General features: G+C 74.7%; 96 protein-coding genes and 1 tRNA gene. 48 read left to right on the forward strand and 49 right to left on the reverse strand.

The features are described 5' to 3' along the window. Window positions 1-862 precede the first annotated feature (862 nt). Window positions 863-1708 (reverse strand): pyruvate, water dikinase regulatory protein, encoded by an 846-nt coding sequence (locus RCG67_RS13040; RefSeq protein ID WP_368826811.1) that lies wholly within the window; start codon window positions 1706-1708, stop codon window positions 863-865. Window positions 1709-1814: 106 nt separating this feature from the next. Beyond that, a complete protein-coding gene (ppsA, locus tag RCG67_RS13045; RefSeq protein ID WP_368826813.1) occupies window positions 1815-4214 on the reverse strand; it encodes a phosphoenolpyruvate synthase in 2400 nt (799 codons plus the stop codon). Window positions 4215-4867: 653 nt separating this feature from the next. Here ppsA and RCG67_RS13050 point away from each other — a divergent pair. The 4 genes from RCG67_RS13050 (at window position 4868) to RCG67_RS13065 (ending at window position 9787) form a co-directional block, all read left to right on the forward strand. Continuing rightward, window positions 4868-6133 carry a M24 family metallopeptidase gene (locus tag RCG67_RS13050; protein WP_368826815.1) on the forward strand — a complete coding sequence of 422 codons (1266 nt, stop codon included), beginning with the start codon at window positions 4868-4870 and terminating at the stop codon, window positions 6131-6133. 133 nt (window positions 6134-6266) lie between these two features. Beyond that, window positions 6267-7043 (forward strand): creatininase, encoded by a 777-nt coding sequence (locus RCG67_RS13055; protein ID WP_368826817.1) that lies wholly within the window; start codon window positions 6267-6269, stop codon window positions 7041-7043. A gap of 7 nt (window positions 7044-7050) precedes the next feature. Beyond that, window positions 7051-8799: a BCCT family transporter gene (locus tag RCG67_RS13060; protein ID WP_368826819.1), complete on the forward strand. Its 1749-nt coding sequence runs from the start codon at window positions 7051-7053 to the stop codon at window positions 8797-8799. A gap of 157 nt (window positions 8800-8956) precedes the next feature. Next, window positions 8957-9787, forward strand: coding sequence for an IclR family transcriptional regulator (locus RCG67_RS13065; protein WP_368826821.1), 831 nt, complete (start codon window positions 8957-8959; stop codon window positions 9785-9787). A gap of 12 nt (window positions 9788-9799) precedes the next feature. Here RCG67_RS13065 and RCG67_RS13070 read toward each other — a convergent pair whose 3' ends face one another. Both RCG67_RS13070 and RCG67_RS13075 read right to left on the reverse strand, forming a co-directional pair. Further along, entirely contained in the window at window positions 9800-10993 is a 1194-nt protein-coding gene (locus RCG67_RS13070) for an acyl-CoA dehydrogenase family protein (RefSeq protein ID WP_368826823.1), read from the reverse strand. After that, a complete protein-coding gene (locus RCG67_RS13075) occupies window positions 10990-11664 on the reverse strand; it encodes a TetR/AcrR family transcriptional regulator (RefSeq protein ID WP_368826825.1) in 675 nt (224 codons plus the stop codon). Before RCG67_RS13075 ends, RCG67_RS13070 begins: the two co-directional genes overlap by 4 nt. Before the next feature lie 121 nt (window positions 11665-11785). Between RCG67_RS13075 and RCG67_RS13080 the strand changes: the two genes are divergently transcribed. The 7 genes from RCG67_RS13080 to RCG67_RS13110 all read left to right on the forward strand — a co-directional run bounded on the left by RCG67_RS13080 (window position 11786) and on the right by RCG67_RS13110 (window position 20261). Next, a complete protein-coding gene (locus tag RCG67_RS13080; protein ID WP_368826827.1) occupies window positions 11786-13393 on the forward strand; it encodes a carboxyl transferase domain-containing protein in 1608 nt (535 codons plus the stop codon). Next, window positions 13390-15552: an ATP-binding protein gene (locus RCG67_RS13085; RefSeq protein WP_368826829.1), complete on the forward strand. Its 2163-nt coding sequence runs from the start codon at window positions 13390-13392 to the stop codon at window positions 15550-15552. The genes RCG67_RS13080 and RCG67_RS13085 overlap by 4 nt, the downstream gene beginning before the upstream one ends. Then, on the forward strand, window positions 15549-16709 hold the full coding sequence (locus RCG67_RS13090; RefSeq protein WP_368826831.1) for an acyl-CoA dehydrogenase family protein: 1161 nt from the start codon (window positions 15549-15551) through the stop codon (window positions 16707-16709). The genes RCG67_RS13085 and RCG67_RS13090 overlap by 4 nt, the downstream gene beginning before the upstream one ends. 10 nt (window positions 16710-16719) lie before the next feature. Then, window positions 16720-17208 carry a MaoC family dehydratase gene (locus RCG67_RS13095; RefSeq protein ID WP_368826833.1) on the forward strand — a complete coding sequence of 163 codons (489 nt, stop codon included), beginning with the start codon at window positions 16720-16722 and terminating at the stop codon, window positions 17206-17208. Between the two features lie 86 nt (window positions 17209-17294). Further along, complete coding sequence (locus RCG67_RS13100; protein ID WP_368826835.1) at window positions 17295-18116, forward strand: HpcH/HpaI aldolase/citrate lyase family protein; 822 nt, start codon at window positions 17295-17297, stop codon at window positions 18114-18116. A 104-nt stretch (window positions 18117-18220) separates the two neighbouring features. Continuing rightward, window positions 18221-19045, forward strand: a complete 825-nt coding sequence (locus RCG67_RS13105; RefSeq protein ID WP_368826837.1) for an electron transfer flavoprotein subunit beta/FixA family protein — start codon at window positions 18221-18223, stop codon at window positions 19043-19045. Window positions 19046-19112: 67 nt separating this feature from the next. Beyond that, window positions 19113-20261 carry an electron transfer flavoprotein subunit alpha/FixB family protein gene (locus RCG67_RS13110; protein WP_368826839.1) on the forward strand — a complete coding sequence of 383 codons (1149 nt, stop codon included), beginning with the start codon at window positions 19113-19115 and terminating at the stop codon, window positions 20259-20261. Between the two features lie 117 nt (window positions 20262-20378). Here the strand turns inward: RCG67_RS13110 and selB are convergent, their stop codons facing one another. The 3 genes from selB to RCG67_RS13125 form a co-directional block, all read right to left on the reverse strand. Further along, window positions 20379-22175: a selenocysteine-specific translation elongation factor gene (selB, locus tag RCG67_RS13115; protein ID WP_368826840.1), complete on the reverse strand. Its 1797-nt coding sequence runs from the start codon at window positions 22173-22175 to the stop codon at window positions 20379-20381. Next, complete coding sequence (selA, locus tag RCG67_RS13120) at window positions 22172-23518, reverse strand: L-seryl-tRNA(Sec) selenium transferase (RefSeq protein ID WP_368826842.1); 1347 nt, start codon at window positions 23516-23518, stop codon at window positions 22172-22174. The genes selB and selA overlap by 4 nt, the downstream gene beginning before the upstream one ends. Before the next feature lie 49 nt (window positions 23519-23567). Then, a tRNA-Sec gene (locus RCG67_RS13125) sits at window positions 23568-23662 on the reverse strand. 71 nt (window positions 23663-23733) lie between these two features. Between RCG67_RS13125 and selD the strand changes: the two genes are divergently transcribed. Further along, window positions 23734-24723: a selenide, water dikinase SelD gene (gene selD, locus RCG67_RS13130; RefSeq protein WP_438612672.1), complete on the forward strand. Its 990-nt coding sequence runs from the start codon at window positions 23734-23736 to the stop codon at window positions 24721-24723. A gap of 27 nt (window positions 24724-24750) precedes the next feature. On the opposite strand, the gene nrfD is transcribed toward selD, so the two are convergent. The 4 genes from nrfD to RCG67_RS13150 form a co-directional block, all read right to left on the reverse strand. Continuing rightward, window positions 24751-25842: an NrfD/PsrC family molybdoenzyme membrane anchor subunit gene (gene nrfD, locus RCG67_RS13135; RefSeq protein ID WP_368826846.1), complete on the reverse strand. Its 1092-nt coding sequence runs from the start codon at window positions 25840-25842 to the stop codon at window positions 24751-24753. Then, window positions 25839-26840: a 4Fe-4S dicluster domain-containing protein gene (locus RCG67_RS13140; RefSeq protein ID WP_368826848.1), complete on the reverse strand. Its 1002-nt coding sequence runs from the start codon at window positions 26838-26840 to the stop codon at window positions 25839-25841. The genes nrfD and RCG67_RS13140 overlap by 4 nt, the downstream gene beginning before the upstream one ends. Then, window positions 26841-30212, reverse strand: a complete 3372-nt coding sequence (fdh, locus tag RCG67_RS13145; RefSeq protein WP_368826850.1) for a formate dehydrogenase — start codon at window positions 30210-30212, stop codon at window positions 26841-26843. 126 nt (window positions 30213-30338) lie between these two features. After that, window positions 30339-31598 carry a heparan-alpha-glucosaminide N-acetyltransferase domain-containing protein gene (locus RCG67_RS13150; protein ID WP_368826852.1) on the reverse strand — a complete coding sequence of 420 codons (1260 nt, stop codon included), beginning with the start codon at window positions 31596-31598 and terminating at the stop codon, window positions 30339-30341. 442 nt (window positions 31599-32040) lie between these two features. Here RCG67_RS13150 and RCG67_RS13155 point away from each other — a divergent pair, with 442 nt between their 5' ends. The 8 genes from RCG67_RS13155 to RCG67_RS13190 all read left to right on the forward strand — a co-directional run bounded on the left by RCG67_RS13155 (window position 32041) and on the right by RCG67_RS13190 (window position 40906). After that, a complete protein-coding gene (locus tag RCG67_RS13155) occupies window positions 32041-32535 on the forward strand; it encodes a hypothetical protein (RefSeq protein ID WP_368826854.1) in 495 nt (164 codons plus the stop codon). A 364-nt stretch (window positions 32536-32899) separates the two neighbouring features. Beyond that, window positions 32900-34534 (forward strand): peptide ABC transporter substrate-binding protein, encoded by a 1635-nt coding sequence (locus tag RCG67_RS13160; protein ID WP_368826856.1) that lies wholly within the window; start codon window positions 32900-32902, stop codon window positions 34532-34534. A 101-nt stretch (window positions 34535-34635) separates the two neighbouring features. Further along, window positions 34636-35559, forward strand: coding sequence for an ABC transporter permease (locus RCG67_RS13165; protein WP_058873033.1), 924 nt, complete (start codon window positions 34636-34638; stop codon window positions 35557-35559). Next, window positions 35552-36529, forward strand: a complete 978-nt coding sequence (locus RCG67_RS13170) for an ABC transporter permease (RefSeq protein ID WP_368826859.1) — start codon at window positions 35552-35554, stop codon at window positions 36527-36529. Before RCG67_RS13165 ends, RCG67_RS13170 begins: the two co-directional genes overlap by 8 nt. Beyond that, entirely contained in the window at window positions 36526-37593 is a 1068-nt protein-coding gene (locus RCG67_RS13175; protein WP_368826861.1) for an ABC transporter ATP-binding protein, read from the forward strand. Before RCG67_RS13170 ends, RCG67_RS13175 begins: the two co-directional genes overlap by 4 nt. Beyond that, window positions 37586-38632, forward strand: a complete 1047-nt coding sequence (locus RCG67_RS13180; protein ID WP_368826863.1) for an ABC transporter ATP-binding protein — start codon at window positions 37586-37588, stop codon at window positions 38630-38632. Before RCG67_RS13175 ends, RCG67_RS13180 begins: the two co-directional genes overlap by 8 nt. Before the next feature lie 214 nt (window positions 38633-38846). After that, on the forward strand, window positions 38847-40100 hold the full coding sequence (locus RCG67_RS13185) for an NRAMP family divalent metal transporter (RefSeq protein ID WP_438612670.1): 1254 nt from the start codon (window positions 38847-38849) through the stop codon (window positions 40098-40100). Beyond that, window positions 40097-40906 (forward strand): putative hydro-lyase, encoded by an 810-nt coding sequence (locus tag RCG67_RS13190; RefSeq protein WP_368826865.1) that lies wholly within the window; start codon window positions 40097-40099, stop codon window positions 40904-40906. The genes RCG67_RS13185 and RCG67_RS13190 overlap by 4 nt, the downstream gene beginning before the upstream one ends. Here the strand turns inward: RCG67_RS13190 and RCG67_RS13195 are convergent. Next, window positions 40869-41603 (reverse strand): GntR family transcriptional regulator, encoded by a 735-nt coding sequence (locus tag RCG67_RS13195; RefSeq protein ID WP_368826867.1) that lies wholly within the window; start codon window positions 41601-41603, stop codon window positions 40869-40871. The genes RCG67_RS13190 and RCG67_RS13195 overlap by 38 nt on opposite strands. Before the next feature lie 113 nt (window positions 41604-41716). On the opposite strand from RCG67_RS13195, the gene RCG67_RS13200 reads away from it, so the two are divergent. Then, window positions 41717-42679 (forward strand): ABC transporter substrate-binding protein, encoded by a 963-nt coding sequence (locus RCG67_RS13200; protein WP_368826869.1) that lies wholly within the window; start codon window positions 41717-41719, stop codon window positions 42677-42679. Window positions 42680-42711: 32 nt separating this feature from the next. Here RCG67_RS13200 and RCG67_RS13205 read toward each other — a convergent pair whose 3' ends face one another. Genes RCG67_RS13205 through RCG67_RS13215 form a run of 3 tightly spaced genes read right to left on the reverse strand, consistent with a single transcriptional unit; the run spans window position 42712 to window position 46857 of the window. Then, on the reverse strand, window positions 42712-44439 hold the full coding sequence (locus RCG67_RS13205; protein ID WP_368826871.1) for an acetyl/propionyl/methylcrotonyl-CoA carboxylase subunit alpha: 1728 nt from the start codon (window positions 44437-44439) through the stop codon (window positions 42712-42714). A 4-nt stretch (window positions 44440-44443) separates the two neighbouring features. Beyond that, window positions 44444-46096: a 5-oxoprolinase subunit B/C family protein gene (locus RCG67_RS13210; RefSeq protein WP_368826873.1), complete on the reverse strand. Its 1653-nt coding sequence runs from the start codon at window positions 46094-46096 to the stop codon at window positions 44444-44446. Continuing rightward, entirely contained in the window at window positions 46093-46857 is a 765-nt protein-coding gene (locus tag RCG67_RS13215; RefSeq protein ID WP_368826875.1) for a LamB/YcsF family protein, read from the reverse strand. The genes RCG67_RS13210 and RCG67_RS13215 overlap by 4 nt, the downstream gene beginning before the upstream one ends. A 218-nt stretch (window positions 46858-47075) precedes the next feature. Here RCG67_RS13215 and RCG67_RS13220 point away from each other — a divergent pair, with 218 nt between their 5' ends. Beyond that, window positions 47076-47582 (forward strand): PTS sugar transporter subunit IIA, encoded by a 507-nt coding sequence (locus RCG67_RS13220; protein WP_368826877.1) that lies wholly within the window; start codon window positions 47076-47078, stop codon window positions 47580-47582. A gap of 4 nt (window positions 47583-47586) precedes the next feature. On the opposite strand, the gene RCG67_RS13225 is transcribed toward RCG67_RS13220, so the two are convergent. From RCG67_RS13225 to xylA, 3 genes are all read right to left on the reverse strand, one after another. After that, on the reverse strand, window positions 47587-48627 hold the full coding sequence (locus tag RCG67_RS13225; RefSeq protein WP_368826879.1) for an aldose epimerase family protein: 1041 nt from the start codon (window positions 48625-48627) through the stop codon (window positions 47587-47589). After that, on the reverse strand, window positions 48617-50041 hold the full coding sequence (xylB, locus tag RCG67_RS13230; RefSeq protein ID WP_368826881.1) for a xylulokinase: 1425 nt from the start codon (window positions 50039-50041) through the stop codon (window positions 48617-48619). Before xylB ends, RCG67_RS13225 begins: the two co-directional genes overlap by 11 nt. 165 nt (window positions 50042-50206) lie before the next feature. Then, a complete protein-coding gene (xylA, locus tag RCG67_RS13235; protein ID WP_368826883.1) occupies window positions 50207-51430 on the reverse strand; it encodes a xylose isomerase in 1224 nt (407 codons plus the stop codon). A gap of 151 nt (window positions 51431-51581) precedes the next feature. Here xylA and RCG67_RS13240 point away from each other — a divergent pair, with 151 nt between their 5' ends. Next, window positions 51582-52748, forward strand: a complete 1167-nt coding sequence (locus tag RCG67_RS13240; RefSeq protein ID WP_368826885.1) for an ROK family transcriptional regulator — start codon at window positions 51582-51584, stop codon at window positions 52746-52748. A gap of 107 nt (window positions 52749-52855) precedes the next feature. Here RCG67_RS13240 and RCG67_RS13245 read toward each other — a convergent pair whose 3' ends face one another. The 5 genes from RCG67_RS13245 to RCG67_RS13265 all read right to left on the reverse strand — a co-directional run bounded on the left by RCG67_RS13245 (window position 52856) and on the right by RCG67_RS13265 (window position 59731). Next, the gene (locus RCG67_RS13245) at window positions 52856-54025 is read right to left on the reverse strand and encodes an endo-1,4-beta-xylanase (protein WP_368826887.1); all 1170 of its coding nucleotides are present in this window, start codon (window positions 54023-54025) and stop codon (window positions 52856-52858) included. Between the two features lie 151 nt (window positions 54026-54176). Then, a complete protein-coding gene (locus RCG67_RS13250; protein ID WP_368826889.1) occupies window positions 54177-56546 on the reverse strand; it encodes a glycoside hydrolase family 3 N-terminal domain-containing protein in 2370 nt (789 codons plus the stop codon). A 29-nt stretch (window positions 56547-56575) separates the two neighbouring features. Next, window positions 56576-57478: a carbohydrate ABC transporter permease gene (locus RCG67_RS13255; RefSeq protein ID WP_368826891.1), complete on the reverse strand. Its 903-nt coding sequence runs from the start codon at window positions 57476-57478 to the stop codon at window positions 56576-56578. A 4-nt stretch (window positions 57479-57482) separates the two neighbouring features. Continuing rightward, window positions 57483-58388, reverse strand: a complete 906-nt coding sequence (locus RCG67_RS13260) for a carbohydrate ABC transporter permease (RefSeq protein ID WP_157571280.1) — start codon at window positions 58386-58388, stop codon at window positions 57483-57485. Further along, window positions 58388-59731, reverse strand: a complete 1344-nt coding sequence (locus RCG67_RS13265; protein ID WP_368826894.1) for an extracellular solute-binding protein — start codon at window positions 59729-59731, stop codon at window positions 58388-58390. Before RCG67_RS13265 ends, RCG67_RS13260 begins: the two co-directional genes overlap by 1 nt. Before the next feature lie 192 nt (window positions 59732-59923). Here RCG67_RS13265 and RCG67_RS13270 point away from each other — a divergent pair, with 192 nt between their 5' ends. From RCG67_RS13270 to RCG67_RS13280, 3 genes are read left to right on the forward strand one after another with little or no spacing between them, the layout of a single operon-like run. Further along, a complete protein-coding gene (locus RCG67_RS13270) occupies window positions 59924-60964 on the forward strand; it encodes a LacI family DNA-binding transcriptional regulator (RefSeq protein ID WP_368826896.1) in 1041 nt (346 codons plus the stop codon). Next, complete coding sequence (locus RCG67_RS13275) at window positions 60961-61689, forward strand: HAD family hydrolase (RefSeq protein ID WP_368826898.1); 729 nt, start codon at window positions 60961-60963, stop codon at window positions 61687-61689. The genes RCG67_RS13270 and RCG67_RS13275 overlap by 4 nt, the downstream gene beginning before the upstream one ends. Continuing rightward, the gene (locus tag RCG67_RS13280) at window positions 61686-63788 is read left to right on the forward strand and encodes a fructose-specific PTS transporter subunit EIIC (protein ID WP_368826900.1); all 2103 of its coding nucleotides are present in this window, start codon (window positions 61686-61688) and stop codon (window positions 63786-63788) included. Before RCG67_RS13275 ends, RCG67_RS13280 begins: the two co-directional genes overlap by 4 nt. A gap of 4 nt (window positions 63789-63792) precedes the next feature. On the opposite strand, the gene RCG67_RS13285 is transcribed toward RCG67_RS13280, so the two are convergent. Then, window positions 63793-65013 carry an MFS transporter gene (locus tag RCG67_RS13285; protein ID WP_368826902.1) on the reverse strand — a complete coding sequence of 407 codons (1221 nt, stop codon included), beginning with the start codon at window positions 65011-65013 and terminating at the stop codon, window positions 63793-63795. Between the two features lie 259 nt (window positions 65014-65272). On the opposite strand from RCG67_RS13285, the gene RCG67_RS13290 reads away from it, so the two are divergent. The 4 genes from RCG67_RS13290 (at window position 65273) to ligM (ending at window position 69445) form a co-directional block, all read left to right on the forward strand. Continuing rightward, on the forward strand, window positions 65273-66040 hold the full coding sequence (locus RCG67_RS13290) for an ANTAR domain-containing protein (RefSeq protein ID WP_368826904.1): 768 nt from the start codon (window positions 65273-65275) through the stop codon (window positions 66038-66040). A 188-nt stretch (window positions 66041-66228) separates the two neighbouring features. Then, complete coding sequence (locus RCG67_RS13295) at window positions 66229-67101, forward strand: methylenetetrahydrofolate reductase (protein ID WP_368826906.1); 873 nt, start codon at window positions 66229-66231, stop codon at window positions 67099-67101. A gap of 17 nt (window positions 67102-67118) precedes the next feature. Continuing rightward, on the forward strand, window positions 67119-67973 hold the full coding sequence (purU, locus tag RCG67_RS13300; RefSeq protein WP_058873050.1) for a formyltetrahydrofolate deformylase: 855 nt from the start codon (window positions 67119-67121) through the stop codon (window positions 67971-67973). Window positions 67974-68035: 62 nt separating this feature from the next. Continuing rightward, the gene (ligM, locus tag RCG67_RS13305) at window positions 68036-69445 is read left to right on the forward strand and encodes a vanillate/3-O-methylgallate O-demethylase (protein ID WP_368826908.1); all 1410 of its coding nucleotides are present in this window, start codon (window positions 68036-68038) and stop codon (window positions 69443-69445) included. Here the strand turns inward: ligM and RCG67_RS13310 are convergent. Beyond that, a complete protein-coding gene (locus RCG67_RS13310; RefSeq protein ID WP_368826910.1) occupies window positions 69406-71613 on the reverse strand; it encodes a bifunctional anthranilate synthase component I family protein/class IV aminotransferase in 2208 nt (735 codons plus the stop codon). The two genes, ligM and RCG67_RS13310, sit on opposite strands and share 40 nt — an antisense overlap. Before the next feature lie 156 nt (window positions 71614-71769). Between RCG67_RS13310 and RCG67_RS13315 the strand changes: the two genes are divergently transcribed. Then, the gene (locus tag RCG67_RS13315) at window positions 71770-72090 is read left to right on the forward strand and encodes a putative quinol monooxygenase (protein ID WP_368826911.1); all 321 of its coding nucleotides are present in this window, start codon (window positions 71770-71772) and stop codon (window positions 72088-72090) included. Window positions 72091-72207: 117 nt separating this feature from the next. Continuing rightward, window positions 72208-72645: a GNAT family acetyltransferase gene (locus RCG67_RS13320; protein WP_368826913.1), complete on the forward strand. Its 438-nt coding sequence runs from the start codon at window positions 72208-72210 to the stop codon at window positions 72643-72645. Window positions 72646-72652: 7 nt separating this feature from the next. On the opposite strand, the gene RCG67_RS13325 is transcribed toward RCG67_RS13320, so the two are convergent. Continuing rightward, window positions 72653-73579, reverse strand: coding sequence for a DUF5996 family protein (locus RCG67_RS13325; RefSeq protein ID WP_368826915.1), 927 nt, complete (start codon window positions 73577-73579; stop codon window positions 72653-72655). Between the two features lie 169 nt (window positions 73580-73748). Here RCG67_RS13325 and RCG67_RS13330 point away from each other — a divergent pair, with 169 nt between their 5' ends. Continuing rightward, complete coding sequence (locus RCG67_RS13330; protein ID WP_368826917.1) at window positions 73749-75179, forward strand: MFS transporter; 1431 nt, start codon at window positions 73749-73751, stop codon at window positions 75177-75179. 224 nt (window positions 75180-75403) lie between these two features. Beyond that, on the forward strand, window positions 75404-76993 hold the full coding sequence (locus tag RCG67_RS13335; RefSeq protein ID WP_368826919.1) for an alpha/beta hydrolase: 1590 nt from the start codon (window positions 75404-75406) through the stop codon (window positions 76991-76993). Window positions 76994-77172: 179 nt separating this feature from the next. Here RCG67_RS13335 and RCG67_RS13340 read toward each other — a convergent pair whose 3' ends face one another. Beyond that, window positions 77173-78090, reverse strand: coding sequence for a DMT family transporter (locus RCG67_RS13340; protein ID WP_368826921.1), 918 nt, complete (start codon window positions 78088-78090; stop codon window positions 77173-77175). Between the two features lie 108 nt (window positions 78091-78198). On the opposite strand from RCG67_RS13340, the gene RCG67_RS13345 reads away from it, so the two are divergent. Continuing rightward, a complete protein-coding gene (locus tag RCG67_RS13345; RefSeq protein ID WP_368826923.1) occupies window positions 78199-79371 on the forward strand; it encodes a PQQ-dependent sugar dehydrogenase in 1173 nt (390 codons plus the stop codon). A gap of 64 nt (window positions 79372-79435) precedes the next feature. Here RCG67_RS13345 and RCG67_RS13350 read toward each other — a convergent pair whose 3' ends face one another. From RCG67_RS13350 to RCG67_RS13370, 5 genes are read right to left on the reverse strand one after another with little or no spacing between them, the layout of a single operon-like run. Continuing rightward, the gene (locus RCG67_RS13350) at window positions 79436-80521 is read right to left on the reverse strand and encodes a siderophore-interacting protein (RefSeq protein ID WP_368826925.1); all 1086 of its coding nucleotides are present in this window, start codon (window positions 80519-80521) and stop codon (window positions 79436-79438) included. After that, window positions 80518-81459: an ABC transporter ATP-binding protein gene (locus RCG67_RS13355; protein ID WP_368826927.1), complete on the reverse strand. Its 942-nt coding sequence runs from the start codon at window positions 81457-81459 to the stop codon at window positions 80518-80520. The genes RCG67_RS13350 and RCG67_RS13355 overlap by 4 nt, the downstream gene beginning before the upstream one ends. Continuing rightward, window positions 81456-82535, reverse strand: a complete 1080-nt coding sequence (locus RCG67_RS13360) for a FecCD family ABC transporter permease (RefSeq protein WP_368826929.1) — start codon at window positions 82533-82535, stop codon at window positions 81456-81458. Before RCG67_RS13360 ends, RCG67_RS13355 begins: the two co-directional genes overlap by 4 nt. Continuing rightward, the gene (locus tag RCG67_RS13365; RefSeq protein WP_368826931.1) at window positions 82532-83614 is read right to left on the reverse strand and encodes a FecCD family ABC transporter permease; all 1083 of its coding nucleotides are present in this window, start codon (window positions 83612-83614) and stop codon (window positions 82532-82534) included. Before RCG67_RS13365 ends, RCG67_RS13360 begins: the two co-directional genes overlap by 4 nt. Window positions 83615-83627: 13 nt before the next feature. Continuing rightward, on the reverse strand, window positions 83628-84737 hold the full coding sequence (locus tag RCG67_RS13370) for an iron-siderophore ABC transporter substrate-binding protein (protein ID WP_368826933.1): 1110 nt from the start codon (window positions 84735-84737) through the stop codon (window positions 83628-83630). 228 nt (window positions 84738-84965) lie between these two features. Between RCG67_RS13370 and RCG67_RS13375 the strand changes: the two genes are divergently transcribed. The 6 genes from RCG67_RS13375 to RCG67_RS13400 all read left to right on the forward strand — a co-directional run bounded on the left by RCG67_RS13375 (window position 84966) and on the right by RCG67_RS13400 (window position 91550). Continuing rightward, window positions 84966-85934: an NAD(P)/FAD-dependent oxidoreductase gene (locus RCG67_RS13375; protein ID WP_368826935.1), complete on the forward strand. Its 969-nt coding sequence runs from the start codon at window positions 84966-84968 to the stop codon at window positions 85932-85934. A gap of 225 nt (window positions 85935-86159) precedes the next feature. Continuing rightward, window positions 86160-86537 (forward strand): TIR domain-containing protein, encoded by a 378-nt coding sequence (locus tag RCG67_RS13380; protein ID WP_368826937.1) that lies wholly within the window; start codon window positions 86160-86162, stop codon window positions 86535-86537. Window positions 86538-86652: 115 nt separating this feature from the next. Beyond that, window positions 86653-87750: a hypothetical protein gene (locus tag RCG67_RS13385; protein WP_368826939.1), complete on the forward strand. Its 1098-nt coding sequence runs from the start codon at window positions 86653-86655 to the stop codon at window positions 87748-87750. A 93-nt stretch (window positions 87751-87843) separates the two neighbouring features. Further along, complete coding sequence (locus tag RCG67_RS13390) at window positions 87844-88851, forward strand: DNA topoisomerase IB (protein WP_368826941.1); 1008 nt, start codon at window positions 87844-87846, stop codon at window positions 88849-88851. A 165-nt stretch (window positions 88852-89016) separates the two neighbouring features. After that, the gene (locus RCG67_RS13395) at window positions 89017-90501 is read left to right on the forward strand and encodes a hemolysin family protein (protein WP_368826943.1); all 1485 of its coding nucleotides are present in this window, start codon (window positions 89017-89019) and stop codon (window positions 90499-90501) included. Continuing rightward, window positions 90498-91550 carry a hemolysin family protein gene (locus RCG67_RS13400; protein ID WP_368826945.1) on the forward strand — a complete coding sequence of 351 codons (1053 nt, stop codon included), beginning with the start codon at window positions 90498-90500 and terminating at the stop codon, window positions 91548-91550. The genes RCG67_RS13395 and RCG67_RS13400 overlap by 4 nt, the downstream gene beginning before the upstream one ends. 63 nt (window positions 91551-91613) lie before the next feature. Here the strand turns inward: RCG67_RS13400 and RCG67_RS13405 are convergent, their stop codons facing one another. From RCG67_RS13405 to RCG67_RS13420, 4 genes are all read right to left on the reverse strand, one after another. Continuing rightward, window positions 91614-92024 carry a hypothetical protein gene (locus RCG67_RS13405; RefSeq protein ID WP_368826947.1) on the reverse strand — a complete coding sequence of 137 codons (411 nt, stop codon included), beginning with the start codon at window positions 92022-92024 and terminating at the stop codon, window positions 91614-91616. A gap of 157 nt (window positions 92025-92181) precedes the next feature. After that, window positions 92182-93417, reverse strand: coding sequence for an FG-GAP repeat domain-containing protein (locus tag RCG67_RS13410; RefSeq protein WP_368826949.1), 1236 nt, complete (start codon window positions 93415-93417; stop codon window positions 92182-92184). Window positions 93418-93421: 4 nt separating this feature from the next. Continuing rightward, entirely contained in the window at window positions 93422-93670 is a 249-nt protein-coding gene (locus RCG67_RS13415) for a hypothetical protein (RefSeq protein ID WP_368826951.1), read from the reverse strand. Window positions 93671-93785: 115 nt separating this feature from the next. Beyond that, entirely contained in the window at window positions 93786-95777 is a 1992-nt protein-coding gene (locus tag RCG67_RS13420) for a serine hydrolase domain-containing protein (protein WP_368826953.1), read from the reverse strand. A 119-nt stretch (window positions 95778-95896) separates the two neighbouring features. On the opposite strand from RCG67_RS13420, the gene RCG67_RS13425 reads away from it, so the two are divergent. Both RCG67_RS13425 and RCG67_RS13430 read left to right on the forward strand, forming a co-directional pair. Further along, window positions 95897-96595, forward strand: a complete 699-nt coding sequence (locus tag RCG67_RS13425; RefSeq protein WP_368826955.1) for a hypothetical protein — start codon at window positions 95897-95899, stop codon at window positions 96593-96595. After that, the gene (locus RCG67_RS13430) at window positions 96592-97353 is read left to right on the forward strand and encodes a DUF6544 family protein (RefSeq protein WP_368826957.1); all 762 of its coding nucleotides are present in this window, start codon (window positions 96592-96594) and stop codon (window positions 97351-97353) included. Before RCG67_RS13425 ends, RCG67_RS13430 begins: the two co-directional genes overlap by 4 nt. 53 nt (window positions 97354-97406) lie before the next feature. On the opposite strand, the gene RCG67_RS13435 is transcribed toward RCG67_RS13430, so the two are convergent. The 4 genes from RCG67_RS13435 to RCG67_RS13450 all read right to left on the reverse strand — a co-directional run bounded on the left by RCG67_RS13435 (window position 97407) and on the right by RCG67_RS13450 (window position 100803). Beyond that, window positions 97407-99035, reverse strand: coding sequence for a DUF4389 domain-containing protein (locus RCG67_RS13435; protein WP_368826959.1), 1629 nt, complete (start codon window positions 99033-99035; stop codon window positions 97407-97409). A gap of 126 nt (window positions 99036-99161) precedes the next feature. Continuing rightward, window positions 99162-99677 (reverse strand): flavodoxin domain-containing protein, encoded by a 516-nt coding sequence (locus RCG67_RS13440; protein WP_368826961.1) that lies wholly within the window; start codon window positions 99675-99677, stop codon window positions 99162-99164. Between the two features lie 128 nt (window positions 99678-99805). Continuing rightward, window positions 99806-99967: a hypothetical protein gene (locus RCG67_RS13445; RefSeq protein WP_368826963.1), complete on the reverse strand. Its 162-nt coding sequence runs from the start codon at window positions 99965-99967 to the stop codon at window positions 99806-99808. Further along, complete coding sequence (locus RCG67_RS13450) at window positions 99964-100803, reverse strand: zinc-binding alcohol dehydrogenase family protein (RefSeq protein WP_368826965.1); 840 nt, start codon at window positions 100801-100803, stop codon at window positions 99964-99966. Before RCG67_RS13450 ends, RCG67_RS13445 begins: the two co-directional genes overlap by 4 nt. A gap of 340 nt (window positions 100804-101143) precedes the next feature. Between RCG67_RS13450 and RCG67_RS13455 the strand changes: the two genes are divergently transcribed. Beyond that, window positions 101144-102001 carry a VOC family protein gene (locus RCG67_RS13455; RefSeq protein ID WP_368826967.1) on the forward strand — a complete coding sequence of 286 codons (858 nt, stop codon included), beginning with the start codon at window positions 101144-101146 and terminating at the stop codon, window positions 101999-102001. A gap of 39 nt (window positions 102002-102040) precedes the next feature. On the opposite strand, the gene RCG67_RS13460 is transcribed toward RCG67_RS13455, so the two are convergent. The 3 genes from RCG67_RS13460 to RCG67_RS13470 form a co-directional block, all read right to left on the reverse strand. Next, window positions 102041-102298 carry a DUF6480 family protein gene (locus RCG67_RS13460; protein WP_082696946.1) on the reverse strand — a complete coding sequence of 86 codons (258 nt, stop codon included), beginning with the start codon at window positions 102296-102298 and terminating at the stop codon, window positions 102041-102043. A gap of 158 nt (window positions 102299-102456) precedes the next feature. Continuing rightward, window positions 102457-102828 carry a fluoride efflux transporter FluC gene (locus RCG67_RS13465; protein ID WP_368826970.1) on the reverse strand — a complete coding sequence of 124 codons (372 nt, stop codon included), beginning with the start codon at window positions 102826-102828 and terminating at the stop codon, window positions 102457-102459. Beyond that, complete coding sequence (locus RCG67_RS13470) at window positions 102825-103235, reverse strand: fluoride efflux transporter FluC (protein ID WP_368826973.1); 411 nt, start codon at window positions 103233-103235, stop codon at window positions 102825-102827. The genes RCG67_RS13465 and RCG67_RS13470 overlap by 4 nt, the downstream gene beginning before the upstream one ends. 79 nt (window positions 103236-103314) lie before the next feature. Here RCG67_RS13470 and RCG67_RS13475 point away from each other — a divergent pair, with 79 nt between their 5' ends. Further along, window positions 103315-104394: an FUSC family protein gene (locus tag RCG67_RS13475; protein WP_368826975.1), complete on the forward strand. Its 1080-nt coding sequence runs from the start codon at window positions 103315-103317 to the stop codon at window positions 104392-104394. Between the two features lie 63 nt (window positions 104395-104457). Here the strand turns inward: RCG67_RS13475 and RCG67_RS13480 are convergent, their stop codons facing one another. The 5 genes from RCG67_RS13480 to RCG67_RS13500 form a co-directional block, all read right to left on the reverse strand. Then, the gene (locus tag RCG67_RS13480) at window positions 104458-105279 is read right to left on the reverse strand and encodes a hypothetical protein (protein WP_368826977.1); all 822 of its coding nucleotides are present in this window, start codon (window positions 105277-105279) and stop codon (window positions 104458-104460) included. 402 nt (window positions 105280-105681) lie between these two features. Beyond that, on the reverse strand, window positions 105682-107082 hold the full coding sequence (locus RCG67_RS13485; protein WP_368826979.1) for an MBL fold metallo-hydrolase: 1401 nt from the start codon (window positions 107080-107082) through the stop codon (window positions 105682-105684). Window positions 107083-107196: 114 nt separating this feature from the next. Continuing rightward, window positions 107197-108354 (reverse strand): glycosyltransferase, encoded by a 1158-nt coding sequence (locus RCG67_RS13490; RefSeq protein WP_368826982.1) that lies wholly within the window; start codon window positions 108352-108354, stop codon window positions 107197-107199. An 8-nt stretch (window positions 108355-108362) separates the two neighbouring features. Then, window positions 108363-109577, reverse strand: a complete 1215-nt coding sequence (locus RCG67_RS13495; RefSeq protein WP_368826985.1) for an NAD-dependent epimerase/dehydratase family protein — start codon at window positions 109575-109577, stop codon at window positions 108363-108365. Window positions 109578-109631: 54 nt separating this feature from the next. Next, window positions 109632-110399: a methyltransferase domain-containing protein gene (locus tag RCG67_RS13500; RefSeq protein ID WP_368826987.1), complete on the reverse strand. Its 768-nt coding sequence runs from the start codon at window positions 110397-110399 to the stop codon at window positions 109632-109634. 129 nt (window positions 110400-110528) lie between these two features. Here RCG67_RS13500 and RCG67_RS13505 point away from each other — a divergent pair, with 129 nt between their 5' ends. Further along, window positions 110529-110927, forward strand: a complete 399-nt coding sequence (locus tag RCG67_RS13505; RefSeq protein WP_368826988.1) for a hypothetical protein — start codon at window positions 110529-110531, stop codon at window positions 110925-110927. Window positions 110928-110957: 30 nt separating this feature from the next. Continuing rightward, window positions 110958-111749 carry a nitroreductase family protein gene (locus tag RCG67_RS13510; protein ID WP_368826990.1) on the forward strand — a complete coding sequence of 264 codons (792 nt, stop codon included), beginning with the start codon at window positions 110958-110960 and terminating at the stop codon, window positions 111747-111749. Between the two features lie 9 nt (window positions 111750-111758). Here the strand turns inward: RCG67_RS13510 and RCG67_RS13515 are convergent, their stop codons facing one another. After that, window positions 111759-113312 carry a GMC family oxidoreductase gene (locus RCG67_RS13515; RefSeq protein ID WP_368826993.1) on the reverse strand — a complete coding sequence of 518 codons (1554 nt, stop codon included), beginning with the start codon at window positions 113310-113312 and terminating at the stop codon, window positions 111759-111761. Window positions 113313-113490: 178 nt separating this feature from the next. On the opposite strand from RCG67_RS13515, the gene RCG67_RS13520 reads away from it, so the two are divergent. Then, entirely contained in the window at window positions 113491-114927 is a 1437-nt protein-coding gene (locus RCG67_RS13520; protein WP_368826995.1) for an aldehyde dehydrogenase family protein, read from the forward strand. The last annotated feature ends 416 nt before the right edge of the window (window positions 114928-115343 follow it).

Here is a 115343-nt window from a genome sequence, read left to right on the forward strand (position 1 = left end):
TCAGCGAGGAGGCGCAGTTGCCGACACCGGCGACGGCCACGCGAATGGGATGGTGGGACACGGGACTCCTTGGTCATGAGGCATCCCGCACCGGCCGTGCGCCGGTGCGGGACGCCTCGCGGGGGTGAGGTGCGAGGAAGCGCCCGGCGCGAGTGGCGAGCCGGGCGGTGCGGTGCGGGCCGGTCAGGGGCCGCGGGCCACCCGTTCCTGCGGGCGGGGCTCCTCGGTGCTGGTCGTGGCGGGCTCACCGAGCCTCGCGGGGTTCTCGGGCGAGGCCGTTGTTCGTTCCGCACCCGTCCGTCCGGGGGAGCCGGCGCCGCCGGTCGAGGCGGACCCGGTCCGCGCGGACTCGGGGCGGCTGCCGTCCGGCAGCGGGATCTGTCCGGAGACGCACCCCGCGCTCATCGTGGTGCCTCGGGGATGTCGCGGGTTCCGGCATCCGGTGCAGCTGTCGTCTCCAGGGGCAAGGGCCGGACCCTGTCCCTGGACGGCGCGCGGGGAGCTCGGTGCATCAGGTCGTCCTCTCCGTGTCGGGGATCCGGCCGCCGCCCTCCGCGGTCGCCGATCGACGTCCGGCCGTGGGCCGATCCGCCACCGCGGATCGCTTGCGGCTCATCCCGTGCAACATGTATCGCTATGCGCAACGCTGCTCGTGCGACGAGTCTCCGGGGCGTCGCCCTCGCTGTCAAGGGGGCCGGGAAGGAGGTCGCGGTCCGCGGGCGGACCCGGAGGCGCCCCACCTCCCGCGTCAGCGCCGGGCGCTCCGGCCTCGACCGTCGGCGCCCCGGCTCGCGGTCACCGTTCCAGGGCATGCCCGCCACCCGAGGCCGGGCGGCCGGCCTCGGGTGCACGTGGTGCGCGGTCACCGGGAGCGTCCGGCCTGTTCGTGATCGACCGCGTCGAGCTCCATGCGCTCGAGGATCGTGGCGGAGATCTCCTCGACGGACATGGAGGCCGAGTTGACGTACGGGATGCCGTTCAGGGCGTACATCTCCTCGGCGTTGCGCAGTTCCCAGGTGCACTGGGCGAGGGAGGAGTAGGCGGTGGCGGATCGTCTCTCCTGGCGGACCTGGCTGAGCCGGAGGGGCTGTGAGGTGAGTCCGAAGCACTTGCCGGTGTGGGGGATGACGGGGGCCGGCAGGGACCGGCGGTCGAAGTCCTCGTCGACCAGCGGGAAGTTGGCGACGCGGATGCCGTGCTGCAGGGCGAGGTACATGCTGGTCGGGGTCTTGCCGCAGCGGGAGGGGGCGATGAGGATCAGCTCGGCCCGCTCGAGCGCCCGGACGGACTGGCCGTCGTCGTGCTCCATGGCGTACTCCACCGCCGCCATCCGGGTCCGGTAGCGGCCGGCGTCCCCGAGCCCGTGGGCCCGCCCCGGTTGGAGGTTCGCCGTGGCGTGCAGTGCGGTCTCGAGCTGGGGAAGGTGGGTGCCGAAGAGGTCCACGAAGAAGCCCCGGCTGGCGGCGAGGACGTCGCGGATCTCCGGGTCGACGACGGTGGAGAACGCGACCGGCATCCGACCGGCGGCGGCCACGGAGTCGATCCGGGCCGCCACCTGCCGTGCCCGCTCCACGGTGCTGACGAACGGCACGGTGTGGCGCTCGAAGCGCTGTTGCGGGAACTGGGTGATCAGGGTGTTGCCCAGGGTCTCGGCGGTGATCCCGGTGCTGTCCGAGAGGAAGAACGCCACCGGACAGGTCTCGGTCACTGCTGCTCTCGTTCTCTGCTCAAGGTGTGTCCTCCGTCCGGGAGCGTGCTCGGTGCGTGTGCGGTGCCCTGGTCCGGGTGCGCACGGCACTCGGACCAGGGCGGTCTCACCTGCTGGGCTGGGCCGCGGTGCGGGCCAGGGCCAGCCAGGTGTCCACCACGGCGTCGGGGTTCAGGGAGACGGAGTCGATGCCCTTCTCCAGCAGCCAGGCGGCGAGCTTGGGGTGGTCGCTGGGGCCCTGGCCGCAGATCCCGACGTACTTGCCGCGGTCCCTGCAGGCGGTGATGGCCATTCCCAGCAGCTTCTTCACGGCCGGGTCGCGCTCGTCGAAGGAGCCGGCGACCAGTGCGGAGTCGCGGTCCACGCCCAGGGTGAGCTGGGTGAGGTCGTTGGAGCCGATGGAGAACCCGTCGAAGTGGTCCAGGAACTCATCGGCCAGCAGCGCGTTGGCGGGCAGCTCGCACATCATCACGATCTCCAGCCCGTCCACCCCCCGTTCCAGGCCGTTGGCGGCCAGCAGCCCGATCACGCCCCGGGCCTCGGCGAGGGTGCGCACGAAGGGGACCATGAGCTTGATGTTGGTCAGGCCCATGGCGGTGCGGGCGTGGACGATCGCCTCGCACTCCAGCTCGAAGGCCGCCCGGAACTCCTCCGAGAGGTACCGGGAGGCGCCCCGGAACCCGAGCATGGGATTCTCCTCCTCGGGCTCGAACTGCGGGCCGCCGAGCAGGTTGGCGTACTCGTTGGACTTGAAGTCCGAGAGCCGGATGATCACCGGCTCCGGGGCGAAGGCCGCCGCGATCGTGGCGATCCCCTCGGCGAGGCGCTGGACGTAGTACTCGCGCGGGCCGGCGTAGGCGGTGATCCGCTCCCGGATCCGGTCGGCCACACCGGGGTCCGGCTGCGGGGACCCGTTCTGCAGGGCCAGCAGGGCCAGGGGGTGGATGCCGATCTGGCGGTTGATGATGAACTCCAGCCGCGCCAGCCCCACCCCGTGGTTCGGCAGCTGGGCGAAGGCGAACGCCTGCTCCGGGGTGCCCACGTTGAGCATGATCTTCAGGGGTGCTTCCGGCATGGCACCCAGGGCGGTCTCCTCCACCGTGTAGTCCAGCAGGCCCGCGTAGACCAGGCCCGCCTCGCCCTCCGCGCAGGAGACCGTCACCGGGTCCCCCTCGGCCAGCACCTCGGTGGCGTCCCCGGCCCCGACCACCGCCGGGATGCCCAGCTCCCGGGCGATGATCGCCGCGTGGCAGGTGCGCCCGCCGCGGTCGGTGACGATCGCGGCGGCCTTCTTCATGATCGGCTCCCAGTCCGGGTCCGTCATCGAGGCCACCAGCACGTCCCCGTCCTGGAAGGAGGCCATCTGCCCGATCGAGGACAGCACCCGGACCTGTCCGGCGCCGATCCGCTGGCCGATCGCCCGGCCCTCGGCCAGCACCCGAGCCGTCTCGTGGAGCCGGTAGCGGGAGACGGTCCCGGCGGCCCGGCGGGAGACCACCGTCTCGGGGCGGGCCTGCAGGATGTACAGGTGCCCGTCGGTGCCGTCCAGGCCCCACTCGATGTCCATGGGCCGGCCGTAGTGGGCCTCGATCGCCACCCCGTAGCGGGCCAGCTGCTCCACCTGCGCGTCGGTGAGGCTGAACCGGGCCCGCAGCTGCGCCGGCACCGGGACGAAGCCCACCGTCTCCCCGAGCTCGGCGGAGTCCGTGTAGGTCATCTGCAGGGCCTTCTCGCCCAGCCCGCGCTTGAGCACCGCCGGCCGGCCCGCGGCCAGGGCCGGCTTGTGGACGTAGAACTCGTCCGGGTTCACCGCCCCCTGCACCACGGCCTCGCCCAGCCCGTAGGAGGAGGTGAGAAACACCGCGTCGGGAAACCCGGACTCCGTGTCCATGGTGAACATCACCCCGGAGGCCCCCACGTCGGAGCGCACCATCTTCTGCACCCCCGCCGAGAGCGCGACCTCGGCGTGGGTGAAGCCGTGGTGGACCCGGTAGGCGATCGCCCGGTCGTTGTACAACGAGGCGAAGACGTCCTTCACCGCCGCCAGCACGCTCTGCACCCCGCGCACGTTCAGGTACGTCTCCTGCTGCCCGGCGAAGGAGGCGTCCGGCAGGTCCTCCGCCGTCGCGCTCGAGCGCACCGCCCAGGACACCTCCACCCCCGCCGGCTGGGCACCGGCCAGCTCCTCGTAGGCCTCCCGGATCGCAGCCTCCAGCGGCTCCGGCAGCGGCGACGCCCGGATCATCGAGCGGATCCGGGCGCCCGCGGCCGCCAGGGCACCCACATCGGCGGTGTCCAGGCCCTGCAGGGCCTCCGCGATCCGCGCCTCGAGCCCGTCGGCGGCCAGGAACTCCCGGAAGGCCGTCGCCGTCGTGGCGAAACCACCCGGAACCGCCACGCCGGCCGCGCCCAGATTGCGGATCAGCTCGCCCAAAGAGGCGTTCTTGCCCCCGACCTCCGGAAGGTCGGACAGATCGATCTGCGTGAACGGAAGAACATAGGTCATCGGAATCGTGCTCCTCAGGGTGCGTGCGGGCGGACATCGTTCGAGTTGCTGCGGAAGGTCTGGTGCCGGACCCCGTGCGGACCGGAGGCCAGGAGGTGTGCTCGATCGGGGCGTGCGCGTGCGGTCTCTCGCCACCCGTGGTGGTGGATGCGCTGCGACCGGTGCGCACCGCCGGGTGCGCCGGGCGCGAACGGGGGAGCGCGATGCAGGGCCTCCAGCCCGTGACGCAGCTCACGCATCTGTCGCCAACAGATATATCACTTATATACAGGGCTCGGAAGGATGTTGCGGAGTTCGTCGGAGCGGCTCGTCCGGGCGGCGACGGGGGTGTCGACAGGATCGGAAATGCGTGTGTTGCGTTGATTGCAACAGGTATGCGTCTCAATGGGGGCGGATACGCCTATGAAAGTCGGCCACGGAGACAATGTTGCGGTGAACCCTTGACCGTGGCGCACATCACTTCCTACAGTGAGGCAACTCGGTTGCGATAATTGCAACAACCGGCAACCGGGGAAGTCACGACCCCACAACTGCCGGGCGCAGCGACGCCCTCCGCCCCATCGCCGAGGCGTGCGATGCGGAGCCGGGGGCGCGGCCCTACCCGCGACTCACCCGGACAGCCCGTCCGGAATCCGCTCCCCGAAAGGACGATCATGACCACCTCGCCCACCGCCACCGCCCCGAACGCCACCAGCGTCGCCGAGCTCGAGCGCCTGAAGACCCTGCACAACGGCCAGAAGGAGCAGCTGACCTTCTCCGACGCCGAGTTCGAGCGCCGCCTCACCGGGCTGCGGGCGATCATGGCCGCCAAGGACCTCGACGCCGTCATCCTGACCAGCTACCACGGCATCAAGTACTACTCGGACTTCCTCTACACCACCTTCGGGCGCAACTACGCCCTGGTCGTCACCGCCGAGGACTCCGTCACGGTCACCGCCAACATCGACGCCGGCATGCCCTGGCGCACCAGCTACGGCGACAACATCGTCTACACCGACTGGCGCCGCGACAACTTCTACTACGGCCTCCAGGAGGCCCTGCGCCGGCGCGGCGTGGTCGCCCGCCGGATCGGCGTCGAGGACGACGCCCTGCCGCTGCTGACCCGCCAGCGCATCCAGGCCGCCTTCGAGGGCGCCGAGCTCACCGACGTCTCCCAGGACGCCATGCGCCAGCGCATGATCAAGTCCGCCGAGGAGATCGAGGTCATCAAGCACGGCGCCCGCATCGGCGACCTGGGCGGAGAGGCCATCCGCGCCGCGATCCGGGCGGGCATCACCGAGTACGAGGTCGCCCTGGCCGGCACCGAGGCGATGGTCCACGAGATCGCCCGCACGTTCCCGCACCGCGAGGTGCGCGACACCTGGGTGTGGTTCCAGTCCGGGATCAACACCGACGGCGCCCACAACTGGGCCACCACCCGCAAGCTGCGCCGCGGGGACATCCTGTCGCTGAACTGCTTCCCGATGACGTCGGGCTACTACACCGCCCTCGAGCGCACCCTGTTCCTGGGCGAGCCGGACGCCCGCTCGCGGCAGCTGTGGGAGATCAACGTCCAGGTCCACGAGCGCGGCCTCGAGCTGATCAAGCCGGGCGCGGTGTGCAAGGACATCGCCGCGGAGCTCAACGAGATCTTCGTCTCCCACGGCCTGCTCGCCAACCGCACCTTCGGCTACGGCCACTCCTTCGGCGTCCTGTCCCACTACTACGGCCGCGAGGCCGGCCTGGAGCTGCGCGAGGACATCGACACCGTGCTGGAGCCGGGCATGGTCGTGTCCATGGAGCCGATGATCACGATCCCCGACGGCGAGCCCGGCGCCGGCGGCTACCGCGAGCACGACATCCTCGTCGTCGGCGAGGACTCCGTGGAGAACATCACCAAGTTCCCCTACGGCCCCGAGCACAACATCGTCCAGGCCTGACCCGGACGGTCCCGGTGGCGCCGCCCGAGGGCGGCGCCACCGGCACCCCGGCCGGGTGCGGCCGCCCGGACCCGGGCGGCCGCACCGTGCACCTCCGCCAGTCCCACGCACCCAGGCACACGGAAGGAACCCTGTGGCCAGCACCCGTTTCCTCGAAGACCTCGACGCGCACAGCTACGCGGACTACACGTCCACCGGCCAGGGGCTGGTGCTCATCCCGACCGGGGCCACGGAGCAGCACGGGCCCCACATGCCGCTGGGCGTGGACGCCATGCTCTCCCGTGCCATCTCCGCCGCCGCGGCGGAGGACCTCGACGCCCTGGTCGCGCCGGTCTTCGCCTACGGCTACAAGTCCCAGCCCCGCTCCGGCGGCGGCAACCACCGCACCGGCACCACCAGCCTCTCGGCGCAGGCCCTCATCGCGCAGACCAAGGACGTCGTGCTGGAGCTCTTCCGCCACGGCATCCGCCGGGTCGTGGTCGTCAACGGCCACTTCGAGAACTACCAGTTCCTCTACGAGGGCCTCGACCTCGCGGTGCGCGAGGCCCGGGCCGGCGGCCTCGACGACAGCCGGGCCATGCTGCTCTCGTACTGGGACTTCGTCGACGACGCCACCCTGGAGGCCGTCTTCCCGGACGGCTTCCTCGGCTGGGACATCGAGCACGGAGGAGTGCTCGAGACGTCCCTGATGCTCCACCTGCACCCCGAGAAGGTCGACATGTCACGGGCTCCCGACCATCCCCCCGCTGAACTGACCGCCTACGACGTGTTCCCCGAGGACCCGGCCCGGACCCCCGGCTCGGGATGCCTCTCCTCTCCGGCAGGCGCCACCGCAGAGCGGGGCGAGCTGCTGCTCTCCACCGTCCGTTCCGGGATCGTCCGGGCGGTCACCAGCGAGTTCGGGAAGTGAGATCCACATGAAGAAGTCAGATCCCTCGGCGACGGCCGCCACGGAGCCCGTGACCGTGCCGCGGTTCCGCGGGCGGAACCTGCCCGCCCTGGACCGGGCCGTCATCACGGTCCTGCCGCCCCTGCTCATCATCGCCGTGCTGGTGGTGGTCACCCTGGACCCTGGCGGCGCCGCCGAGGCCATCGCCACGGCACGCACGTTCGTCACCGGGAACTTCACGTGGCTGTTCATCCTCTACTCGCTGGTGGCGGTCGCCGTCTGCGTGTGGCTGGTCTTCAGTCGCATCGGCAAGGTGCGCCTCGGCGGCCCGGACGCCCGTCCGGAGCACGGCAAGTTCGCCTGGTACTCGATGCTCTTCGCCTGCGGGCAGGGCATCGGCCTGATCTTCTGGTCGGTCGCCGAGCCGATCCTGCTCCGGGACGACAACCCCGTGGTCCCCGCCGGGGAGGACGGCGCGGCCGAGGGCGCCATGGTGTGGTCCTACTTCCACTGGGGGTTCACGGCCTGGGCCATGTACTGCGTGGTGGCCGTGTGCCTCGCCTACTCCCACCACAACCTCGGCAAGACCCTCACCTTCCGCGAGGCCACGGTGGACATCCTGCCGAAGTGGTCGCAGCGCGGAGCCGGCGTGGTCGTGGAGCTGCTCGCCATCATCGCCACCGTCCTGGGCCTGGCCACGTCCTTCGGCTTCGCCGCCATGCAGTTCAGCTCGGGCCTCTCGTCCTTCACCGGGATCTCCCCGAGCTCGAACGTCTGGCTGCTCGTGATCCTGGGCCTGGGCGGGCTCACCGCCGTCTCCGCGTTCTTCGGCATCAACAAGGGCATGAAGCGGATCAGTGAGCTCAACTCGGTGCTGAGCATCGTCCTGCTCGTGGCCGTGTTCGTCTTCGGCCCCACGATCTTCCTCATCTCCAACATCACCCAGACCTTCGGCTCCTTCTTCGCCAACTTCACGGCGATGAGCTTCTGGACCGACGCCGGCACCGCCGGTCAGGGCATCTCGACCTGGCAGGACAGCTGGAACGGCTGGTGGACCGTGTTCATCTGGTGCTGGGTCATCGCCTTCAGCCCGTTCGTGGCCGGCTTCATCGCCCGCATCTCCCGCGGCCGCACCATCCGCGAGTTCGTCATCGGCGTCACCGTGGTGCCCTCGCTGATCGTGATGGTGTGGATCGGGGTGATCGGCTCCGCCGCCCTGCACTACGACGACGCGAGCGAGCGCGGGATCTCCGCGGCGGTCGCGGCCGACACCTCCAGCGGACTGTTCGTGATGCTCGAGTCCGTGCCGGTCATCGGCTCGCTGCTGCTCGTGGTGGCCACCGTCCTCGTCGCCACCTACTACGTCACCTCCCTGGACTCCGGCGCCCACGCCCTGGCCGAGTTCGTCTCCGCGCCCCGCCGGGCCGGTCCGGTCTTCCGCGTGGTGCTGGTCGCCAGCATCGCCGCCGTGGCGGTCACGCTGCTCACCCTCGGCGGCACCGCGGTGGTCGACACGGTCCAGACCGGCACCATCATCGGCGCCTTCCCCTTCTCCTTCGTCATCCTGTTGATGATCGCGAACCTGGTCCGCCGGCTGCTGACCCGCACCCCGGAGACCGTGCGCCTGGAGCGGGAGGTCAACGACCCCGCGCCGGACCCGGACACCGGTGTCCCCGGCAGCAGCACGGTGGAGCGGACGGCGCCGGAGCCCCCGGCGCGGCGGCCCGAGGCGGCCTCCGCACGGGAACCGGTCCCGGAGGCGCTCGCGCGGCCGTGACCACCGTGCCCGGCCCTCGCCCCCTGACGGCGTCCACTCCGTCGGGGGCGAGGGCCGGGCACAACGGGTCCGGGATGCGGGACCGTGGAGCACGGTCCCGCATCCCGGACACCCCACGGTGGCGGCGCCGCCGCCGTGCAGGAGAATGAGGAGTCCTATGACTGAGTCACCAGCAAGTGCATCCTCGCGCGAAGCGCGCGCCGCGTCCGTCGTCTCCCACGCCCTGCACGTCCTGCGCTGCTTCTCCGCGGACGAGCCGACGCTCGGGGTGACCGAGATCGCCGCCCGCGTGGGCCTGCACAAGAGCACGGTCTCCCGGCTCCTGGTCACCCTGGAGCAGGAGGACGTGGTGGAGCGCGACCCGCAGACACGGCGCTACCGCCTCGGGCTCGGGCTGATCTCCGTGGCCGGGCCGCTGCTCGCGGAACTGGACGAGCGTCGGGTGGCATATCCCGTGCTGCTCGAGCTGACCGAGCAGACCGGCGAGACCAGCGCGCTGCTGGTCTGGAACGGCGACCAGGCGGTCTGCGTGGAGCAGATCCCCAGCCCGCGACAGATCAAGCACACCACTCCGCTGGGCACCCGCTACAACACGGCCCTCAGCTCCTCGGTGCAGCTCTTCCTCGCGGAGCAGCCCCCGGAGCGGGCCCGGGCGCTGCTCCTGTCCGGCATGCTCGAGCTCCCCGACCCCACCGAGGCGAGCATCGACGTCTACCTCGAGGCCCTGCGCCAGGTCGCCGACGACGGGGTGGCCGTCAACTACGGCAGGACCTCCCTGGACGAGGTCGGTGTCGCCGCCCCCGTCCGTGACCACCGGGACCAGGTGGTCGCCGCCGTCATGATCGCCGCTCCGCGCTACCGGGTCACGCCCGAGCAGGCCGAGCTGCTCGCGGCCGCGGCCGTGGCGGCGGCCCGGGAGGTGTCCCTGCGTCTCGGCGCCTCCCCGGCGGCCCGCCGGGCCGGGCGGGCGCCCCTGGAGGCACGCTGACCCGGAACCTCCTCAGGCCCCGGCGGCCAGGTCCCGGCCGATCGTCTCCCGCAGGATCTCGCTGGTGCCCCCGAAGATCGTCAGCAGCCGGGAGGCGAGATACGCCTGCGCCACCGGGTACTCGAGGATGTAGCCGTACCCGCCGTGCAGCTGGAGGCACCGGTCCGTGACGGACTTCGCCCGCTCCCCGGCCCAGTACTTGGCCTTGGACGCGCCGACCACGTCGAGCGCCCCCGCGTTGAACGCGTGCACCGCCCGCCGCACGTAGGCCTCGGTGACCTCCACCTCGACCGTCAGCTCCGCGAGCTCGAACCGGGTGTGCTGGAAGTCGAGCACCCTGGTGCCGAAGGCCGTGCGCTCGCCGGTGTACCGGAGCGTGCTCTCCAGGGTGGAGCGCGCCACGGCGCTCGCGGCCACCGCCACCGCCAGCCGCCCCTGGGGCAGCGCCTGCCGGATCTGCCGCAGCCCGCCGCCCTCGGCCCCCACCAGGTTCGCGGCGGGGACCCGGACGTCCTCGAAGAACAGCTCGACGGTGTCGGAGGCCCTGACCCCCATCTTGTCGAGCTGCCGGCCGGTCTCGTAGCCGGGGTAGTCCGCCTTGTGCACCAGGAACAGGCTGAATCCGTCCTCCCCGGCCCGGCCGGTCCCGCCGTCCGTGCGCGCCAGGACCAGGGCGGCGTCCCCGCTCATCCCGTTGCCGATGAACGTCTTCTGGCCGGTGAGCACCCACTCCTCGCCGTCGCGAACGGCCCGGGTGCGCACCCCGCGCAGGTCGGAGCCCGCGCCCGGCTCGGTCCAGGCCACGGAGGTGACGAGCTCCCCCGTGAGCATCCGCGGCAGCCACCGCTGCTTCTGCTCGCCGGTGCCGTGGGCGAGCAGGTGGGGCAGCACCCAGTCGTCGTGCAGGTGCAGGGCCAGGGCCACGCCGAGGGCGCCCTGCCGGACCAGCTCCTCGTCGAGCACGGCGCGGAACCGGTAGTCGGTCAGGCCCATGCCCCCGAACTCCTCGGGCACCGCGAGGCCCAGCAGCCCCGCCTCGCCGGCGGCCGTCCACAGGCTGCGGGGCATCAGGTGCTGGGCGTCCCACTCGGCGTAGTGCGGAGCCACCTCGCGGGCCGTGAACTCGCGGGCCACCTCGCGGAACTCCTCGTGCTCCTCCGCGTAGAACGGCTCGGAGAACGGCTGGGCGGCCGGGGACTCGGTCACGGGGTGCCTCCTGGGGCGGCGGGGGCCGGCGCGAACGCGGTGCGCAGCGCGGCCCAGGTCATCTCCTCGAGGGCGGCCCGGGCGGTGTCGAGCCGCTCCGCGTCCGGCGGGGTGCGCAGCCGGTGCGCCGTCCGCAGGGAGTGGGGGGTGGAGTTGATGAGCCCGAAGGCGGCCTGGGCGCGCAGGGTGAGCTCCGCGACGTCGCGCGCGGGGGCCAGGTCCTGCAGGGCCTCCACCCACAGCGTCACGTAGCCGCGCTGCAGGGCCCGGACCGTGTGACGGTCCTCCTCGGTGAGGTTCGGCAGCTCCCGGTCCTGCACCACGATCACGGCGGGCCGGTGCAGCGCGAACTCCACCTGGAAGGAGATCAGCGCCCGCAGCCGCCGGGCCGGATCGGGGGAGCGGGCCGCGACCTCGCGGCCCCGGTCCAGCAGGTCGTGGCTGACCTCGAGCAGGACCGCGCCGAGGACCGCCTGCTTGCTCGGGAAGTGCCGGTAGACCGCGGGACCGCTGACCCCTGCGGCCGCGCCGATGTCGTCGATCGAGACGCCGGCGAAGCCCCGCTCGGCGAACAGTGCGGCGGCGGCGGTGAGCAGGTCCTCGCGCCGCTGGGCCTTCGCCCGTCCGCGCACGGTGGTGGGCGGACGGGGGGTGTGCTCGGTCTGGGTCACGGGTCCTGCTTCCGGTCGCGGATTCCTGGACATTCTAGTGAGCCGCCACTAACCTGAACCCCAAGTTAGTCGAGATTAACCGAAATGGCACCCCAGGCCGCCGCCCGGACGGAGGGAACCGATGCGCGTGCTGAGCACCGAGGTCGATCCGGGCGGCGCGGAGTTCGCCGCCAACACGGCCGCCCAGCAGGAGCTGGCCGAGGAGCTGGCGCGGCGCCTCGAGCGGGCGGCCCGGGGCGGCCCGGAGGCCTCCCGGCAGCGGCACGTGGGGCGCGGCAAGCTGCTGCCGCGCGAGCGGGTGGACCACCTCCTGGACACCGGCAGCCCGTTCCTGGAGATCGGTGCCCTCGCCGCTGAGGGGATGTACGACGACGAGTGCCCCGGGGCCGGCCTGATCGCCGGGATCGGCCTGGTCCACGGCCGGCAGGTGATGGTCGTGTGCAACGACGCCACGGTCAAGGGCGGCACCTACTACCCCATGACGGTCAAGAAGCACCTGCGCGCCCAGGAGATCGCCCTCGAGAACCGGCTGCCCTGCGTCTACCTCGTCGACTCGGGCGGGGCGTACCTGCCCCTGCAGGACGAGGTCTTCCCGGACCGGGAGCACTTCGGGCGGATCTTCTACCACCAGGCCAACCTGTCCGCGGCCGGGATCCCGCAGCTCGCGGCCGTGCTCGGCTCCTGCACCGCGGGCGGGGCCTACGTCCCGGCGATGAGCGACGAGACGGTGATCGTGCGCGAGCAGGGCACCATCTTCCTGGGCGGGCCGCCGCTGGTGAAGGCCGCCACCGGGGAGGAGGTCACCGCCGAGGAGCTCGGCGGCGGGGACCTGCACGCCCGCACGTCCGGGGTGGTCGACCACCTCGCGGAGAACGACGTGCACGCCCTCGGGATCCTCCGGGACATCGTGGCGACCCTCCCGCCACCGGGTCCCCGCGCCTGGCCGGTGCTCGATCCGGTGCCCCCGGCCGTGGCCGAGGACGAGCTCGCCGGGGCCGTGCCGGTGGACCCCAACTCCGGCTACGACGTGCACGAGGTCATCGGCCGGCTCGTGGACGGCAGCCGCTTCGCCGAGTTCAAGGCGGAGTACGGCACCACGCTGGTCACCGGCTTCGCCCACGTGCACGGCCACCCCGTGGGGATCGTGGCCAACAACGGGGTGCTCTTCGGGGAGTCGGCGCTGAAGGGCGCGCACTTCGTGGAGCTGTGCGACCAGCGGGGGATCCCGCTGCTGTTCCTGCAGAACATCACCGGCTTCATGGTGGGCCGCGACTACGAGGCCGGCGGCATCGCCAAGCACGGCGCCAAGATGGTCACCGCCGTGGCCACCACCCGGGTGCCGAAGCTCACCGTGGTGATCGGCGGCTCCTTCGGAGCCGGCAACTACTCGATGTGCGGGCGGGCGTACTCCCCGCGCTTCCTGTTCCTCTGGCCCCAGGCGAGGATCTCGGTGATGGGCGGGACCCAGGCCGCCTCGGTGCTGGCCACCGTGAAGGCCGACCAGCTGGCGGCCCGCGGGCAGGAGTGGGACCCGGCCGAGCGCGAGGCGTTCATGGCGCCCGTCCGGGCCCGGTACGAGGCCCAGGGCAGCCCCTGGTACTCCACCGCCCGGCTGTGGGACGACGGCGTGATCGCCCCCGCCGACACCCGGGAGGTGCTCGGGCTGGCCCTCGAGGTCTGCTCCCGGGTCCCGCTGCCCGAGCCCGCCCTCGGCCTCTTCAGGATGTGAGCCCCGTGACTGCCGGCACGCCCCCCGCCCGCTTCGACGTCGTCCTCGTGGCCAACCGCGGCGAGATCGCCCGCCGGGTCCTCCGCACGCTCAGGGCGCTGGGCATCCGCTCGGTCGCCGTCTACAGCGAGGCCGACCGGGACGCGGTGCACGTGCGCGAGGCCGACGTGGCCGTGTGCGTGGGCCCCGCCGCCCCGGCGCAGAGCTATCTGCGCATCGACGCCGTGCTCGGGGCCGCGCGGGCCACCGGCGCGCAGGCCATCCACCCCGGCTACGGGTTCCTGTCCGAGAACGCCGCCTTCGCCCGGGCGTGCGCCGCCGCCGGGATCGTGTTCATCGGCCCCGGCACCGAGGCGCTCGAGACCATGGGCGACAAGATCCGCGCCAAGCAGCACGTCGCGGCCGCCGGGGTGCCCGTCGTCGCCGGGGTCTCGGAGGCCGGGCTCGACGACGACGCCCTGGTCGCCGCGGCCGCCGGGATGGACTATCCCGTCCTGATCAAGCCCTCGGCCGGCGGCGGCGGCAAGGGCATGCACGTGGCCCGCACCCCTGCCGAGCTGCCGGAGGCCCTGGCCACGGCCCGGCGGGTGGCCGCGGCCGCCTTCGGGGACGACACCCTCCTGCTGGAGCAGCTGATCGAGTCCCCCCGGCACATCGAGGTGCAGGTCCTCGCCGACGCCCACGGCGCCGTGGTGCACCTGGGGGAGCGGGAGTGCTCCCTGCAGCGGCGGCACCAGAAGATCATCGAGGAGGCGCCCTCGCCGCTGCTGGACCCCGCCGCCCGGGAACGGATCGGGGAGGCCGCCTGCACGGTGGCCCGCTCCGTCGGCTACACCGGTGCCGGCACCGTGGAGTTCCTGGTGCCGGCCGCGCAGCCCGAGACCTTCTTCTTCATGGAGATGAACACCCGCCTGCAGGTGGAGCACCCCGTCACCGAGCTGGTCACCGGCGTGGACCTCGTGGCCCAGCAGCTCCGCGTCGCCGCGGGAGAGCCGCTGGGCCTGGCGCAGGAGGACGTCGTGCTCACCGGCCACGCGGTCGAGGCCCGGGTCTACGCGGAGGACCCCGCGCGCGGCTTCCTGCCCACCGCCGGGACCGTGCTGGCGCTGGAGGAGGTCTCCGGCCCCGGGATCAGGGTGGACTCCTCGCTGGCGCCGGGTCTGCGGGTGGGCCCGGACTACGACCCGATGCTCGCCAAGGTCGTCGCGTGGGGCGCCGACCGGGCCCAGGCCCTCGACCGGCTCGACCTCGCCCTGGCCCGGACCGTGGTGCTCGGGGTCGGCACCAACACCGAGTACCTGCGCGCCCTGCTCGCCGATCCCGGCGTGCGCGCCGGGGACGTGGACACCACCCTCGTCGAGCGGCGCCTGCCCGAGCTGGAGTTCACGGCCCCCGACGAGACCCACCTCGCCGCCGCGGCCGCGTTCCTCGCCCGGCACCACCCCGCCGATCCGCGCCCCGCCGGGGACCTGAGCCCCTGGTCCCGCCCGGACGGCTGGCGGGCCACCGGGCGCGCCCGGCCCGCGGTGGTGCTGGCCCACGGGCTCGAGGAGCCCCGCCGGACCGTCGTGGACCCCGCCGTGCGCCTGAGCCCGCTGCCGGGCCGTCCGGCCGCGCACCTGCTCGAGGCCGGCGGCACGTCGCGGGTGGTCCATCTCGCCGCGGCCCCCGACGGGCTCAGCGTCTGGGTGGGCGAGGACGGCTTCGCCGTGCAGCTCGACGTCCTGTCCCGCGAGGCCCTGCTCGAGCGGGCTCTGGCCGCCCTGGAGCGCACGGCCGGGCCCGCCGCCCCGGAGCTGCACTCGCCCATGCCCGGCACCGTGGTCGCCGTGCCCGCGGCCACGGGGGAGCGGGTCGCCGAGGGCCGGACCGTGGTGGTGGTCGAGGCCATGAAGATGGAGCACCGGCTGACCGCGCCCACGGCCGGCACCGTCGAGGTCCTGGTCCGGCCGGGCGAGCAGGTGCGGCTGCACCAGCTGCTCGCCCGCGTGGTCCCCGACGCCGTCGCCGGGCACGCCCCCGACGGCAGCCCCGGCGGCACCTCCGACAGCACCCCCGGCGGGACGCCCGGCGACGCCCCGGGGGCGTCCGGCGCCCGCCCGCCGACCGGTCCCCGCCCGACCGAGCCCCTTCCGACCGACCAGGAGCAGAGCACATGAACTTCGAGCTCGACGAGGAGTACCAGGACCTCTCCGACACCGTCCGCGACTTCGCCGACGAGGTGATCGCCCCCGTCTCCGCGCGGTACGACGCGGCCCACGAGTTCCCCTACGACATCGTGGCGCAGATGGGGGAGATGGGCCTGTTCGGCCTGCCCTTCCCCGAGGAGTACGGGGGGATGGGCGGGGACAGTTTCGCCCTGTGCCTGGCGCTGGAGCAGATCGCCCGGGTCGACCAGTCCGTGGCCATCACCCTCGAGGCCGGGGTGTCGCTGGGCGCCATGCCGATCTTCCGCTTCGGCACCGAGGCGCAGAAGCAGCAGTGGCTCCCCGACCTCGCCGCGGGCCGGGCGCTCGCCGGGTTCGGTCTCACCGAGCCCGAGGCCGGCTCGGACGCCGGCGGCACCCGCACCACCGCGAAGCGCCAGGACGGGCAGTGGGTGCTCGACGGGGCCAAGGAGTTCATCACCAACTCCGGCACGGACATCACCCGCCTCGTGAACGTCACCGCGGTCACCGGCACCACGGAGCTGCCGGACGGGCGGGTCCGGAAGGACATCTCCACGATCATCGTCCCCACGGACACCCCCGGCTTCCGCGCCGAGAAGGCCTACGACAAGGTCGGCTGGAACGCCTCGGACACCCACCCGCTGTCCCTCCGGGACGTCCGGGTCCCCGAGGAGAACCTGCTGGGGGAGGAGGGCCGGGGCTACGCCAACTTCCTGTCCGTCCTGGACGAGGGCCGCATCGCCATCGCCGCCCTCGCCACGGGCGCGGCCCAGGGCTGCGTCGAGGAGTCCGTGCGCTACGCCCAGGAGCGGCAGTCCTTCGGCCGCCCCATCGGGGCGAACCAGGCCGTGTCCTTCAAGATCGCCCGCATGCAGACCCGCGCGCACACCGCCCGGCTGGCCTACTACGACGCCGCGTCCCGGATGCTCGCCGGCCGGCCGTTCAAGACGCAGGCCGCGATCGCCAAGCTCGTGGCCGGGGAGGCCGCGATGGACAACGCCCGGGACGCCACCCAGGTCTTCGGCGGCTACGGGTTCATCAACGAGTCCCGGGTGGCCCGCCACTACCGGGACGCCAAGATCCTCGAGGTCGGCGAGGGCACCACCGAGGTGCAGCTCATGCTCATCGCCCGCGAGCTGGGACTGTGAGGAGGCCGCCGTGACCGGGGAGCGCAAGGTGGTCCGCCAGCGCGGGCTGTGGTTCGAGGAGTTCGAGGTCGGCACGGTCTACGAGCACGCCCCCGGGCGGACCGTGACCGAGGCGGACAACGTGCTGTTCACGACCCTCACCATGAACACCCAGTCCCTGCACCTGGACGCCGCGTGGTCCGAGCGCCAGCCCTTCGGCCGGCGGCTCGTGAACTCCATGTTCACCCTCTCGACCCTCGTGGGGGCGTCCGTGGCCCAGCTGACCCAGGGCACCATCGTGGCGAACCTCGGCTTCGAGGAGGTCGCCTTCCCGCACCCGCTCTTCCACGGGGACACCCTGTACTCGTCCTCCGAGGTCCTCGGCGCGCGGGCCTCCTCCTCCCGGCCCGGGCAGGGGATCGTCCGGCTCCAGCACGTGGGCCGCAACCAGGACGGCGCCGTCGTCGCCCGGTGCACCCGTTCGGTGCTCGTGTGGTCCCGCGACGCCGCCCCGCAGTGACCGCCCGCCGGAACGCCCACGGCGATCCCGGCATCGACCGCCCGCACCGACCCCGCCCGCAGCGAGACCCCGGCGAAGGAGCCCCGATGACCGACCCGTTCCTCCTCGGCCCGGCCCTGCTGTTCTGCCCGGCCGACCGCCCCGAGCGCTACGCCAAGGCGGCCGAGCGCGCCGACGCCGTGATCCTCGACCTCGAGGACGCCGTGGCGCCGTCCGCCCGGCCCGCCGCCCGGGACGCACTCGTGGCCACGCCCCTGGACCCGGCCCGCACGATCGTGCGGATCAACGCCGAGGACACCGAGGACTTCGCCCACGACCTCGTGGCCCTGCGGCACACCGCGTACACCACCGTGATGCTGCCGAAGACGGCCTCCGCCGAACGGCTCGCCGTCGCCGCGGAACTGGGCCTGCACCGCGTGGTCGCCCTGTGCGAGACCGCCGAGGGCGTGGTCAACGCGGCCGAGATCGCCCGGTCCCCCAACGTGGTCGCCCTGATGTGGGGCGCCGAGGACCTCGTGGCCTCGCTCGGCGGCAGCTCGTCCCGGCGCGCGGACGGCACCTACCGGGACGTGGCCCGCCACGCCCGCTCCGCCGTCCTGCTCGCGGCCGGCGCCGCCGGCCGGCCCGCGATCGACGCGGTGCACCTCGACATCGCCGACCTCGACGGGCTGCGCGAGGAGGCCCTCGACGCCGTGGCCTCCGGCTTCGCGGCCACCGCCTGCATCCACCCGGGGCAGGTCGAGACCGTCCGCGCCGCCTACCGGCCCGACGCCGCGGAGGTCGAGGCCGCCCGCGAGCTGCTCGACGCCGCCCGCCGCACCCCCGGGGTCTTCACGTTCCGCGGGCGGATGGTCGACGAGCCCCTGGTCCGCCACGCCGAGCGCCTCGTGCGCCGCGCGGACGCCTGAGGCTCCCTTGCCGTCCGGGCCCGAGCCGCCGGCCCCACCCGTCCGGCCCGGACCCGTCGAGTCCCGTCCTGTCCCGTCCCGTTCCGTTCCGTCCGGAGGAGACCATGAGCCAGCCCCTGACGATCGTCGTCCCCGTCAAGCACGTCCCCGACGCCGCGGGCGACCGTGTCCTCGCCGGGAGCCCGCCCCTGCTCGAGCGCCCGTCCGGGATCCTCTCCGAGCTCGACGAGTACGCGCTCGAGGCCGCGCTGCAGATCGTCGGGACGCACGGCGGCCCGGGAGCCGGGCACCGCGTGCTCGCCCTGACCATGGGCCCGGCGGGCGCGACGGACGCGCTCAAGCGCGCCCTCCAGCTGGGCGCCGACGCCGGGTTCCACGTGCTCGACGACGCCCTCGCCGGCTCCGACGCGTGGGTCACCGCCCGCGTGCTCGCCGCCGCAGTCGAACGGATCGCCCGGACCGAGGACCGCGCCGTGGACCTGGTGCTCACCGGCATGGCCGCCACCGACGGCGAGACGTCCCTGGTCCCGGGCCAGCTCGCCGAGCGGCTCGGCCTCGCCCACGTCGGCTTCGCGAGCTCCCTGGCGGTGGCCGAGGACGCCGCCTCGCTCACGGCCGTCCGGCACACGGAGACCGAGGCCCTGCAGGTCGTCGCGGACCTCCCGGCCCTCGTGGCCGTGACCGACCAGGCCAACACCCCGCGCTACCCCAACTTCAAGGCGATCGTGGCGGCCAAGAAGAAGCCCGTGCAGACGTGGTCGGCCGCCGATCTCGGCCTGGACGCGGACGCCGTGGGACTCGCGGGCTCGCTCACCGAGGTGCTCGACGCCGTGCCCCGACCGCCCCGCGCGCACGGCGAGGTCGTGGTCGACGAGGGCGAGGGCGGCGTCCGGCTCGCCGAGTTCCTCGTGGCCCGGAAGCTCGTCTGAGCACCCGGCCGCACCGAGCCGGACCCGCACCGCACGCGCCCGCCCGCCGGGCAGGAGGAGGACCACCATGACCACGACCACCACGACGACCACCGGCGCGTCCGTCGCCCTGGTGGTGCTGGCCGGCACGGACCGGCTGCGCCGCGCCGACCGGGAGCTGCTCGTGCTCGCGGGCACCCTGGGGCAGACGCACGTCGTCGTGCCGGCCGCGCCCGACGACGCCCTGCTCGACGCGCTCGCCGCCCACGCGGTGCACACCGTGCACGCCCCGGAGGGCGGGCCCGGCGACCGGCTCAGCACGCCCGCGGTCGCGCTCGCGGAGGCCGCCGCCCGGGCGACCGGGGCCCGGGTGCTGCTGCTCGCCGGCACCCCCGAGGCCAAGGACGTCGCCGCACGCCTGGGCGTGCGGCTCGGGGCCGGGGTCGTCACCGACGTCGTGGCCCTCGACGCCGACCTCGTCGCCACCAAGTCCGTGCTCGCCGGGGGCTGGACCACCCGGTGCCGGGCCACGAGCCCCGTGCTGATCGCGACCGTCCGCCCGAACTCGATCGAGCTCCCGGCGGAGTCCCCGGCGGAGAACCTGGGGGAGGTTCCAGCGGGGAACCTGGCGGAGAACCCGGGGGAGGCCCCGGTGGAGAACCTGGCGGAGGTCCCGGGGGAGGCCCCGGCGGAGGACGGCGCGGACGCTCCCTCCGGTCCTGCCGCGGCGGCCCCGGGCACCGGACCCGCCGCGGGGCAGCCCGGAGCGCGGCGCCCGCGGGTGCGCACGCACGCGCTCGAGGACACCGTGCCGGCGGCCCGGATCGCGGGCCGGACCGAGCTGCCCGTCTCCGGGCGGCCCGCACTGGGCGAGGCCCGCGTGGTCGTGGCCGGCGGCCGCGGCACGGGCGGGGACTTCGGACCGCTCGAGGAGCTCGCGGACGTCCTCGGCGGGGCGATCGGCGCCTCCCGCGCGGCGGTGGACGCCGGGTGGATCGGCCCCGAGGCGCAGGTGGGCCAGACCGGGCGCACCGTCTCCCCGCAGCTCTACGTCTCCTGCGGGATCTCCGGCGCCGTCCAGCAGCGCGCGGGCATGCAGACGGCGAGGACGATCGTGGCGGTGAACAAGGACGAGCAGGCCCCGGTCTTCGAGATCGCCGACCTCGGCATCGTGGGCGACCTCCGGACGGTGCTGCCCCAGGCGGTCGAGCACCTCCGGAGGCTGCGCGGGGAGTGAGCCCGGGAGCCGCCGGGAACGCCCCACCGGCCGGGGACCCGGGCGTCGGCGGGGACGCCGGCCACCGGCGGGGAGCCCGGGCGCCGGCGGGGACCGCTTCCTGCGGGAACCTCCCGGTCAGCGGGCCACCGTGCGGTGGCCGGCGTCCAGCCGCCGGGTCCAGCCGCGGGCGTCGAGGTGCTCGAGCAGCGGGATCGCGACGCGCCGGGTGGTGCCGAGCGCCTGGCGCGCCTGGCTGGTGGTGAAGGGCTGCGGCAGCCCCGCGAGCTCGCGCATCGCCAGCGCGGGGGCGGTGGGGAGCAGCACGACACCGTCCCCCAGGCGGAGCAGCCGGCCGGTGCGCTCGGCCGCGGCGAGCTCGCGGGCGCCGAGCCGCAGCGCCGTCAGGTCGTCGGCCTCCGGGCTGCGGAAGGGCTCGGCCGCGAGCCGCCGTTCCAGCTCGAGCACCGCGGTCTCGTGGGCGCCGAGGCCCCCGCGGTGGTGCGGGGAGCGGACGTGCCCGCCGTCCTGCTCCAGGCCGGCGCCGCTGACCACGGGCCCGACCAGCGCGGCGTCCGGCAGCGCGAGCAGATCGCGGGCGGCGCCCCGCGAGAGCCCCGCGGCCAGGGGGTCGCGGGCGTGCAGCTCCTCCACTGCGGTGCGCAGCCTCCGGGTCCAGGACTCGAGCAGGGGGGCGTGCACCCACCAGTCGCCGAGCACGCGCACGTCCCCGGGCGGGGCGGCGTCCGGGGCGGGCAGCAGCCCGAGGCGGTGCAGGTGCTGGGCCCGCACCGCGCCGCGGCGGGCCACCTCCCCGAGGACGTCCCCGCGGACGTCCGTGCGGGCGAGCCGGGCGGCCCGGCGCGCCCGGTCCCCGCGCCGCCGCAGCGCGGGGGGATCGGCGTCGAGGACCAGGGCGCCGCCGAGCACCGCGCGGCTGCCGGGGTCGCGGAGCACCAGGCGGTCCCCGAGGACCAGGGGCAGGGCCCGGTCGAGGACCAGCCGGGCGTGGTCGTCGTCGAACGGGCTCAGCCGGGCCGGCACCGCCGCGGTGCCGGCGTGGACCACGAGGTGCTCGGCCGTGGCCGTGAGAGCGGGCCCCGTGCTGCGGCGGACGTCGAGGACACCCGTGAGCGGCCACGTCCCGGGGGTGACCAGAGCGTCGCCGCGGTGCACGTCCTCGGCGGAGACCCCCCGCAAGTTCAGCGCCACGCGGGTGCACGGCTCCAGCGCCGTGTGCGGCTCGTTCCGGCTGTGCAGGCTCCGGACCACCGCCGGCCGGGTCCCGCCGGCGCCGAGCAGCTCCAGCCGGTCGCCCTGCCGGAGCGTGCCCGCGGTCAGCGTGCCGGTCACCACCGTGCCGGAGCCGGTGATGGTGAAGGACCGGTCCACCCAGAGCCGCAGCCGCCCCTCGTCGGGTGCGGGCGCCCCCGCCAGGACCTCGTCGAGGGCGGCGCGCAGCTCGGCCAGACCCGTGCCCTCGAGCGCCGAGACGGTGACCACGGGCGCGTCGCGCAGACCGGTCCCGGCCAGCTCCGCGCGCACCTGGGCGAGCACCTCGCCGATCCGCCCGGGCGCCCGGTCGGCGCGGGTGAGCACCACCACGCCGTGCTCGATGCCCAGGGCCGCGACGGCGTCGCGGTGGTCGCCGGACTGGGCCTGCCAGCCCTCGTCGGCCGCGACCACGAAGCAGACGACGGGAGCCGGCCCGAGCCCGGCGAGCATGTTGCCGAGGAAGCGCTCGTGGCCCGGCACGTCCACGAAGGCCACGTCCCGCCCGGACGGCAGCGTGGTCCAGGCGTAGCCCAGGTCGATGGTCAGCCCGCGGCGGCGCTCCTCCTCCCACCGGTCGGGCTCCATGCCGGTGAGGGCCCGCACCAGGGTGCTCTTGCCGTGGTCGACGTGCCCGGCCGTGGCGACGACGTGCGTGCTCACCGGGCCCGCCCGGCGACGTCGTCCGCCCGGTCCACCACCCCCGGAGCGGCCAGGGCGGCCTGCACCGCCGCGCGCAGACGGTCGTCGTCGGACTCGGGCACGCAGCGCAGGTCGAGCAGGCACGCGCCGTCGTGCACCCGGGGCAGAACGGCGGGGCGGCCGGTGCGCAGCAGGGGGGCCGCCGCCTCGGGCAGCCGCACCGCCCACCCCGGCAGGGGCACGCCGGGCGCACCGCCGCCGCCGACCCGGCCGTCGTGGGCGACCACCGGCGCGCCGACGGCCGCGGCGAGCCGTTCGGCGCGCTCGCGGAGCCGCTCCGGGTCCGCGTGCAGCGCGCGCACGACCGGGACGGGCCCGCCGGCGAGCGTGGCCTCCAGGGCGGCGAGCGCGAGCTTGTCGGCACGGACGGCGCGGGCGAGGGGGTGGGCGGTCATCCGGGCCACGACGTCCGAGGCGCCGAGCACCAGCCCGGCCTGCGGGCCGCCGAGCAGCTTGTCGCCGCTGGCGATGACGATGTCGGCGCCGCCCTCGAGGGCGGTGGCGGCGTCGGGCTCGCCCGGCAGCTGCGGGTCGGGGGTCAGCAGCCCGCTGCCGAGGTCGGCCACGAGGGGCACGCCGTGGGCCCGGGCCAGGGTCCGCAGCTCGTGGACCTCGACGGCCGCGGTGAACCCCTCCAGCCGGAAGTTGCTCGGATGCACCTTGAGCAGGCACCCGGTCTCCGGGCCGATCGCCTCGGCGTAGTCGCGCAGGTGGGTCCGGTTGGTCGTGCCGACCTCGCGCAGCCGGGCGCCGGTCGACTCGATCAGCTCCGGCAGCCGGAACCCGGCCCCGATCTCGACGAGCTCGCCGCGGCTGATCACCACCTCGCGGCCGGCAGCCAGGGCCGTGGTGGCCAGCACGAGGGCGGCCGCGCCGTTGTTGACCACCAGCGCGTCCTCGGCGGGCGGGCAGGCGGCGAGCAGGGCCGCCCGGGCCGCGGTGCCTCGGCGGGAGCGGGTGCCGGTGCCCAGGTCGAGCTCCACGTCGACGTACCCGGCGGCCGTGCGCAGCGCCTCGACCGCGGCCGCGGACAGCGGGGCGCGGCCCAGGTTGGTGTGCACGACCACGCCGGTGGCGTTGAGCACCGGTGTCAGGGTCGACGCGGAGCGGGACCCGAGCGCGGCGAGCACCGCCGGCTCGACGTCCTCGGGGGCGAGCTCACCGCGCCGCGCCCGGTCCTGGGTCTCGCGCACCAGGGCGCGGAGCACGCCCTCGCTCAGCCGGTCGCGGGCGTCGCGGACGGGCGGCAGGGCCATGAGCTGGTCGGTGCGCGGGATCAGCCGGCGCGGGTCGTCCAGGGCCACGGGTCCTCCTCGTCGCGCGCGGCGCGGTGCGGATGAGCGGTGCAGAGGTTGGCGGAGGCGGACGGGAATCGAACCCGCCAGGCCGAGATGCTCGGCCTCACCGGTTTTGAAGACCGGGGGGCCCACCAGGACCCGGACGCCTCCACCGTCCAACCTAGCACCGCCGCCACCAGTAGGCTGACGGCATGGAACAGACCCGGACGTCGACCCCGCCCCTGTCCGCCGCCGGAGCGGTCCGGCTGACCGGCTTCGCCCACGGCGGCGGATGCGCGTGCAAGATCCCTCCCGGCGAGCTCGAGGACGCGGTCCGGGGCCTGACCGGGCAGCCGGGGGCCGGCGTGCTGGTCGGCCTCGACGACGGGGACGACGCCGCGGCCGTCCTGGTGCGCGACGACCTCGCGGTGCTGTCCACCGCCGACTTCTTCACCCCGGTCGTCGACGACGCCTACGACTGGGGCCGGATCGCCGCCGCGAACGCGCTCTCGGACGTCTACGCCATGGGCGGGCGCCCGGTGATGGCGATCAACCTGGTCGGCTGGCCCCGGGAGAAGCTGCCGATGGAGCTGCTGACCGAGGTGCTCCGCGGCGGGCTGGCCGTCGCCTCCGAGGCGGGGTGCCCCGTGATCGGGGGGCACTCCATCGACGACCCGGAGCCGAAGTACGGCATGGCCGTGACCGGCGTGGCCGACCCGGACCGGCTGCTGCGCAACGACGCCGCCGCGCCGGGGCTGCCCCTCACCCTCACCAAGCCGATCGGCGTGGGGCTGCTCAACAACCGGCACAAGGCCACCGGCGAGGTGTTCGCCGAGGCGGTCGCCACGATGACCCGGCTGAACCGGGACGCGGCCGAGGCGGCGCTCGCGGCCGGGGCCCGGGCGGCCACGGACGTCACGGGCTTCGGCCTGCTCGGGCACCTGCACAAGATGTGCCGTGCCTCCGGCGTCGGCGTCGTGCTGGACCGGGCGGCCGTGCCCCTCGTCGAGGGGGCCGAGGAGGCGCTGCGGGACGGCTACGTCTCGGGCGGGACCCGCCGCAACCTCGACTGGGTGCGCCCCCACCTGCGCTCCGCCGCGGGCGTCGACGAGGACGACCTGCTGCTGCTCGCCGACGCGCAGACCTCGGGCGGGCTGCTCGTCGTCGGCGAGGTGCCCGGATACCCGGTGGTGGGCCACACCGTGGCGGGGTCCGGCATCGAGGTGCGCTGAGCGCCGTCGCGGGACGGCGCCGGGCGCTCAGCCGACGGTGGTGATCGAGTCGTCGGTGACCCCGGCGGCCCGCCGCGCGGCCAGCCGCGCCTTCTGCGGCTCGATCGTGTAGCGCGGGTCCACGGCGGAGTGCAGACCGGCCTCCATCACGCCGAACCGGGTCAGCGCCGAGGAGGCCAGCAGCGCCAGGCCCGAGAGCGCGGCGACGGCCCGGTGCCGCCCGCCCAGCAGCGTGCCGAGACCGCCGGCGACCGCGAGCCGCTCGCTCCAGGCGAGCATCGTCCCCGCCTGGCCGTGGTGCAGGGGCTCGGCGGCCACGGGGTCCATCCGGCGCTCCATCATCTTCGTGGCGACCAGCTCGCCCGCCACCCCCAGCGCCGCCAGCCGCCGGGCGGGGCCGGCCTCGCCCACGGACGTGGTGACCATCGCCAGACCGCCCGCGGCGAGGCTCGCCGAGCTCACGAAGACGAACGCGAGGTCCTCGCGGGCCGCGTTCCAGGTGGGCGTCGCCGTGTCGGAGAGCAGGGCCGCGGTGTAGGCGGCGAGCGGACCGGCGAGGACCGCGGCCTCCACACCGGCCGGTCCCTCCACGGCGCGCAGCACCGGGCGCAGCGGGCCCAGCGGGAACCGGGCCCCGGTCATCCGGTCGACCTCGGAGGCGACCGCGGTCCCCATGCCGGCCCCGAACGCGCTGAGGATCCACGTGCCCATGCTCATCGGCGAGGTCGGCTTGAACGTGCGCAGCATGTGCAGGAACCGCTCGGGCCGGCCGAGGTCCGCGACGAGGGCCGCGCCGCCCAGACCGAGCGCGGTCACCGAGCCCAGCCGGGCGTTGCGCCGCAGCTCGTCCCGGCAGGTCAGCTGACCGCCGAGCGCGAGCAGCGCCGAGCCGCCGGCCACGCCGCCGAGGAACAGGTACGCGGCGACCTCGTGGCCCCAGGGCGCCGGCTTGACCACCGGGCGGCCGTAGTAGGAGCCGAACTCCGGCTCCGGGACCATCGGCATCTCCCGGGAGCCGTCGCCGCCGGCCTGGCCGGCGCCCCGCCGGCGCGCTCCGTCCCGCCGCCGGCGGCGCGGCGGCTCGGGCGGACGGTAGCTGTCGAACTCGGACAGGCTCACGAGCGGCCTCCCGCGAAGGCCAGGGCGGCGGCGGCGAGCATGCCCGCCGCGGCCAGGCCGGCCCGCTGGTACATCCGGGGCAGGTCCGCGGTGGGCACCCGCGGGTCCGGCGGCAGCCCGTAGACCTCCGGCTCGTCGAGCAGCAGGAACACCGAGCCGGTGCCGCCGACGCCGTCCAGCTCGTTGGCGCCGTAGAGCCGGGCCTCGGTGCGGCCCTCGGCGTGCAGCTCGGCGACCCGGTGCCGGGCCTGCTCGACCATGTCCTCGTGCTCGCCGTACTTGATGGAGGTCGTCGGGCACGTCTGCGCGCACGCCGGCGTCTGGTCGTCCACCATCCGGTCGTAGCACAGGGTGCACTTCTGGGCGACGCCCACGTTCTTCACCTCGGGCTTGCCGGGCTTGCCCGGCTGCCCGTCCCGCTCCGTGCGGGGTGCGGCCGTGCCGTCGGTGCGCCGCTCGATCACGCCGAACGGGCAGCCGGCCACGCACGTGCCGCAGCCGTTGCACACGTCGTCCTGGACCACCACGGTGCCGTGCTCGGTGCGGAACAGCGCCCCGGTGGGGCACACGTCGAGGCACCCGGCGTGCGTGCAGTGCTTGCAGACGTCGGAGGACATCAGCCAGCGGAACTCCGGGGTGTCGGGCGGGGTCGTGTCCCCCGAGGGCTGCGGGCGCGCCTCGGGCGGGCCGACGCGCGGCATGCCCAGGCTCACGAGCTTGCGCCCGGACTCCCGGGCCTCCTCGATGCGCTCGCTGTCCTGCTCCACGAACGCCACGTGCCGCCAGGTGCTGGCCCCCAGGGAGCCGGTGTTGTCGTAGGAGGACTCGAGCAGCTCGAGCTCCCCGTCCTGCGGGTTCTGGTTCCACTCCTTGCACGCCACCTCGCAGGCCTTGCAGCCGATGCAGATCGAGGTGTCCGTGAAGAAGCCCTTCCGCTCGTGCTGGTGCTCCCAGTGCGCGTCGGCCGTGGGATCGGTCGGTCCGGCCAGCTGGCCCATCTAGGTCTCCCTCGTCGGGTCGGTGGTCGTGTCGGTGGTCTCGCCGGCGGCCGGGTCCGGGCTCGGCTCGCCGCTCCGGCCGGGGTCCGGGATCCTGCCGGGGACGTCGATCCGGGTGTTGCCGGTCGCCACCGTGGCACCGGCGCGCTCCTGGTACTCCGCGACCAGGTCGAGCAGCTCGGCGCCCCGCGGCCGGCGGCCCGGGCGGATGTGGCACGAGCCCACCTTGGAGTCCTGGATCTGCACGTTGGGCTCGAGCGTGAGGCCCAGCAGGTCGTTGGCGGAGTCGCCGCTGACCACGGCGTCGTCGCCCACCCCCCAGTGGTACGGGAGCCCGATCTGGTGCACGGTGTGCCCGCGCACCGTCAGCGGGGTCATCCGCTCGGTGACCAGCACCCGCGCCTCGATCGCCGCCCGGGGGGAGACGATCGTGGCCCAGCCGTAGGGCTCCAGCCCGCACTCGGCGGCGAGCTCGGGGGAGACCTCGCAGAACATCTCGGGCTGCAGCTCGGAGAGGTACGGCAGCCACCGGCTCATGCCGCCGGCCGTGTGGTGCTCGGTGAGCCGGTACGTGGTGAACACGTACGGGTACACGTCCGCCCCCGGGGTCCCGGCGCTCGGGGCGCTGAGGTTGTCCTGGCGCGCGAACAGCACCCGGGAGGGATTGCGCTGCTGGGCGTACAGGGCGTTGGCGACCGGCGACTCCTGCGGCTCGTAGTGCGTGGGCAGCGGCCCGTCCACCACGCCCTTGGGCGCGTACAGCCACCCCTTGCCGTCGCTCTGCATGATGAACGGGTCGTCACCGGCCAGCGCGGCCGCCCCTCCGGCGTCGGGCTCGGGGCGGGTGCCCGGGGCGAGGTGGAGCGGGAAGTCGGGAACGTCGTCCCCGACCCACCGGTTCTGCTCCTCGTCCCACCAGACGTACTTCTTGCGCTCGCTCCACGGCCGGCCCTCGGGGTCGGCCGAGGCCCGGTTGTAGAGGATCCGGCGGTTGGCGGGCCAGGCCCAGCCCCAGTCGGGGGCGGTGGGGCCCTGCTCCCGGCCCGGGGTGCGGGCGGCCGCACGGTTGACGCCGTCGGCGTAGACCCCGGTGTAGATCCAGCAGCCGCCGGAGGTCGAACCGTCCGCGCGCATCTCGGTGTACGAGGACAGCGGCCGGCCGGCGTCCGGGCCGGTGAGGTGCCGGCCGTTGATCTCGGCGAGCACCGCCTCGGGGTCCGGCTCGCCGTGCTCGTCCACGGGGTAGTCCCAGGTGAGGTCGAGCAGCGGGCGGTCGCGCTCGTCCTCGGAACCGGCCAGCCGCTCCCGGATCCGCCGGCCCAGCTCGAAGAAGAACTGCAGCTCGCTCCGGCACTCGCCCGGCGGGGCCACGGCCTGGTGGCGCCACTGCAGCAGCCGCTGGGTCTGGGTGAAGGTGCCCGACTTCTCCACGTGCGTGGCCGCGGGCAGGAAGAAGACCTCGGTCTCGATGTCCTCGGTGCGCAGCTCGCCCGAGGCGATCTCCGGACCGTCCTTCCACCAGGTCGCCGACTCGATGAGGTTGAGGTCGCGCACCACCAGCCACTTCAGGTGGGACATGGCCATGCGCTGCATCCGGCCGTTGGAGGACCCCACCGCGGGGTTCTGGCCGAGCAGGAAGTAGCCCTCCACCTCGTCGTCGAGCATGCTCGTCAGCGTCTGGAACGTGCCGTGGGCCCCGGTGAGGCGCGGGAGGTAGTCGTAGGCCCAGTCGTTCTCGGCGGTGGCGGCGTCCCCCCACCAGGCCTTGAGCAGGCTCGTCGTGTAGGCGTCGGCCTCGGCCCAGTAGCCCTTCTGCTGCTTCGACGCGATCGCGTCCAGGTAGTCGTCGAACGTGTCGTGCGTGCCGGCCACCGGCATCGGCAGGTAGCCGGGCAGCAGGTTGAACAGCGTCGGGATGTCGGTCGAGCCCTGGATGCTGGCGTGCCCGCGCAGGGCCATGATGCCCCCGCCCGGGCGGCCCATGTTGCCCAGCAGCAGCTGCAGGATCGCTGCGGTGCGGATGTACTGCGCGCCGAGGCTGTGCTGGGTCCAGCCGACGGCGTAGGCGAAGCACGTGGTCCGCTCGCGCCCCGAGTTCTCGGTGACGGAGCGCGCCAGGTACGCGAAGTCCTCGGGGGAGATCCCGCACACCTCCTGCACCATCTCGGGGGTGTAGCGCGCGTAGTGCCGCCGGAGGATCTGGAACACCGTGCGCGGGTGCTGCAGGGTCTCGTCGCGCTCCACGCGGGCGTTCTCCATCGGGGCGCCGCCGCTGCCGAACTGCTGGCCGGCGGCCTCCGGGACGGACTCGGCACCGTGCTCGGGGTCCCCCTCGGGGCCCTGCACCCGGTCGTCGCCGCGCTCCTCGTAGGCCCACGTGGACATGTCGTACTGGCCGGTCTCCGGGTCGAAGCCGGAGAACAGCCCGTCGAGGTCCTCGGCGTCGCGGTAGTCCTCGTCCACGATCGTGGCCGCGTTGGTGTAGGCGCGGACGTACTCCTCGAACCACAGGTCATGGCCGAGCACGTGGTTGATCAGTGCCCCGAGCAGGACGATGTCCGAGCCGGCCCGGATCGGGACGTGCCGGTCGGCGACCGCCGAGGTGCGGGTGAAGCGCGGGTCGACGTGGATGACCCGGGCGCCGCGGGCCTTGGCCTCCGTCACCCACTGGTAGCCCACGGGGTGGCACTCGGCCATGTTGGAGCCCTGGATGACGATGCAGTCGGCGTTGGCCATGTCCTGCAGGGACTGCGTCGCGCCACCGCGACCGAACGAGGCTCCCAGACTGGGAACCGTCGAGGAGTGTCAAATACGGGCCTGGTTCTCGATCTGGATCGCCCCGGCGGCGGTGAAGAGCTTCTTGATGAGGTAGTTCTCCTCGTTGTCCAGCGTCGCGCCGCCCAGGGAGGCGAAGCCCATGGTGCGGCGCAGCGGACGGCCCTGCTCGTCGGCGTCCTGCCATCCGTTGCGGCGGGCCTCGAGGACCCGGTCCGCCACCATGCCGACGGCGGTGTCGAGGTCCAGCCGCTGCCACTCGGTGGCCCGGGGCGCGCGGTAGAGCACCTCGGTCTGCCGGCCGGGCGCGTTGACGAGCTGCTCGCTGGCCGAGCCCTTGGGGCACAGGCGGCCGCGGGAGATCGGCGAGTCGGGGTCGCCCTCGATCTGGACGACCTTCTCGTCCTTGACGTAGACCCGCTGGCCGCAGCCGACCGCGCAGTACGGGCAGACGCTCTGCACGACCCGGTCGGCGGTGCTCGTGCGGGGAGCCGTCGTCCGGGTGCGCTCCGAGGTCACGGCCGGGCCGCGACCGAGCAGGTCGCCCGAGCGGATCTGACGGAGGACCGGCCACTCCAGTGGGCTGAATCGTGCCATGGCGAGAGCATAGCCCGCCGCGCGGTGATGTGTCAGGGGCCACACCGGCCGGTCGTGTCCGCGCGGCGTTCCCGGTGCGCCGGGCCGGCCGGACGCGCGCGCCGGTCCCGGGTCCGCCCGGCCGCTCTAGGCCCGCTCGGCTCCCCGGGCGCGGGCGGGGTCCGCCGTCCCGGTGGAGGCGCCGAGCACCAGCCGGCGGGTGCCGCGCGCGGCGGCCGCGATCACCCGTTCGAGGGGCCCCTGCCCGAGCGTTCTCTGCCACAGCACGGCGAAGGCCGCGGCCGCGGCCACGTGCACCGCGAACCAGAGCAGGCGGTCGTCCTCGTGGGCCGCCGTGGCCAGCGCGAGCAGGTGGGCCGAGTACAGGGTCAGGGTGCGCCCGCCCATGGCGGCCGGCACGGTCCACAGCCGGTTCGGGCGGGCGAGGAGCAGGAAGAGCCCCAGCACGGCCAGGCCGGTGCCCAGGTCCATGAGCAGCGTCACCGGGGTGTTGCTGTGCGGGCCGGGGGTGAGCAGCCACCACCAGGTGGAGGTGGGCAGGTCGGGGCTCGGCCCCCAGACGATGATCTCGTCGATCTGGTCCTCGCTCAGCCACGGGGTGTGCTGCATCAGTCGGTCGTAGCCGCCGGCCTGCAGGACCAGCACCCAGTAGACGAACCACGCGCCGAGCGCGAGGACCGCACCGGTCACGGCGATCCGGACCCGCACCACGACCTCGTGCAGGTCGGTCCGGCCGAGGAGCAGGCCGGCGCAGAGGTAGGTCAGGTACGGCACGGCCGGGTAGGTCCCGGTCAGCAGCACCTGGGCCAGGGCGGCGCCGGGATCCGCGAGCACGCTGCCGAGGGTGGGGTTGGCGACCTCGGGCCGGGGCAGGGCGGGGCCCAGCACGTGCACCAGCACGGGGCCCAGGACCGCGGCGCCCGCGGCGGCGGCGGCCAGGGTGCGGCGCCGCAGGCCCAGCAGGGGAACGGCGAGCAGGAAGAACGCGCCGTAGTAGACCAGGATGCCCAGCGCGGGCGCCGGGGACGGCATGACCTGGTTGATCGCCAGTCCGACGGACGTGATGAGCAGCGCCCGGACCACCAGCCCGGCGCGGGTGGCGGCGAGGGCGCGGCCGCGGTGCGGGGTGCGCCCGCCCGAGGAGAACGCCAGGCTCAGCCCGGCCAGCAGCGCGAACAGCGCCGCGGCGCGCCCGCCGAACAGGCTCCACTGCAGGGTGGGCTCGAAGGTCTCGGGGTCGTGGACGGGCAGGATGTGGACCGCGATCATGCCGATCAGCGCCAGGCCGCGGGCGGCGTCCACGGCGATGAGGCGGGGCCTGCGGGCGGGCGCCGCACCGCTCGTGCGGGCCGCGCCGGTGGCGGGGGCTTCGGTCGTTCGGCTCAAGGGGGGTCTCCGGGGGCGGGGGAGCGCACGGGGGCGTGACCGCTGCCGGCGGGGACCGGCGGGTCGTGCACGAGGGCGTGCGCGGGGGGTGTGCGCAGGGGGCGCGTGGACGGGTCGGCTCGCGGGGCTCCGGGCGGCCGGGTGGGGCGCCCGGCCGGTCCCTGGGGCAGGAACGGTGCGGACGTCGGTGCCCCGGGGTGGGAAGCCCGGTGCGGCGTCGGTCCCGGATCCCCTCGGGCCTCCTCGACCCTAGGAGCAGGAACGGCTCCTGTCCACTTTCCGGGAGGGCGTTGTCGCAGGTCACAGAGGGATTTGTGTGGTGTTCACCGGAATCTTCCTGGACCTTCGCCGAGGTGGCTGGTTCGATGGGAGCAAGGCCCCGCCCGGCTGCGGCAGGCGCCGGCGCGGGGCCGCCGCAGCAGTTCTCCAGGAAGGATCCATGATGAGCAAGGCGCTGTCCCCGCAGTCGACCCGGTCGGCCGACCTCGTGCACGTCCCGCTCCTCCCGGAGCCCGCCGTGCCGCCGGCGCCCCCGGAGGGTCCGGCCGGGTCCGGCTCCGACCGTCCCGGCGGCGACCTCCGCTTCCAGCACGCCGGGCTGCTCCAGCGGGTCCTCACCGCCGCGGGGGAGGCCGAGGCCGCGGAGTGGGTGCTCGACCAGGCTCTCGAGGCCGCCGCCTCGGGCGAGGAGGTGGGCATCGGTCTCGACGTCGCTCCCCTCGACGGCGCCCTGGAGTCGGCGCGCTGGTCCCTGGACCGGGCGGTGGAGGCTCTGCACGCCGAGATCCGCACCGCGGCGCGGCACGGCGTCCCGCTCGCCCGCCTCTCCGAGGCGTCCGGCGCGGAGACCGCGGAGCTGCAGTCGGTGCTGCGGCACCCCGCGGACTCCCCGTCGGACCCCGGGCTCGGGCCCGGCGGGCTGGCCGCCGCGGTCTGAGCCGAGCGCCGCTCCCGCGGAGACCTCCCGCCCCCGATCCCTTTCCGCACGGCCGGCCCCGGCCGTGCGGAGCCGTCCGGGCCGCGACCCGTCCGGTCGACGTCCTGCCGTCCCCGACCCCGGGGTTACGAATGGGTAACTGATACCGGCAGTTCCTGTTTCTTCTGGCGTGTCTGCTCCCGTCCCGCGACCGGAGACCATAGGTTTCTTCCTGGGCGCGGCGGACGGTGATCTCCGTCACGTCGGGCCCGGAGCCCTGTGCTCCACGACGCGCGAGCCCCGTGCTCGCCCCGGCGTGGCCCCGTCCCCCTCGGACTGCGAACCCAGCACTCCCGGCGGGCCCATATCGACCATGGAGGAAACGATGAGAACGAAGCGGATCGCGGGCACGGCAGTGGTGCTCTCCGGAGCCCTGCTGCTCACCGCGTGCGGTGGGGGAGGCGGCGGCGAGGCCGGTGCCGACGGCGGCGACGGCGGCGGCACCTTCAGCGCGTACATCGGCGAGCCCGAGAACCCGCTGATCCCCGGCAACACCAGCGAGACCGAGGGCGGTCAGGTCGTCGACGCGCTGTGGACCGGTCTCGTCGAGTACGACCGCGAGAGCAACGAGGCCGTCTACACCGGCGTCGCGGAGTCCGTGGAGTCCGAGGACCAGAAGACGTGGACCGTCAGCCTCAAGGACGGCTGGACCTTCCACGACGGAACCCCGGTGACCGCGCAGAGCTACGTCGACACCTGGAACTACGTGGCCAACAGCACGAACGCCCAGGGCAACTCCTACTTCTTCGCCAACGTGGAGGGCTACGAGGACCTGCAGGCCGAGGAGGGCCAGGAGCCCGCCGGGACGGAGATGTCCGGGCTCGAGGTCGTCGACGACACCACGTTCCGGGTGACCCTCACCGAGCCCTACGCGCAGTTCCCCACGACCCTCGGCTACACGGCGTTCTTCCCGCTGCCGCAGGCGTTCTTCGACGACCCCGAGGGCTTCGGCGAGCAGCCGGTCGGCAACGGCCCCTTCAGGGCGGACGAGGCCTTCCAGGAGGGCCAGGGCATCACCCTGACCCGCTACGAGGAGTTCGGCGGCGAGGAGCCGGCCAAGGCCGCGGGCGTGGAGTTCCGCGTCTACACCGAGATCAACACCGCCTACAACGACCTGCAGGCCGGCTCCCTCGACGTGATCGACCAGATCCCGCCGGACGCCATCGCCTCCGCCGAGGACCAGTTCGGCGAGCGGTTCAAGACCACCCCGCGCGGCGACATCACCTCGCTGGGCTTCCCGACCTACGACGAGCGCTTCGCCGACCCGCAGGTCCGCCGGGCGTTCTCCATGGCGATCGACCGGCAGGCGATCACCGACGCGATCTTCCAGGGCTCCCGCACCCCGGCCGCGTCCTTCGTCTCCCCCGTGATCGACGGCCACCGCGAGGACGCCTGCGACGCCTGCGAGCTGAACGTCGAGGAGGCCAACCGCCTCCTCGAGGAGGCCGGCTTCGACAAGTCCGAGCCCGTGGACCTGTGGTTCAACGCCGGCGCCGGGCACGAGGAGTGGATGCAGGCCGTGGGCAACCAGCTGCGCGAGAACCTCGGGGTCGAGTACCAGCTGCGCGGCGACCTCCAGTTCGCCGAGTACCTGCCCAAGCAGGACGAGAAGGGCATGACCGGCCCGTTCCGCTCCGGCTGGATCATGGACTACCCGGTCATGGAGAACATGCTCGGCCCGACCTACTCCACCGCGGCGCTGCCGCCGGCCGGCTCGAACGTGACCTTCTACTCGAACGAGGAGTTCGACGCCAAGCTGCAGGAGGGCAACGCCGCCGACTCGATCGACGCGGCGATCCAGGCCTACCAGGAGGCCGAGGACCTGCTCCTGGCCGACATGCCGGCCGCCCCCCTGTTCTTCGGGCTGGTCCAGTACGCGCACTCGGAGAACGTCAGCGACGTGTACGTCAACAGCTTCGGGCGCGTCGAGGTCGAGGACGTCGTCGTCGGCTCGGAGTGACCCGGTGCTGAGCCCGGGGCGCCCCCGATCGGGGCGCCCCGGGCCCGTGCGTGCGACCGAGCGCTCCGACCGAGTGCTGTGACCGTGAACGAAGGAGACCCATGGGGCGGTACGTCATCCGCCGTCTGCTGCTGACCATCCCGGTGCTGCTGGGGGCATCCCTGCTCATCTTCTCGATGGTCTACGCGCTGCCCGGCGACCCCATCCGAGCCCTGGGCGGGGACCGCCCGCTCTCCGAGGCGGTGCAGGCGCAGCTGCGCGCCGAGTACAACCTCGACGACCCGCTGCTGATCCAGTACCTGAAATACCTCGCCGGGCTCGTGCAGGGCGACTTCGGCACCGACTTCTCCGGCCGGCCGGTGCTGGACACGATCCTGGACCGGCTGCCCGTGACCGCGCGCCTGGCCCTCGTGGCCGTGGCCTTCGAGATCCTCATCGGCATCGCGGCCGGTGTCCTGGCGGGACTGCGCCGGGGGTCGTTCTTCGACAACCTGGTGCTCGTCTCGACCACGGTGGTGGTCTCGATCCCCGTGTTCGTCCTCGGCTTCCTCGCCCAGTACGTCCTCGGCGTGCGGCTGGGCTGGTTCCCGATCGCGGGCATCTCCCAGGGCTGGTACAGCTACGTCCTGCCGGGCCTGGTGCTCGCGGCGCTCTCCCTGGCCTACGTGGCGCGGCTGACCCGCACGAGCCTCGCGGAGAACCTGCAGAGCGACTACGTGCGCACCGCCCGCGCCAAGGGCCTGAGCGAGGCCAGCGTGGTCGGCAAGCACACCCTGCGCAACAGCCTCATCCCCGTGATCACCTTCATCGGCGCCGACCTGGGCGCGCTGATGGGCGGGGCCATCGTCACCGAGTCGGTGTTCAACATCCCCGGCCTGGGCCGGGCGGTCTACGACGCGGTGCTGCGCCAGGAGGGCGCCGTCGTCGTCGGGATCGTGACCCTGTTCGTGTTCTTCTACATCTTCTTCAACCTGGTGGTCGACGTCCTCTACGCCGCCCTCGACCCGAGGATCCGCTATGAATGACCCCCGCACGGACGCCCTCGAGGAGCAGGCCCGCCCGGAGGGCCTGCACCGGGAGACCTACGCCGACCGGGTGGACGACCGCGCCGACGAGCTCGCCTCGGCGGCCGCGGCCGGGGACATCGAGCAGACCAGCCTGTGGCAGGACGCCTGGCGGCAGCTGCGCCGCAACCCGTTCTTCCTGGTCGGCGCGCTGCTGTTCCTGGTCTTCGCGACCATGGCGGTGGCCCCGGGGCTCTTCACCTCGACCGACCCGCGGGTCTGCGACCTCGCCCGCTCCGGCGACGGCCCGCAGCCCGGCGCCCCGTTCGGCTTCGACATCCAGGGCTGCGACTACTACGCCAACGTGGTGCACGGGGCCGGGGTGTCCCTGGCGATCGGCTTCCTCTCGGTCCTCGGCGTCCTCGCCATCGGCGTGGTGGTGGGCGCGCTGGCCGGCTACTACGGCGGGTGGATCGACTCGCTGCTGGCCCGCGTGACCGACATCTTCTACGGCCTGCCGCTGATCCTCGGCGCGATCATCCTGCTCTCCGTGCTGCCCGAGCGCGGGGTGCTCGAAGTCTCGCTCGCCCTGATCGCCTTCGGCTGGATGACCGCGATGCGCCTGGTGCGCTCCAACGTCATCGGGGTCAAGCAGTCCGACTACGTCCAGGCCGCCCGGGCCCTCGGGGCCCGCACCGGGCGGATCATCGTCCGGCACATCCTGCCCAACGCCGTGGCCCCCGTGCTCGTCTACGCCACGATCGCGGTCGGCACGATCATCGCCTCCGAGGCGACGCTGACCTTCCTGGGCGTGGGCCTGCAGCTGCCCGAGATCTCCTGGGGACTGCAGATCAACGCCGCCCAGAACCGGCTGCGGGACGCCCCGCACCTGATCCTGTTCCCCTCGCTCTTCCTGTCCCTGACCGTGCTCGCGTTCATCCTCATGGGAGACGCGCTGCGCGACGCCCTCGACCCGAAACTGCGCCGATGAACCCCTCGCACCCCGTTCCCGCCCCCGCCCCGGGGGCCGCCGCGGAGCCGCCCACCGCGCAGCCGCCCGTCCTCGAGGTCGAGGACCTCGCGGTCGAGTTCCGCTCCCGCCGCCGCACCGTCCGGGCCGTCAACGGCATCTCCTACGCCGTCCGCCCGGGGGAGACCCTCGCCATCGTCGGGGAGTCCGGCTCGGGCAAGTCCGTCTCCGCCCAGGCGGTCATGGGCATCCTCGACGTCCCCCCGGCGCGCATCACCCGCGGCGCCATCCGCTTCCGCGGCCAGGACCTGCTGACGATGACCCGCAAGGAGCAGCGGGCGGTGCGCGGGCCGGGCATCGCCATGGTCTTCCAGGACGCGCTTTCCGCCCTCAACCCCGTCTTCACGGTCGGCCACCAGATCGGGGAGCTGTTCCGCGTCCACCGCGGGGCCTCCCGCGCCGAGGCCCGGGAGAAGGCGGTCGAGCTCATGGAGCGGGTCGGCATCCCCGCGGCCCGCGAGCGCGTCGACGCCTTTCCGCACCAGTTCTCCGGCGGGATGCGCCAGCGCGTGATGATCGCGATGGCCATCGCCCTGGACCCCGACCTGCTCATCGCCGACGAGCCCACGACCGCGCTCGACGTCACCGTGCAGGCCCAGATCATGGACCTGCTCACCGAGCTGCAGGAGCAGACGGGGATGGGGATGATCCTCATCACCCACGACCTCGGGGTGGTCAACGAGGTCGCCGACCGGGTGGCCGTGATGTACGCCGGCAGCATCGTGGAGAACGGCACGGTCGACGAGGTGCTGGCCGCCCCGCTGCACCCCTACACCAAGGGGCTGATGGCCTCGATGCCGAGCCTCGAGTCCCAGGGCGAGCGGCTGCACCCGGTCACCGGCACCCCGCCCGACCTCTCGGCCATCCCCTCCGGGTGCGCCTTCCACCCGCGCTGCCCGATGGCCCGCTCCGGGCCCGCGGCCGTCCCCGGCGGGGACTGCGCCGGGGACGTCCCGGCGCTGCGCGAGATCGTCCCGGGCCGCACGGCGGCCTGCCACTACAGCGAGGAGCTCGCCCATGGCTGAGACGGCACCGGTCCCCGAGGGGACGACGACGGCGCAGGCGCCGCTGCTCGAGGTGCGCGGGCTGACCAAGCACTTCCCGCTCACGCAGGGGATCGTCCTGCGGCGCACCATCGGGCAGGTGCGGGCGGTCGAGGGCGTGGACCTCACCGTGGGCGCCGGCGAGACGCTGGGGCTGGTCGGCGAGTCCGGCTCGGGCAAGTCCACGGTCGCGAAGCTCGTGATGGCCCTCGAGCGGCCCACCGCCGGGCAGGTGCTCTACAAGGGCCGGGACGTCGCGGCGATGTCCGCCCGCGAGCTGCGCGAGTACCGGCGCAACGTGCAGATCATCTTCCAGGACCCGTACTCCTCGCTGAACCCGCGGATGACGGTGGGCGACATCGTGGCCGAGGCCTGGGACGTGCACCCCAACACCCTCGACCGGAAGGACCGCGGGGCGCGGGTGCGGGAGCTGCTCGAGCGCGTGGGGCTGCGCGCCGACTACGCCAACCGCTACCCGCACCAGTTCTCGGGCGGGCAGCGCCAGCGCATCGGGATCGCCCGCGCCCTGGCGCTGCGGCCCGAGCTGATCGTCTGCGACGAGCCCGTCTCCGCCCTCGACGTGTCCGTCCAGGCCCAGGTGATCAACCTGCTCCAGGACCTGCAGGACGAGTTCGGGCTGTCCTTCCTGTTCATCGCCCACGACCTCTCGGTCGTGCGCCACCTCAGCGACCGGGTCGCCGTGATGTACCTCGGCGGCGTGGTGGAGACCGGGGACCGGGACGCGATCTACGAGCGGGCCGCGCACCCGTACACGCAGGCCCTGCTCTCGGCGGTGCCGGTGCACGAGCCCGCGCTGCGCGGGTCGCGGGAGCGGATCATGCTCAGCGGCGACCTGCCCAGCCCGGCGGACCCGCCCTCGGGCTGCCGCTTCCGCACACGCTGCTGGAAGGCCCAGGACGTCTGCGCCGAGGAGGTCCCGGCACTCGTCGACCGGGGCCAGGGGCACCCCTCGGCCTGCCACTTCGCCGAGATCCGCGACCTGGCGGCCGGCACGGCCTGACCGGCCGCGGCACCCGGAGGGCCTCGTCCGCGGACAGCGGCCGGGGCCCTCGTCGTGGTCCTCCGCCGCCGCTGCCCGCCCGGACGGAAAGTTCTCCGCCCACCCTGTGCAGATTGTTCAACAATCACTACACTGGCAGGACAGTGACCGCGGCCACATCCAGGGTGGCCGGCGCCGGGCCCCGGTGCAGGTCGCCCCGTCCCGAGGAGACCGCATGTCCAGCTCCGCCCCCGTCCCGCCCGCCCCGGAGGGCCGCAGCGCGGTCGGCAGTCCCGCGGCGATGCGGGCCGTGAACCGCTCCGCCCTGCTCGGCGCCCTCTTCCTGATGGCCACCAGCGCCATCGGTCCCGGGTTCATCACCCAGACCGCGAACTTCACCGTCCGGCTGGGCGCCGCCTTCGCGTTCGCCATCGTCATCTCGATCGTCGTCGACATCGCCGTGCAGCTGAACGTCTGGCGGATCATCGGCGTCTCCGGGCTCAAGGCCCACGAGCTCGGCAACCGTGTGCTCCCGGGTCTCGGCTGGTTCATCGCCGCGCTGGTGGCCACCGGGGGGCTCGTCTTCAACGTGGGCAACACCGCCGGCGGCGGGCTCGGCCTGGACGCGCTGCTGGGCCTCGACCCCACCTGGGGAGGCCTCATCACGGCGCTGATCGCGGTGGGCGTGTTCGTCAGCAAGCGCGCCGGCGTGGCCCTGGACCGCATCGTGGTGGTCCTCGGCGTGCTCATGCTCATCGTGACCACCTATGTCGCGATCGTCTCGCGCCCCCCGGTGGGAGAGGCGCTGCGCAACGTGGTGCTGCCCGAGAACGTGGACTTCCTGGTCATCACGACCCTCATCGGCGGGACCGTGGGCGGGTACATCACCTACGCGGGGGCCCACCGCATCGTCGACGCCGGGATCACCGGGGTGGAGAGCGTCAAGCAGATCTCCCGCAGCTCCGTGGTGAGCATCGTGCTCACCGGCGTGATGCGCTTCCTGCTGTTCCTGGCGATCCTCGGCGTGGTGGCCGGCGGGGCCCAGCTCTCGGGCGAGAACCTGGCCGCCCAGGCGTTCCTCTCGGCCGCCGGCGAGGTCGGTCTGCGCCTGTTCGGCGTCATCCTGTGGGCGGCGTCCATCTCCTCGGTCATCGGCGCCGCCTACACCTCGGTGTCCTTCCTCACGACCTCGCGGACGGCGCCCCGCACCCGGAACCTGATGACCGTCGCGTTCATCGTGGTCTCGGCCACCGTGTTCGCCCTGCTCGGCCAGGCGCCCTCCACGCTGCTCATCGTGGCGGGAGCCGTGAACGGGCTCATCCTCCCGCTGGGCTTCGCGGTGCTGCTGTGGGTGGCCTGGCGGCGGCGGGACCTGCTGGGCGGCTACCGGTACCCCACCTGGCTCGCGCTGATCGGCACCGTGGTGTGGCTGCTCACCATCTACCTGGGATACCAGTCCCTCAGCGGCATCGCCGCGCTGTGGGCATGAGCGCCATGGGAGCGCCGGAGCGCCGGGAGCGTGCCGCCCTGGCCCCGGCCGCCGCCCGGGCGATGTTCCGCAGCGGCCTGGTCACGCCCACGTCGGGCTGGTGCGACGGCTTCGCGCAGGCGAACCTGATCGTGGTCCCGCAGGACTGGGCGTTCGATGTCCTGCTCTTCGCGCAGCGCAACCCCAAGCCGTGCCCGGTGCTGGGCGTGCTCGAGGCCGGCGAGGTGACCGGACCGCTGCTGGGCGGGGGCGACGTCCGCACTGACGTTTCGCGCTACACCGTCTACCGGGACGGCGCGGCGGCGGGCACCAGCACGGACCTCCTCGACGTGTGGCGGGAGGACCTGGTGACCTTCGCCCTCGGCTGCAGCTTCACCTTCGAGGCGGCGCTGCAGGAGGCCGGGATCCCGGTGGCCCACATCGACCAGGGCGTCAACGTCCCGATGTACCGCACGGACCGCCCGTGCGCACCCGCCGGGCGGCTGTCCGGGCCGCTGGTCGTGTCCATGCGGCCGGTCCCGGCGGACCGGGTGGCGGACGCCGTGCGCATCACCTCGCGCTATCCCGCGGTGCACGGAGCCCCCGTGCACGTCGGGGCCCCGCAGGAGCTGGGCATCCGCGACCTCGCCGCGCCGGACTACGGGGACGCCGTGGAGGTCCCGGCCGGGCACCTGCCCGTGTTCTGGGCCTGCGGCGTGACGCCCCAGGCGGCGGTGCTCGCGTCCGGGGTGCCCTTCGCCCTGGGGCACGCCCCGGGGCACATGCTGGTCACGGACGTTCCGAACTGGCAGTACCAGGTGCCCTGAGCGCGGCCGGCGCGGGACCTTCCAGGACGTCGAGCAGCTGCTGCCGGGAGGCCGCCAGGTAGTCGTGCATCTGCACGGCGGCCTCCTCGCGCCGGCCCTGCTCGAAGAGCTCGAGGATCCGTGCGTTGCGCTCGATGTACGGCTCGTGGAAGGACGGGTCCTGCCGCATGGAGTAGAACACGAGCCGCATCTCGGCGAGGGCCCGGGACATCAGCTCGTCCTGGCGCGCCGAGCCGGCCAGCTCCACCACGCCGCGGTGGAACCGCTGGTTCGCGTCGGCCATGCCCTGGACGTCCTGCCGGCGGCGGGCGGTCCGGCCGTCCTCGACGGCGGCGTGCAGGCCCGGCTGCGGGGCGGGCTCGGACCAGCGCAGCGCCGAGGTCTCCAGCGCGAGCCGCACCCGGTGGATCTCCCGCACGTCGTCCGCGCCGGGCCGGGCCACCGACACCCCGCGGTTGGGCACCCGGACCAGCAGGTTCTCCCCGACCAGAATCGTGAACGCCTCGCGCAGGGTGTTGCGGGAGACCCGCAGCGCCTCGCTGACCCGGGCCTCCGAGAGCCTGGTCCCGGGCGGCAGCCGGCCGGCCACGACGCCCTGGCGCAGGACGTCCACGGCCCACGGGATGGCCTCCGCCTGCGGCGCGGGCCCGGCCTGCGCGACGGCCGTCATCAGGAACTCGTTCTCCACGGTGTTCATCAGTCCACCATCCTGGCATCCCGCGGGGCCCGGCCGCGCAGCGGCACCCTGGTGGTGGACCCGGACCGTCCTCTAGGCTTCCAGCACATCCGTCCCGAACCCTGGAGGCCCCGATGCAGAAGACCCGCGCAGCACTGGCCGCAGCCGCCGTCCTGACCGTGACCGCGTGCGGGGGAGGGGACTCCGGCGGAGGCGCGGCCGGGGACGGCGAGCTGACCACGGTCAGCATCGGCGTCATCGCGAGCACCGACGTGGCACCGCTCTACCTGGGGATCGAGCAGGGCTTCTTCGAGGAGGAGGGGCTGGAGCTCGACATCACCCAGGCCCAGGGCGGGGCGGCCATCGTGCCGTCCGTGGTCAGCGGGGAGCTGGACTTCGGCTTCAGCAACGTGACGTCGCTGATCGTGGCCCGCTCCCAGGGGCTGCCGCTGCAGATCGTCGCCAACGCCAACAACTCCACCGGCGTCCAGGGCGAGGACTTCGCCGACGTCCTGGTGCGCGGGGACAGCGACATCCAGGACGCAGCGGACCTGGAGGGCCGGACCGTCGGCGTGAACACCCTGAACAACATCAGCGACACCACCATCCGCGCCGCCATCGAGGCGCAGGGCGGGGATCCCGGGAACGTCGAGTTCGTCGAGATCCCGCTGCCCGACATGCCGGCGGCCCTGGACCGGGGCGAGGTGGACGCGATCGGGTCGATCGAGCCCTTCCGGACCATCGCCCTGCAGGACGGGGCGCGCTCGGCCGTCTCCAACTACGCCTTCCCCATCGAGAACCTGACGGTGGCCGTGTACTTCACCACGGACGACGTGGTCGCCGAGGAGCCGGAGAAGGTGGAGTCGTTCCGGACGGCCATCGAGAGGTCCCTCGAGTACGCGCAGGAGAACCCCGACGAGGTGCGCGCCGTCCTGCCCAGCTACACGCAGCTCGACGAGGAGCTGATCGACCAGCTCGTCCTGCCGTCCTACCCCACCGAGGTGAACCGGCAGTCCGTGCAGGAGCTTGCGGACCTCGCCGTGCAGCACGGCCTCATCGAGGAGGCGCCCGACCTGGACGAGCTGCTGCCCGAGTGACCGGCATCCGGAGGCGCGGCGGCCGGGCCCGCTCAGGACAGCCGGGCGAGCACCTGGTCGGCCTGCACCGCGTCCCCGGGGCCCACCACGAGCTCGCGGACCGTCCCGGCCCGCGGGGCGGACACCCGGGTCTCGGTCTTCATGGCCTCCAGCACGGCCACGTCCTGGCCCGCGGCCACCTCGTCCTGCTCGGACACCAGCCATGAGACGAGCGTGCCCGCGAAGGGCGCGGTGACGGCGCCGTCGTCGGCGGGCTCCGCCCCGGCGGGGGGCGCGTCCGCCGCCGGCGCGGAGCCCAGGGCCGCGGCGAGGGCGTCGGGGATCCCGATGCGCAGGCGCCGCCCGTCCACGTCCACGGTGAAGCGGGTGCGGCCCTGCTCGTCCGCGCGGGCGTACCCGGCGTCCGGGGCCAGCCGGTCGGCGAACTCCTCCTCGATCCACGTGGTCCACACCCCGAGCTCGTCGTCCCCGGCGAAGGCGGGGGCGTCCAGCACGGCGCGGTGGAACGGGACCGTGGTGGCCACGCCGTGCACCTGCAGCTCGCGCAGGGCGGTGCGGGCGCGCACGAGCGCCTGCGTGCGGTCGGGGGCGCTGACCACGAGCTTGAGCAGGAGCGAGTCGAAGGTCGTGGCCACCCGGGTGCCGCGGCGCACCCCCGAGTCGACGCGCACGCCCGGGCCGGTGGGGGTGTCGACGGCCTCGACCGTGCCGCCGGAGGGCAGGAAGCCGCGGCCGGGGTCCTCGGCGTTGATCCGGAACTCGAACGCGTGCCCGCGGGCGGCCGGGGTCTCGAGCACCGGCAGGGGGTCGCCCGCGGCCACGCTCAGCTGGGCGCGGACCAGGTCCACGCCGTAGACCTCCTCGGTGATCGGGTGCTCCACCTGCAGCCGGGTGTTGACCTCCAGGAAGGAGATCAGCCCGTCCGGGGCCACGAGGAACTCGGCCGTGCCCACCCCCACGTAGCCGGCCTCCCGGAAGATGCCCTCCGCGGCAGCGGCGATCCGCTCGCGCTGGTCGTCCGTGAGGAAGGGCGCGGGGGCCTCCTCGACGAGCTTCTGGTGGCGGCGCTGCAGGGAGCAGTCCCGGGTCCCCAGCACGACGACGTGGCCGTGGGCGTCGGCCACGACCTGGGCCTCCACGTGCCGCGGGCGGTCCAGGAAGCGCTCCACGAAGCACTCGCCCCGGCCGAACGCGCTCTGCGCCTCGCGGGCGGCGGAGCGGAAGGCGTCCTCGACCTGGTCGAGCTCCCGGACCACGCGCATGCCGCGGCCCCCGCCGCCGTGGGCGGCCTTCACGATCACGGGCAGGCCGTGCTCCTGCGCGAAGGCGCGGGCCTCCTCCGGGGACTCGACCGGCCCGTCGCTGCCGGGCACGAGCGGGGCGCCGGCCCGCCGGGCGATCTCGCGGGCGGCGACCTTGTCCCCCAGCAGCACGATGGTCTCCGGGGAGGGACCGATCCAGGTGAGGCCGGCCTCGATCACCGCCCGGGCGAAGCCGGCGTTCTCGGAGAGGAACCCGTAGCCCGGGTGCACGGCGTCGGCGCCGCACCGGAGCGCGATCGCCAGGACCTCGTCCCCGTCCAGATAGGTCTCGGTGGCCGAGGTGCCCTCCAGGGCGTACGCCTCGTCGGCCAGGGCGACGTGCGGGGCGTCGGCGTCGGGGTCGGCGTAGACGGCCACGGACTCGAGGCCGGCCTCGGCGCAGGCGTGGACGACGCGGACGGCGATCTCCCCGCGGTTGGCGATCAGGATCTTGCGCACGGTGCTACTCCTGGGAGGTGTCGGTGGAGAGGTCGGTGGAGTTCTCGGTGCTGGTGCCGGGCGGCCCGGCGGTCCCGGCGGGGTCCTCAGGGGACGGCGCGCCCAGCTCGGGTGCCGGGACCCGCACGAAGCGCAGGCGGTCGCCCGGGCGCAGCTGGGCGAGCACGGGCAGGTCCTCCGGGTGCACCACGCCGAGCACGGGGTAGCCGCCGGTGGTGGGCGCGTCCTGCAGCAGGACGACCGGCAGGCCCGAGGGCGGGACCTGGACGCAGCCGGGGACGGTCCCCTCGCTGGGCAGCTCGTCCGTGCGCTCCCGCGCCAGCGGCTCGCCCTCCAGCCGGGCGCCCACGCGGTCGGCGGAGGCGGCGAGCTCCCACGCCTGCGCGAAGAACGACGCCACGGCGGCGGGCGTGAACCAGTCGTCGCGGGGACCCGGGACCACGCGGACCGAGGACACCTCGGGCGGGTCGGGCACCGGCTCCGGGGGCCGGACGGCCGTGCCCGGGTCCGGTCCCACCGGCAGGGCGTCGCCGGCGGCGAGCGGATCCGGGCCCAGCCCCGCGAGGGTGTCCGCGGAGCGGCTGCCCAGCACCGGCGGGACCGCGAGGCCGCCCCGGACGCCCACGTAGACCCGCGCCCCGGCCGTCACGGCGCCGACGGCCAGCCGCTCGCCGTCGCGCAGGGCGAAGGGGGCGCCGAGCGAGGGGCGCCACGGGGCCGGGCCCGTCACCGTCAGCGCCGCCCGCGCGCCGGTGACCGCCAGGACGTGCTCGCCGTGGGCGGTCAGCTCGAGCCCGCCCAGCAGGTTCTCCAGCACCGCCGCTCCCGGGCCGTTGCCCACGAGCCGGTTGGCCGAGGCGGCGGCGGCGGGATCGAGCGCGCCGGAGGGGGAGACGCCCAGCGCGGCGGAGCCCGCGCGGCCGCGGTCCTCGACCAGCGTCTGCAGCCCGGGGGACCCGACCGCCAGGTGCGGCCCCCGCACGGGCGCGGGCTCGGCGGCGCCCGGGGTGATCTCCGCGAGCTCGCGCACGGGCCGGTAGCGCACCCGGTCCCCGGGGCGCAGCAGGGCCGGGTCGTCGCGGTCGAGGTCGAACATCCGCGCCGCCGTGCGCCCGATGAGCTGCCAGCCGCCGGGGGAGCTGCGGGGGTAGACCGCGGAGAACCGGCCGGCCAGGGCCACCGACCCGGTGGGGACGGCGGTGCGCGGGGTGTCCCGGCGCGGGACGTCGAGGCCGTCCTCGGCGTCGCCCACGCAGTAGAAGAAGCCGGGGGCGAAGCCGGCGAAGGCCGCGGTCCACGTCTGCTCCGAGTGGGCCCGGACCACCCCGTCCGCGCCGAGGCCCGTGAGCTCGCCGACCGCCGCGAGGTCCTCGCCGTCGTAGACGACGTCGACGGTCACGGTGCGGGCCTCACCGGTCCCGGCGCTGCCGCGGGGGACGGCGCGGGCGGCGCGGACGATGCCCTCCAGGGCGGCGGTGGTGCTCGCCCGCACCACCACGGTCCGCGCGCCGGCCACGCAGTCCACGAGCCCGGGCAGGTCCGTGCCGGCGAGACGGGCGTGCACGGCCACGGCGTCGTGCAGGTCGGCGCACTCGACCAGCGCCGCGCGCGGGCCGAGCGGCCGGACCCCGCGGGGCCCGGCGGCCGGGGCGCTCACAGGAAGCTGCCGACCCGCAGGCCGGCCTCCTCGAGGGCGCGGCGCACGCGCTCGGCGATGGCCAGCGCGCCCGGGGTGTCCCCGTGCACGCAGATGCTCTGGGCGTCCACCGCCACGAGGGAGCCGTCGACGGCCTCGACGACGCCCTCGACGGCCATCCGCACCACGCGGGCGGCGATCGCCTCGGGGTCGTGCAGCACGGCGCCGGCCTCGGTGCGGGGCACGAGCGTGGCCTGCGGCGTGTAGCCGCGGTCCGCGAAGGCCTCGCGGACCGTGCGCAGCCCGGCCGCCCGCGCCTGCCGCTCGATCTCGGAGCCGGGCAGCACCAGCAGCGGCAGGGCGTCGTCGACGTCGCGCACGGCGTCCACGACGGCGCCCGCGTGCTCCTCGTGGTGGACGATCGCGTTGTACAGGGCGCCGTGGGGCTTGACGTAGCTCACCCGGGTGCCCGAGGCGCGGGCCAGGGCCTGGAGGGCGCCGATCTGGTAGACCACCTGGTCGCTCAGCTCCGCCCGGGGCACGGCGATGAAGCGGCGGCCGAAGCCCTTCAGGTCGTCGTAGGAGACCTGGGCGCCCACGGCCACGCCCTGCTCCGCGGCCACGGTGCAGGTCCGGCGGGCGACCGTGGGGTCCCCCGCGTGGAAGCCGCAGGCCACGTTGGCGCTGCTGACCACGTGCAGGACGGCCTCGTCGCCGTCCATGGCCCAGGCGCTGAGCGACTCGCCGCAGTCCGCGTTGAGATCGATGTCGGAGGGGGACATGCTGTGCTCCTTGTCACGTCGGTTCCTCCAGCATGCCTGGTCCGTCAAGATTGTTCAACAATATTTGCCGACGGGATCCGGCTCGGCGTCGGGTTCCGTCCGGATCGGTGGACGCCCGGTGCCGCCCATCGTATGTTGGCCCCCATCAGGGCGCAGCGGTGCCGCAGCCGGCATGGCGGGGCCGCGCCGCCCGTCCGCCTCCACCGATGGGACAGCACATGAGCGACAGGACCCCCCGCACCGCGGACGACTCCCCGGGGCCTCCCGGGGCCGTCCTGGCGCACCTGAGCGAGTCGACCGTGCTCCTGGATGTCCACGGCGCGGACCGGGACGGCGTCATCCGGCAGCTCGCCGAGCTCGGCGCGCACACGGGGCGGGCCTACGACGCGGACGAGACCGTCGCGGCGGCCCTGGCCCGGGAGGAGGAGGGCTCCACCGGGGTGGGCCACGGCGTGGCCCTGCCGCACGCCCGGTCCGCAGGGGCCGAGCGGCCGATGGTCGCCTTTGCCCGCAGCAGGGACGGCGTGGAGTGGAACGCGCTGGACGGCGAGCCCGTCCACCTCGTCTTCCTGATCTCCCTCCCCCGGGAGCGGTCCGGGGACGAGCACCTCGAGCTGCTGGCCGAGCTCTCCGAGGCCCTGGCCGGGGAGCCCTGCCGGCAGGCCCTCCTCGGCGCGGGGAGCGCCTCCGAGGTGCTGGCCGTGCTGGAGGACGCGCTGGGCTGAGCGGTCAGGGCCGGAAGCGCCACTCGGTGCGGGAGCGGTAGGTCCCGCCCGGGCGCAGGACGGGGTCGGAGAGCTCGGGGCGGTTGGGGGAGTCGGGGTGGCGCTGGGGCTCCAGGGCCACCCCGTCGCCCTGGCGGTACCGGCGCCCCGAGCTTCCGGTGGCGTCCAGGGCGTTGCCCGTGTAGACCTGCAGGGCCGGCTGATCGGTCCACAGCTCCACGGACCGCCCGCTCGCCGGGTGCTCCAGCCGCGCCGCCCGGCGCAGGCCCGACCCCCGCAGATCGAAGGAGTGGTCGATCCCGCCCACGGCGATCGTCTGCGGGTGCTCCGCCCGCACCCGGTCCCCGATCCGGGCCGGTGCCGTGAGGTCGAACGGCGTCCCGGCCACGGCGGCGAGGCCGCCCAGCGGCAGGCCGTCCGGGCCCACGGGGAGGTACCGGTCGGCCTCGACGGTGAGCCGGTGGTCGTCGACGGTCCCGGCCCCCTCCCCGGCGAGGTTGAGGTAGACGTGGCTCGCGGGTCCGACCACGGTGGGGGCGTCGGTGCGGGCCTCCAGGTCCAGGCTCACGACGTCCTCCGCGACGGCGTAGGCGGCGCGCAGGACGAGCCGGCCGGGGAAGCCCTGGTCCCCGTCCGGGCTGACCAGCTCCAGCACCAGCCGGCCGGGACCGGCGTCCAGCACCTGCCAGGTGCGGCGGTGGAAGCCGTCGGGTCCTCCGTGCAGGGTGTTGCCGCCCTCGTTGGCCGCCAGCTGCACGAGCTCGCCGTCGAGGCCGAAGCGGGCGCCCGCGATCCGGTTGGCGCAGCGGCCCACGACCGAGCCCAGGTACGCGTCCGCGTGCGCGGCGTAGCCGGCGGCGTCCGGGTGGCCCAGGACCACGTTCGTGCTGCCGCCCGAGCCGTCGGGCACGTGCAGGGCCTGCACGGTGGCGCCGAGGTCGAGCACGCGCAGGCTCAGCCCGCCCGGGGCGCGGAGGGTGTGCGCGGTGACCTGCCGGCCGTCGGGCAGCGTGCCGAAGTCCTGCGGGGCGGTCTCACCGCGCACGGCGGTCTCCGGCCGAGGAAGGGGACCAGCCGGCGGTCCGGTCCCGCAGGGTGCGGTAGGCCTCCACGACCTCGGGCGTCGGCACCGCCTCGTACTCCCTGGCGCCCGCGAGCGGCCAGGCAGGGGGCTCCTCGGCGCCCGCGAGGGCCCAGGCGGCCTGCCGGGCGGCCCCGAGGGCCACGTACTCCCCGGGGGCGGGCACGAGCACGGGCCGGCCGAGCACGGCCGGAGCGAGCCGGCGCACCGCCTCGGACTGCGCGCCGCCGCCGATCAGGAGGATCCGCTCCGCGGCGGCGCCGGTGGTCCGCTCGAGCGCCGCCACGCCGTCGGCGAGGGAGCAGAGCAGGCCCTCCACGCAGGCCCGCGCGATGTCCTCGCGGCCGGTGCGCGACGACATCCCGTGCAGGGTGGCGCGGGCCTCGGGGCGGTCGGGGGTGCGCTCGCCGTCGAGGTAGGGCAGCAGCGTGACGCCGCCGGCCCCGGGGCGGGCGGCCAGGGCCAGGGCGGAGAGCCCGGCGTGGTCGACCCCGAGGACCCGGGCCCCGAACTCCAGGATCCGCGCGGCGTTGAGGGTCGTGGCCATGGGCAGGTACCGGCCGGTGGCGTCGGCGAAACCGGTCACGAGCCCGGCCGGGTCCGCCGTGCGGGTCTCCGAGACCATGGCCGCGACCCCCGAGGTGCCGATCGACAGGGACACGTCCCCGGGGCCGAGTGCGAGGCCCAGCGCGGCGGCCATGTTGTCGCCGGTGCCGGCCGCGAGCACCGCCCCGGAGGCAGTGCGGCCCACGGCCTCGTGCGGGGCGGCGGCCACCTGCGGCAGCTCGGCGTCGTGGCCGAGGGCCTGCTCGACGAGCTCGTGCTTCCAGGCTCCGGTGCGCGTGGAGAAGTAGCCGGTGCCGGAGGCGTCGCCGCGGTCGGTGCTGAAGGCGCCCTTGTCGGTGCCGAGGTGCCAGGAGAGGTAGTCGTGGGGCAGCAGCACCCGGTGGGTGCGGGCGGCGTGCTCCGGTTCGTGCTCCGCCATCCAGCGCAGCTTGGTGGACGTCATGGACGCGACCAGCACGCTGCCGAGCTCCTCGGCGCAGGGGGCCGCGCCGCCCATCTCCTCGACGAGCCGGCGGGCCTGCGGCGCCGAGCGGGTGTCGTTCCACAGGAGGGCGTCGCGCACCACGCGATCCTGCTCGTCGAGGGCGACCATCCCGTGCTGCTGGCCGCCGACGGACACCGCGGCGGCCTCGTCGAGGAAGGGGCCGGCGGCGTCGTCGAGCGCGGCGAGCCAGGCGCGCGGGTCCACCTCGGTGCCGTCGGGGTGGGCGGCGCGGCGCTGCGCGAGCACCTCGCCGGTGCCGGCGTCGACGAGCAGCGCCTTCGTGGACTGGGTGGAGGAGTCGATGCCCAGGACGGTCGTGCGTGCCATGAAGAACCTCGGTGCGGGGTCGGGGCGGGGGCGGCCGGGGAGACCGCGGGAAGGGACGGGAGGTGCCCGGCCCGGCGCAGGGGGGCGTGCGCCGGGCCGGGCCGGTACGGGGTCCGGCACCCGGGATCGGGGGGAGCGGGGGGCGGGTGCCGGACCCCGGGCGGGTCAGCCGCGGGCGCCCATGAGGTGCTCGACGGCGAGCTGGTGCAGGCGCACGAAGCCGTAGTTGCGCTCGGAGGGCCCGGTCAGGTCGAGGTCCTCGTAGACGCTGCGGTCGGCCAGGAAGGCCTGCAGGTCCTCGCCCTCGGCGAGGGTCGGCTCGCCGAGCTCGAGGACGCCGGACTGCGCCATGGCCTCCTGCACGTCGGGGTCCTGGCGGAAGGCCACGGCCCGCTGCTTCAGGAGCAGGTACATCTGCATGTTCGCCGCGGCGGAGTCCCAGACGCCGTCGACGTGCTCGGTGCGGGAGGGCTTGTAGTCGAAGTGCCGGGCCCCCTGGTAGGCCCCCGGCTTGGACGGGAACCCGTTCTCCAGCAGGTCGACCGTGAAGAAGGCGCTGATCAGGTTGCCGTGGCCGAACACCAGGTCCTGGTCGTACATCGGGCCGTTCTGCCCGTTGAGGTCGATGTGGAACAGCTTCTCGCACCACAGCGCCTCGGCGAGGCCGTGCGTGTAGTTGAGGGTGGCCATCTGCTCGTGCCCGGTCTCCGGGTTCACGCCCACGACGTCCCCGTGGTCGAGCCGGTCGATGAAGGCGAGCGCGTGCCCGATGGTGGGCAGGAAGATGTTGCCGCGGGGCTCGTTGGGCTTCGGCTCGATGCCGATGCGCATGTCGTAGCCCTGGGACTTGATGTACCCGGCCACGGTGTCGATGCCCTCGGCGTAGCGGTCGAGGGCCGCGTAGAGGTCCTTGGAGGAGTCGTACTCGGTGCCCTCGCGCCCGCCCCACATCACGAAGGTCGTGGCGCCGAGCTCGGCGGCGAGGTCCACGTTGCGCAGCACCTTGCGCAGGCCGTAGCGCCGGACCCGCCGGTCGTTGGACGTGAAGGCGCCGTCCTTGAAGACCGGCTCCGCGAAGGTGTCGGTGGTGACCATCTCGCAGACCATGCCGGTCTCGTCGATGGTCTGCTTGAGCTGCCCGATCAGCTTCTCGCGCTGCGCCTCGGACGCGTCGAAGGGGATCAGGTCGTTGTCGTGGAAGGTGAAGCCCCAGGCGCCGAGCTCCTTCAGCTTCCGCACGGACTCGAGGGGGTCGAGGTCGGGCCGGGAGGCGGTGCCGAACTGGTCGCGGGCCGCCCAGCCGACGGTCCAGAGACCGAAGGAGAACTTGTCCGCGGGGGACGGGGCGAGCGTGCTGGACGCCGAGGTGACGGGGGACGCGGTGGGCATCGGAGTTCCTCTCCCTTTGGGTTAGTTACCGTTACTTACTCTAGGTGCTGGAGTACCGTGGGGAAAGACCGGCGGGAGTTTTTTTCTTTCCCGCCGATCGGCCGGGATCCGCGCCGGACCCGTCCCCGCCCGCACCAGAGGAGAGCCGCCCGTGCAGTCGAGCCACCTGCGGGAGCACAACCTCTCCACCGTGCTCCGCGCCGTCGCCGGGGCGGAGGCCCCGGTCTCCCGGGCCGGGCTCGCGAAGCGCACGGGCCTCACCAAGCCCACGGTCTCCAAGCTGGTGCAGGAGCTGCTGGAGGCCGGGTTGCTCGTCGAGGGGCAGCAGGCGGCGGCCCGGGTGTCCGGCCGGCCGATGATCCCCCTGACCGTGGCCCGGGGGACCGTGCTGGGCGTGGGCCTGGAGATCGCCGCCGACCACCTCGCGTGCCTGGTCACGGACCTCGGCGGCCGCGTCCTGCACGAGGAGTTCCGGTTCGGGGCCTTCGCCGGGGCCTCCGTGGACGAGGTCGCCTCCGAGCTGGCCGGCCTGCTCGAGGCCGCCCTGTCCCCGCGCCGGGACGTGCCCCTGGCCGGGGTCTGCGTCTCGGTCCCCGGCCGGCTCTCCACGGACGGCGCCACCGTGCTCTCCGCCCCCAACCTGGCCTGGCGGGACGTCCCGCTGGTCGAGCGGCTCCGCCGGCTCCCGCCGTTCCGGGCGGCGGCGCTCACCGCCGGCAACGACAGCATGCTCGCCGCGCGCACGGAGGTCCTGCGCCGGCCCGGGGAGTCCTTCCTGTTCCTGCACGGCCAGACCGGCATCGGGGGCGCCGTGGTCCTGGAGGGGCGCATCCACCGGGGCGAGCACGGCTGGGCCGGGGAGCTGGGCCACGTCACGATCACCCCCGGCGGGGAGCTGTGCCGGTGCGGCCGGCGCGGCTGCCTCGAGGCCTACGCCAGCTACCACGCGCTGCGGGGCCGGACGGGACTGCCGGAGGACGTCCGGATCGAGGACCTCGTGGCGGCCACGGCCGAACGGCTGCGGAGCCGGGCGGCGGTCATGGAGATGATCGGGCGGCCCCTGGGCGTGGTGCTCGCGAACTCGATGAACCTGCTGGACCTGTCGACGGTCGTGCTCTCCGGGTACTTCGCCCCCATCGCGCCGGAGCTGGAGCCCGTGCTGCGCGAGGTCCTCGAGGCGCACGCCCTGACGGCGGAGGTGGGGCCCGTCGAGATCCAGCGCTCGGCGGCGGACGCCCGTCCCGCCCTGACCGGTGCGGCCGCGACGGCGCTCGAGCCGATCCACGACTCCCCGGCCCGCTGGATCGACCGGCGCTGATCGGCCGGCGCCGATCCGCCGGCGCCCCGCGGCCGGTCCCCGCACGGAACGACGACGGGGCCCGCTCGTGCGAGCGGGCCCCGTCGCGCTCCAGCCGGACGATCGGCTCAGCGGAACGCGGGGTGGTGCTTCCACTTCGCGTCGCCGCCCGGCTGGGACCGGACCAGGGTCTCCTGCAGCGCGTCGTAGGCGGGCTTGCGCTCGTAGTCGCCCTCCATGGTCAGGGCGTCCCCGTAGCCGGGGAAGGTGTTCGGCACCCAGGAGTGCTCGTCGAGCACGCCCCACACGGTGAAGGAGTTGCAGTCCTCCACGGCCAGGCACGCCTCGAGGGCCATGCGGTACCAGTCGGCCTGCTGCTGCCGCAGCTCCTCGCTCATCCGGTCGTCCTCGTCGACCGGGCCGCGGACGTCGATCTCGGTGACGGCCGTCTCCAGGCCGAGGTCGTCGAAGCGCTGGAGGTTCTGCTGCATGCGCCCGTCGAAGCCGTACTGGAGGCCCAGGTGGGTCTGCATGCCGAAGCCGTGGACGGGCACGCCCTGGGCGAGCAGGTCCTGGATCAGCGCGTAGTAGGCGTCGGACTTCGCGTTGAGGCCCTCCACGTTGTAGTCGTTGAAGAACAGCTGGGCGTTCGGGTCCGCGTCGTGGGCCCAGCGGAAGATGTCGGCAATGATCCCCGGCCCCAGCTCGCGCAGCCAGATGTTGTCCTCCGTGCGCAGCCGGCCGCTGTCGTCGAAGATCTCGTTGGCGACCTCCCACTGCTGGATCCGGCCCTCGTAGTGGCCGACCACCGTGTAGATGTGCTCCTTGAGGACGGCCCGCAGCTCCTCGGGGGTGTGGTCCCCGTTCTCGAGCCAGTCGGGGTTCTGGCTGTGCCAGAAGAGGGTGTGGCCGCGCACGACCTGCCCGTTGGCCTCGGCGAAGTCGACGATGTCGTCGGCGGGGCCGAAGTCGTACACGCCCTCCTCGGGGTGGATGAACTCCCACTTCATCTGGTTCTCCGGGGTCAGGGAGCTGAACTCCCGGGCCAGGACCGAGCGGTACTCGGGGTCGGAGGGGAAGGGCTCCGGGTAGTCGGCGCTGGTGTGGTGGCCTCCGCCGGCCACGGCGCTGCCGATGCGGAAGTCCTCCGGCGTGTTCCAGCGCAGGGTGTCCTGCTTCGCCAGGCCGGGGGGCCGGGAGTCGGGGGCGGCGGTCGCGGCCTGGGGGGCCACGGTGAGGCACAGGGCGGCGACGGCGGTGGCCGCCCCGGCGCGGAGGATGGGGGCTCGTCTGCTCATCTCGGGGATTCCTTCGTCGGGGATGGGGGATGGGGGATGGGGGATGGGGGATGGGGGGGGGATGGGAACGGGGGAGGGGGTCGGCGGGACGGCGGGAGTCGGAGGGGCGGGTGGACGGGGCGCGGGCCGCTGCGCGGCCCGCGCCCCGGGCTCAGGAGGCGTCGGCGGCCGTGGCGAGGGCGCGGTCGGCGGCCCGGACCTCGACGGGGGTCGTGAGGACGCGGTCGGCGTCCTCCACGTCCCGCACCGCGCCGGTGACCGTGAACCGGCCCTCGAGGGGCAGGTCCTCGCTGGAGGACCCGGCCCGGAGCACGAACTCGCCCGGCTCCACGATCCGGCGCATGGCCCGGCCCGTGAACGAGGTGCGGTCGGCGTGCAGGGAGAAGACCACGCGGGCGCTCTGCCCCGCCTCGAGCGCGATCTTGGCGAAGCCGACGAGCATCTTCAGCGGCCGGACGACCTGGGCGACGGGGTCGCTCAGGTACAGCTGGACGACCTCCTGGCCGGCCCGCTCGGAGGTGTTGGTCACGGTGACCGCGACGTCCACGGTGCCGTCCGTGCCGATCTCGGCCGCGGAGAGCTCGAGCGCGTCGTAGGCGAAGCTCGAGTACCCGATGCCGTGGCCGAACGGGTACAGCGGCCGGGGGTCGAGGTTCGAGACGCCCTCCGAGTACCCGCCCAGGGCGGGAGCCAGGTAGGTGCCGGGCTGGCCGCCCACGTGCTGGGGGATCCCCACGGGCAGCCGCCCGGAGGGGTTCACCCGGCCGGAGAGCACCCCGGCGACGGCGTGCCCGCCCTCCTCGCCCGGCATGAAGGCCTGGACGACGGCCGCGCAGCGGTCGTCGAACGCGCCGAGGCTGTAGGGACGCCCCGTGACGAGCACGAGGACCACCGGGGTGCCCGTGGCGAGCACCGCCTCGACGAGGTCCGCCTGCCGGCCGGGCAGGGACAGGTCGACGACGTCGCAGCCCTCGCCGGAGGTGCCCGTGCCGAACAGCCCCGCTAGGTCGCCCACGGTCACGACCGCGAGGTCGGCGTCCTCGGCGGCGGCCACGGCCTCGGCGATGCCGCTGGTGTCCGGGTCGGTGAAGTCGACGCCGCGGGCGTGCCGGAAGACGGTCCGCCCGCCCGCGAACTCCTCGGCGAGGGCGTCGACGATCGAGGTGATCTCGATCCCGGTGCCGGACTCGCCGAACCGGGACAGGACGTGGTTGGTGAAGCTGTAGCAGCCGAGGAAGGAGCGGGGCTGGCCGGCGCTGGGGCCGATCACCGCGACCTTCCGGGCGGTGTCCTGGGCGAGCGGCAGGACGCCGTCGTTCTTGAGCAGGACGACGGACTCCTCGGCCATCCGGCGGGCGAGCCGCCGGTTTCCCGGGGAGTCGAGGTCCACGGCCCCGCCCGCGGTGCCGGGGTCGAAGCCCTCGTCGAGCAGGCCGAGCTCGACCTTCTGCGTGAGCACCCGCCGCACGGCGCGGTCGAGCAGGGACTCGTCGAGCTCGCCGTCCCGCACGGCACCGGCGAGGTCGGCGAAGCAGCCGGTCTCGGGCAGCTCGACGTCCATCCCCGCGGCCAGCGACTGGACGCCGGCGTCGCGGGCGTCCGCGGCCACGTGGTGCATGGACTCGAGGAAGCTCACGGCCCAGTAGTCGGACACGACCGTGCCCTCGAAGCCCCACGTCTCCCGCAGGAGCGTGGTGAGCAGCTCGGGGTCGGCGACGGGCGGGACGCCGTCGACGTCCGCGTAGGAGTTCATCACCGCGCCGGCCCCGCCGAGCTTGACGGCCATCTCGAAGGGCACGAGCACGACGTCCCGGAGCTCCCGCGGTCCGATCGAGACCGGGGCGTGGTTGCGCCCGGCGCGGGAGGCGGAGTAGCCCGCGAAGTGCTTCAGGGTGGCGACGACGCCGGCCTCCTGGAGCCCGCGGACGTACTCGGTGGTCAGGGCGCCCACGAGGTAGGGGTCCTCGCCGACGGTCTCCTCGACCCGGCCCCAGCGGTAGTCCCGGACGACGTCGAGGACGGGGGACAGGCCGAGGTGGACGCCCACGCCCTTCATGTCGGTCCCGATGTGCCGGGCCATGGTGCGGACCAGCTCGGGGTCGAAGGCGGCGCCCCAGGCGATCGCGGCCGGGTAGCAGGTGGCCCCGAGGGTCGTGAACCCGGTGAGGCACTCCTCGTGGGCGATGGCGGGGATCCCGAGCCGGGAGGTCGCCACGACCTGGCGCTGCAGGGTGCGCAGGTGCTCCACCCCGTCCGCGGCGGAGATCGGCGCGCTGCCGAAGGCGCGGGTGATGTGGCCCAGCCCGTGGGCGATCGCGGCCTCGAAGGTCGAGCGGTCGTCGGCGAAGGCGGACTCCATGGGGGCCGCGCCGCCCGTGGCCTCCTCCGGGTCGGGGCGCAGCCAGTAGCTGCCGAGCTGACCGGCCTTCTCCTCGAGGGTCAGCTCCTGCAGCAGGGCGTCGACGCGTTCGGCGACGGGGCGGGCGGGGTCGTTCCAGGGTGCGGTCTCGGGTGCTGTCATGGGGGTGCTCTTTCTGGTCGGTGGGCGCGTCACTTGCCGAAGCCGGCGGTGAGCCCGGCCACGAGGTGCCGGCGCCCGAAGATGTAGAGGACGAGGATCGGCAGGGCCGACAGGACGACGGCGGCCAGGACGGCGGGGACGTCGGCCTGGAACTCCCCCTGGTAGGTCCACAGGGACAGGGGCAGCGTGCGCTTGTCGGAGCTCTGGGTGAGGATCAGCGGGAACAGGAAGTTGTTCCAGCTGTTCAGCGCGTTGTAGACGCCCACGGTGGTGATGGCCGGCACGCTCAGCGGGAGGACCAGCCGGAGGAAGACCCGCCAGTCGCCCGCCCCGTCGAGGGTCATGGACTCGTAGAGCTCGTTCGGGATGTCCCGCATGAAGTTGGTCAGGATCAGGACCGTGATCGGGATCCCCGAGGCGATGCCGGGCAGGACCAGGGCGGTGAGGGTGTCGTAGAGGCCCAGCTGGACGATGATCAGGTAGACCGGGATGATCGTCGCCTGGATCGGGATGGCGATGCCCAGCAGGAACAGCTGGTTGGAGAACACGGCCAGCCCGGTCCTGCTGCGCACGATCACGTACGAGGCGAGCAGGGACAGGAACACGATCCCGGCGACCGTGCAGACGACCACCACCACGCTGTTCACGAAGTACTGGGCGAACTGGTTCTCCAGGACGGTGGCGTACGGGGCGAACGTCGGGGACGAGGGCACCAGCGGGTTCGTGGAGTAGTAGTCCTCGCGGGGCTTCAGGCTCGTGATGGCCATGTAGTAGATCGGGATGATGATCGCGGCCAGCCACAGCCACCCGCCCACGGCCGCCGGGATGTTCGGGACGCCCCGGCGGCGGGATCGGGAGCGGGGCGCGCTCCCGGCGGGTGCGCTCTCGGACTGCGTGCTCTCGGGACGGGCGTCCGCGAGTCGTGTGCTCATGGGACTATGCACCTTCCGCCTGGCTCTCCATCTTGTCGGCCCCGGTGAGCCGTTGCAGGCCGAGGGCGAGCGTGAGCCCCACGGCGACGAGGATGACCGCCAGGACACTGGCCTCGCCCATCTGGTTGCTGCGGAATCCGGTCAGGTACATGTCCAGGGGCAGGATGCGGGTCGCGGTGCCGGGCCCGCCCCCGGTGAGGCTGAAGACGAGGTCGAAGTAGGTCAGGGAGCCGACCAGCATAAGCGTGGAGGACGTCACGATCGTGTACTTCAGCTGCGGCAGCGTGATCGAGAAGAACTTGCGCACCGTTCCCGCGCCGTCGATCGTGGCGGCCTCGTACATGCTCTGCGGGATCTGCCGGACCCCCGCCTGGTAGAGCAGCGAGTGGAACGGGATGAAGGACCACGAGATGACGAACACGACGACGTAGAACGCCAGGCTCGGATCGCCCAGCCAGTCCTGGCTGAGCAGCGCCGAGTCGAACGCCCTCGAGAGCCCGAAGTTCGGGTCGAGCAGGGCCCGGAAGGCGATGCCGACCGCCGCGGCGGAGAAGAGCATCGGCAGGAAGTACAGCACGGAGAGGAACTCCCGGTACCGCTGGCGGCCGGCCATGAACACGCCGAGCAGGAGGCTCAGCGGGAACTGCACGGCGTAGCTCAGCAGCGTCAGCTTGACGGTCAGCCACATGGCCTGCAGGGACACCGGGTCCTCGAGCACCGAGGCCCAGTTGTCCCCGCCCGCCCACTGCGGCGTGCCCAGCCCGTCCCACTGCATGAAGGACAGGACCAGGACCCCGAGCAGCGGGCCGATCGAGAAGATGCCGAAGAAGACCAGGGCGGGGGCCAGCAGCCAGTTGCTGGGGCCGGCCCCCGCCCGGCGCGTCCGCCTCGACGGCGTGCGCTTCAGCATCACAGCGTGCCGTTCATCGCGGTCTGGAACTCCTCCGGGCTCATCTCGCCGGCGAAGACCTGGCTGAGGTTGGTCAGCAGGGCCTGCCCCTGGTCGGCCGGGAGCGCCTGGTCCCAGGACAGCTGGAAGTGGGGCGCGTCCTGGACCATCGAGTAGGCGAAGTCGAGGTACTCCGGGTGCTCGGTGTCGGCGATCTGGTCCTCCACACCGTCCACGGCGGGGATCAGCCCGGCGTCGAAGAGCGTGTCGACCGCGGTGTCGTCGAGGTTCATCTCGTTCAGGTACTCGATGGCCGTGGCCTGCTGCTCCTCGCTCGCGTCCGCGGAGACGGCCCAGAAGTTCGCCGGGTTGCCCACGATGTTCTGCGGGTCGCCCTGTCCGCCCTCGATCACGGGGAACTCGGTGTAGCCCAGGTTCCCCTCGGCGGTCCACTCGGGGGCGTCGGTGAGGAAGCTGGAGTAGACCCAGCTGCCGTGCAGCATCATGGCCGCCTGGTCGGTGTGCACGAGGGCCACGTCGGCGCCCGCGTCGGCCACCACCGACCCGTAGGTGTCGCCGAAGCCGCCGGCCTCGACGAGCTCCTGGATCTTCTCCAGGGACTCGGTGATCGCGGGGTGCGACCACGCGCCCTCCTCGCCGTCCACGACGGCCTGGAACACCTCGGGCCCGCCGATCCGGTCGGTGAGGTACTGGATCCACATGAGGTACGGCCACTGGCTGGAGCCGGCCACGGAGATCGGCGTGACGCCCTCGGCCTTGAAGGCCTCCACCGCGTCCAGCATCTCCTCCCAGGTGGTGGGGACCTTCACCCCCGCCTCCTCGAAGAGCTTGGTGTTGTAGTACAGGATGACCGGCTGGGTGTTGTTGTTCGGGACGGCGTAGAGCGTGCCGTCCACCTTGCCGGTCTCCAGCACGGAGTCGAGGGCCCGCTCCTCCATCTCGGGCACCTCGCCGGTCAGCTCCACCACGTTGCCGTTCTCGACGTAGCTCTCCAGGTTGTCGCCGCCCCAGTTGTAGATCAGGGTCGGTGCGTTGCCGGAGCCCACGCTCGTGCGGATCTTCTCCTTGAAGGCGTCGTTCGCGAAGTACTCGGCGCTGACCGGGGTGTCGGGGTGGTTCTCGTTCCAGGCCTCGAAGGAGGTGCGGAAGGTCTCCTCGGCGCCGCCCGTGAGGGTCCAGGCGGTGGCCCCGCCGTCCCCGCCGGCCTGGGCGCCGCCGCCGCCGCACCCGGCGAGGGCCAGGGCCGCGGCGCCCACCAGAGCGATGCGGGACAGGGAGCGGCGGGAGAAGGGGGCCCGGTGCGCGCCGGCGGGCGCGGGGCGGAGGCTGCGGTGGGTGGACATGGCGTTCTCCTCATCGTTGAGCGATACGTTGCGCTTACGAAACTTTTCGTATAGCGTTTCGCTGCGAGAAGAGTAAGTGGCCTGTTTCACACCCGTCAACCCCCAGGTGTGACCGGGGACACTGCTCCGGGGTGCGGCGAAACGTTTCGTCGTCCCCCGAGGATCCGCCCGGCGCCCGAGGAGACCGTTGCCATGAAGCGAACCACGTTGAGCCAGGTCGCCGCGCAGGCCGGCGTCTCCAAGGGCACGGTCTCCAAGGTGCTCAACGGCCGCCCGGACGTGGGGGAGGACACGCGGGAGAAGGTGCGGGCCGCGGTCGCCGCCCTGGGCTACACGGGCTCGGCCGCCCGCCGGCCCCGGCCGGCCATCGTGCTCGTCTTCGACACCCTGGAGAGCAACTACTCCCTCCAGGTCATGGCCGGTGCGGTGGACGCCTGCGGCCGCGCCGACGCCGACCTGCTGCTGAGCACGCTGCCGAGCCTCGAGCAGGGCGACGTCCCCCCGTTCTCCGACGAGTGGTTCGCCCGCTGCGGCCGCCGGGGCGAGACCGCGGTCATCGCGGTCACCACGCCGCTGACCGCGGAGCAGGTGGCCGCCGCGGCCCACGCGCAGGTCCCGCTGGTGGCCATCGACCCCGTGAACAGCCTCCCGTCCACGGTGCCCAGCATCGGCTCCACCAACTGGGCCGGCGGGTACGAGGCCACCACCCACCTCCTGGAGCTGGGGCACCGCCGGATCGGCCACCTCGGCGGTCCGGGGCAGTCCCTCCCGGCCCGCGAGCGCCTGGCCGGATACCGCAGCGCCCTCGAGGGCGCGGAGGTCCCGCACGACCCGGAGCTCGTGACGGGCAACGGCTTCAGCTACGAGGCCGGCTTCGCCGGGGCCCAGGAGCTGCTCGAGCTCGGGCACCCGCCCACGGCGCTGTTCGCGGCCTCCGACGAGTCGGCGCTCGGCGCCTTCGAGGCGGCGCGGCAGGCGTCCCTGCGGGTGCCCGAGGACCTCAGTGTCGTCGGCTTCGACGACACGCTGATCGCCCGCTGGGCCTCGCCCAAGCTGACCACGGTGCGCCAGCCCCTGCACGCGATGGGCGAGATGGCCGTCGAGCGCGCCGTCACCCTCCTGGCCGGCGGCTCGCGCCGGGCCCACCCGCTCCAGCTGCAGACCTCGCTCGTCGAGCGCTCCTCCACCGCGCCGCCCCGGGGCGGCGCCGTCGCGGAGGGGACGACGCCGTGACCGCGCCCGGATTCCCCGCCGCCGTCCTGTGGGACTTCGACGGCACGCTCGTGGACACCGAGCCGATCTGGCTGGAGCTGGAGCGCGAGGAGCTCGAGTCGCTCGGCGGCACGTGGAGCCCCGGGCTCGCGGACGAGCTCGTCGGGACCACCATGGCGGCCACGGCCGGGATCCTGCTGCGCCGCGCCGGTCGCCCTGACCCCTCCGCGGACGAGGTCGAGACGGTCGCGGACCGGCTCGAGCGCGCCATGCACGCCCGCCTCGGCGGGGGAGCGGTCCGGTGGCAGCCAGGTGTCGAACGGCTGCTCGAGGAGCTCGGGGCGGCCGGCGTGCCGTCGGCGATCGTCTCCTCCTCGCCCGCGGCGCTGCTCCGCGCCACCGTGCGCACCCTGCCCCCCGGGGTCTTCTCCGCCGTGGTCGCCGGCGACCACGGGCACCGGCCCAAACCGCACCCGGCCCCGTACCTGGCCGCCTGCGAGCTGCTGGGCGTGGCGGCCGCGGACTGCGTCGTCGTCGAGGACTCGCCCCCGGGGGCCGCCGCGGGGACCGCCGCCGGGGCGTGGGTCGTCGCGGTCCGCGGCGTCATACCCGTGGAACACGCCCCCCGGCGCCTCGTCGTGGATAGCCTGGAGAGCATCGATCTCCCGCTCCTGCGGAGCCTGCCGCGCACCGGACCCGCCCCGCGGCCCGGGCACCGCCCGCCACGTCGATCGGAGCAGTCATGAGCGACCCGCAGCGGATCCTCGCCATCACCGCGTGCCCCACCGGCATCGCGCACACCTTCATGGCCGCCGAGAACCTGGAACAGGCCGCGCAGCGGCTCGGCCACGAGATCAAGGTGGAGACCCACGGCTCGATCGGCGTCGAGAACGCGCTCACCGCCGAGGACATCGAGCGGGCGGACGCCGTGGTCGTCGCCGCCGACAAGCAGGTGGACCTCTCCCGCTTCGCCGGCAAGCGGGTGGTCACCGCTCCCGTGGCCGACGGGATCCGCCGGCCCGGCGAGCTCATCCGCGAGGCGCTCGCCGCGGCGCCCAGCGCCGGGGCCCCGCGCCAGGAGGACCGGGAGGAGACCCGCCCCGGGGTCGGCGCGACCGTCTACAAGGCGCTCATGAACGGCGTCTCGCACATGATCCCGTTCGTGGTGGCCGGCGGCCTGCTCCTGGCCGTCTCGCTGTCCCTGGGCGGCACCCCGACCCCCGAGGGGCTCGTCATCCCGGAGGACAGCTTCTGGTACGTGATCAGCCAGGTCGGCGTCCTCGCGTTCACGCTGATGGTGCCGGTCCTGTCCGGCTACATCGCCTACGCGATCGCGGACCGCCCCGGCCTCGCCCCCGGCATGATCGGCGGGTTCATCGCCAACACGGGAGCGCTCTACGGCTCCGAGTCCGGCGCCGGGTTCATCGGCGCGATCGTGACGGGCTTCCTGGCCGGCTACGTGGCCCTGGCGATCAAGAAGATCCCCGTGCACCGCTACATCGCCCCGATCTGGCCGATCATCGTCATCCCGGTGCTGACCACGCTGGTGGTGGCCCTGCTGTTCGTCCACGTCCTGGGGGCCCCCATCGCGGGCGCCTTCGCCGCGCTGACCTCGTTCCTCGCCGGGCTCGAGGGCGGCAGCGTCGTCCTGCTCGGCGCCGTCCTCGGCGCGATGATCGCGTTCGACATGGGCGGGCCCGTCAACAAGACCGCGTTCCTGTTCGGCGGCGGGCTCATCGCGGCCGGCAACGCCGCCCCGATGGGCATGGTCGCCGCGGCCATCGCCGTTCCGCCCCTGGGCATGGGGGTGGCCACGCTGCTGCGCCGCCGCTACTTCACCGCCCAGGAGCGCGAGTCCGGGATCGCGGCCCTGTTCATGGGCTTCTTCGGCATCACCGAGGGGGCCATTCCCTTCGCCGCCGCCCGCCCGCTGCAGGTCATCCCGGCGAACATGGCCGGCGGCACGGTCGCCGGGGCCGTGGCAGCCCTGCTGGCCGTCGAGGACAACGTCATGCACGGCGGCCCGATCGTCGCCGTCCTGGGCGCCGTGGAGAACGTGGCCGGGTTCTTCGTGGCGATCGCGGCCGGCCTGCTCGTGACGGCCCTGACGGCGCTGTTCCTGCTCGGCATCGGCGCCCGCCGGAACGGGCACGACGACGGCGCCGCGGCGGCGGACGGCGCGAGCACCGGGGCGGAGGACGCCCCGGTCGGTGCCGGGGAGCGCGAGCCCGTGGCGGTCGGTCCGGAGGGCGGATCCACCGCGGCGGCACCGGGGGCCGCAGCGGCCCCCGGACCGTCGGGCGCCTCGGCGGCGACCGCGACGGCGGTCTCCCCCGGCGCCTCGCCGGAGGAGCCGGCCGCAGCCCGTTCCGGGCGGCGGCCCACCGGCTCCGTCCTCGACCACCTGAGCGAGGACACCGTGCTGCTCGACGTCGGCGGCGCGGGCCGCGACGACGTCGTCCGCCGGCTCGTGGAGCTCGGCGCCGCCACGGGGCAGGTGCGGGACGTGGACGCCGTCGTCGCCGCGGCCCTGGCCCGGGAGGAGCAGGGCACCACCGGGGTGGGGCAGGGCATCGCGATCCCGCACGCCAAGGCGGCCGAGGTGGCCGCGCCCCTGATCGCGTTCGCCCGCAGCGCCGAAGGAGTGGAGTGGGAGTCCATGGACGGCGCACCCGTCCACCTGGTCTTCCTCATCGCGGTGCCGCAGGAGCAGGCCGGGGACGAGCACCTGAGGATCCTCGCCACCCTCTCCCGGGCGCTGACGAGGACCGAGTTCCGGAACGCCCTGCTCGGGGCGCGGAGCCGCGCCGAGGTGATCCGGGTCCTGGCGGACCGGCTGGGCTGAGGGCTCACACCTCCCGGATGAGGCGGGCCCTGCCGGCCTGCCAGCCGAAGACCGCCGCGAGCGCGCCGACCACGGCGAACATGACGCCGGCGGCGGCGAAGCCCCCGGTCCAGTGCAGCAGCTGCCCCACCAGGAACGTGCCGGAGGAGCCCAGACCGTAGCCGACGCCCTGCATCATGCCCGAGAGCCGCACCGCCATGTGGCTGCTGCGGGTGCGCAGGGCGATCATCGTCAGGGCCACCGCGGTGAGGCTGCCCTGGCCCAGGCCGAGCAGCCCGGTCCAGACCCAGATCAGCTCGGTCGGCCCGAAGATGGAGAGCACGAACCCGCCGCCCGCCATCAGGGCCACCACGGCGTTGAGCACCCGCTGGTCCGCCAGGCGTGCGGCCAGGACCGGCGCGAAGAGCGAGCCCGTCATCTGCAGCAGGATGGACACCGCCACGATCAGCCCCGCGGTGGCCCCGTCGATCCCGCGCTCGCGCAGGATGGGGGCCAGCCAGGCGAAGACGCTGAAGGACATCATCGCCTGGAAGACCATGAACAGGGTGATCTGCCAGGCCACCGCCGAGCGCCACGGGCCGGGCCCGCCGGTGCCGGGCGGCGGGGGGCCGGCGGTGCGGTGGTGGAGCGCCACCGGGACCAGCAGGAGCACCACGACCGCCGCGGGGACCGCCCACACCGCCAGGGAGCCGCGCCAGGAGTCCGTGGCCTGGTACACCGGGTAGGTGAGGCCCGCGCCGAGGGCGGCGGAGGCACAGATCGCGGTGGTGTAGAGCCCGCTCATCAGGCCGATGCGGTGGGCGAAGTCCCGTTTCACGATGGAGGGCAGCAGCACGTTGCCCAGGGCGATCGCGGCGCCGCACGCGACCGTCCCCGCGAGCAGCAGGGGCAGGGCGCTCGCCCCGGGCAGCGGGAGCCCGCGGGCCAGCAGGCCCAGGGTCAGGACCACCATGGCGCCCAGCAGCACGTTCTCCGGACCGAACCGCCGGGCCAGGCGCGGCGCGAACGGCGCGAAGACGCCGAGCAGCGTGACGGGGGCCGTGGTCAGCACGGTGACCGCCCACCCGGGGAGACCGGCGGCCGCGGTGATCTCCGGGAGGATCGCGGAGAAGCTGGAGAAGACGGTGCGCAGGTTCAGGCCGACCAGCACCACGCACACGGCGAGGTAGACCAGCGCCCTGCGGGACGTCGGGGCCGTCGTCGGATCGGCGTGCGGGCTCGGCACGGGGGAGGTCTCCTTCCGGGGTGGCTCGCGGCCCGGAGGCCGGCGACGCCGGCCGCCCTCGAGCTGCGCGGGTCCACAGTACTCCGGGAACGCCGCCTCCCCTCCCGCCGGGCACGGTGCCGGACCCGGAGTGTGACGGGCGGGCCCGGCCGGCCGGGAGGCCTCCCAGGGGCCTTCGCTAGACTCTCAGGACGCCTCAGCAGCAGGGCCCGGTCCGCCGGGCGAGGGCGTCCGCGGCCGGAACGGTGGAGGAGTGCTCATGGGTGTGTCGGTGTCACCGGCCGATCCGGCCGGGCTGGCCGAGGTCGCCGACGCGGTGGTGCGGCTGGGGGAGCAGCTGCGGAACGCGACGGCCGACACCCTGGTGGATGCGGTGATCGAGCACGCGGTGCAGGTGCTGCCCGGGGCGCGGTGGGCGAGCATCACCACGCTGCGCCACGGCACGTTCCGCACCCTGGCCGCGACCGGGGAGACGGCCCGGGCCGCCGACGCGCTGCAGTACGAGCTGGGTGCGGGCCCGTGCGTGGACACGGTGCTGGAGGACAGCGTGCACTGCTCGGCGGATCTGGCCCGGGACGGGCGCTGGCCGGAGTACGGGGCGCGGGTCGCGCGGGAGCTGGGGATGCGCAGCGCCCTGGCCTACCGCCTGACCCTGGTCGCGGACCCGGACCTGCTGGCCGGGCTGAACCTGTACTCCGACGTCCCCGGCGCCTTCGACGCGTCCGCGCGGTGGACCGGCACGCTGCTGGCCACGCACGCCGCGTGGGCGGTGTCGCTGGCGCTGACCCAGCAGCGGGCGCAGAACCTGGAGGCCGCGCTGCGGTCCAACCGGGCGATCGGGACCGCCATCGGGGTGCTGATGGCCCAGCACAAGCTCACCCGGGAGCAGGCGCACGAGCTGCTGCGCGTGGCCAGCCAGGACGGCAACCGGAAGCTGGCCGAGATCGCCACGGAGGTCGTGGAGACCGGGCAGCTGTCCCTGCCGCGCCGGCCCGCCCGGTCCGCACCGGGCTCCCGGGGCGGCTGAGGCCTCTTCCGCCGGGACGTCCCACGGGCTCTCCCGGCGCCGCGGGCACGCATCGGGTCCCCGCCGGCCGGTCGCACCAGAAACACTCTGTACATAGTTATTGTGACCTGCAACACTGGCGGCGAGACCGAATGCCCTCAGCCCCGCGGCGCGCTCCCGGGCGCGCCCCGCGGAAAGGAAGTGGATCGATGCCGATCGACACGCCCCACGCCGGACCGGCCGCCGCGCTGCTCCAGGACTTCTCCCTCGAGATGACGGGCAAGGACGTCCCGGCCCTGGAGGAGGCCGCCGCCGCGATCCCCCCGGGGACCCGGATCAACGTGACCTTCCTCGGCAACGAGGACCTCGCCATGCGGGTGGCCGCGGCCCGCGCCGTGCGGGAGCACGGGTTCGTCCCGGTGCCCCACTTCTCGGCGCGGCGGCTGCGCTCCCAGGACGAGCTCGAGGAGTTCCTGGCGGCGCTCGCGGAGGTCGGCGCCGCCGAGCACGTCTTCGTGGTGGGCGGGGACCCCGAGACCCCGGAGGGCCCGTACGAGGACTCCCTGTCCGTCATCCGCACCGGGGTGCTCCAGCGGCACGGCGTGCGGGGAGTGGGCGTCAGCGGCTACCCGGAGGGCCACCCCGACATCGGCGACGACGTCCTCTGGGCGGCCCTGACCGACAAGACCGCCGCGATCCGCGAGCAGGGCCTCGAGCCCGAGATCATCACCCAGTTCGGCTTCGACAAGGACCCGGTCCTGGAGTGGCTGGCCGAGGTGCGCCGCCGCGGCGTCGACGCCCCGGTGCGGATCGGGGTGCCCGGGCCGGCGGGCGTCAAGCGCCTGCTCGGCTACGCGCGCCGCTTCGGCGTGGGCACCTCGGCCGGCATCGTCCAGAAGTACGGCTTCTCCCTGACGAACCTGCTGGGCACCGCGGGCCCGGACCGGTTCCTGCGCGACCTCGCCGCCGGCCACGACCCCGCCGTCCACGGGCAGGTGCGGCTGCACTTCTACACGTTCGGCGGGCTGCGGGCCACGGCCGAGTGGGTCCGCGGGTTCGGCGCGGACGGGGGGACCCCGTGAGCCCCGGCCGGCCGTCGATGCTCCGCCCGGACCACGCCAGCCTCGTGGTGCACGGCCGGGACCAGCCGGGGATCGTCGCCGTCGTCACCTCGGTGCTCGCCCGGCACGGGGCGAACATCGTGGCCCTCGACCAGCACTCGGACGACCCGGAGGGCGGGGCGTTCTTCCAGCGCACGGTCTTCCACCTGCCCGGCTACCCGGCGCGGCGCCCCGCGCTCGAGCAGGACCTCGGCGCGGCCCTCGGCGACGGCTTCGAGCTGGAGTGGCGGTTCACGGACCTCTCGGTGCCGCGGCGGGTGGCGATCTTCGCCTCGAAGTCCGACCACTGCCTGCTGGACCTCATCTGGCGCCAGCGCCGGGGCGAGCTGCCCATGACCATCTCCATGGTCGTCTCCAACCACCCCGACATGGCCGAGGACGTCCGCGGCTTCGGCATCCCGTTCTTCCACGTCCCCACCCGGGACAGGGCGGCGGCCGAGGCGGAGCACCTGCGCCTGCTGCAGGGCAACGTCGACCTCGTGGTGCTCGCGCGCTACATGCAGATCCTCTCCTCGCCGTTCCTCGAGGCCGTGGGCGTCCCGGTGATCAACATCCACCACTCGTTCCTGCCGGCCTTCATCGGGGCCGAGCCGTACCGGAAGGCCAAGGAGCGGGGCGTGAAGATCATCGGCGCCACCGCGCACTACGTCACCGAGGACCTCGACGAGGGGCCGATCATCGAGCAGGACGTGGTCCGGGCCTCGCACCGGGACTCCGCCCAGGAGCTCGCCCGCCGCGGCGCGGACGTCGAGCGCCAGGTGCTCTCCCGGGCCGTGCTGTGGCACTGCCAGGACCGCATCATCCGGCACGACCGGCAGACCATCGTGTTCTGAATCCCCGTTCCCGCCCCGGGCGCGCACCGCTCCGGGGCACCACCGCAGAGAAGGAGCTCACCGTGGCACCCCGCACCCTCCAGGACGTCCTCGACGCCTCGAACGGCACCGTCGAGCTGCTGCGCAACTCGCAGATCGGCGCGTACATCTATCCCGTCGTGGCGCCCGAGTTCCACAACTGGCGCAGCGAGCAGAAGGCGTGGCGGGAGACCGCCGTGCTCTACGACCAGTCCCACCACATGGACAACCTGTTCATCCGCGGCAAGGACGCGCTGAAGCTGATCTCGGACACCGCGATCAACAGCACGAAGACGTTCCCCGTGAACAAGGCCAAGCAGTACGTGCCCACCACCCCGGCCGGCCACGTCATCGGCGACGGCATCCTGTTCCACCAGGAGGAGGACGAGTACGTCTACGTGGGCCGCGCCCCGGCCGCCAACTGGCTGCTCTTCCACGGCGAGACCGGCGGCTACGACGTCGACATCGAGGTCGACCGCCGCTCCCCGTCCCGCCCGATGGGCAAGCCCGTGGTCCGGAAGTACTGGCGCTTCCAGATCCAGGGCCCGAACGCGTGGCAGATCATCGAGAGGCTCAACGGCGGCCCGCTCGAGCAGCTGAAGTTCTTCACCATGGACCGGATGAACGTGGGCGGCGCCCAGGTCCGCACCCTGCGCCACGGCATGGCCGGCGCCCCCGGCCTGGAGATCTGGGGACCCTACGAGTCCTACGAGCAGGTCCGGGCCACGATCCTCGAGGTCGGGGCCGAGTTCGGCATCGTGCCCGTCGGCGCCCGGGCGTACCCCTCGAACACCCTCGAGTCGGGCTGGATCCCGTCCCCGCTGCCGGCCATCTACACCGGCGAGGGCACGGCGGACTACCGGAAGTGGCTCGGCGCGGACAGCTACGAGGCCACCAACGCGCTCGCCGGCAGCTTCGTCTCCGAGAACATCGAGGACTACTACCTCACGCCCTGGGAGCTGGGCTACGGGTCCTTCGTGAAGTTCGACCACGACTTCATCGGCCGCGACGCCCTGGAGCAGGTCGACCCCTCGACCCAGCGCCGGAAGGCGACCCTGGCCTGGAACGCCGAGGACATGACGAAGATCTTCGCCTCCCTCTTCGACACCGAGGGCCCGGACTACAAGTACTTCGACCTGCCCCTGGCCAACTACGGCTCCTCCAACTACGACGCGGTGGTCGACGCCGACGGCCGCACCGTGGGCCTGTCCATGTTCACCGGCTACAGCTACAACGAGCGCAAGGGCCTGTCCCTGGCCACCCTCGACCCGAACGTGCCCGAGGGCACCGAGCTCAAGGTGGTCTGGGGCGAGCCCGACGGCGGCAGCCGCAAGACCACCGTGGAACCGCACGAGCAGCTCGAGGTCCGCGCCGTGGTCAGCCCGGTGCCCTACTCCGAGGTGGTCCGCAAGGACTACCACGGCGGCTGGCGGACCGCCTCGTCCCAGGGCTGACCGAGGAGCGGTCCCAGGGCGCGCAGCACGGGCCCTGGCTCCCACCGGCGCACCCCGTCGACGGACCCGACGGGGTGCGCGCCCGCCACCGAGTTGGTCACGAACACCTCGGTGGCGCGGGCGAGCTCCGCCCACCGCACCGGGCGCTCGCGGACGTCCGCCCCGGCGGCGCGCAGCGCCGCCAGCACCCGGGCGCGCACCACCCCGGGCAGGATCCGGCCGTCCGCGGGCGGGGTGAGCACGGCGCCGTCGACGACGACGAAGACGTTGGCCCGGCCTGTCTCCAGGAGCGTGCCGTCGGCGTCCACGAGCAGCGGGTCGCAGCTGCGCGACCACAGGCCCGGGACCGGCTCGGAGGCCAGCGCGCGGCGGTCCGCCCACTTGTGCCCGCCGAGACCGCCGGGCAGCCGGACGGGGACGAGCCGCCAGGGCGGCACCGGCTCCGGCGGCAGGGCCGTGGCCGTGACCGTCACGGTCAGGGTGCCTCCCGGGGCGGGGACCGCCGTGATCCGCAGCCGGTGCGGGCCGGGGAGCCCGGCGGCGCGGGCGACGACCTCGCCGCGGACGCCCGGGGGCAGGGCCGCGCCGCAGCAGGCGAGGCAGCTGGCGCCGAGCCGCCCGAGGTGGGCGTCGAGGTCCACGGGCGCTCCCTCCCGCACGAGCAGCGTGGTGAAGACCCCCTCCTCGAGGACCGGCGGGAGGGCCGGCAGGGCCGGGAGGTGCTCGGGGCCGCTCGCGGGCCGGTGCCCGTCCCAGTCCCGCCGGAGCTCCTCGTCCAGCACGGCCCCGACGGCGTCGAGCAGGGGCACCGCCTTCACGAGCGTCTCGTGCGCCTCGTCCGCGGGGTCGGAGTCGGCCACGATCCCGCCGCCCACCCCGAGCCGGACCCGGTCCCCGCTGAACTCGAAGGTGCGGATCGCCACGTTGAGCACGAGACCGGCCGGGCCCGCGCAGCCGATCGCCCCCGTGTAGACCTCGCGGGCCGCGGGCTCGAGCGCGTTGACGATCTCCATGGCACGGATCTTGGGCGCGCCCGTGCAGGACCCCGGCGGGAACGTGGCGCGCAGCAGCGCCCCGTCCCCGAGGCCCTCGGGCAGCCGCCCGTGCACGTCCGCCACCAGGTGGTGGACCCCGGTGTGCGGCTCGACCCGGGGCGCCGCGGGGGCCCGCACCGATCCGGGCACGCACGCCCGGGAGAGGTCGTTGCGCATCAGGTCCACGATCATGACGTTCTCCGCCCGGTTCTTCGCGGAGGCGTGCAGCGCGGCGGGGTCGCTCGCGGCCGGTGCGGTGCCCTTGATCGGGGACGTCAGCACCGTGCGCCCGGTGCGGCGCAGGAACAGCTCCGGGGACAGGCTCGCCACCGCCCCCGTGGGCAGGCGCAGGAAGGCCGCGAAGCGCGGGGACAGGGCCTCGAGCCCGGCGCAGAACAGGTCCAGGGGATCGCCCTCGAAGCCGGCCTCGAGCCCGCGGCAGACGTTGGTCTGGAAGACGTCGCCGTCCCGGATGTGGCCCAGCACCGCGCTCACGGCGGCGGCGTGCGCGGCGGCCGAGGCGTCGGCCGTGAACGGCCCGCAGCGGTAGGGCGCGGGGGCGTGCGGGACGCCCGGCGCCGCCAGGGCCAGCTCCCGCGCCGCCGCCGTCCGGGCCGGGTCCGTGCCGGGCAGCCACTCGAGCACCCACGCGCCGTCCGCGGCGCGGTGGCGCAGCACGTGGTCGTAGTAGCCGAGGTGGTGGTCCGGCAGCCGTGCGGGGCGCGGCGGGGCAGCGGGGAGCCGCTCGAGCCGCCGAGCCAGCTGGTAGCCGAGGAAGCCGATCCAGCCGCCGCCGACGGCGGGACCGAGGCCGTCCGCGGGGGCGCCGGCCTCCTGGGGGCCGTCCGCCGCGGGGTCGTGCGCCTGCGGGGGGAGGGCGTCCAGGGCCGCGAAGGGGTCCTCGTCGGCGCCCAGCACCCGGAGCGGCCGGAAGCCGATCACGGTGTCCCCGTCGAACCAGTCGCCGAACAGCCCCACCAGCCCGGGCTGGTCCCGCAGGGCCCGCAGCATCTGCACCGGGGTCAGGCGGACGCCGGTGAGGACCTCCGCCCGAGCCGGGCCGGTCCCTGTCGGCTCCCCCGGCGCGCGGGGGGAGCGGCCGCCCCCGGGGGCGGCGGTCACGTCGTGGCTCATGGGGACATGATCCCACCCCGCCAGGGGCCGTGACCGGACGCGTGCGCCGTCGTTGTCGGTCCGCGATAACCTCACATGGCGGGCCGCGCCACGACCCGTGACACTGGCACGGAGAGTCCCCGCCGCTGCGGGGCGTCCGCCGAGAAGGGAGCAAGGATGATCTTCATCGTCGTCAAGTTCAAGGTGAAGCCGGACTGGGCCGACCGCTGGGTCGAGCTCTCGAAGGAGTTCACCGAGGCCACCCGCGCGGAGCCGGGCAACCTGTGGTTCGACTGGTCCCGCAGCGTGGAGGACCCCCACGAGTTCGTGCTCGTCGAGGCCTTCACGGACGACGGCGCGGGCCCGCACGTGAACAGCGACCACTTCCGGAAGTTCACGGCGGAGGCGCCCCAGGCGCTCGTGGAGACCCCGCAGATCATCAGCGAGCAGATCTCGGCCTCGGGCTGGAACCGGATGAGCGAGCTCACGGTCGAATGAGCGCTCGCTGACAGGCCGGCACGCCCGGGAACCGACCGGTCCGTGCGGCGCGGCTCAGGGGCGGGCAGCCGACAGCGCCTGGGCCCGTGAGAGCATGGGCCCACCGAAGGAGGCCGCGTGATCGTCGAACGACTGCCGGAGCACCTGCACGAGGACGCCGTGTCCCTGTGGAAGGACGCGGGCCTGACCCGCCCCTGGAACGATCCCCGCGCGGACCTGGACCGGGCGCTCGGCAGCCCGTCCTCCACCGTCCTGGCCGCCGTCGAGGACGGACGCCTGAGCGGCACCGCCATGGTCGGCCACGACGGCCACCGGGGGTGGGTGTACTACGTGGCCGTGCACCCGGCCCGCCGGGGCCAGGGGCTGGGCCGCGAGCTGATGGCCGCGGCCGAGCAGTGGGTGGCCGGCCACGGCATCCCGAAGATGCAGCTCATGGTCCGCACCGCCAACACGGGGACCCGGGAGTTCTACGAGCGGATGGGCTACGCCGTCCAGGACACCGTGGTGCTCGGGAAGTTCTTCGACCCCGGGCGGCAGGCCCAGCAGAGCGGCTGACCCCGGCTCAGTGGAGGGGGTCGGTGACGCCCTCCGGGCAGTCGTAGCGCTCGAAGTCCCAGGCGCTGCGGCGCGCGCCGGCCCGGTAGGCGCTGTCCCAGAACTCCAGCACGGCGCCGTGGGGGTCGGGCAGCGCCCGCACGTCGTCGTAGCGCAGGACCGCGAGGTGGCCGCTGCCGCGCTCGCTCCAGGACGCGGCCTCCGGCCGCAGGGGCTCGTCCGCCAGCCCCTCGGGCTCCGGGGCCGTGTAGGAGTAGAAGGCCGGGGCCGGGAAGGCGGGGTCCCCGAACCAGAACCCGGAGCTGATGACCTCCCGCGAGTAGGCCTCCCGGGTGACCGGGTCCGTGCCGGGCGGGGGATCCACGGAGCGGTCGGCGAAGCGGGTCACCGTGATGTCGAACGTGTGCCAGAAGTGGTGCACGGGGCTCGTCTTCCCGGACCACCCGGCGGCGAACTCCTCCAGCAGCAGGTTCACCTGGCCCAGGACCTGCCAGTAGCGGGTGACGGCGGCGGGGTCGTAGGCGGCGTGCTCGGTGTCGTCCCCGAACGGGCGGCCGGAGTCGGGCAGGTCGAACGGTCGCGGGCGGGCGATGGTCACCTCCACCCCCACCGCCTCCAGGGCGCGCACCACCCGGGCGTGGAACTCGGCGACGGACAGCCCCGACAGGGCGAAGGAGTGCCGAGCCCCGGCGGCGGTGCTCACGTCGAGGCGGTGGTCCAGGAAGTCGAAGTCGATCGCGAAGACCGGGTCCCGTCCCATCGGGCGGGTGGTGATGCCGCGGCCGGTGACGTGGAAGGGGACGTTCCACCAGTGGTTGCGGCGCGGCGCGGCCGCCAGCCGCACCTTGCCGACCACCTGCGCGAACCGGTGGACCGTGTCCAGAGTGTCCCGCCAGGACTCGTAGGGCATCTCGGGAAAGGCGGCGTGGGGCATGGTTCCTCCTGCGCCCCAGTCTGCGCTGGGACCGGGCCGGGCGTCCAGGGTGCGGGCAGAGCGCGCGGGACCGCCCGGTCCGCCCGGTGGGACACTGGGCGGGAACGGTCCGAGCGGTGCTCCGGCGGGGCCCGCACCGGGACCGGCCACGACGACGAACGGGCGGCCCATGGCGCGAGTCCTCGGTGACAACACCGCGCCCGAGCTGCTGTCCTGGGGGGAGCGGCGGGCCCGGTGGGTGCTGGTCGCCACCGTGCTCGGCTCCGCCCTGACGTTCATCGACACGACCGTGGTGAGCATCGCCCTGCCGGCCGTCGGCGCCGACCTGGGGGCGGGCAGCACCGGCCTGACCTGGGTGGTGAACGGGTACACGCTGACCCTGGCCGCCCTCGTGCTGCTGGGCGGCTCCCTGGGGGACCGGTACGGCCGGCGCCGGATCTTCCTGCTCGGCGTCGCCTGCTTCGCCGGGGCCTCCGCGCTGTGCGGACTGGCCCCGGACGTCACCGTGCTCGTCGCGGCGCGGGCGGTCCAGGGGATCGGCGGCGCCCTCCTGGTGCCCACCGCCCTCGCGATCCTGCAGTCCTCCTTCGCGCCGGGTCACCGGGCCCGCGCCATCGGGGCCTGGTCGGGGTTCACGGGGGTGGCCTCGGCCGTGGGGCCGTTCGCGGGCGGCTGGCTGGTCCAGACCACCTCGTGGCGGTGGGTGTTCCTGGTCAACCTCCCGGTGGCGCTCGCCGTGGTGCTGATCGCCCGCCGGCACGTCCCGGAGTCGAGGGACCCGGGGGCCTGCCCGCAGCTGGACGTGCCCGGCGCCGTGCTGCTGGTGACGGGGCTCGGCGCGCTGACGCTCGGGCTGACGGCCGCGGCCGGTGACGGCCGGTCGGTCCCGGTCACGGGCGGGGCGCTCGCGGCCGGGGCGGGGCTGCTCGCCGCGTTCCTGCTCCGGGAGCGGCGTGCGGCGGCTCCGCTGCTGCCTCCGGCGCTGCTCGGGCAGCGCCTGTTCGTCGCGGCGAACCTCATCACCTTCGTGGTCTACGCCGGCCTGGGCGCGGTCTTCTTCGTCCTCGTCGTCGCCCTCCAGGTGGGGGCCGGGTTCCCGCCCGTGGCGGCCGGGCTGTCCCTGCTGCCCGTCACCGTCCTGATGCTGCTCCTCTCCCCGTCGGCCGGCGCCCTGGCGCACCGGACGGGTCCGCGCCTGCCCATGACGGCCGGTCCGCTGATCGCCGCGCTGGGCGTGCTCCTGCTGGGCCGGGCCGGGCCCGGGGCACACTACCTCCTGGAGGTGCTGCTCCCGGCCGCCGTGTTCGGCGCGGGGCTGACCCTGCTGGTCACGCCGCTGACGGCCACAGTCCTCGGGGCCCTGCCCACGGAGCAGGCCGGGCTGGCCAGCGGGGTCAACAACGCGGTGGCACGCACCGCGGGCCTGCTCGCGGTCGCGGCGATCCCGCTGGTGGGCGGGCTCGGGGAGACCGGCCTCACCGACCCGGCGCGGGTCCGCGAGGGCTTCCCCGTGGTCATGGGGGTGTGCGCGGGGCTGCTCGCGGCCGGCGGGCTGCTGTCCGCGGCGGTCCTGCGCCCCGCGGCGCGGGACCGCCCGTGACGCCTTCGCGCCGCGACACATCCTTGACCGCCCGATCGGCGCGTTCCTACGCTGAAGCCCCTTGTCGCGCGGCGGTGGGGCGTGGAGACCGGGGCCGGCCGGGCGCAGGGGGCGCCCGAGGCCCTGGGGGACCGCGAGGCCGCCGGCAGGGTCCTGCCGTGCGCGTCCGCGCTCGTGCTCGCGCACCGGCGTCCGGCCGGTTCGACCGAAAGCAGTGATGAGCCATGCGTCCTCCCGAGAACACCCGCGGCCCCGACGACCCCTCCGGCTCCCGCGGCCGGAGGCACGCGCGCACCCGCCGCGCAGGCTCCGCGCTGGCGCTGGCCGTGCTCCTGGCGGCCGCCCCGGCGGGCGGGGCGGCCGGGGCGGCCACGGTCGCCGCGCCGCAGCAGGGCGTCGTCGTCACCGCCCAGGTGCCGCCCGGGCTCGAGGACTTCTACGCCCAGCAGCTCGTGTGGACCGCGTGCGGCGCGGCCGCGGAGTGCGCCCGGGTGCGGGTGCCGCTGGACCACGACAACCCGGCCGCCGGGCAGATCGAGCTGGCGCTCACCCGGCTGCCGAGCACCGACCCCGCGGCCCGGCAGGGCTCCCTGCTCGTGAACTTCGGCGGCCCGGGCGGTTCCGGGACCGCCTCGATCGAGGCGTGGGCGGCCGGGCTGGACCCGCGCGTGCGGGCCGCGTACGACGTCGTGGGCTTCGACCCGCGGGGCGTGGGCAGCTCCACCGCCGTGGAGTGCGTCGACGACGCCACGATGGACGCGAGGCGCGCGAGCTCCATCGATCCCGACACTCCGGAGGGGCTGGCCCAGGCCATCGCGACGGCCGAGCGCTTCGCCGCGGCGTGCGCCGCGAACACCGGTCCGCTGCTCGGCGAGGTCGACACGATCAGCGCGGCCAAGGACCTCGACATCCTGCGGGAGGTGCTGGGCGAGGACGAGCTCGACTACCTCGGCTACTCCTACGGCACCCTGCTCGGCGCCACGTACGCCGACCTGTTCCCCGAGCGGACGGGCCGGTTCGTGCTCGACGCGGCCATGGACCCGTCCCTCGACGGGGCCGGGCTGATCCTCGACCAGGCCGCCGCCTTCGAACGGTCCCTGCGCGTGTACGTCGAGTCCTGTCTGCCGCTGGACGGGTGCCCGTTCGAGGGGACCGTGGACGAGGGGCTGGCGGAGATCGAGGCCCTGCTCCGGCAGGTCGAGGCGCAGCCGCTGCCCACCGCCGACGGACGGCCGCTCACCGTGGACGACGCGGTCAGCGGGCTCATCAAACCGCTCTACGATCCGCGCATCTGGTGGTTCCTGACCCAGTCCCTCGCACTGGCCACGGAGCACGGGGACGGGACGGGGCTGATGCGCCTCGCGGACATCGCCTACGGCCGCGGCCCCGACGGCACCTACAGCAACTCCTACGAGGCGAACATCGCGATCGACTGCCTCGACCGTCCCGAGAACGACGACCCCGCCGCGATGGCGGCGCTGGACGCGCGGTTGCAGGAGGCCTCCCCGACCTTCGGCGACTGGTTCAGCCACGGGCAGGTCACCTGTGGCGCCTGGCCGCACGAGCCCGTCAGCACGCCCGCCCCGATCGACGCCGCCGGTGCCGGACCCATCCTGGTGGTCGGCACCACGGGAGACACGGCCACGCCCTACGCCTGGTCGCAGGCGCTGGCCGCGCAGCTCGAGGGCGGGCACCTGCTCACCCGGGTGGGTGAGGGGCACGGGGCCTATCTGAGCGGCAACCGGTGCGTCGACGAGACGATCACCACCTACCTCCTCGAGGGCGTGCTGCCCGCCGAGGAGCGGGTCTGCTGAGCCGGGGCACGCGTGGTGCGGGGGCAGAAAGCGGCCGGTACGAGATCGCCCCCGCACCGGCCCAGCCACCAGGGAAATCAGGAAGATCCGGCGGCTCCGGCCCATCCTACTGAGACACGGGTCACGGATCACCACTTGATTTTCCCGGAACCGCCAGGATCGTCACACGGGGGCCCTCCTCACGGCTGTGGCCGTCCCCGCCCGGCGCGCACGCGTCCGGTGCGGAGGCGCGGCAGGCCCGGCAGCTGCCCGGCCAGGGACGCCACGAGGGCCAGCCCGAACCCCGCCGCCTGGAGACCCGTGAGCGTCTCGCCGAGCAGCAGCAGGCCCAGGACCGCGGCCGTCACCGGGGTCAGGGGCATCAGCAGGGTCAGGCTCGTGGGCGGCACGCGCCGGCCGGCGTGGAACCACGCGGCGTAGGCTACGGCGCCGCCGGGCAGCGCCAGCCAGGCGTAGCCGAGCACGGCCGGCAGGTCCAGGACGAAGGGACCTGTGTCCAGCAGGGGCACGAGCGGGGCGATCATGAGACCGCCCAGGGTCAGCTGCCAGCCGGTCGCGGCGAGCCCGCTCAGCCCCTCGGGCAGCCCCCACCGGCGGGTCAGGACCACCCCGGCGGCCATGACCGTGGTCCCGGCGAAGGCCGCGGCGAGCCCCAGGGCGTCCAGGGTGATGGTGCCCGCGAACACGGCCACGGCCACGCCGGCCACCGCGGCGAGGGCCCACAGCACCCGGGGCAGGGGGGTGCGCTGCCGGAAGGCCAGGAGCAGCAGGAGCGCCGCGACCAGGGGCTGCGCGGAGCCCACCACGGCGGCGAGACCCCCCGGCAGACGGTAGGCGCCGAGGAACAGCAGGGGGAAGAACGCCCCGAAGTTGAGCAGCGCGAGCACCGCCAACCGGCCCCACCAGGCGGGCGGCGGCAGCTGCCGGGTCAGGGCGAGCAGCAGCAGCCCCGCCGGGAGGGCCCGCAGCAGGGACGCGGTCATGGGCCGGTCCGGGGGCAGCAGCTCGGTGGTGACCACGTAGGTGGTCCCCCACACCACCGGCGCCACCGCGCCGAGGAGGATCAGCCGGGCCCGGCCGGCCGCCTCGTGGTCCACCGGCGCACCCCCCCGTTCTCTTCCGCCGCCGTCCGGCCCCGCCCCGTCGGAGGCAGGATGCACCGATCCTACGGTCCGCCCGGCCGGGGATCGGAGTAGATTGCCACCATGGACGTCCGCGGGGGGATCGTGAGCGCGCTGTGCGTGCCGGCACTGCTGCTGAGCGGCTGCGCCCCCGACGGCGGGACCCTGGCGACCGGCGAGCGCCTCGGCGGCCCGGCGGACGCGCCCGCCCTGGACGTGGAGGTCGTGGTGGACGACCTCGAGCTGGCGTGGGACGTGGCCCTCACCCCGGAGGGCACCGTGCTGGTCACCGAGCGGGGCGGCCGGCTGCTGGCCCGCGACGAGCAGGGCGTGCGGGAGGTCGCCGCGGACCTGGACGACCTGTTCGTGGGCAGCGAGGCCGGACTGATGGGCCTGGAGGTCTCCCCGGACTTCGGGCGGACCCGGGAGATCTTCCTGTGCCACGCCACCCGTACGGAGGACGGCCGGCCGCAGGACGTGCGGGTCACCCGCTGGCGGCTCGACGAGGACGCCGCCGCGGCCGAGCGCACCGGGACGGTCGTCGACGGCCTGCCCATCAGCTCCGGCCGGCACAGCGGCTGCCGGCTGCGCTTCGTCCCCGACGGCACGCTTCTCGTCGGCACCGGGGACGCCGCCCAGGGCGAGAACCCGCAGGACCCGGACTCGCTCGGGGGCAAGACGCTGCGGCTCCACCCCGACGGCACGATCCCCCGGGACAACCCGTTCGCCGACCGGGACGGGCCCGCGGCCGCCGTGCACACCCTGGGCCACCGCAACGTCCAGGGCCTCGCCGTGCAGCCCGGCACCGGCACCGTGTGGTCGGCGGAGCACGGACCCGGCACCGACGACGAGATCAACGTGCTCGAGCCCGGCGGGAACTACGGGTGGGACCCCGCGCCCGGCTACGACGAGTCCGTGCCCATGACCGACCTCGAGGAGTACCCGGACGCGATCCCGGCCGCGTGGTCCTCCGGGCGCCCGACCGTCGCCCTCAGCGGCGCCGCCTTCCTCGACGGGGAGCGCTGGGGGGCGTGGGAGGGCGCGCTGGCCGTGGCCGAGCTGAAGAACACGGGGGTGGGGGTCTACCGGGTGGAGGACACCGCGGTCACCGGCCTGACCCGCATGGCGGAGCTGGAGAACGACTACGGCCGGCTGCGCTCGCTGACCCTCGACGACGAGGGCGCCCTGTGGGTCACGACCTCCAACGGCGGCGACGACGCCGTCCTGCGCGTCACCCCGCGGCCGGACGAGAGCTGAGCGGCGCCCGGGGACCGGTCGGGGTCCGGTGCCGGCGGTTCCCCCTGGGGCCCGTGCCGGGCGCTCAGGACTCCGCCTGGCCCCGCCGCCAGTAGCCCATGAAGGAGACGTGGTCCTTGGGGATGCCCGCCGCGTCGACGCACAGCCGGCGCAGCGCCTTGACGGTGCCGGACTCGCCGGCGAGGAACACGTAGGGGACGTCGGCGCGCGCGGAGGTGGCCACCGACCACGCCCGGGGCTCGGCGGCGTCCTCGGCGATGCTCGCGGCGATGTCGCCGGCGGCGTTCCGCGCGGCCGGCCGGGCGGGCGCCCCGCCGCCGCGCTGCGGGCGGCGGCCCGCCAGGACGTCGTCCACGGCCCGGCCCGGCAGCTCGAGCAGGTGTGCCAGGCGCACCGCGGCCCGGTGCCCGTGCCCGGCCTGTTCCCCGCCCCCGGCGCGGGGCAGGACGTGCAGCCGCACGTCCGGCAGGTCGGCGGGCAGGCGGTGGGCGGCGGCGTCCTCGGGGTGCGGGACCTCGAGCACCACGTCGAGGCGGGGCCGGGTCCCGCCCGCGGAGGGCCCGGCGTGGGCGTCCGTGAACTCCTCCGCCACGGACATCAGGGCCGGGGCCGCGGTCTCGTCCCCGACGGCGAGCACGCGGTGGGCGCCACCGTGGTCCCACGCCGCCCAGGGCCGCTCCCGGGGGCCGGGCCCGAGCAGGTACACGCACTCGCCGGGGGACACCGCGGCCGCCCACCGGCTGCCGGGGCCGTCCTGGGCGTGCCCGCCGTGCACCACGACGTCGATCACGAGCTCGGGGACCACCATCCCGCAGAACGTGGTGCGGCGGACGCCGCGCACGGTGTAGGTGCGCATCCAGCCGCGCTCCTCGGCGGGCCGGGCGAACCAGCCCTCGCGCAGGCCCAGGGACAGGTCCGCCCGCTCGGGCTCGCGGCCCGGCGGCGGGACGAGCAGCTTGATGTAGGCGTCCCGGCACCGGGCGGCGTCCCCGGCCCCGATGAGGGCCGGGGACAGGCCGGCGAGCTCCGGGCCCGCCAGGGTGATCCGGCGGAAGGACGGGCACAGCTGGGCCACGGACGTCACGACGGCCTCGACGCACAGCACGGGGGCCTCGTGGGCGGCGGCCTCGGGGGCGGGGATGACGGTCACAGCAGGGTCCTTCCGATCTCGGCGGCCGCTCGGGGCGCGGGATCCAGGGGCACGGGAACGGCGGGCGGGACGGGGTGGGAGCCCTCGTGGGCCCGCCCGCGGGGCAGGACCACGGGCCGTCCGCCCACGGGGTCGCGGGCGACGTCCGCCCGGAGTCCGAAGACCTCGGCCAGCAGCTCGGGGGTGAGCACCTCGGCGGGCGTGCCCACGGCCACGATCCGCCCCGCGGCCATCGCCACGAGCCGGTCCGCCACGCGGGCGGCCAGGTTCAGCTCGTGCAGCACGGCGACGACGGTGGCCCGGCCGGCGCCCGGTCCCTCCGGGTGCTCGAGCCCCCGGAGCATGTCCAGCAGGTCCACCTGGTGCGCCAGGTCGAGGTAGGAGGTGGGCTCGTCGAGCAGCATCGTCCGGGCCCGCTGGGCCAGGGTCAGGGCGATCCAGACCCGCTGGCGCTGTCCGCCGGAGAGCTCCTCCACGGGCCGCCCCGCCAGGGCCGTGAGCTCGGTGAGCTCCAGCGCGCGGGCCACCGCTGCGTCGTCGTCGGGGGAGGGGGCGCCCCACCACCGGCGGTGCGGGTGCCGTCCGCGCTCCACGAGCTCCGCCACGGTCAGGCCCTCGGGGACCACCGGGGACTGCGGGAGGAGGCTGACCGAGCGGGCGTACCGGCGGGCGTGCCACTCGCGGACGTCGCGGCCGTCGGCCTCGAGGGTGCCGGCGAGCGGGCGCAGCTGCCGGGACAGGCCCTTGAGCAGCGTGGTCTTGCCGCACCCGTTGGCGCCGATGAGCACGGTGGTGTCCCCGTGCGGGATGTCGAGGTCCACCTCCCGCACCACGGCGCGGTCGCCGTAGCCCAGGGACAGCCCGCGGATCCGGAAGGCGGGGACGCCGGCCGCGGGATCCGCCACGGGACGCAGGTCGGGGCGCAGCTCGGGGCTCATGCCAGGGCTCCTCTCCGCTGCCGCACGAGCAGCCACAGCATCACGGGGGCGCCCACGGCGCCGGTGACCACGCCGGCCGGCAGCTGCACCTGCGCCAGCAGGTCGGCGCCCACGGAGTCGGCGACCACCACGACCACGGCGCCCACGAGGGCGCACGCCACGATCGAGGTCCGGCCCCGGGTCAGGGCGGTCGCCACCGGGGTGGACATCAGCGCCACGAAGGCGAGCGGACCGGTCGCGGCGGTGGCCACGGCGGCCAGCAGCACGCCCAGACCCAGGGCGAGGGCCCGGCTGCGCGCCGGGCGTGCCCCGAGACCGGCCGCGAGCTCCGGGCCCAGCTCGGCCGGCTCGAGCGCGCGGTGCACGGCCACGGCCGCGGGCACGGCAGGCGCCAGGAACGCCGCGAGGACGACGATCCTCTCCCACGTGGCGGCGTTGAGCGAGCCCGCGGTCCACAGGGCGGCGTCCTGGGCGGCGTTCAGGGACAGCTGCACCAGCAGCGCCGCGGTGAGGGCCTGGGCGAGCGCGGCCACGCCGATGCCGGCGAGCAGGAAGCGCTCGCCCACGATCCCGCCCGTGCGCAGGCGCACCGAGGCGGTGGCGATGAGGGCCGCGGCGAGCACGGCCCCGGCCAGGGCGGTCCAGGACACGGCCGTGCCGCGCAGGCCCCACACCGCGGTGCCGGCCACGGCGCCCGCGGCGGCGCCGTAGGTGATGCCCAGGATGTCCGGGCTGGCCAGGGGATTGCGCAGCACCCGGCGGAACAGGGCGCCGGAGCAGCCGAGCGCGGTCCCGGCGAGCGCGCCCAGCACAGCGCGCGGCAGCTTCTCCTGGAGCACGATGAAGCTCGCCCCGGGGATCTGCTCCCCGGCGAGGATCGCGAGGAAGTCGGGGACCGTCACGGTGTAGCGCCCGAGCAGCACGCGCACGGTCAGGGCCGCGAGCAGCGCCAGGGCCAGCAGGGCGACCGCCCGGCGGGTGCGGCGGGACCGATCGCGGCGCACCTCCCGGACGAGCTCCTCGGCCCCCGCCGGCTCGGGGGCGGCGGGGGCGGGGGCGAGCACGGTGCCGGTCACAGGGTCACGCTCCGTCCCCGGCGCAGCAGCGCCAGCAGCACCGGCACGCCGAGCACCACCGTGGTCACGCCCACGTGGATCTCCTGGGGCGGGGTCAGCACGCGGCCCAGGACGTCGGCGAGCAGGAGCAGCACGGGGCCGAGCACCGCGCTGAACAGGACGATCCAGCGGTAGTCGCCGCCGAGGAGACGGCGCACGGCGTGGGGCACGAGCAGCCCCACGAAGGCGATGGGGCCGGCGAGGGCCGTGGCCGAACCGGAGAGCAGCACCACGCCCACGAAGACGAGCACGCGCTGCAGGCCCAGGTCCACGCCCAGCCCGTGCGCGAGCTCGTCGCCCAGGGCCATGGCGTTGAGCCCCGAGGAGCCGCCGAGCACGAGGAGCACGCCGAGCAGGACGAGGGGCGCCACGGCGGCGAGGTCGGTCGTCTCGGCCCGGGCGACCGAGCCGATGCTCCAGAACCGGAAGCGGTCCAGCACCGCGGGCAGCACGAGCACCACGGAGGTGGTCAGGGCGGTGAAGCCGGCGTTGACGGCGGCCCCGGACAGGACCAGGCCCGCCGGGGTCGGGGCGCCGCCGCCGAGCCGGGACGAGCCGAAGACGAGCACCGCGGCCACGGCCGAGCCGGCGAGGGCCAGCGCGGTGAGCTGCCAGGTGGTCACCGGGCCGAGCCAGCCGATCCCGAGGACCACCGCGCACGCCGCGCCGGCGGTCAGTCCGAGTAGCCCGGGGTCGCCCAGCGGATTGCGGCTGACCCCCTGCATCCCGGCGCCGGCCACGGCCAGGGCCGCTCCCACCAGCACGGCCGTCAGGGTGCGGGGGATCCGGCTCTGCACCACGGCGGCGTCGATGCCCAGCCCGGCGGAGACCTGGGACCAGCCGCCCTCGAGCAGGGCCGCGGGCAGCCCGGTGAGCACGGCGAGCACCGTGGCCGGGTCCACCGAGCGGGCCCCCCAGAACAGGGAGGCCGCGGCCGCGGCCGCCAGCAGCAGCACGGCCGCGGACAGGGCGAGGCCCCGGCGCCGCGGTGCGGCGCCGGGGCCCTGCCGGGCGGGGGCAGCCGTGCTGGTGGTGCTCACCGGGGCCGCGGTCTCACTCGCCGCCGGCGGCCGCGGCGGCCTCGGCGATGTCCGGGACCACGTTCTCGAGCGCCCACGGGATGCTCAGGGGGGAGGCCGCGGAGACCGAGAGCACCTCCTGCGGATCGGTCTGGAGCACCAGGGCGCCGTCGGCCACGGCCGGGATCCTGCTGAGCAGGGGGTCGTCCTGGATGGTCTCGCGCACGCCCTCGTCCTCGGCCCAGCTGACGAACACGTCCGAGGTCAGCTTGTCGGCCTCCTCGGGGGACCAGGTGACGAAGAACTCGTCCTCCTTGCCCTCGGCGGCCTGCTGCACGGCCTCGGACTGGACCATGCCCAGGGACCCGAGGAACTTCGGGCGGTTGTCCACCGCGGTGTAGGCGAAGATCGGGTCTGCGGCCGCCGGGTCGATGGTGCCGTAGACGAAGGAGGTGCCCTCCAGCTCCGGGTACTGCTCCGCGGTGTCGGCGATCTGCTGCTCGACGTCCGCCACGACCTCCGCGGCCCGCTCCTCCCGGCCCAGGGCCTGGCCGATGAGCTCCGTGGAGTCCTGCCAGGAGGTCCCGTAGGCCACGGCGTCCTCGGGGAAGGCGACCACGGGGGCGATCTCGGAGAGCTTGTCGTACTCCTCCTGGGTCAGCCCGGAGTACGCCCCCAGGATGACGTCGGGCTGCAGCGCCGCGATCGCCTCGTAGTTGATCCCGTCCGTCTCGGCGTAGGTCTCCGGGGCCTCGGCGCCGGACTCCTCGAGCGCGGCGTCGAACCAGTCGGTGGACCCGTTCTCGTTGGCGCCGAAGTCCGTGGTGGGCACGCCCACGGGCACCACGCCGAGAGCGGTCGCCACGTCGTGGTTGACCCAGGACACCGTGGCCACCCGTTCGGGCGCCTCCTCGATCGTCGTCTCGCCGTACTCGTGCTCCACGGTCCGGGGGAACTCGCCGGTGGCGCCCTCCGCGGACGCGGAACCGCCCGCGGACTCCCCGCCCGCGGGGCCGGTGGAGCACCCGGTGAGGACCAGGGCGCCCGCCGCCAGCAGGGCGGCCGGGGCGAGGACGCGGGGCGCGGGGCGCGGAGCGGGGAACGGCGTGCGCGGAGCACGGAGGAGCAGAGAGGCCACGGCCACCCTTTCGGAGGTCGACGACAGGGCCGTCGGTGCGGAGCGGGGTGAGGCAAGGGTTGCCTAACCTTCGGAACAGCCATCACCCTAGGCCGTGATCCGGGCAATACGCAACACGAGCATGTGCTAATCCGGCCGGGGCGGTCGCCGGGTGGGCCTGGCCGTCTCCCGCCCGGTGCGTAGAGTGGGCCGGACGACCGATGCAGCGTTCCCCCGAGCCGGAGGAGAGAACCCATGGCGGCCGACCTCCCGTCCTCCGTCGACGTGCTCGTGGTCGGCGGCGGCCCCGCGGGTCTGTCCGCGGCCACCTGGCTGGGCCGCTACCAGCGCTCCACCGTGGTCGTGGACGCGGGGCAGCAGCGCAACCTGTCCGCCGAGGCCGCCCACGGCCTGCTGGGCAGGGATCCGACCACCCCGGGCGAGCTGCTGGCCGAGGCGCGTGCCGGGCTGGCGCAGTACCCGCAGGTGACGCTCCACCACGGAACGGTCGCCGGCCTGCGCCGGGACGAGGGCGGCCTGTTCCGCGCCGACGTCGACGGCGTGGAGATCTCCGCGGAACGGATCGTGCTGGCCACCGGGGTCCGCGACCAGGTGCCCGAGATCGCCGGCATCGCCGACCACTACGGCGTCGACGTGCACCACTGCCCCGCCTGCGACGGGTACACCGCCCGGGGCCGGGTGGTGATCGTCCTCGGCTCCGGCCGGCACGTGCCGGCCTACGCCGCGGAGCTGCTCGACTGGGCCGGCAGCGTGCGGATCGTCACCGGCACCACCGGACCGGCGTTCGACGAGGAGCAGCGCGCGGTCCTGGCCGACCACGGGGCCGAGGTCGTGGACGGGGTCGCCGAGGCGCTGATCGGGGCGCCCGGCGCCCTGGCGGGCGTCCAGCTGGCCGGCGGGGAGCTCGTGGAGGGGGACAAGGTCTTCTTCTCCTACGCGCACCACCCGGGCAACGACCTCGCGCGGCAGCTGGGCTGCGAGCTCGACCACGAGGGTCGCATCGCCGTCGACGGGTTCCAGCTCAGCAGCGTCGACGGAGTCTACGCCGCGGGCGACATCACCGCCGGTCTGCAGCTGGTGCCGATCGCCATCGGCAAGGGGGCGGCCGCCGGGGTGGCGTGCGCCACCTCGCTGCGGGGGCACCCCGGGGCGGGGCCGGCTCCCGCCCCGGCCCCGCCGACGCGCTGGTTCACCGCGCGCTGACGACCTCGCCCCGGCCGGGCGCCGGAGCGGCAGCTTCTCCGCGCACCGCCCGGCCGTCGAAGAGGGGCCACCGGACCGCCGCCCCGCGGTCCGTCCCCGGTCCCCGCGCGGCGCTCCGGCCCCGGCCCCTTCGTTAAGGCGTGTGTCCCGCTGTCTGTCCGCCGGACGGCCCCGGGGCATACAGTGCGGTTCTGCATGGATTTCTATTTCGGGGAGTTGACGGCAATGGCGCCGAAGACCGTGTTCCTGGCCTTCGCGGAGCAGGACGAGTTGTTCCGGGACGTGTTCACCGCACAGTGGTCCCGCGCCGGGGACCAGGCGCGGTTCCTGGCCCCGCCCGAGGACGGGGCGTGTCCGCAGCAGTGGCAGCGGGACGTGCGGGAGCGGATCCGCGGCTGCGACGGGGTGATCGCGCTGATCGGCGGGGGCACCTCGGACTCGCCCGCGGCGCGGTGGCAGCTCCGCTGCGCGGTGGCCGAGGGCAAGCCGCTGCTGGGCCTGTGGGTGGAGCCCGAGCACCGGGGCAAGCCCGCCGAGATGGGCCCGGCGCGCTGCGAGAGCTGGACCTGGGAGAACATCGGGGACTTCCTCGACGGCCTCTGACCCGGCCGTGAGCACGGCCGGGCCCCGCGGGCCCGGCCGTGCCTCGGGGGAGGGCGGCGGCGGTGCCGCGCCGGCTCGAATGGCGTTTCCGGGCGTCCTGTCCCAGGATTGACCGGTGCCCGACCACCCTTCTGCCGCAGACCCCGCCCCCGGCCACGAGCCCGTGCCCGAGCTGCTGGTCGGTCTCGTCCTCTCGCCCCAGATCGCCGGCGCCCTGCCCCGGGACCTCGCGGCCTCCGTGTCCGGGCCGCTGCACGAGCGCTATCCCGGGGTGCGCTGGCGGGTGAGCGCGGTGACCGACCGGCTGGTGGTCCCGCCCGCCGACGGCCTCGACCTGCTCGAGGCCGCGCGCGACCGGATGCTCGACGAGGACTGGGACCTCGTCGTCGTCCTCACGGACGTCCCGCTCAAGGACGGCCGCAGCCCGGTGCTCACGCAGCTGAGCCCCGTGCACGGCGTGGGCCTCCTCGCCGTCCCGGCCCTCGGCGCCCTGCACGTCGGGCAGAAGGTCCGGCAGGCGACCGTGCGGGTGGTCGGCCACCTGCTCGGCCACGACACCGAGGACGCGGACGACGCCGACGCGCAGGCGGAGCTCGTCCGGCGCGCACGGCAGCGCTCGGAGGACCTCGAGGACCGGCCCGAGGACAACGCCGTGCAGTTCACCGCCCGCGTGCTGGGCGGCAACGTGCGCCTGCTCCTCGGGATGATCCGCGCCAACCGGCCCTGGACCCTGGTGGTGCGGCTGTCCCGGCTCCTCGCCCTGGCCGCTGCCACCGGGGTGCTCACCCTGGTCGCCTCCGACCTGTGGCTGCTCGCCGCCGCCTACGGGCCCTGGCGGCTGGGGCTGCTGGCGCTGCTGTCGATCGCCGCGGTGACCGGCGCGCTCGTCGTCGGCGCCCGGCTGTGGGAGCGCCCGCGCCGGCGGGCCGAGCGGGAGCAGGTGGCTCTGTTCAACCTCGCCACGGCCGCCACCGTGGCCATCGGCGTGTCCGTCTTCTACCTCGCGGTCTTCGCCCTGTCCTGGCTGGGGGCGCTGCTGCTCGTGGACGGGGACGTCCTCGCGGCCGTGATCGGCGCCCCGGCCGGGGCGGTGGAGTACGTCAAGCTCGCGTGGCTGACCGCCACGCTCGCCACCGTGGGCGGGGCCCTCGGCGCCGGGCTCGAGGACGACGACGCCGTGCGCGCCGCCGCGTACACCCGCTCCGAGCCCTGACCGGGGCCGCCGCCGGGCCGCGCGACGGGCACCCTGACAGTCAGTAGACTTGGTGTTCCCGGGGTGGTCCCGGAGCCGATCCGGAAGGACACCATGGCCGCCACGCAGCAGAGCCCAGCGAAGACCCGCACGCCCCGCCTGCGGCGCAGCAACTGCCACCGTCCCGGGATCACCCGCCGCGGCCACGGCAAGGGCTTCTCCTACCGGCGCGCCGACGGCACGAAGGTGCAGGAGCCGGCCGAGCTCGAGCGGATCCGGCAGCTGGCGATCCCCCCGGCCTGGACGGACGTGTGGATCAGCCCCCAGCCCAACGGGCACATCCAGGCCACGGGCGTCGACGACGCCGGGCGGCGCCAGTACCTCTACCACCCGCGCTGGCGGGAGCTGAAGGACCGCGAGAAGTTCGACCGCGTCCTGGACTTCGGCGACACGCTCCCGCAGGCCCGCCCGGCCGTCACCCGGCTGCTGCGCTCCGAGGGCGCCACGGCCGAGAAGGCCTGCGCCGCGGCCTTCCGGCTCATGGACGAGGCCGCCCTGCGCGTCGGCAACGAGGAGTACGCCCAGTCGAACGGCTCCTACGGCGTGACCACCCTGCTGGTCCGGCACGTCCGGGTGGACGGAGCGGACGTGCACCTCGACTTCCCCGGCAAGAGCGGGCACCGCTGGACGCTGAGCCTCCGGGACGCCGACCTCGCCGCCGCGCTCGCGCCCATGCTGGAGCGCGCCCCGGACGAGACCGCGCTCGCCCACCGGGACGAGGACGGGCAGTGGACCGGCATCACCAGCGCCCGGCTCAACGACTTCGTGCGGGACCGGTGCGGCCCCGGCTTCACCGCCAAGGACTTCCGCACCTGGCAGGGAACGGTGACCGCGGCCATGGCGCTCGCCGCCCGCGCCGACACCCGGCCCAGCGAGAGCGCCCGGAAGAAGGCCGTGTCCGCCGCCATGCGGGAGGTCGCCGAGCACCTGGGCAACACGGCCGCCATCGCCCGCAGCTCCTACACGGACCCCCGGGTGATCGACCGGTTCATGGGCGGCGAGACCATCGACGCCGGCACCTACCGCGCCGCGGAGCGGTCCCTGCGCGCGTTCCTCACCTGACGGTGAGGACCGCGCCCCCTGGGCGTGCCGTTATCCTGGGACCATGCCTTCCCTGGACTCCCGGCCCCCCGGAGGGGCGCACCGCGCCCCCGCCGGTCCGGACGACACGGAGCCCCGAAGTACGGGTTCCCCTGACCGCACCGCCCCGTCCGAGGGGAGCGCCGCGTGCTAGAAGCATGGATCCTGCTCGCCGTGGCCGTCCTCCTGGTCCTCGGCAACGCCCTCTTCGTGGCCGTGGAGTTCGCCTTCCTGACCGTCAACCGCAACGAGGTCCGGGCCGCTGAGGAGGCCGGCGACCGCCGGGCCGCCGCCGTCGAGCGGGCCCTGACGAAGACCTCCACCAACCTCTCCGGCGCGCAGCTGGGCATCACGCTCACCAGCCTGATCGTGGGCTTCCTCGCCGGACCCTCGCTGGGCGTCCTCCTGGCGCAGGGGCTGGGCCTCGCCGGGCTGTCCCCGGCGGCCGCCACCGGCATCGCCACGACCGCCGCGTTCGTGATCGCCACGTTCACCCAGATGGTCTTCGGCGAGCTCGTGCCGAAGAACTGGGCGATCGCCGAGCCGATGCGCGTGTCCCGGCTCGTGGTCCACCCGCAGCGGATCTTCATGCTGCTGCTGGGCTGGCTGGTGAAGATCCTCAACTCCTCCGCCAACTGGGTGCTCAAGCTGCTCGGGTTCACCCCGACCGAGGAGGTGGCCAGCGCGCGCACGGCCGGGGAGCTGATGGCCGTGGTCTCCCGCTCCGGGGCCGAGGGCACCCTGGACCCCGGCACCGCCGAGCTGGTGGCCCGGTCCATCGAGTTCGGCGACCGCACGGCCGCCGACGTCATGCGCCCGCGCCCGCAGGTCACCTTCCTCGACGACCACACCGTCCAGGACCTCGTGGAGATCTCCGCCGAGACCGGTCACTCCCGCTTCCCGGTGGAGGGCGAGAGCGTCGACGACATCGTGGGCGTCGTGCACTTCAAGCACGCCCTCGCGGTGCCGTACGAGGACCGGGGCACGCGCACCGTGCGCGAGATCGCGGTCCCGGCCACGACCGTCTCCGCGTCCATGACCCTGGACCCGCTGCTGCGCGAGCTGCGCAGGCCGGGCCTGCAGCTGGCCGTCGTCGTCGACGAGTACGGAGGGACCGCCGGCATCGTGACCCTCGAGGACCTGATCGAGGAGATCGTGGGGGAGATCGACGACGAGCAGGACGAGTCGGTCGCCCGGTACCGCCGCACCCGCGACGGGGCGATCTCCGTGTCCGGGCTGCTGCGCCCCGACGAGCTCGGCGACGTCATGGGCCTCGAGCTGCCCGAGGGGGAGGAGTCCGACACCCTCGGCGGGCTGATGGCGGAGAAGCTCGACCGGCTGCCCCTGGCCGGGGACACGGTCTCGTTCGAGGCGGTCGACCACGTCCACCGCGACGACGACAACCTGCCCACCAGCACCGACGTCACCCTCACCGTGGTCCGGCTGGACGGGCACCGGGTGGACCGGATCGTCGTCCGGCGCGGCGACGGCCGCCGGGCCGACACCGGCGCCACGTCCGCCGAGAAGGCCGCCGGGACGTCCGCCGAGAAGGCGGCGCAGACCTCCTTCGGGAGGGCCGGCGATGCGGCCGGCTCCACGGCCGCCGACTCCGGGGGAGGTGGGTCCCGATGAGCGAGGGCCTCGCCATCCTGTTCCTGGTCCTGCTGCTGGGCGGCAACGCGTTCTTCGTGGCCGCGGAGTTCGCCATGGTCTCCGCCCGCCGCGACCAGATCGAGCCGAGGGCCGCGGCCGGCTCCGGCGCCGCCAGGTCCGCGCTGAAGGGCATCGAGGACGTCTCGACGTCACTGGCCGCCACCCAGCTGGGCATCACCGCCTGCTCCCTGCTGATCGGCGCCGTGGGGGAGCCCGCGATCGCCCACCTCATCGAGGGCCCCATGGCCGAGGCCGGGGTGCCCGAGGGGCTCGTGCACCCCGTGGCCCTGGTCATCGCCCTGCTGGTCGTCACCTTCTTCCACATGGTGATCGGGGAGATGGTGCCCAAGAACATGGCCATCGCCAAGCCCGCGGCCTCGGCCCTGCTGCTGGGCCCGGTCCTGCGGGTCTTCGTGCTGGTCTTCCGCCCCTTCATCTGGCTGATGAACCAGTCCGCGAACCTCGTGGTCCGGTACGTGCTGAAGGCCGAGCCCCGGGACGAGGTCGCCTCCTCCTTCACCTCGGACGAGGTCGCCGGGTTCGTCGCCGAGTCGGGCCGCGAGGGCCTGCTCGACGAGGACGAGATCACCCTGCTCACCGGGGCGCTGCAGTTCGAGCACCTCACCGCGGAGGACGTGGCCATCCCCGCGGAGCAGCTGCGCACCGTGCCCCGGTCGGCGACCGTGGCGGAGCTGGAGCAGATCTGCGCGGGCACGGGCTTCTCCCGGTTCCCCGTCCGGGACGACGACGGGACGCTGGTGGGCTACGTCCACGCCAAGGACCTGCTCGGGACCCCGGCGGAGCGCCGCCACGCCCCCGTCCCGCCGGAGGCGGTCCGGCGGCTCGGCACGGTGCCCGCCGGCGCCAAGCTGCAGCAGGTCGTGCGCGCCATGCAGCAGCGCAACGCCCACCTGGCCCTCGTCGAAGGACAGGGGTCGACGGCCGGGGCCGCCTCCGTCGTCGCGCTCGAGGACGTCCTCGAGGAGCTGGTCGGGGAGGTCCGGGACGCGACCAGCCGCCCGTCCTGAGCCGGCTCCGGCGGCGCGGGGCCCTCGAGGCCGCCGCGCCGCCGCACCGGCCGGGGCGGGAGCCTACTCGACGACGGTGACGGTGGCCTCGGTGAGATAGGGCTCGGACTCGCGGTTGACGAGGTGGTTGGCGGTCTCCTCGTCGGTGAGCCGCAGCAGCCGGTCGCGGTCGCCGGGTTCGCTGAACAGGTCGCCCGCCTCGACGGTGCCGGTGGCCTCGACCTCGTCCCCGGGGCGCAGGTCGGCGGGCATCTCCGTCACGAAGACCACGGTCTGCTCGTCGCCCATGGTCAGGAACTCCTCGCCGTAGATCCCCTCCACCTCGTTGGTCAGGGTGATCTCCTGCCCGACCAGCTCCTCGGTGGAGACTCCGGACTGGTCCAGCTGGGTCAGGCGGGTCTCGTCCTGGCAGGCGGTCAGCAGCAGCGCCCCGGTCAGGCCGGCCGCGGCGAGGGTCAGGGTGCGTCGGGTCATCAGCGTGCTCCTCGGGATTCGGGTGGGACGTGCTCCGGTCTGAGTGCATCGATCTGGGACCACCCACCCTAGCCGCCGGGGCCGCCCGGCGACACGGTGGCGGCCGCCGTCCCCGGCGCCCGGGCCGGAACCGGAGCGGCGGACTCCGCCGGGAGCGTCAGGACAGGTCCACGGAGGTGGCCGAGTAGCCGAAGCCGACGACGTCGTCGCGGCCGTCGCCGTCCACGTCCCCGAGCAGGCGCGGGAACCGTGCCGGGTCCCAGCCGGCCGACCAGCCGAAGGCGGTGGACGTCAGCTCGGGCCCGAGGAAGAAGTCGTCGTCCCCGTAGGCCGCGTGGACGCCCGCGTCGCCGAAGCCGACCACGTCCAGGATGCCGTCGCCGTTGATGTCCGCGAGGTCCCGCGGGTGCCGGTCGGTGCGCCAGCCCTGGGCGACGCCGAAATCGGCGAGCTCGAGCGACACCGGACGGTACTTCGGCTCGCCCGGACCGAAGGGCCTCGAGTAGGCGGCGAGGACGCCGCGGTGACCGAACCCGACCACGTCCGCGGGGCCGTGCCCGTTGACGTTGCCGACCGCCCGGGGGTGCTGGTCGACCCGCCAGCCCTGGGCGTACCCGAAGTCGGGGATCTCCAGCACGGGCTGGGTGAACGTGTCCCCGGGCGCCGAGAAGGAGGAGACGTACGTCCCGGCGTCCCCGAAGCCGACGATGTCGGCCGTTCCGTTCCCGTCCATGTCGGCGAGCATCCGCGGGTGCCGGTCGACCCGCCAGCCGCGGTCCCAGCCGTAGCTGTCGATCCGCTTGCCGGTGCCGGAGAAGGTGCGGTCCGTCCGGCCGTGCGAGACGGTCACGCCGGAGTGCCCGAAGCCGACGACGTCCGCCGCGCCGTCCCCGACGAGGTCCGCCAGCTCGCGGACGTGCTGGTCGACCCGCCAGCCCTGGTCCCAGCCGAAGTCGCGGACCGTCAGCGCCGGCGCCGTGAAGCCGCCGTCGGGCTGCGCGTAGGAGACGACCACCCCGGAGCGGCCGAAGCCGACGAGATCGGCGCGGCCGTCCCCGTCGACGTCGGCGACCTGCCGCGGGTGCCGGTCGGTGCGCCAGCCCTGCGCGGTGCCGAAGTCGCGGACCGTCAGCACCGGCGCGGCGAAGGTGCCGTCGGCCCGGCCGTGGGCGACGAACACGCCGGGATCGCCGAAGGCCACCACGTCGGCACGCCCGTCCCCGTCGACGTCGGCGAGCTCGCGCACGTGCTGGCCGACCCGCCAGCCGTCGACGTAGGAGAGGAAATCCTGGGTGGACACCGCGTGGGCCGGTCCCGCGAGGGCGATGCCGGTGGTGGCCAGGGCCGCCGCGGAGATCCCGGTGAGCAGGCGGGCCGTCGGTGAGCGTCTCATGCCGTCAGCGGCGGATGCCGCGCCGGAAGTACAGGACCGGACCCACGAAGTTGATCGCGATGACCGCCGCCCACTTCGCCTTGCCGCCGTCGACCTCCTCCGCGGGGCGCAGGGCGAGGTCCGCCCAGGCGGTGGCGGCCAGCGAGACCTGCACGGACGCCAGCGTCAGCAGCACGGTCTGCTGCCCCGGCGTCAGGTCCTTCCACCGGATGCTCCTCCGGCCGGTGCGCCTTCTCGTTCCGGTGCGCGTCATGGTCGTCCTCCCGGTGCTCGGGGACCCGGTGGTCCCGCGGCCGCGCCGTGGGCGGCCCCTGCCACTCATGCTGGTGCGGGCGCCGCCGGCCGTCAACGCCCCGCCCCGGCGCCGCTCAGACGCTGATGTCGGGCCACAGGACGCGGAAGGCCACCGAGTAGCCGGCGACCCAGGCGAGGGCCAGGACCAGCAGCGCGGCCCCGGCCACGGCGACCACTCCGCGGCGGTGCCGGACCGCGCCCGCCAGGTGCAGGGCGGCGGGCACCACGCCCAGCACGCCGAGCAGCAGGAGCGCCTGCCCGAGACGGGTGAGGGGCCGCAGCAGGGACAGGTCCGGCTGGACGCTCGCGGCGAAGAGGACCAGCCCCGCGAGCACGGCCGCCGGGGCCGCGTAGGCCAGCCGCCGCACCCGCCGGGCCCGGGCGCCGGTCCCCGGCGGACCCCACCGCCGGCGCCGCCGCAGCCGGTTCACCGGCCAGACGGCCAGGGTCACGACGAGGACCAGCAGCGCCGCGAGCAGCAGCAGGTGGGGCACGAACAGGCCGTGCCAGGCGCTCACCCTGCCCTCGGTGCGGTAGGCGGCCAGCGCGACGTCCCGGACGCCGTCCTCGCCGGTCCGCGCCGCGAGGGTGGCCGTGCCCCCGGGCTCCCGCCACAGCCACGGCTCGACCTCGCGCATCGTGGTGGGAGGAGCGGCCAGGGACGTGACGCGGATCGTCCCGTCGGGGCCGGCGCGCACCGTGGTGATCCCGAGCGCCCCCACCAGCGCCGCGGCGCTGGACTCCGCCCGCCGTTCGCTGCGGTAGTGCCCGGCCACGGCGGTGGTCCGCTCCTCGGTGCCGGGCGGGGGCGCGGGCTCCTCCCGGGCGGGCGGGGCGACGTAGCGGCGGGCGAACTGCTCGACCAGCTGCTGCCGCAGCACCACGGTGCTGAGCGCGCGCACCCCGTTGCCGTTGACGGAGACGAACAGGCCCGTGTCCGCGTCGGGGAACAGGGCCAGCTCGCTGTGGAACAGGTTCGTGTCGCCGCCGTGGGAGAGCACCCGCTGCCCCCGCACCTCGTGGCCCCGGAAGCCCAGGGTCATCTGCTCGGCGGCACCGAGCCCGCCCAGGGACGCGGGCGGCAGCGCCGGGGCGTGCATGGCCGCCATGGCCTCCGGGCCGAGGACGGCGTCGGGACCGTGGCCGAGGTGCAGGTTCAGGAACGCGGCCATGTCCCGCGCGGTGCTGCTCACGGACCCCGCGGGCGGCACGGAGATGTGCTCGAACGGCGCGGCCGCGGCCTCCGGGGCGGGGAAGCCGCCGGCCAGCCGGCCGGCGAGGGCAGGAGGCAGCGGCTGCTCGGCGGTGCTGGAGGTCATGCCCAGCGGCTCGAGGACCTCCCGGCGCACGTACTCCTCGAACAAGACGCCGGTGACCTGCTGGACGACGTAGCCGGCCAGGGCCAGACCGTAGTTGGAGTACGCCGGGGTGGTGCCCGGCGCGAAGATCTGCGCCGGCGGGTCCTCGGCCAGCTCGGTGCGCAGGTCACGGACCTTTCCGGGGTCCGGGGTGATGAGGTGGTCCACGCGCTCCTCGAAGCCGGCGGTGTGGCTGAGGAGGTGCCGCAGCGTCACCGTCCCCCGGGGGAGCTCGAGCGGGAAGTCGAGGTGCTCGCGGACGTCGGCGTCCAGGTCCAGGGCACCGCGCTCCACCTGCTGCAGCACGGCCGTGGCGGTGAAGAGCTTGGTCAGCGACCCGATCCGGAACAGGTGGTGCCCGGGGTCCACCGGGGTGGCGCCCGGCACGGGTTGGGGGCGGTCCGCCGCGCCGAACCCGCGCAGCGCGACGATCTCGCCGCCGGAGACGACCGCCACCGTCGCCCCCGGGAGCCGCTCGGCGTCCAGGAGGGCCGGGACCAGGCCGTCGAGCCACGGGCCGACGTCCTCGGGGGTCAACTCCCGCACGCCCTGCTCCTCCTGGCCTCCGCGCTCCGGCGCGGCGGCGGACGGCGCCGCCAGGTGCGCGAGCAGCACCAGCGCCACGAGGACCAGGGCGAGCACCGGCCCGGGCGCCCGCAGGGACGCCGCAGGGGGCGGCGACGGACACGGGACCCGGTGCAGGTTCATGGGGCCATCCTGCTCCTGCGCCGGATCCCGTGTCCGAGTGTGACCGGGGAATCCGGGCGACCGGCCGGCCCTGCGTCCGGAGCGGGACCGGCGCCGGGCCGCCGGTCTAGCCTGGGGGCATGACCCGGTCCCGGACCCTGTCGCAGCCCGCTCCCGTCCCCGTCCTGTGGCCGGTCGCCGGAGCGGCCGCCGGACTGCTCTCCGTGCTCCTTGGCATCGCCGGAGGGCTCATGGAGACCGCGCTCTCCGGTCCCTGGCCGGCCGCCGGGGACCCCGCCCACGGGCCGTTCCTGGCGCGCAACCGAGGCCCCCTGCTGGCGCAGAGCGTGCTCTTCGTCCTCGGCCAGGGGGCACTGGTCTGCTTCCTCGGCTGGGTGCGCGCCCGCCTGCTCCGGGCGGAGGGCCCGCCCGGCACGGTCTCCGCCGTGGCCTTCGGCGCCGGGCTCATGGCCGCGGCCCTGAACATCGCCGGCCAGGGGGTGCAGCTCGTGCTGACCATGCCGGCCGCGGCGTCGATGGACGCGGGGACGGCGGCCGCGGTGATGGACCTGTGCGTGGTCCTCCTCGCTCTGGCCAACCTGCCCCTCGCCGTCTCGTTCGCCGCCGTCGCCGCGCTCTCCCTCGCCCGCGGCGCGTACCCGCGGTGGCTCGGCGGGATCGCCGCCGGGGCGGCCGCCGCGGCCCTGCTCACGGTCTTCTCCCTCGTGCCCACCGCGGGGCCGCTCTCCCCGCTCGGCGGGCTCACCACGGCCCTGCGCCTGGTGCCCGTCCTGTGGTACCTGCCGGCGGCGGTCGTGATGCTCCGGGACCGGCCGTGACCGGGCGGCTGCCGCGGGGCGCCCGCCGGCACTGGGCGGCGCTGGAGCGCCCGGGCCCGCAGCCACCGCCCGCGGTGGACGCCGCGGCGGTGGCCGCCCTGCCCGAGCCCGCACGCCGCTGGCTGGAGCGGGCCGTGCCGCCCGGCACCCCGGCGTGGTCCGTGGCGGAGCTGTCGATGCGCGGTGAGATCCGGCTCGGCGGCTCCTGGCGGGCGTTCTCCGCCCGGCAGCTCCTCGTCCCCGGGACCGGCTTCGTGTGGGCCGCCCGCACCCGGGTCCTCGGCCTGCCGGTCGCGGGCTACGACCGGTACGGCCCCGGCGGTGGCGAGCTGCGGTGGCGGCTGCTGGGTCTCGTGCCCGTGATGTCGGCCGCCGGCCCGGACATCACCCGCAGCGCCGCCGGCCGGCTCGCCGGGGAGAGCATCACGGTTCCCCCGGCCTGCCTGGGTGCCGAGTGGTCCGAGGGCCCGGACCCGGACACCGCCGTGATGTCCTGGGTCCTCGACGGGGTGCGCGAGGACGCCCTGCTCCGGGTCGACCCGGAGGGCCGGCTCCGGGAGCTGAGCATGCAGCGGTGGGGAGATCCCGACGGCACCGGGTTCGGCCGTCACCCCTTCGGGGTCGCGCTGTCCGAGGAGGCCGACGTCGGCGGTGTGCGCGTGCCCACGGTCCTGCGCGCCGGCTGGGCGTGGGGGACCGACCGGCAGACCGCGGGCGAGTTCTTCCGGGCGCGGCTCGAGGACGTCCGCTTCCGCTGAGCTCTCACTCCTGGGCGGTCCCGTCCGGCCGGCCGTCCCGGGAGTGCGCCGGCTCAGCGGGCCGGGTCCTGGCCCTCCGGGCCGTCACCGGTCGAGTCCCGCGACCGGTCGTGCGGCAGGTCCTGCTGCCGGTCCGGCGTCCGGTCGTGCGCCCCGGCGGACCAGGGCGGGTTCGCCGGGTGGGGCGGGGGCTCCACGGGACCCTGGTCGAGCCGGAACGGCGGGTACTCGTCCCGCAGGAGCAGCACGTAGGCGAGGACCCGGTTAACCCATCGGTTGATGCCCATGACCAGGGCGAAGAGCTCGGGACGGTAGCGGCCCGTGAAGAGCAGGAGCACGGCGGCCACGAGCACGAGCAGCCCGAGCAGGGACGGCCCCCAGCTGGTGGTCGTCGTGCCGTCGTCGCCGCTGCGGCTGGTGCTCCACGTGCTCCCGCCGCCGGTGAGCACCCCGAGGATCAGCAGGTGCGGGATCGCCAGGAGCCACCACTTCACGAGCACCAGGCCGCGGGAGAGCCGCTCCGGGGGCGCGATCTCCAGCTCCGCCGGGTAGTCCGCGCGGGCCAGGCTGAAGGGCGGGTACCGGTCGGTGCCCAGGGCCGAGTAGGAGTAGAACCCCACCCGCCAGCTCCACCGCAGGACCCCCACGCTGAAGGAGAACCACGAGGGCGGGTACCGGCCCGTGAACAGCACGGCGACGCCGGCGGCCACCGTGGTGACCACGAGCGCGAACCACAGCACCGCCAGCACGATCAGGTGCGGGACCACCAGCAGCCACTTCACCAGCCACAGCCACCGGGACAGCCCCGCGTCGAGGAACCCGCTCAGGCGCACGGGGGAGACCGGCCGCGGGGCCCCGCTCCGGTCCGGGGCCCCGCTCCGGTCCGGGGCCCCGGCGAGCGCCGCGCCCGGGCCCGTGCCGCGCGGCGGCGTGCGCGGATCGATGTCCCGGCCCAGCCCGGCGGCGCCGAGCAGCAGCAGCGGGACGCCCACGACCAGGCCTGCCAGGCCGCCGACCAGCTGGCCGCCGGCCAGGGGGCCCAGGAGGTCGGAGCGCGCCCCGAGCTGCAGGTCCGCCCAGACCGGCCGGGTGGCGTCCGCGTTCATCACCACGAGCGTCCAGCTGCCCGAGCGCAGGTCCAGGGTCAGCTCCCGGGTGCCGGTGCCCTGGTCCGAGTCCGCCCAGAAGGTCTGGTTCCCGGGCCGGTCGGGCACCCGCTCGCCGGGCACACGGGACGGGGCGTCGTCCCCGGACTCCGTGGCGCTGCCGAGCTCGGCGTGGGCGACGCCGTCCAGGTACCGGTCGACGTCGCCGGTCCCGGCCACGCCCACGAAGATCTCCTGCTGCGGGTCCGCCGCCGTCACGCGCACCTGCACCCGGCCGAGCCGGTCGAGGAAGGGCACGGGCGAGACCTGCGCGTCGCCGACGTCGAGCACGGCGGGCGGCCCGACCAGGGCGTAGGTGATGGTCTGGTGCCGGTCCGGGGACGTCGTGAGGAAGCGCCCGTCCTGCTGGGCCGCGGCGGCGCCGGCGAGCACGAGGCCGCTGACGAGCGCCGCCAGGGCCAGGGCGGTCAGGACGGCGCCCAGGACCAGCAGCACCCACTGCCCGGGTCGGGTGCGGCGCGGGGTGCCGTGCCGGGCGGACGGGCGGGGCGGGCGGGTGACGGGGTGCTCGTGCATGGGAGCTCCTGCGGAGTCGGCCGGGTGGGGTCGGACGGGCGGCGTCGGACGTTCGTAGGTCGGAGGGGCGGCGCCGGAGTGGCGGAGCCGGACGGGTGCCGGGCCCGGTGCGGGGCGTCCGGGCGGTCAGAGGGCGGCGGCGAGGCCGCGGCCCCACGCGAGCGCGCGCTCCTCCTCCCCGGGGACCAGCTCGTTGCCCATGGTCACGAGGAAGCTCTCGGGCTCGGCGACCAGCTCGTAGCCGTGCTCCTCGAGGGCGCGGACGATCTTCTGCGAGGCGCGGCCGGTGAGCATCGCCGGGCCCTTGACCCGGGTGTCGAAGGCGGCCGCCCGCCCGGCCTCCGCGTCCAGGGCGGCCAGCCACTCGCGGACCCCGGGACCGGCGGCCGAGCCGTCCACGTCCAGGTGGTGGCGGGAGGCGTCCCGCACGGCCTGCTCGCGGGAGTTCTCCCGGCTCAGCCCGTGGCCGTGGGTGGGGGCGCCGATCACCAGCACGTCACCGGCACCCGGTGGGCGCCGCTGGGCCTCGGCGGTCGAGCGCACCTCCGCGGGGACCCCCGCCTCCGTGAGCCCCCGGCCGATCGCCTCGGCGATCCGGTGGGTGTTGCCGTACATGGACTCGTAGACCACCAGGACGGCCACGGCGGGTCTCCTCTCTGTGCTCCGGTCGCTGTGCTCCGGTCGACGCGTTCTGCCTGCTGCGGTGCTGTCCCCGGCGGTCCCTTCCGCGCGGCCGGTCCGGCGGTGCGGGACGTCCGCGGGACCACGGCTCACACGCGCAGGACGGCTGCTCCCGTGACCCGGTCCGCGGCCAGGTCCGCGAGGGCCCGGTCCGCCGCGCGCAGGGGATAGGGGACGGTGGTGGGGCGCAGCCGCAGCCGGGCGGCCAGCTGCAGGAACTCCTCGCCGTCCTGCCGGGTGTTGGCGGTCACGCTGCGCAGCTGCCGCTCCTGGAAGAGCTCCGCGGCGTAGTCGAGGACCGGGACGTCGCTGAGGTGGATCCCGGCGACGGCGAGGGTGCCGCCCCGGTCCAGGGCGCGCAGCGCCGGGGGCACCAGCGTGCCCACGGGGCGAAGAGGATCGCCGCGTCCAGCGGCACCGGGGGAGGCTCGTCGGCCTCGCCCACGAAGGCGGCGCCCAGCTCGCGGGCCAGCGCGCGCGCCTCCGCCGAGCGGGTCATGACGTGGACCTCCGCGCCCTGGTGCAGGGCCACCTGGGCGGTGAGATGGGCGGAGGCCCCGAAGCCGTAGATGCCCAGCCGTCCCCCGGGCGGCAGCTGGGCCCGCCGCAGCGCCCGGTAGCCGATGATCCCGGCGCACAGCAGCGGCGCCGCGTGCTCGTCGTCGAACTCCTCGGGCAGACGGTAGGCGAAGGCCTCGGGGGCCAGGGTGAGCTCCGCGTAGCCGCCGTCCTGGTCCCACCCGGTGAAGCGCGGGGCCGTGCAGAGGTTCTCCCGCCCGCGGCGGCAGAACCGGCAGCGGCCGCAGGTGTGCCGCAGCCACGCGACGCCCACGCGCTCGCCCTTCCGGAACCGGCCGCACCCGGGGCCCGCGCGCACCACCTCGCCGACGACCTCGTGGCCCGGGATCACGCCCGCCCGGTGCAGGGGAAGGTCGCCCTCCACGAGGTGCAGGTCGGTGCGGCACACCCCGCAGGCCCGCACCCGCACGAGCAGCTCCCCGGCTCCCGGCACAGGGTCGGGGCACTGCCCGAACCGCATCGGCCCGCCGGCGGCGGGACCCGGCTCATCGATCCACCACGCACGCATGCTGTCCTCGTCGATCCCCCGGGGAGGGCTCCGGCCGCGGCCGTGACCCCTGTCCTGCTCCGAGTCTAGGAACGGAACACGGGCCCCGGCCGGAAACGACGAATGTTAATGCCCCGTCCGTCGTTCCCGTCCCCGGTCCCCTGCCCGGGACGGCCCAGCCCAGGCCGGTCCGCCCCGCGGGGGAACGCCCCGGGCGCGGGCGGGCCCGGATGTCGGCGGGAGGTGTTCCCAACCGGGGCGCGGGGGGACGACCATGGGGGGACGAAGGACCGCCCGGGGGCGGGCCGCGTCGCCGGCACCCGGGCGCAGCCGTCCCGGCGCGCGACGAGAGGACTCAGGCATGACCGAGCGCATCGACCACTGGCCCGCGGGAGCCCCGTGCTGGGCGGACATCATGGTCTCGGACCTGGACCGTTCCATGGACTTCTACGCCTCCGTGCTCGGGTGGCGGTTCACGCCCTCCGATCCGGCGTACGGCGGCTACTGCAACGCCCTGGTGGACGGCGAGCCGGTGGCGGGGCTGTCGCCGGCGCTGCCGGACATGGAGGACGACCCGCACGCGTGGGCCGTCTACCTCGCGTCCGACGACATCGCGGCCACGGGCCGGGCCGCGGTGGCGGCCGGCGCCCGGCAGCTGTTCGAGCCGATGGCCGTGGGCCGCTTCGGCACCATGGGCGTGTGGATCGACCCCACCGGGGCGGCCTTCGGGGTGTGGCAGCCGCAGGAGCACACCGGCTTCAGCATCGTCGGCAAGCACGGGACCGTGGCCTGGTGCGACCTCCTGACCTCCGACCAGGCGGCCGCCGAGCGGTTCTACGCCGAGGTGTTCGGCTACACGTACCAGGACATCGGCACGCGGCACGAGGCGTACTCGGTGTTCACGGTCCCGGGCATGGACCGGACGGCCGGCGGGATCGGCGTGCCCGCCGAGGACGTCGACCACCTGCAGCAGGCGCCGCCGCTGTGGTGGGTCTGCTTCGAGGTCGACGACGCCGACACCGCGGCCGAGCGGGTCGTCGCCGCCGGGGGTGCACTGATCCAGGAGCCGGAGGAGTTCGGCTACGGGGAGCTCGTGTTCGCCGCCGGCCCGGACGGCGAGCGCTTCGCCATGATGGGCCCGTCCTCGGAGGACTGGACCGAGGAGGAGGACGACGAGGAGGACGACGAGGTCACCGGCGAGGACGACGGCCGGCCGTGAGCGCGGCCGCCGGCCGCCCGGTGCCCCAGGACGGGTGCCTCAGAACATCCCCACCACGGCGCCGACGAACCACAGCACCGCGAACAGCGCCACGAGGCCGAGGATGACCGCCAGCGCGATCTTGCCCTTCGCGGAGTCCCCGCGGTGCTCGACGTCGAGGTCGGGATTGTCGGGCCCCACCCCCACGCCGGCGTCGGGCGGGGTGTCGCCGTCGATGCTGCGCCCGGACTCCTCGTTCAAGGCCTCCCGGGCCTTCTCCGGATCGTTGCGCGCCTGCTCGGGATTGATGTCGGCCACGGGGTCCTGCTTCCTTCGGTCGGACGTGCTGGAACGGGTGCTCCCAACAGAATAGCAAGCCTGCTGGTGAAACGGGCCGCCCGCTCGGGGGCCGGACCCGGTCCTCCGTCACGGAGCGTGCGCCGGGGCCCCGCGCCCTCCGCCGCCCCGGCCGCCGGTCAGGACAGCGGTGCGGCCGCGGCCAGCCCCGCGAGCACGGCGAGCACGGTCAGCGCGCCGGTGCCCGCGGCGTTGAGCAGCGCGCGCAGCGGACTCCCGTCCCGGGCCAGCCGCACGGTGTCGGTCATCGCGGTGGAAAAGGTGGTGTACCCGCCGCAGAAGCCGACCACGGCGGCCGTGGCGGCGGGCCCGCCCAGCGTCCCGGCCAGCGCGGCGCCGGAGAGGAGCCCGGCCAGGAAGGAGCCGCTCACGTTGACGAGCACGGTGCCGGCGGGGAAGGCCGTGGCCCACCGCTGGCGCACGGCCCCGTCCACCGCGAACCGGGCCATCGCCCCCAGCCCGCCGAGGAGGCAGATCAGCAGGGCGGTCACGCGCGCCGCCCCCGGGCCGCGAGGACGGTGCCGGCGAGGCACGCCAGGAAACCGCACCCCAGGGAGATCCCCACGTAGGCCAGGGCCTGCCCCGCGGCGCCGCCGGCCAGCATCCGCTCCGCCTCCAGCGCGAGCGAGGAGAACGTCGTGAACCCGCCGAGCGCCCCGGTGCCCGCGCCGAGACGCAGCAGCATCCCGCGGGGCGTCTCCTCGCCGCGCCGCAGGAGGGACTCCAGGAGCATGCCCAGCAGGAAGGCCCCGAGCAGGTTCGCCGCCAGGGTGGCCAGCGGCCAGCCGGCCACCGCCGGCATCATCACGGTGAGGCCGTGGCGGGCCCCCGTGCCCAGCGCTCCGCCGGCTCCCACGGCGAGGACCAGCAGCAGGCGCCGGTGCGGCGGTCGGCTCATGGGGGGCTCCTCGGGGGCGGGCTCCGGCGGGGGAGCGGTCGGCGGCTCGATCCTACCGGCGGGTCCGTAGGATGTCGGGGTGCAGACGATACGCGGTGCCCGGATCCTCCTGGCCCTCAAGACCTCGCTGGCCGTGGCCCTGTCCTGGGTCGTGGCCCAGCGGATGCCCGGAGTGATCGACGACTACCCGTACTACGCCCCGCTGGGCGCGATCTCCGCGATGTACCCGACCGTGCTGGGCTCGGTGCGCGCGGGCCTGCAGACGGTCGCCGGCATCGCCCTGGGCATCATGCTGGCCGCGGGGGTCCTGCTGATCGGTGACCCCAATCTCGTGACCGTGTCGGTGGCGGTCGGCCTGGGCGTGCTCCTGGCGGGCATCCGCCGGCTCGGGGCCGGAGCGGAGTACGTCCCGGTCGGTGCCCTGTTCGTGCTCATCGTCGGGGGCCAGGACGCCGAGGGCTTCTCGGCGGGCTTCCTCGTGCAGATGTCGGTGGGCGTCGCGATCGGCCTGCTCGTCAACGTGACGGTCATCCCGCCCCTGGACTTCCGCACCGCCCGGCTGCAGCTCGACCGGCTGCAGAACGTCGCGGTCGACTACCTCGAGGACGTCGCCGGGGAGCTCGCGGAGCCCGGGACCACCGGGGGACGGGACTGGCGCCAGCGCAACCACGCGCTCGTGCGGATCACGGGCGAGGTGCGCGAGGCGGTCGACGAGTCGGCGCGCAGCGCCCGCGGCAACCCCCGGATGGTGCTCCGCCGCCGGCACCGCGCCGCGGCCTCGGCGGACCCCGGCTACGACTCCCTGCTGAAGCTCGAGAACGTGATCTTCCACCTCCGGGGCTTCACGGACGCGCTGCGGGAGCTCTACGACCACGAGCAGCACGACTGGCTGGTGCCCGCCGCCCTGAGCGCCCGGCTCGCCGAGGCGGTGCAGTCCGCCGCCGACGCGGTGCGCGCGTGGGCCGACGACGAGGACCCCGAGGAGGCGGCCGAGCGGGTCCGTTCCCTGGTGGGCCGGCTCCACGCCGAGCTCACCGACCCCTCGCGGGCGGAGGACCGGCTCGTCATGGCCGCGGCCCAGGACCTCGCCCGGCTCGTGGCGGTCCTGGACCCGCCGACCGCCCCGACGGCGGGCAGCAGCGCCGTGACGCGGGGCTGAGGCCCCCGGCAACGGGGGCGGCGCCGTTCCCGGTGCCCGCGGGCCCCGGGAACGGCGTGCGGCTCAGGCCCGGCTGCGCCGCCGCAGGCGCAGCGCGACCGCCGCGCCCACGGCGGTCCCGGCCACGAGCAGCCCGGCCAGGAGGCCGGAGCGCTGCTCCGGCTCCGCGGCGGCCGTCTGCATGTTGAGGCCCGGGTTGACGGCCGCGGTCCCGGCGGGGGCCTCCGCGACAGGGGCCTCCGTGACGGGAGCCGCCATCACGGGCGCGACGGGCGCGGCCTCCACCGGGGCGGGGAGCACCGGGGCCGGCGCCGGGGCCGGTGCCACGGGAGCCACCGGGGCCACGGGCGCGGCGGGGCCCTCGCAGGCCACGAGGGCCTGTTCGAGGAGCACGAGGAACTGCCCGACCGCTGCCTCGTCGAGGGCCAGCTGTGCCAGGAGGGCCTCGAAGGCCACGGCGGCGTCGGCGAGGGCCTGCTCGGCGACGGCGGGGTCGAGCGTGCCGAGCGCGGCGGCGAGCTCCTGGTCGAGCTCGGCCAGGCGCGCCTCGGCCTGGGCGATCGCCTCCGGGTCGCCGGACTCCTGGGCGGCCATCAGCGCGGCCCCGGCCACCTCCAGCTCCTGCAGGCTCGGCCCGCCGGCGCCCCCCACGAGCGCGGCGTACTGGGCCTCGGCGGCGGCCAGGGACTCGGCCGAGGAGTCGAGGGCCGCGAGCGAGTCGGGCGTGAGGCCCGCCCCGGTCAGCGCCGCGTCCAGCTGGGCCGTGGCCTCCAGGCAGGCGGGATCCCCGGGTGCGGCGAGGGCCGCCGGGGTGCCCACGACGAGGCCTCCGGCCAGCATCGCGGCCGCGGCGCCCGTGGCCGCCCATGTCTTTCCAGCAGTCATGTCCTGTGTCTCCTGTGCTCGGTCCTCGCCCCGGGGCCACCCCGCGGCCGGCAGCGCGCGGCAGACCTCCCCCCGGCGTCACCGGTCCGCGCGCGGGGGTGACAGGAAATGTCGTGCTGCTGGTCGGGCGGCGTGCGCCCCGGAGCTCGCGGAGATCCGGGCGCGTCCGACGGACTGCTGTGCCGTCAAACTACGTGCCGGTAGCCTTTGTTGGCAATAGTGAATCACCGGGTCGGGGCGGAGCCCTCGGGGCCGCCCGCCTGGCGGGCTCGGCGGGCCGGCGGAGGCGAGGATCCCGTCCCGCGCGCGCAGGACCGGGTTCGGGCACGCCGCGACCCCCGGGTGCGGTGGCACCCGGGGGTCGCGGCGTTCGGGGAGCTCTCCGCCGGAGCGGAGCGCGGCTCAGCGGGCGGCCACGGAGTCCTGGGCGGCGGACCAGGCGGCGTAGGAGCCCTCGAGCTCGACGACGTCGTAGCCGGCGTGGCGCAGGGTCGAGGCCACGACCGAGGACCGCAGCCCGCTCTGGCAGTAGGTCACGATCGTGCCCTCGGCCGGGAGTCGGTCCAGGTTCCACAGGACCCGGCCGCCGTGCAGCTGGACGGAACCGGGCACGGAGCCGGCGGTGTGCTCGCTCACGGCGCGCACGTCCAGCAGCATCGCCTTGTCGAAGGCCTCGACCTCCTCCGGGGCCACCAGCCGCGGGGTGGACTGCGGCAGACCCTCGACGGTGGTGACGTAGCCGGCCACGGCGTCGATGCCCACCCGCACCAGGTGGTCCCAGAACTCGTCGGCGGCCTCCTGGTCCTCGGCCAGGAGCACCAGCGGGCGGGGGTCGGTCTCGGGATTCACCGCCCAGGCGGCGTAGGTGGCGATGGACTTCCCGGCCGGGATGTTCAGCGCCCCGGTCACGGTCCCGGCGTGCACCTCGTCCGCGGAGCGGGTGTCCACGAAGGTCACCTCGTCGGCGGCCAGGCGCTGGGCGACCTGCTGGGTGTCGAGCTCGGGCAGCGGGGCCCGCTCGCCCATGACGGCCGGGCCCCGGCGGTTCTGGTTCTTCATCCGCCCGAAGTAGAACGGGGCGTCGGGCTGGCCCTCGAGCAGCTCGGCGACGAAGCCGGCCTCGTCGTCGGCGGCCAGGTAGGGGCCCCACCAGGCGTAGAGGCGCTCGTAGCCGACCGTGGTCGAGGGGATCGCGCCCAGGGCCTTGCCGCAGGCCGAGCCCGCACCGTGGCCGGGGAAGACCTGGACGTGGTCGGGCAGGGTCAGGAACTTCTGCTTGAGGCTGGCGAACATCTGCTGCGCGCCGAGGAAGCGGGTGTCCACCCCGCCGGCGGCCTCGTCCAGCAGGTCCGGGCGGCCCAGGTCCCCGGAGAACACGAAGTCGCCGGTGAGCAGGTACCCGGGAGCGTCGGCGAACGCGCCGTCGGTGACCAGGAAGGACAGGTGCTCCGGGGTGTGGCCCGGGGTGTGCACGGCGGCCACCACGATGTTGCCGATGCGGATCTCGTCGCCGTCGTGCAGGCGGGCGGCCTCGAACTCGTACTGCCAGTCCTCCCCGCCCTCACCGGAGACATGCATGGTGGCCCCGGTGGCGGCGGCCAGCTCGCGGGTGCCGGAGAGGTAGTCGGCGTGGATGTGGGTCTCGGTGACCGCGGTGATCTCCATGCCGTTTCTCGCCGCCAGGTCCCGGTAGACGTCGATGTCGCGGCGGGCGTCGACCACCAGCGCCTGGCCGGTGCGCTGGCAGCCGATGAAATAGCTGGCCTGGGCGAGGTCCTCGTCGTAGATGCGCTCGATCAGCATGGTTCTCTCCTTGGTTCGGTGGCTGGTGACGCGTGCCCCGTCGGGGCTTCCCGCGTCGTCCTGAGCACAACGATAATACCCCTGGGGGTATAGCGCAAGTACCCCCAGGGGTATCTAGGGAGCGGGGCGCCGGCACCGCTGCCGGCGGGTGCGGTGCCGCTCGACCGCCTCCTGGTAGGACGCCACGAGGACCTCGGTCGCGGCCCGCCAGCCGAGGCTCTCGGCGTCGGCCCGGCCGGCCGCTCCCATCCGTGCGCGCAGGGCCGCGTCGTCGAGCAGCCGGGCCAGGCCGCCGGTGAGCGCGTCCGTGTCCCCGGGCGGCACGAGCAGTCCGGTCTGCCCGTCCTGCACCGCGTAGGGGATCCCGCCCGCCCGGGCGCCGACCACCGGCACCCCGCTGGCCAGGGACTCCAGGGCCACGAGTCCAAGGGTCTCCGTGGTGGACGGGAATGCGAACACGTCCGCCGAGGCGTACGCGGCCGCCAGCTCCTCCCCGGCGAGCCGCCCCGGGAAGACCGCGGGGGCGCCCGCGAAGCGCCGTTCGAGCTCCGCCCGGTGCGGGCCGTCGCCCACCACGGCGAGCCGGGTGCCCGGCAGCCGCCGCAGCGGCTCGAGCAGCGCCGCCACGTTCTTCTCCCGCGACAGCCGCCCGACGGAGAGCACCAGGCGGTCGCCGGGGTGCCCGCCGGTGAGCCGGGCGCGCATCGCGGGGGACGCCTTCGCGGGGTGGAACAGCTCCGTGTCGACGCCCTTGGGCCACAGCGCCGCGCCGCGCACGCCCAGGGTCTCCGCGCGTTCCACCATGGGGCCCGACGTGCACAGCGTGATCCCGGCGAGGTTGTGGGTCGTGCGGATCCACCGCTCCACGGGCCGGCGCAGGACACCGAGCCCGTGCCCGAACACGCTCATGTACTGCGGCACGTCGGTGTGGAAGGACGTGAGCAGCGGCAGGTCCCGGGCCCGGGCCGAGAGGGCGCCCCACGCGCCGAACCACACCGGGTTCACGGCGTGCACCACGTCGGGGCGGAACGCCGACACGGCGCGCTCGGCCCGCGGGGACGGCAGGCCTCCCCGGACGTCCCGGTACCAGGGGAACGCCACGGACGGGACCCTGAGCACCCGGTGCGGGCCCCAGCGCCCGGGCGGGCTGCCCGGTGTGAGCACGAGCACCTCGTGGCCGAGCTCCCCGAGCTCGTCGAGGGTGCGCGTCAGGCGCGTCACCACTCCGTCGACGTTCGGGACGAAGACGTCCGTGTACAGCGCGATCCGCATCCGCCGGCTCAGGCGCCCACGGCCGCGGGGCGGGCCGGCCGCGACGGGACGCCCGGGCGGCGGCGGGTGTTCCACACGGACGTCGCCGGGATGCGGGAGAGGTCCACGCGGTGGGCCCAGCGCACGGCGGTCTGCTCGACCTCCCGGAGCAGGCCCTCCGACAGGGTGGTGGGGCGCAGCCCGAGGTCCAGGAGCGCGGTGCTGTCGACGTGCAGGTCGTTCTCCGCGGACTCCTGGCGGGGGTTGGGGACCGTCTCCACCTCCGCGCCGGTGAGCCCGGCCACGAGGCGGGCGAGGTCGCGGACCCGGTGCGTCTCCGTCATCTGGTTGAAGATCTTGACCCGGTCCCCGGCCTCCGGCGGGTTCAGCAGGGCGAGCTCCACGCACCGGACCGTGTCCTGGAGGTGGATGAACGCGCGGGTCTGCCCGCCGGTGCCGTGCACGGTCAGCGGGTGGCCCACCGCGGCCTGGACGAGGAAGCGGTTGAGGACCGTGCCGTAGTCGCCGTCGTAGTCGAAGCGGTTGACCAGTCGCTCGTCGAGGGCCGTCTCCGCGGTGCCGGTGCCCCAGACGATGCCCTGGTGCAGGTCCGTGATCCGCAGGCGGTCGTTCCTGGCGTAGAACGCGAACATGGTCTGATCCAGCACCTTGGTCATGTGGTAGACCGAGCCGGGGTGGGAGGGGTAGAGGATCTGCTGGGGGACGCCGCCGTGCGGGCCGGGGACCTCCACGTCCAGGTAGCCCTCCGGGATCCGCATCCCGGCGGTGCCGTACCCGTAGACGCCCATGGTGCCCAGGTGCACGAGGTGGACGTCCAGGCCGGACTCCACGACGGCGCACAGCACGTTGTGGGTGGCGCTGACGTTGTTGTCCACCGTGTACCGCTTCGTCCGGGGGGTCTTCATGGAGAAGGGCGCGGCCCGCTGCTCCGCGAAGTGCACCACGGCGTCCGGGCGCTCGACGACGAGGAGGTCGAGGAACGCCTCGTAGTCCTCGGCGAGGTCGATCTCGGCGGCGCCGAGTCGGCGGCCGGTGCGCTCCGCCCACGCCGCCCGCCGCTCGTCGAGGCCGCGGATGGGGGTCAGCGACTCCGTGCCGAGCCGGACGTCGAGGGCGCGCCGGGAGAGGTTGTCGACCACGACCACGTCGTGGCCGCGCGCGGACAGGTGCAGGGCGGCGGGCCAGCCGCAGAAGCCGTCACCGCCGAGGATCACGATCTTCACTGGTGCTCCGTTCCCGGACCGGCCGGTGCCGGGCCCGTCGTGTCGGTGTCGGCCTCAGCGTGGAGGACGTGCGTGAACCGGGAGTGAACGGTCCCGGACCAGCTGCTGGTGCCCGAACGAACCGGGGGCGACCTCCCAGCCCGGGCCGCTCAGCTCGCGCAGCTCGTGGGGCAGGTAGGCCCGGCGCAGGGAGCGCAGCCCGTCGGTGCGCAGGAAGGAGCCCGGGGTCAGGGGCAGCACGCCCACCGAGTACAGCCGGTAGGCCGCGGGGCTGCGCACGAGGTCGTTGTGCACCACGAGCCGGCCGGCCAGCCGCTCGGAGTCCGCGACGAGCTCCCGCACGGGCCCGGGGTCCAGGTGGTGGAGCAGGTGGTTGGAGACCACCACGTCGAACGTCTCGCCGGCCGCGACGAGCTCCCGGCTGGTGACCCGCCGGAAGGCCGGGGGCGCCGCCCGCGGGTGCCGGGCCGCCCAGCGGGCGGTCCGTGCCGACGCCCAGCGGTGGGCGCGGGCGTCCGGGTCGATGCCGGTGATCCGCAGGTCGATCCCGTCCCGCTGCGCCCAGCGGGACAGGGCGCGCGCGACGTCCCCGCCGCCGCAGCCGACGTCCAGGAGGCTCAGGGGGCGGCCGGTCGCGGCGAGGGGCCGGATCCGGTGCCGGTAGGTGGCGGACCAGCCGGCGACCAGGGAGTTGACGAGGTCGAAGCGCGCGTAGGTGCGCTCCAGCGCGGCGAGGTCGCAGGCGGGGTCGTCCATGAGCTCGCGCAGCCCGGCGTCCCGCCGGGAGAGGTCGGGCCGGGCGCGCGGCAGGACGGAGGGCATCTGCCCATTCTGCGCAGGACGACACGATCCGCCAAGGAGCGCGGCGGGCCGGGAGCGGCGTGCCGTGCCGTCACTAGACTGGGGACCTCTGCCGGCGCCGGGCAGGAGCAGACGGGAGAAGGGGGCCGCGTGGGACACACCGTGCGTGCCGTGGGCTCGTCGCCCGCGCCGTGGATCGGCCTCGCGAGCGCGTGCTGGGCCGCCAACGCCGCCCTGGGTGCGTCCGTGGGCGCCGGGCTCGTGCGCACGGGCCGGTTCCGCTGGATCCACCACGCCCTCTACATCGCCACCACCACGACGACGGCGGCCGCCACGCTCCTCGCCGTCGGCTCGTCCTCCGCCTCCGGGCGCGCCGCGGGCCGGGCCCTGGCGCCGGCGCTGCTGCCCCTGCTCGCCCTCCCGCGCATCGGCACCCCGGCGCAGGGGCACCCGCGCCGCCACGCGCTCGCGGCACTGTCCGCGGCACCGTTCTACGCCGCGGCCCTGGGCCGCGCCCGCGCCGCCCGCGGACCGACCCGCCCGTCCTGACCCGATCCGCCCGATCTGACCGGAGAGCACATGGAGTTCCTCGACGTCGTCTTCAACCGCCGCACCACGAACGGCCCGTTCCTGCCGGACCGGGTGTCCCCGGAGCACCAGAAGCTGCTGCTGCGGACGGCCGCGGCCGCGCCCTCCCAGTTCAACAGCCAGCCGTGGCGCTTCGTGCTGATCGAGGACCGGGGGACCATCGACCGGATCGCCCGGATCAGCGCCGACTCGATGACGCAGGTGATGGCCGAGGGGACGTTCTTCGACCGGTACAAGCGCTACTTCCGCTTCAGCAGGCAGGAGATGGACGAGCAGCGCTTCGGGATGCTCTTCGACAAGCTGCCCGCGGTGCTGCGCCCCTTCACCAAGAAGGCGTTCACCCCGGGCGGGCAGGCGATGATGAACCGGCTGCGGGTGCCGCAGACCCTGGGCGCGGAGAACCACAAGCTCGTGGCGGGCTCGCCCCTGCTGCTCGGCGTGATGCTCGACCGCCGCGAGTACCGCCCGGGGGAGCTCTCGGGGTTCTACTCGCTCTTCTCGATGGGCGCGGCCATGGAGAACCTGTGGCTGACCACCGTGGAGCTCGGCATGGGCATCCAGTTCATCTCCTTCCCCATGGAGGCCCCCGCCCGGTGGGCCGAGATCGTGGACCTCCTGGACGTGCCCGAGGACCTCGAGCTCATGGCCGTCTACCGTCTGGGCTACGTCCCGGAGGAGCACCGCCGCCCGGCGATCGACTGGTCCAGCCGGGAGCGGCGCCGGATCTCCCAGTACGTGTTCCGGGAGTCCTGCGCCACGCCGCAGCAGGGCTGGGACGACTGAGCGGCGCCGTCACCCTCCGGTGATGAGGGACGCGGCGCGCTCCGCGATCATCGCCGTGGGCGCGTTGGTGTTGCCGCTGGGCACCCGCGGCATGACCGAGGCGTCCACGACCCGCAGGCGGTCGACGCCGTGCACGCGCAGGTCCTCGGGGGAGACCACCGCGTCCGGGCCGGTGCCCATGCGGCACGTGCCCACCTGGTGGTGGTAGGTGGTCACGAATTTGTTGAGGTAGGCGACCTCCTCGTCCTCGGTGCGCACCTCCGCCCCGGGGTAGACCTCCTCGGCGCCCCATCCCTCCGCCAGCGGCGGCGCCGCGACCATCGCGCGGGCCTGCCGGAAGGACGCCAGCAGCGCCTCGCGGTCGCGCGGGTCGTCGAAGATGTTCGGGTCCAGCTCCACGGGGTCCGAGACTCCCGGCCCCGTGAGCCGCACCGTGCCCCGGGAGTGCGGGCGGACGAGCCCCGCGTGCAGCGTGAAGGCGTTCGCCGGCCCCGTCATCCCCGCGTCGTACATCGGGACCGAGAAGTGGATCGGCTGCGTGTCGGGCGCGTCCAGCTCCGGCCGGGAGCGCCAGAACAGGTGGGTCTGGGTGACGGACCAGTCGGAGGCGGGGTGCTCGATGGTGCGGTTCGTCGCCTCGGCGATGACGGGGGCCAGCAGGTGGTCGTGCAGGTTGGCGCCCACCCCGGGCAGGTCGTGGGCCACGGGCACCCCGACGTCGGCGAGGTGCCCGGCCGGGCCGATGCCGGAGCGCAGGAGGATCTTGGGGGAGTCGAGCGCCCCGGCGCACAGGATCACCTCGTCGGCGTGGATCCGCTCGGGGACGCCGTCCGGGTCGTCGAGGGGCACGACGGCCACGCCGACGGCGCGGGCCTCCTCGAGCAGGACCTTCTGGAGGAGCACGCCGGTGCGGACCGTCAGCCGCGGGTGCTCCTCCACCGGCGCCACGTACGCCATGTACGTGTTGAAGCGCCGTCCGTCGCGGACGTTGATCTGCTGCTGGGAGACGCCGTCGAGCGTGCCGGCGTTGTAGTCCTCGTTCCAGGGCACGCCCACGTGCTCGGCGGCCTCGACGATCGACTCGAAGATCGGGTTGAGCGGGTAGTCCTGCACCGCGGGGACCGGCCCGCCGGTGCCCCGGCTCCCGTCCGGGACCGCCCCGGCGGGCGGTACGTAGGCCTCGACCGCGGTGAACCACGGCAGCACGTCGTCCCAGCCCCACCCCGGGCAGCCGTCCGCCGCCCAGGCGTCGTAGTCCTGCGCCGCGCCGCGCACCCAGATGGTGGCGTTGAGCGCGTGGGAGCCGCCGAGCACGCGCCCGCGGGGCCAGTGGATGACCCGGCCGTCCGCGTGCCGCTGGGGCACGGTGAAGTAGTCCCAGTCCTCGGGCGAGTGCCAGAGCTCGCCCAGGCGGGACACCAGGTGGATCGCCGGGTTGAGGTCCTTGCCCCCGGCCTCGAGGAGGATCACCTCGTGGCCGGCGTCCAGGAGGCGGCGGGTCAGGATGCTGCCGGCGGTGCCGGCGCCCACGACGACGTAGGTCTTGGCGGTCTCGTTGTCCATGGCCCCAGTGTGGTCCGGGGCACACCGCGGCACCTTGTCCCGGCGTGCACGGCGCTTGACCCACAGCGCGCCGGTCCGCGCTGTGGGTCAAGAGGAGTGCTCGCACGGACAAGCCGCGGCGACGTGTCCCGGGTCACCATGGGGGCAGTCCCGATCCGCTCGTCCCGAAGGAGACCCCGTGACCACCACGACCGAGACCACGACCGAGACCGTGACCTACGGCGAGCTGCTCGCCGCCGTCACCGACCCGGAGGGTCGCGAGATCCTCGACCCGGCCACCGGGGAGCTGGTCGGCCGGGTCCACGAGTCCACGGTCGAGGAGCTGGAGCAGGCCCTGGCCCGCGCCCGGGAGGAGCAGGCCGAGTGGGCGGCCGTCCCGGACGCCGAGCGCTGCGCGCTGCTGCACCGGGCCGCCGACGCGATCGAGGCGAACGCTCCGGCGCTCGCCGAGCTGCTCTCGCGCGAGCAGGGCAAGCCGGTGCACCAGGGGCCGAACGCCATGTTCGAGGTCGGCGGCGCGGCGGCCTGGATGCGCGCCGCGGCGTCCTTGCCGCTCGGGCCCGAGACGGTCTTCGACGACGAGTCCGGCACCGCGGTCCTCACCTACGACCCCATCGGCGTCGTCGGGGCGATCGGTCCCTGGAACTGGCCGATGATGATCTCGGTCTGGCAGATCGCCCCGGCGCTGCGCATGGGCAACACCGTGGTGCTCAAGCCCTCCGAGCACACCCCGCTCTCCGTCCTGGGCCTGGCGCACGTCGTGAACCAGGTGCTGCCCGAGGGTCTCGTCACCGTGGTCCCCGGCGGCCGGGAGATCGGCGAGGCGCTGTCCCGGCACCCCGGCGTGGACAAGCTCACGTTCACCGGGTCGACCGCCACGGGCAAGGCGATCATGCGCTCGGCCGCGGACACGCTGACCCGGCTGACCCTCGAGCTCGGCGGCAACGACGCGGGCATCGTGCTCCCGGACGCCGATCCGCAGGCCATCGCCGAGGGCCTGTTCTGGGGCGCGTTCATCAACACGGGCCAGACCTGCGCGGCCCTCAAGCGCCTCTACGTCCACGAGGACGTCTACGACGCCGTGTGCGAGTCCCTCACCGAGGTCGCGGCGGCCATGCCGATGGGCGAGGGCCGGGACGAGCGCAACGTCCTGGGCCCCCTGCAGAACAGGTCGCAGTTCGAGATCGTGGCCGACCTCGTGGAGAAGGCCAGGGCCGGCGGGGGGCGGGTGCTGCTCGGCGGGGACCCGGACGCGGACCGGCCGGGGCACTTCTACCCGACGACCCTGGTGGCCGACCTCGACGACGACAACCCCCTCGTGACCCAGGAGCAGTTCGGGCCGGCCCTGCCCATCGTGAAGTACTCCTCGGTGGACGACGCCGTGCGCATGGCCAACCGGCTGGACGTCGGGCTCGGTGCCTCCGTGTGGGGCACCGACACCGACCGCGCCCGGGAGGTGGCCGCGCGGATCCAGGCCGGCACGGTGTGGATCAACAAGCACGGCGCGATCGACCCCCGGATGCCCTTCGGCGGGATCAAGGGCTCGGGCTTCGGCGTGGAGTTCGGGGTGGAGGGCCTCAAGGCGTTCGGCGTGCCGAAGGTCATCGCGTCCTGACGGAGCCCGCAGCTCCGCCCTGCTGGCCGAGGACTACGGTTCCGGTCCCCGGCACCTGATCGGCCCTGCGCACTACCACGACTTCCTCGAGCTGCTGCGGGTCCTGGTGCCCGTGCTGGCCGGCCTGTTCGGCGGGCTCACCCTGCTCGGCCGGCTCTTCGGGGAGGCGGGGCGCGAGGACCTGGTCAGCTACCTCGTGCTCTCGCTCGCCCCCGCGGTCGGCGCCGCGATCCAGGGGGCCCTGATGGGGGCGGGCATCGCCGTCGTCGTCTTCGCCGTGGTGGAGCGCACGGAGGCCGCGGAGGCGGCGCGCCGCGGCGACCGGGGCGGGGCCGGGGGGCAGGCGCCCCCGCGCTGGACCGTCGAGCGGCTGCCGCCGCCGCGCCCCGAGCGGGACGTCACCGCCGGGGAGCTGG

Origin of the sequence: Kocuria cellulosilytica (assembly GCF_040981245.1) — a bacterium.
GTDB classification, from domain to species: Bacteria; Actinomycetota; Actinomycetes; order Actinomycetales; family Micrococcaceae; genus Kocuria; species Kocuria cellulosilytica.

Coding starts and splice junctions, on each gene's coding strand:
- RCG67_RS13380 (WP_368826937.1), top strand. CDS start 86,160: ATGGCGCCGAAGACCGTGTTCCTGGCCTTCGCGGAGCAGGACGAGTTG.
- RCG67_RS13265 (WP_368826894.1), bottom strand. CDS start 59,731: ATGTCCACCCACCGCAGCCTCCGCCCCGCGCCCGCCGGCGCGCACCGG.
- RCG67_RS13500 (WP_368826987.1), bottom strand. CDS start 110,399: ATGCCCTCCGTCCTGCCGCGCGCCCGGCCCGACCTCTCCCGGCGGGAC.
- RCG67_RS13065 (WP_368826821.1), top strand. CDS start 8,957: ATGACTGAGTCACCAGCAAGTGCATCCTCGCGCGAAGCGCGCGCCGCG.
- RCG67_RS13165 (WP_058873033.1), top strand. CDS start 34,636: ATGGGGCGGTACGTCATCCGCCGTCTGCTGCTGACCATCCCGGTGCTG.
- RCG67_RS13215 (WP_368826875.1), bottom strand. CDS start 46,857: ATGTCCCCCTCCGACATCGATCTCAACGCGGACTGCGGCGAGTCGCTC.
- RCG67_RS13260 (WP_157571280.1), bottom strand. CDS start 58,388: ATGCTGAAGCGCACGCCGTCGAGGCGGACGCGCCGGGCGGGGGCCGGC.
- RCG67_RS13060 (WP_368826819.1), top strand. CDS start 7,051: ATGAAGAAGTCAGATCCCTCGGCGACGGCCGCCACGGAGCCCGTGACC.
- RCG67_RS13490 (WP_368826982.1), bottom strand. CDS start 108,354: ATGCGGATCGCGCTGTACACGGACGTCTTCGTCCCGAACGTCGACGGA.
- RCG67_RS13400 (WP_368826945.1), top strand. CDS start 90,498: ATGAGCGAGGGCCTCGCCATCCTGTTCCTGGTCCTGCTGCTGGGCGGC.
- RCG67_RS13310 (WP_368826910.1), bottom strand. CDS start 71,613: ATGAGCCACGACGTGACCGCCGCCCCCGGGGGCGGCCGCTCCCCCCGC.
- RCG67_RS13100 (WP_368826835.1), top strand. CDS start 17,295: ATGACCGACCCGTTCCTCCTCGGCCCGGCCCTGCTGTTCTGCCCGGCC.
- RCG67_RS13180 (WP_368826863.1), top strand. CDS start 37,586: ATGGCTGAGACGGCACCGGTCCCCGAGGGGACGACGACGGCGCAGGCG.
- RCG67_RS13155 (WP_368826854.1), top strand. CDS start 32,041: ATGAGCAAGGCGCTGTCCCCGCAGTCGACCCGGTCGGCCGACCTCGTG.
- RCG67_RS13390 (WP_368826941.1), top strand. CDS start 87,844: ATGGCCGCCACGCAGCAGAGCCCAGCGAAGACCCGCACGCCCCGCCTG.
- RCG67_RS13325 (WP_368826915.1), bottom strand. CDS start 73,579: ATGCCCCACGCCGCCTTTCCCGAGATGCCCTACGAGTCCTGGCGGGAC.
- RCG67_RS13245 (WP_368826887.1), bottom strand. CDS start 54,025: ATGAGCAGACGAGCCCCCATCCTCCGCGCCGGGGCGGCCACCGCCGTC.
- RCG67_RS13195 (WP_368826867.1), bottom strand. CDS start 41,603: ATGAACACCGTGGAGAACGAGTTCCTGATGACGGCCGTCGCGCAGGCC.
- RCG67_RS13470 (WP_368826973.1), bottom strand. CDS start 103,235: ATGAGCCGACCGCCGCACCGGCGCCTGCTGCTGGTCCTCGCCGTGGGA.
- RCG67_RS13175 (WP_368826861.1), top strand. CDS start 36,526: ATGAACCCCTCGCACCCCGTTCCCGCCCCCGCCCCGGGGGCCGCCGCG.
- RCG67_RS13315 (WP_368826911.1), top strand. CDS start 71,770: ATGATCTTCATCGTCGTCAAGTTCAAGGTGAAGCCGGACTGGGCCGAC.
- RCG67_RS13355 (WP_368826927.1), bottom strand. CDS start 81,459: ATGAGCCCCGAGCTGCGCCCCGACCTGCGTCCCGTGGCGGATCCCGCG.
- RCG67_RS13405 (WP_368826947.1), bottom strand. CDS start 92,024: ATGACCCGACGCACCCTGACCCTCGCCGCGGCCGGCCTGACCGGGGCG.
- RCG67_RS13420 (WP_368826953.1), bottom strand. CDS start 95,777: ATGAACCTGCACCGGGTCCCGTGTCCGTCGCCGCCCCCTGCGGCGTCC.
- RCG67_RS13185 (WP_438612670.1), top strand. CDS start 38,847: ATGTCCAGCTCCGCCCCCGTCCCGCCCGCCCCGGAGGGCCGCAGCGCG.
- RCG67_RS13255 (WP_368826891.1), bottom strand. CDS start 57,478: ATGAGCACACGACTCGCGGACGCCCGTCCCGAGAGCACGCAGTCCGAG.
- RCG67_RS13190 (WP_368826865.1), top strand. CDS start 40,097: ATGAGCGCCATGGGAGCGCCGGAGCGCCGGGAGCGTGCCGCCCTGGCC.
- purU (WP_058873050.1), top strand. CDS start 67,119: ATGCTCCGCCCGGACCACGCCAGCCTCGTGGTGCACGGCCGGGACCAG.
- RCG67_RS13415 (WP_368826951.1), bottom strand. CDS start 93,670: ATGACGCGCACCGGAACGAGAAGGCGCACCGGCCGGAGGAGCATCCGG.
- RCG67_RS13330 (WP_368826917.1), top strand. CDS start 73,749: ATGGCGCGAGTCCTCGGTGACAACACCGCGCCCGAGCTGCTGTCCTGG.
- RCG67_RS13515 (WP_368826993.1), bottom strand. CDS start 113,312: ATGGACAACGAGACCGCCAAGACCTACGTCGTCGTGGGCGCCGGCACC.
- RCG67_RS13455 (WP_368826967.1), top strand. CDS start 101,144: ATGACCGAGCGCATCGACCACTGGCCCGCGGGAGCCCCGTGCTGGGCG.
- RCG67_RS13110 (WP_368826839.1), top strand. CDS start 19,113: ATGACCACGACCACCACGACGACCACCGGCGCGTCCGTCGCCCTGGTG.
- RCG67_RS13435 (WP_368826959.1), bottom strand. CDS start 99,035: ATGCACGAGCACCCCGTCACCCGCCCGCCCCGCCCGTCCGCCCGGCAC.
- RCG67_RS13280 (WP_368826900.1), top strand. CDS start 61,686: ATGAGCGACCCGCAGCGGATCCTCGCCATCACCGCGTGCCCCACCGGC.
- RCG67_RS13220 (WP_368826877.1), top strand. CDS start 47,076: ATGAGCGACAGGACCCCCCGCACCGCGGACGACTCCCCGGGGCCTCCC.
- RCG67_RS13270 (WP_368826896.1), top strand. CDS start 59,924: ATGAAGCGAACCACGTTGAGCCAGGTCGCCGCGCAGGCCGGCGTCTCC.
- RCG67_RS13335 (WP_368826919.1), top strand. CDS start 75,404: ATGCGTCCTCCCGAGAACACCCGCGGCCCCGACGACCCCTCCGGCTCC.
- RCG67_RS13050 (WP_368826815.1), top strand. CDS start 4,868: ATGACCACCTCGCCCACCGCCACCGCCCCGAACGCCACCAGCGTCGCC.
- RCG67_RS13375 (WP_368826935.1), top strand. CDS start 84,966: ATGGCGGCCGACCTCCCGTCCTCCGTCGACGTGCTCGTGGTCGGCGGC.
- xylA (WP_368826883.1), bottom strand. CDS start 51,430: ATGCCCACCGCGTCCCCCGTCACCTCGGCGTCCAGCACGCTCGCCCCG.
- RCG67_RS13290 (WP_368826904.1), top strand. CDS start 65,273: ATGGGTGTGTCGGTGTCACCGGCCGATCCGGCCGGGCTGGCCGAGGTC.
- RCG67_RS13510 (WP_368826990.1), top strand. CDS start 110,958: ATGGAGTTCCTCGACGTCGTCTTCAACCGCCGCACCACGAACGGCCCG.
- RCG67_RS13485 (WP_368826979.1), bottom strand. CDS start 107,082: ATGCTGATCGAGCGCATCTACGACGAGGACCTCGCCCAGGCCAGCTAT.
- xylB (WP_368826881.1), bottom strand. CDS start 50,041: ATGGCACGCACGACCGTCCTGGGCATCGACTCCTCCACCCAGTCCACG.
- ppsA (WP_368826813.1), bottom strand. CDS start 4,214: ATGACCTATGTTCTTCCGTTCACGCAGATCGATCTGTCCGACCTTCCG.
- RCG67_RS13080 (WP_368826827.1), top strand. CDS start 11,786: ATGCGCGTGCTGAGCACCGAGGTCGATCCGGGCGGCGCGGAGTTCGCC.
- RCG67_RS13105 (WP_368826837.1), top strand. CDS start 18,221: ATGAGCCAGCCCCTGACGATCGTCGTCCCCGTCAAGCACGTCCCCGAC.
- RCG67_RS13090 (WP_368826831.1), top strand. CDS start 15,549: ATGAACTTCGAGCTCGACGAGGAGTACCAGGACCTCTCCGACACCGTC.
- RCG67_RS13410 (WP_368826949.1), bottom strand. CDS start 93,417: ATGAGACGCTCACCGACGGCCCGCCTGCTCACCGGGATCTCCGCGGCG.
- RCG67_RS13450 (WP_368826965.1), bottom strand. CDS start 100,803: ATGCGTGCGTGGTGGATCGATGAGCCGGGTCCCGCCGCCGGCGGGCCG.
- RCG67_RS13200 (WP_368826869.1), top strand. CDS start 41,717: ATGCAGAAGACCCGCGCAGCACTGGCCGCAGCCGCCGTCCTGACCGTG.
- RCG67_RS13170 (WP_368826859.1), top strand. CDS start 35,552: ATGAATGACCCCCGCACGGACGCCCTCGAGGAGCAGGCCCGCCCGGAG.
- RCG67_RS13140 (WP_368826848.1), bottom strand. CDS start 26,840: ATGGGCCAGCTGGCCGGACCGACCGATCCCACGGCCGACGCGCACTGG.
- RCG67_RS13345 (WP_368826923.1), top strand. CDS start 78,199: ATGGACGTCCGCGGGGGGATCGTGAGCGCGCTGTGCGTGCCGGCACTG.
- RCG67_RS13295 (WP_368826906.1), top strand. CDS start 66,229: ATGCCGATCGACACGCCCCACGCCGGACCGGCCGCCGCGCTGCTCCAG.
- RCG67_RS13425 (WP_368826955.1), top strand. CDS start 95,897: ATGACCCGGTCCCGGACCCTGTCGCAGCCCGCTCCCGTCCCCGTCCTG.
- RCG67_RS13480 (WP_368826977.1), bottom strand. CDS start 105,279: ATGACTGCTGGAAAGACATGGGCGGCCACGGGCGCCGCGGCCGCGATG.
- RCG67_RS13250 (WP_368826889.1), bottom strand. CDS start 56,546: ATGACAGCACCCGAGACCGCACCCTGGAACGACCCCGCCCGCCCCGTC.
- RCG67_RS13160 (WP_368826856.1), top strand. CDS start 32,900: ATGAGAACGAAGCGGATCGCGGGCACGGCAGTGGTGCTCTCCGGAGCC.